Annotated in this window: 118 protein-coding genes and 3 riboswitches (2 of these 121 running past the window's edge); of the genes, 27 read left to right on the plus strand and 91 right to left on the minus strand. The window is 43.7% G+C overall.

The genetic code is table 11. The features are described 5' to 3' along the window. Positions 1–666 carry the 3' portion of a nucleotidyltransferase gene (locus VP97_RS09500; RefSeq protein ID WP_050181540.1) on the plus strand. The gene continues 522 nt to the left of window position 1, outside the view, so the window shows 666 of its 1188 coding nt (coding positions 523–1188); its start codon lies beyond the left edge, outside the window; it ends in the stop codon at positions 664–666. On the opposite strand, the gene VP97_RS09505 is transcribed toward VP97_RS09500, so the two are convergent. Then, entirely contained in the window at positions 658–1713 is a 1056-nt protein-coding gene (locus VP97_RS09505; RefSeq protein ID WP_050181541.1) for a SepM family pheromone-processing serine protease, read from the minus strand. The two genes, VP97_RS09500 and VP97_RS09505, sit on opposite strands and share 9 nt — an antisense overlap. Positions 1714–1852: 139 nt before the next feature. Between VP97_RS09505 and ylbJ the strand changes: the two genes are divergently transcribed. After that, on the plus strand, positions 1853–2980 hold the full coding sequence (gene ylbJ, locus VP97_RS09510; protein WP_050181542.1) for a sporulation integral membrane protein YlbJ: 1128 nt from the start codon (positions 1853–1855) through the stop codon (positions 2978–2980). A 22-nt stretch (positions 2981–3002) separates the two neighbouring features. On the opposite strand, the gene coaD is transcribed toward ylbJ, so the two are convergent. The 3 genes from coaD to VP97_RS09525 all read right to left on the minus strand — a co-directional run bounded on the left by coaD (position 3003) and on the right by VP97_RS09525 (position 5555). After that, complete coding sequence (gene coaD, locus VP97_RS09515) at positions 3003–3497, minus strand: pantetheine-phosphate adenylyltransferase (RefSeq protein WP_050181543.1); 495 nt, start codon at positions 3495–3497, stop codon at positions 3003–3005. Continuing rightward, a complete protein-coding gene (rsmD, locus tag VP97_RS09520; RefSeq protein ID WP_082220305.1) occupies positions 3497–4096 on the minus strand; it encodes a 16S rRNA (guanine(966)-N(2))-methyltransferase RsmD in 600 nt (199 codons plus the stop codon). Before rsmD ends, coaD begins: the two co-directional genes overlap by 1 nt. 70 nt (positions 4097–4166) lie before the next feature. Continuing rightward, complete coding sequence (locus VP97_RS09525) at positions 4167–5555, minus strand: stalk domain-containing protein (RefSeq protein WP_050181545.1); 1389 nt, start codon at positions 5553–5555, stop codon at positions 4167–4169. Between the two features lie 146 nt (positions 5556–5701). Here VP97_RS09525 and VP97_RS09530 point away from each other — a divergent pair, with 146 nt between their 5' ends. Beyond that, positions 5702–6076: a DUF7147 family protein gene (locus VP97_RS09530; RefSeq protein WP_050181546.1), complete on the plus strand. Its 375-nt coding sequence runs from the start codon at positions 5702–5704 to the stop codon at positions 6074–6076. A 29-nt stretch (positions 6077–6105) separates the two neighbouring features. On the opposite strand, the gene VP97_RS09535 is transcribed toward VP97_RS09530, so the two are convergent. From VP97_RS09535 to VP97_RS09545, 3 genes are read right to left on the minus strand one after another with little or no spacing between them, the layout of a single operon-like run. Continuing rightward, positions 6106–6381 carry a YlbG family protein gene (locus VP97_RS09535; RefSeq protein ID WP_050181693.1) on the minus strand — a complete coding sequence of 92 codons (276 nt, stop codon included), beginning with the start codon at positions 6379–6381 and terminating at the stop codon, positions 6106–6108. Between the two features lie 23 nt (positions 6382–6404). Next, positions 6405–6845: a YlbF/YmcA family competence regulator gene (locus VP97_RS09540; RefSeq protein ID WP_050181547.1), complete on the minus strand. Its 441-nt coding sequence runs from the start codon at positions 6843–6845 to the stop codon at positions 6405–6407. Positions 6846–6881: 36 nt separating this feature from the next. Then, positions 6882–7937: a CAP domain-containing protein gene (locus VP97_RS09545; protein ID WP_050181548.1), complete on the minus strand. Its 1056-nt coding sequence runs from the start codon at positions 7935–7937 to the stop codon at positions 6882–6884. A 164-nt stretch (positions 7938–8101) separates the two neighbouring features. Here VP97_RS09545 and VP97_RS09550 point away from each other — a divergent pair, with 164 nt between their 5' ends. Continuing rightward, complete coding sequence (locus VP97_RS09550) at positions 8102–8458, plus strand: YugN family protein (protein WP_050181549.1); 357 nt, start codon at positions 8102–8104, stop codon at positions 8456–8458. Positions 8459–8495: 37 nt separating this feature from the next. On the opposite strand, the gene VP97_RS09555 is transcribed toward VP97_RS09550, so the two are convergent. From VP97_RS09555 to cyoE, 7 genes are all read right to left on the minus strand, one after another. Beyond that, on the minus strand, positions 8496–8957 hold the full coding sequence (locus VP97_RS09555) for a DUF420 domain-containing protein (RefSeq protein WP_050181550.1): 462 nt from the start codon (positions 8955–8957) through the stop codon (positions 8496–8498). A 62-nt stretch (positions 8958–9019) separates the two neighbouring features. Continuing rightward, positions 9020–9925, minus strand: a complete 906-nt coding sequence (gene ctaG, locus VP97_RS09560) for a cytochrome c oxidase assembly factor CtaG (protein WP_050181551.1) — start codon at positions 9923–9925, stop codon at positions 9020–9022. A 129-nt stretch (positions 9926–10054) separates the two neighbouring features. Next, positions 10055–10387 carry a cytochrome c oxidase subunit IVB gene (ctaF, locus tag VP97_RS09565; protein WP_050181552.1) on the minus strand — a complete coding sequence of 111 codons (333 nt, stop codon included), beginning with the start codon at positions 10385–10387 and terminating at the stop codon, positions 10055–10057. A gap of 3 nt (positions 10388–10390) precedes the next feature. Further along, positions 10391–11020 carry a cytochrome (ubi)quinol oxidase subunit III gene (locus VP97_RS09570; RefSeq protein WP_050181553.1) on the minus strand — a complete coding sequence of 210 codons (630 nt, stop codon included), beginning with the start codon at positions 11018–11020 and terminating at the stop codon, positions 10391–10393. Then, on the minus strand, positions 11020–12897 hold the full coding sequence (locus tag VP97_RS09575; RefSeq protein ID WP_050181554.1) for a cytochrome c oxidase subunit I: 1878 nt from the start codon (positions 12895–12897) through the stop codon (positions 11020–11022). Before VP97_RS09575 ends, VP97_RS09570 begins: the two co-directional genes overlap by 1 nt. Before the next feature lie 34 nt (positions 12898–12931). Further along, positions 12932–14017: a cytochrome c oxidase subunit II gene (gene coxB / locus VP97_RS09580; RefSeq protein WP_050181555.1), complete on the minus strand. Its 1086-nt coding sequence runs from the start codon at positions 14015–14017 to the stop codon at positions 12932–12934. Positions 14018–14104: 87 nt separating this feature from the next. Further along, entirely contained in the window at positions 14105–14947 is an 843-nt protein-coding gene (cyoE, locus tag VP97_RS09585) for a heme o synthase (protein ID WP_425388455.1), read from the minus strand. 383 nt (positions 14948–15330) lie between these two features. On the opposite strand from cyoE, the gene VP97_RS09590 reads away from it, so the two are divergent. Continuing rightward, positions 15331–16233 carry a COX15/CtaA family protein gene (locus VP97_RS09590; RefSeq protein ID WP_156153456.1) on the plus strand — a complete coding sequence of 301 codons (903 nt, stop codon included), beginning with the start codon at positions 15331–15333 and terminating at the stop codon, positions 16231–16233. A gap of 39 nt (positions 16234–16272) precedes the next feature. Here VP97_RS09590 and pyc read toward each other — a convergent pair whose 3' ends face one another. The 3 genes from pyc to VP97_RS09605 all read right to left on the minus strand — a co-directional run bounded on the left by pyc (position 16273) and on the right by VP97_RS09605 (position 21300). Further along, entirely contained in the window at positions 16273–19710 is a 3438-nt protein-coding gene (pyc, locus tag VP97_RS09595) for a pyruvate carboxylase (protein ID WP_172656753.1), read from the minus strand. 65 nt (positions 19711–19775) lie between these two features. Further along, positions 19776–20933 carry an FtsW/RodA/SpoVE family cell cycle protein gene (locus VP97_RS09600; protein WP_050181558.1) on the minus strand — a complete coding sequence of 386 codons (1158 nt, stop codon included), beginning with the start codon at positions 20931–20933 and terminating at the stop codon, positions 19776–19778. An 85-nt stretch (positions 20934–21018) separates the two neighbouring features. After that, positions 21019–21300: an Fpa/YlaN family protein gene (locus tag VP97_RS09605; RefSeq protein ID WP_050181559.1), complete on the minus strand. Its 282-nt coding sequence runs from the start codon at positions 21298–21300 to the stop codon at positions 21019–21021. Between the two features lie 164 nt (positions 21301–21464). On the opposite strand from VP97_RS09605, the gene VP97_RS09610 reads away from it, so the two are divergent. Continuing rightward, positions 21465–21965, plus strand: coding sequence for a hypothetical protein (locus tag VP97_RS09610; RefSeq protein WP_050181560.1), 501 nt, complete (start codon positions 21465–21467; stop codon positions 21963–21965). Between the two features lie 31 nt (positions 21966–21996). Here the strand turns inward: VP97_RS09610 and VP97_RS09615 are convergent, their stop codons facing one another. Together VP97_RS09615 and VP97_RS09620 are read right to left on the minus strand one after the other, a co-directional pair. Continuing rightward, positions 21997–23100: an HD-GYP domain-containing protein gene (locus VP97_RS09615; RefSeq protein ID WP_050181561.1), complete on the minus strand. Its 1104-nt coding sequence runs from the start codon at positions 23098–23100 to the stop codon at positions 21997–21999. 36 nt (positions 23101–23136) lie between these two features. Then, positions 23137–23598, minus strand: coding sequence for a pyridoxamine 5'-phosphate oxidase family protein (locus tag VP97_RS09620; RefSeq protein ID WP_050181562.1), 462 nt, complete (start codon positions 23596–23598; stop codon positions 23137–23139). 106 nt (positions 23599–23704) lie between these two features. Between VP97_RS09620 and VP97_RS09625 the strand changes: the two genes are divergently transcribed. Next, complete coding sequence (locus tag VP97_RS09625) at positions 23705–23908, plus strand: YlaI family protein (RefSeq protein WP_050181563.1); 204 nt, start codon at positions 23705–23707, stop codon at positions 23906–23908. A 421-nt stretch (positions 23909–24329) separates the two neighbouring features. Here VP97_RS09625 and VP97_RS09635 read toward each other — a convergent pair whose 3' ends face one another. Together VP97_RS09635 and typA are read right to left on the minus strand one after the other, a co-directional pair. Beyond that, entirely contained in the window at positions 24330–24647 is a 318-nt protein-coding gene (locus VP97_RS09635) for a YlaH-like family protein (RefSeq protein ID WP_050181695.1), read from the minus strand. A gap of 18 nt (positions 24648–24665) precedes the next feature. After that, on the minus strand, positions 24666–26495 hold the full coding sequence (typA, locus tag VP97_RS09640) for a translational GTPase TypA (protein WP_050181565.1): 1830 nt from the start codon (positions 26493–26495) through the stop codon (positions 24666–24668). 156 nt (positions 26496–26651) lie between these two features. On the opposite strand from typA, the gene VP97_RS09645 reads away from it, so the two are divergent. Further along, on the plus strand, positions 26652–26837 hold the full coding sequence (locus VP97_RS09645) for a DUF5325 family protein (protein ID WP_050181566.1): 186 nt from the start codon (positions 26652–26654) through the stop codon (positions 26835–26837). Between the two features lie 94 nt (positions 26838–26931). Here VP97_RS09645 and VP97_RS09650 read toward each other — a convergent pair whose 3' ends face one another. Next, complete coding sequence (locus VP97_RS09650; RefSeq protein ID WP_156153457.1) at positions 26932–27723, minus strand: inositol monophosphatase family protein; 792 nt, start codon at positions 27721–27723, stop codon at positions 26932–26934. A gap of 134 nt (positions 27724–27857) precedes the next feature. On the opposite strand from VP97_RS09650, the gene VP97_RS09655 reads away from it, so the two are divergent. After that, positions 27858–28475 carry a YktB family protein gene (locus tag VP97_RS09655; RefSeq protein WP_050181568.1) on the plus strand — a complete coding sequence of 206 codons (618 nt, stop codon included), beginning with the start codon at positions 27858–27860 and terminating at the stop codon, positions 28473–28475. 39 nt (positions 28476–28514) lie between these two features. Here VP97_RS09655 and VP97_RS09660 read toward each other — a convergent pair whose 3' ends face one another. After that, complete coding sequence (locus tag VP97_RS09660; protein WP_050181569.1) at positions 28515–28784, minus strand: UPF0223 family protein; 270 nt, start codon at positions 28782–28784, stop codon at positions 28515–28517. Positions 28785–28923: 139 nt separating this feature from the next. Between VP97_RS09660 and VP97_RS09665 the strand changes: the two genes are divergently transcribed. Further along, on the plus strand, positions 28924–30393 hold the full coding sequence (locus VP97_RS09665; RefSeq protein ID WP_050181696.1) for an aminotransferase class I/II-fold pyridoxal phosphate-dependent enzyme: 1470 nt from the start codon (positions 28924–28926) through the stop codon (positions 30391–30393). A 40-nt stretch (positions 30394–30433) separates the two neighbouring features. On the opposite strand, the gene VP97_RS09670 is transcribed toward VP97_RS09665, so the two are convergent. The 6 genes from VP97_RS09670 to pdhA form a co-directional block, all read right to left on the minus strand. After that, positions 30434–30550, minus strand: coding sequence for a GapA-binding peptide SR1P (locus VP97_RS09670; protein ID WP_050181570.1), 117 nt, complete (start codon positions 30548–30550; stop codon positions 30434–30436). Between the two features lie 89 nt (positions 30551–30639). Then, complete coding sequence (locus VP97_RS09675; protein WP_050181571.1) at positions 30640–30756, minus strand: GapA-binding peptide SR1P; 117 nt, start codon at positions 30754–30756, stop codon at positions 30640–30642. A gap of 170 nt (positions 30757–30926) precedes the next feature. Then, the gene (lpdA, locus tag VP97_RS09680; RefSeq protein WP_050181572.1) at positions 30927–32336 is read right to left on the minus strand and encodes a dihydrolipoyl dehydrogenase; all 1410 of its coding nucleotides are present in this window, start codon (positions 32334–32336) and stop codon (positions 30927–30929) included. Positions 32337–32339: 3 nt separating this feature from the next. Next, positions 32340–33701, minus strand: a complete 1362-nt coding sequence (locus VP97_RS09685; RefSeq protein WP_050181573.1) for a dihydrolipoamide acetyltransferase family protein — start codon at positions 33699–33701, stop codon at positions 32340–32342. Positions 33702–33770: 69 nt separating this feature from the next. Then, a complete protein-coding gene (locus VP97_RS09690; RefSeq protein WP_050181574.1) occupies positions 33771–34748 on the minus strand; it encodes an alpha-ketoacid dehydrogenase subunit beta in 978 nt (325 codons plus the stop codon). 3 nt (positions 34749–34751) lie between these two features. Then, positions 34752–35861, minus strand: coding sequence for a pyruvate dehydrogenase (acetyl-transferring) E1 component subunit alpha (gene pdhA / locus VP97_RS09695; protein ID WP_050181575.1), 1110 nt, complete (start codon positions 35859–35861; stop codon positions 34752–34754). Positions 35862–36239: 378 nt separating this feature from the next. Here pdhA and def point away from each other — a divergent pair, with 378 nt between their 5' ends. From def to VP97_RS09715, 4 genes are all read left to right on the plus strand, one after another. Further along, positions 36240–36794 (plus strand): peptide deformylase, encoded by a 555-nt coding sequence (gene def, locus VP97_RS09700; protein WP_050181576.1) that lies wholly within the window; start codon positions 36240–36242, stop codon positions 36792–36794. A 346-nt stretch (positions 36795–37140) separates the two neighbouring features. Next, complete coding sequence (locus tag VP97_RS09705; RefSeq protein ID WP_050181577.1) at positions 37141–37350, plus strand: DNA-dependent RNA polymerase subunit epsilon; 210 nt, start codon at positions 37141–37143, stop codon at positions 37348–37350. A 3-nt stretch (positions 37351–37353) separates the two neighbouring features. Beyond that, the gene (gene rnjA, locus VP97_RS09710; RefSeq protein WP_050181578.1) at positions 37354–39021 is read left to right on the plus strand and encodes a ribonuclease J1; all 1668 of its coding nucleotides are present in this window, start codon (positions 37354–37356) and stop codon (positions 39019–39021) included. Positions 39022–39075: 54 nt separating this feature from the next. Beyond that, positions 39076–39582 (plus strand): C39 family peptidase, encoded by a 507-nt coding sequence (locus tag VP97_RS09715; RefSeq protein ID WP_050181579.1) that lies wholly within the window; start codon positions 39076–39078, stop codon positions 39580–39582. 16 nt (positions 39583–39598) lie between these two features. On the opposite strand, the gene VP97_RS09720 is transcribed toward VP97_RS09715, so the two are convergent. The 16 genes from VP97_RS09720 to VP97_RS09795 form a co-directional block, all read right to left on the minus strand. Continuing rightward, complete coding sequence (locus tag VP97_RS09720) at positions 39599–40258, minus strand: potassium channel family protein (RefSeq protein WP_050181580.1); 660 nt, start codon at positions 40256–40258, stop codon at positions 39599–39601. Positions 40259–40458: 200 nt separating this feature from the next. Beyond that, entirely contained in the window at positions 40459–40914 is a 456-nt protein-coding gene (locus tag VP97_RS09725; protein ID WP_050181581.1) for a TlpA family protein disulfide reductase, read from the minus strand. A gap of 78 nt (positions 40915–40992) precedes the next feature. Further along, on the minus strand, positions 40993–41535 hold the full coding sequence (locus VP97_RS09730; RefSeq protein WP_050181582.1) for a peroxiredoxin: 543 nt from the start codon (positions 41533–41535) through the stop codon (positions 40993–40995). Positions 41536–41762: 227 nt separating this feature from the next. Beyond that, the gene (locus tag VP97_RS09735) at positions 41763–42884 is read right to left on the minus strand and encodes an N-acetyldiaminopimelate deacetylase (protein ID WP_050181583.1); all 1122 of its coding nucleotides are present in this window, start codon (positions 42882–42884) and stop codon (positions 41763–41765) included. 67 nt (positions 42885–42951) lie between these two features. Next, positions 42952–43662, minus strand: coding sequence for a 2,3,4,5-tetrahydropyridine-2,6-dicarboxylate N-acetyltransferase (gene dapD / locus VP97_RS09740; RefSeq protein ID WP_050181584.1), 711 nt, complete (start codon positions 43660–43662; stop codon positions 42952–42954). Between the two features lie 64 nt (positions 43663–43726). Next, on the minus strand, positions 43727–44617 hold the full coding sequence (locus tag VP97_RS09745) for a transcriptional regulator CcpC (RefSeq protein WP_050181585.1): 891 nt from the start codon (positions 44615–44617) through the stop codon (positions 43727–43729). 4 nt (positions 44618–44621) lie between these two features. Further along, positions 44622–46025, minus strand: coding sequence for an MDR family MFS transporter (locus tag VP97_RS09750; protein ID WP_082220318.1), 1404 nt, complete (start codon positions 46023–46025; stop codon positions 44622–44624). 93 nt (positions 46026–46118) lie between these two features. Beyond that, a complete protein-coding gene (gene cbpB / locus VP97_RS09755; RefSeq protein ID WP_050181587.1) occupies positions 46119–46559 on the minus strand; it encodes a cyclic-di-AMP-binding protein CbpB in 441 nt (146 codons plus the stop codon). Positions 46560–46683: 124 nt separating this feature from the next. Then, the gene (locus tag VP97_RS09760; protein WP_046179710.1) at positions 46684–46944 is read right to left on the minus strand and encodes a YkuJ family protein; all 261 of its coding nucleotides are present in this window, start codon (positions 46942–46944) and stop codon (positions 46684–46686) included. Positions 46945–47336: 392 nt separating this feature from the next. Then, positions 47337–48542, minus strand: a complete 1206-nt coding sequence (locus VP97_RS09765; protein WP_050181588.1) for an EAL domain-containing protein — start codon at positions 48540–48542, stop codon at positions 47337–47339. 97 nt (positions 48543–48639) lie between these two features. After that, a complete protein-coding gene (gene treR / locus VP97_RS09770; protein ID WP_050181589.1) occupies positions 48640–49359 on the minus strand; it encodes a trehalose operon repressor in 720 nt (239 codons plus the stop codon). A gap of 49 nt (positions 49360–49408) precedes the next feature. Next, positions 49409–51070: an alpha,alpha-phosphotrehalase gene (gene treC / locus VP97_RS09775; protein WP_050181590.1), complete on the minus strand. Its 1662-nt coding sequence runs from the start codon at positions 51068–51070 to the stop codon at positions 49409–49411. Between the two features lie 40 nt (positions 51071–51110). Continuing rightward, positions 51111–52520 carry a PTS system trehalose-specific EIIBC component gene (gene treP, locus VP97_RS09780; protein WP_050181591.1) on the minus strand — a complete coding sequence of 470 codons (1410 nt, stop codon included), beginning with the start codon at positions 52518–52520 and terminating at the stop codon, positions 51111–51113. Between the two features lie 125 nt (positions 52521–52645). Next, the gene (gene fadH / locus VP97_RS09785; RefSeq protein ID WP_050181592.1) at positions 52646–53410 is read right to left on the minus strand and encodes a 2,4-dienoyl-CoA reductase; all 765 of its coding nucleotides are present in this window, start codon (positions 53408–53410) and stop codon (positions 52646–52648) included. 92 nt (positions 53411–53502) lie between these two features. Beyond that, complete coding sequence (locus VP97_RS09790; protein WP_050181593.1) at positions 53503–55602, minus strand: RNA degradosome polyphosphate kinase; 2100 nt, start codon at positions 55600–55602, stop codon at positions 53503–53505. Between the two features lie 14 nt (positions 55603–55616). Next, the gene (locus VP97_RS09795; protein ID WP_082220308.1) at positions 55617–57149 is read right to left on the minus strand and encodes a Ppx/GppA phosphatase family protein; all 1533 of its coding nucleotides are present in this window, start codon (positions 57147–57149) and stop codon (positions 55617–55619) included. A 106-nt stretch (positions 57150–57255) separates the two neighbouring features. Between VP97_RS09795 and VP97_RS09800 the strand changes: the two genes are divergently transcribed. Next, the gene (locus VP97_RS09800; RefSeq protein WP_050181595.1) at positions 57256–57738 is read left to right on the plus strand and encodes a YkyB family protein; all 483 of its coding nucleotides are present in this window, start codon (positions 57256–57258) and stop codon (positions 57736–57738) included. Between the two features lie 40 nt (positions 57739–57778). On the opposite strand, the gene VP97_RS09805 is transcribed toward VP97_RS09800, so the two are convergent. After that, the gene (locus VP97_RS09805) at positions 57779–58681 is read right to left on the minus strand and encodes a chemotaxis protein (protein WP_050181596.1); all 903 of its coding nucleotides are present in this window, start codon (positions 58679–58681) and stop codon (positions 57779–57781) included. Between the two features lie 143 nt (positions 58682–58824). Between VP97_RS09805 and VP97_RS09810 the strand changes: the two genes are divergently transcribed. Further along, positions 58825–59976: an aminotransferase A gene (locus VP97_RS09810; protein WP_050181597.1), complete on the plus strand. Its 1152-nt coding sequence runs from the start codon at positions 58825–58827 to the stop codon at positions 59974–59976. Between the two features lie 149 nt (positions 59977–60125). On the opposite strand, the gene ptsP is transcribed toward VP97_RS09810, so the two are convergent. Both ptsP and VP97_RS09820 read right to left on the minus strand, forming a co-directional pair. Then, positions 60126–61847 (minus strand): phosphoenolpyruvate--protein phosphotransferase, encoded by a 1722-nt coding sequence (gene ptsP, locus VP97_RS09815; RefSeq protein WP_050181598.1) that lies wholly within the window; start codon positions 61845–61847, stop codon positions 60126–60128. Continuing rightward, entirely contained in the window at positions 61847–62113 is a 267-nt protein-coding gene (locus tag VP97_RS09820; protein ID WP_050181599.1) for a phosphocarrier protein HPr, read from the minus strand. Before VP97_RS09820 ends, ptsP begins: the two co-directional genes overlap by 1 nt. Positions 62114–62255: 142 nt before the next feature. On the opposite strand from VP97_RS09820, the gene VP97_RS09825 reads away from it, so the two are divergent. Next, the gene (locus VP97_RS09825) at positions 62256–62636 is read left to right on the plus strand and encodes a PilZ domain-containing protein (RefSeq protein ID WP_050181600.1); all 381 of its coding nucleotides are present in this window, start codon (positions 62256–62258) and stop codon (positions 62634–62636) included. Here VP97_RS09825 and VP97_RS09830 read toward each other — a convergent pair. Both VP97_RS09830 and VP97_RS09835 read right to left on the minus strand, forming a co-directional pair. Next, the gene (locus tag VP97_RS09830) at positions 62633–63367 is read right to left on the minus strand and encodes an SDR family oxidoreductase (RefSeq protein WP_050181601.1); all 735 of its coding nucleotides are present in this window, start codon (positions 63365–63367) and stop codon (positions 62633–62635) included. The genes VP97_RS09825 and VP97_RS09830 overlap by 4 nt on opposite strands. 12 nt (positions 63368–63379) lie before the next feature. After that, a complete protein-coding gene (locus VP97_RS09835; protein WP_050181602.1) occupies positions 63380–63574 on the minus strand; it encodes a hypothetical protein in 195 nt (64 codons plus the stop codon). Positions 63575–63745: 171 nt separating this feature from the next. Here VP97_RS09835 and VP97_RS09840 point away from each other — a divergent pair, with 171 nt between their 5' ends. Continuing rightward, entirely contained in the window at positions 63746–63925 is a 180-nt protein-coding gene (locus VP97_RS09840) for a YkvS family protein (RefSeq protein ID WP_050181603.1), read from the plus strand. A 38-nt stretch (positions 63926–63963) separates the two neighbouring features. Here the strand turns inward: VP97_RS09840 and VP97_RS09845 are convergent, their stop codons facing one another. The 3 genes from VP97_RS09845 to VP97_RS09855 form a co-directional block, all read right to left on the minus strand. Beyond that, positions 63964–66093, minus strand: coding sequence for an ATP-dependent Clp protease ATP-binding subunit (locus tag VP97_RS09845; protein WP_050181604.1), 2130 nt, complete (start codon positions 66091–66093; stop codon positions 63964–63966). Between the two features lie 508 nt (positions 66094–66601). Beyond that, positions 66602–67210: a CPBP family intramembrane glutamic endopeptidase gene (locus tag VP97_RS09850; RefSeq protein WP_050181605.1), complete on the minus strand. Its 609-nt coding sequence runs from the start codon at positions 67208–67210 to the stop codon at positions 66602–66604. Between the two features lie 65 nt (positions 67211–67275). Then, positions 67276–67719, minus strand: a complete 444-nt coding sequence (locus VP97_RS09855) for a MarR family winged helix-turn-helix transcriptional regulator (RefSeq protein WP_050181697.1) — start codon at positions 67717–67719, stop codon at positions 67276–67278. 170 nt (positions 67720–67889) lie between these two features. Here VP97_RS09855 and VP97_RS09860 point away from each other — a divergent pair, with 170 nt between their 5' ends. After that, on the plus strand, positions 67890–68891 hold the full coding sequence (locus tag VP97_RS09860) for an acyltransferase family protein (protein WP_050181606.1): 1002 nt from the start codon (positions 67890–67892) through the stop codon (positions 68889–68891). After that, on the plus strand, positions 68888–70633 hold the full coding sequence (locus VP97_RS09865) for a B12-binding domain-containing radical SAM protein (RefSeq protein WP_050181607.1): 1746 nt from the start codon (positions 68888–68890) through the stop codon (positions 70631–70633). The genes VP97_RS09860 and VP97_RS09865 overlap by 4 nt, the downstream gene beginning before the upstream one ends. Positions 70634–71063: 430 nt before the next feature. On the opposite strand, the gene VP97_RS09870 is transcribed toward VP97_RS09865, so the two are convergent. From VP97_RS09870 to VP97_RS09885, 4 genes are all read right to left on the minus strand, one after another. Then, positions 71064–72290: an NAD(P)/FAD-dependent oxidoreductase gene (locus VP97_RS09870; RefSeq protein ID WP_050181608.1), complete on the minus strand. Its 1227-nt coding sequence runs from the start codon at positions 72288–72290 to the stop codon at positions 71064–71066. A 113-nt stretch (positions 72291–72403) separates the two neighbouring features. After that, on the minus strand, positions 72404–73201 hold the full coding sequence (locus tag VP97_RS09875; protein ID WP_050181609.1) for a TerC family protein: 798 nt from the start codon (positions 73199–73201) through the stop codon (positions 72404–72406). A gap of 245 nt (positions 73202–73446) precedes the next feature. Then, entirely contained in the window at positions 73447–76521 is a 3075-nt protein-coding gene (locus VP97_RS09880; protein WP_050181610.1) for an efflux RND transporter permease subunit, read from the minus strand. A gap of 128 nt (positions 76522–76649) precedes the next feature. Beyond that, entirely contained in the window at positions 76650–78221 is a 1572-nt protein-coding gene (locus tag VP97_RS09885) for a peptide chain release factor 3 (RefSeq protein ID WP_050181611.1), read from the minus strand. A gap of 171 nt (positions 78222–78392) precedes the next feature. Between VP97_RS09885 and VP97_RS09890 the strand changes: the two genes are divergently transcribed. From VP97_RS09890 to VP97_RS09900, 3 genes are all read left to right on the plus strand, one after another. Further along, positions 78393–79610 carry a NupC/NupG family nucleoside CNT transporter gene (locus VP97_RS09890; RefSeq protein WP_050181612.1) on the plus strand — a complete coding sequence of 406 codons (1218 nt, stop codon included), beginning with the start codon at positions 78393–78395 and terminating at the stop codon, positions 79608–79610. A gap of 71 nt (positions 79611–79681) precedes the next feature. After that, positions 79682–80110, plus strand: a complete 429-nt coding sequence (locus VP97_RS09895) for an OsmC family protein (protein ID WP_050181613.1) — start codon at positions 79682–79684, stop codon at positions 80108–80110. 151 nt (positions 80111–80261) lie between these two features. Continuing rightward, positions 80262–80513, plus strand: a complete 252-nt coding sequence (locus tag VP97_RS09900) for a GlsB/YeaQ/YmgE family stress response membrane protein (RefSeq protein ID WP_050181614.1) — start codon at positions 80262–80264, stop codon at positions 80511–80513. Between the two features lie 42 nt (positions 80514–80555). Here VP97_RS09900 and metC read toward each other — a convergent pair whose 3' ends face one another. Both metC and VP97_RS09910 read right to left on the minus strand, forming a co-directional pair. Next, entirely contained in the window at positions 80556–81701 is a 1146-nt protein-coding gene (gene metC / locus VP97_RS09905; protein ID WP_245629865.1) for a cystathionine beta-lyase, read from the minus strand. A gap of 8 nt (positions 81702–81709) precedes the next feature. Next, complete coding sequence (locus tag VP97_RS09910; RefSeq protein WP_050181616.1) at positions 81710–82810, minus strand: methionine biosynthesis PLP-dependent protein; 1101 nt, start codon at positions 82808–82810, stop codon at positions 81710–81712. Between the two features lie 65 nt (positions 82811–82875). Next, positions 82876–82981, minus strand: a riboswitch (SAM riboswitch). A gap of 205 nt (positions 82982–83186) precedes the next feature. Here VP97_RS09910 and VP97_RS09915 point away from each other — a divergent pair. Then, positions 83187–84446, plus strand: coding sequence for an NAD(P)-dependent malic enzyme (locus VP97_RS09915; RefSeq protein ID WP_050181617.1), 1260 nt, complete (start codon positions 83187–83189; stop codon positions 84444–84446). Between the two features lie 479 nt (positions 84447–84925). After that, a complete protein-coding gene (locus VP97_RS09920; RefSeq protein WP_050181618.1) occupies positions 84926–85201 on the plus strand; it encodes a hypothetical protein in 276 nt (91 codons plus the stop codon). Positions 85202–85230: 29 nt separating this feature from the next. On the opposite strand, the gene VP97_RS09925 is transcribed toward VP97_RS09920, so the two are convergent. The 8 genes from VP97_RS09925 to VP97_RS09955 form a co-directional block, all read right to left on the minus strand. Next, on the minus strand, positions 85231–85767 hold the full coding sequence (locus tag VP97_RS09925; protein WP_050181619.1) for a divergent PAP2 family protein: 537 nt from the start codon (positions 85765–85767) through the stop codon (positions 85231–85233). Positions 85768–85855: 88 nt separating this feature from the next. Beyond that, positions 85856–86578 carry a diacylglycerol/lipid kinase family protein gene (locus VP97_RS24705; RefSeq protein ID WP_172656754.1) on the minus strand — a complete coding sequence of 241 codons (723 nt, stop codon included), beginning with the start codon at positions 86576–86578 and terminating at the stop codon, positions 85856–85858. 5 nt (positions 86579–86583) lie between these two features. Continuing rightward, positions 86584–86754, minus strand: a complete 171-nt coding sequence (locus VP97_RS24710) for a diacylglycerol kinase family protein (RefSeq protein WP_172656756.1) — start codon at positions 86752–86754, stop codon at positions 86584–86586. Positions 86755–86826: 72 nt separating this feature from the next. After that, positions 86827–87456, minus strand: a complete 630-nt coding sequence (gene thiE / locus VP97_RS09935; protein ID WP_050181621.1) for a thiamine phosphate synthase — start codon at positions 87454–87456, stop codon at positions 86827–86829. Further along, on the minus strand, positions 87453–88259 hold the full coding sequence (gene thiD, locus VP97_RS09940) for a bifunctional hydroxymethylpyrimidine kinase/phosphomethylpyrimidine kinase (RefSeq protein ID WP_050181622.1): 807 nt from the start codon (positions 88257–88259) through the stop codon (positions 87453–87455). The genes thiE and thiD overlap by 4 nt, the downstream gene beginning before the upstream one ends. A gap of 1 nt (position 88260) precedes the next feature. Beyond that, positions 88261–89061, minus strand: a complete 801-nt coding sequence (gene thiM, locus VP97_RS09945; protein WP_050181623.1) for a hydroxyethylthiazole kinase — start codon at positions 89059–89061, stop codon at positions 88261–88263. Further along, on the minus strand, positions 89061–89558 hold the full coding sequence (gene thiW / locus VP97_RS09950) for an energy coupling factor transporter S component ThiW (protein WP_245629866.1): 498 nt from the start codon (positions 89556–89558) through the stop codon (positions 89061–89063). Before thiW ends, thiM begins: the two co-directional genes overlap by 1 nt. A 58-nt stretch (positions 89559–89616) precedes the next feature. Next, a riboswitch (TPP riboswitch) is annotated at positions 89617–89716 on the minus strand. 117 nt (positions 89717–89833) lie between these two features. Next, on the minus strand, positions 89834–90271 hold the full coding sequence (locus VP97_RS09955; protein ID WP_046175481.1) for a peptidylprolyl isomerase: 438 nt from the start codon (positions 90269–90271) through the stop codon (positions 89834–89836). Between the two features lie 152 nt (positions 90272–90423). Between VP97_RS09955 and VP97_RS09960 the strand changes: the two genes are divergently transcribed. Further along, a complete protein-coding gene (locus tag VP97_RS09960; protein WP_082220309.1) occupies positions 90424–92127 on the plus strand; it encodes an AAA family ATPase in 1704 nt (567 codons plus the stop codon). Between the two features lie 30 nt (positions 92128–92157). Here the strand turns inward: VP97_RS09960 and VP97_RS09965 are convergent, their stop codons facing one another. From VP97_RS09965 to VP97_RS09975, 3 genes are read right to left on the minus strand one after another with little or no spacing between them, the layout of a single operon-like run. Continuing rightward, positions 92158–92880 carry an amino acid ABC transporter ATP-binding protein gene (locus VP97_RS09965; protein WP_050181625.1) on the minus strand — a complete coding sequence of 241 codons (723 nt, stop codon included), beginning with the start codon at positions 92878–92880 and terminating at the stop codon, positions 92158–92160. Then, a complete protein-coding gene (locus VP97_RS09970) occupies positions 92867–93532 on the minus strand; it encodes an amino acid ABC transporter permease (RefSeq protein ID WP_050181626.1) in 666 nt (221 codons plus the stop codon). The genes VP97_RS09965 and VP97_RS09970 overlap by 14 nt, the downstream gene beginning before the upstream one ends. A 57-nt stretch (positions 93533–93589) precedes the next feature. After that, positions 93590–94408 (minus strand): basic amino acid ABC transporter substrate-binding protein, encoded by an 819-nt coding sequence (locus tag VP97_RS09975; RefSeq protein ID WP_245629867.1) that lies wholly within the window; start codon positions 94406–94408, stop codon positions 93590–93592. A gap of 311 nt (positions 94409–94719) precedes the next feature. Here VP97_RS09975 and VP97_RS09980 point away from each other — a divergent pair, with 311 nt between their 5' ends. After that, positions 94720–95199: a hypothetical protein gene (locus VP97_RS09980; protein WP_050181627.1), complete on the plus strand. Its 480-nt coding sequence runs from the start codon at positions 94720–94722 to the stop codon at positions 95197–95199. A gap of 73 nt (positions 95200–95272) precedes the next feature. Here VP97_RS09980 and VP97_RS09985 read toward each other — a convergent pair whose 3' ends face one another. The 21 genes from VP97_RS09985 to VP97_RS10085 form a co-directional block, all read right to left on the minus strand. Next, entirely contained in the window at positions 95273–95629 is a 357-nt protein-coding gene (locus tag VP97_RS09985) for a 2Fe-2S iron-sulfur cluster-binding protein (RefSeq protein WP_156153458.1), read from the minus strand. Beyond that, positions 95622–96476, minus strand: a complete 855-nt coding sequence (locus tag VP97_RS09990) for a family 1 encapsulin nanocompartment shell protein (protein ID WP_050181628.1) — start codon at positions 96474–96476, stop codon at positions 95622–95624. Before VP97_RS09990 ends, VP97_RS09985 begins: the two co-directional genes overlap by 8 nt. A 12-nt stretch (positions 96477–96488) precedes the next feature. Then, the gene (locus VP97_RS09995; RefSeq protein WP_050181629.1) at positions 96489–97085 is read right to left on the minus strand and encodes an IMEF encapsulin system ferritin-like cargo protein; all 597 of its coding nucleotides are present in this window, start codon (positions 97083–97085) and stop codon (positions 96489–96491) included. A gap of 104 nt (positions 97086–97189) precedes the next feature. Further along, positions 97190–98647: a nicotinate phosphoribosyltransferase gene (locus tag VP97_RS10000; RefSeq protein ID WP_050181701.1), complete on the minus strand. Its 1458-nt coding sequence runs from the start codon at positions 98645–98647 to the stop codon at positions 97190–97192. Positions 98648–99576: 929 nt separating this feature from the next. Beyond that, positions 99577–100881 (minus strand): hemolysin family protein, encoded by a 1305-nt coding sequence (locus tag VP97_RS10005; RefSeq protein ID WP_050181630.1) that lies wholly within the window; start codon positions 100879–100881, stop codon positions 99577–99579. Positions 100882–101005: 124 nt separating this feature from the next. Beyond that, entirely contained in the window at positions 101006–102250 is a 1245-nt protein-coding gene (locus tag VP97_RS10010; protein ID WP_050181631.1) for a polysaccharide deacetylase family protein, read from the minus strand. A gap of 128 nt (positions 102251–102378) precedes the next feature. Further along, positions 102379–103752, minus strand: a complete 1374-nt coding sequence (locus VP97_RS10015) for a cobyrinic acid a,c-diamide synthase CobB (protein WP_050181632.1) — start codon at positions 103750–103752, stop codon at positions 102379–102381. A 16-nt stretch (positions 103753–103768) separates the two neighbouring features. Further along, entirely contained in the window at positions 103769–104851 is a 1083-nt protein-coding gene (locus VP97_RS10020; RefSeq protein WP_050181633.1) for a cobalt-precorrin 5A hydrolase, read from the minus strand. Further along, the gene (gene cobM / locus VP97_RS10025; protein ID WP_050181634.1) at positions 104848–105621 is read right to left on the minus strand and encodes a precorrin-4 C(11)-methyltransferase; all 774 of its coding nucleotides are present in this window, start codon (positions 105619–105621) and stop codon (positions 104848–104850) included. Before cobM ends, VP97_RS10020 begins: the two co-directional genes overlap by 4 nt. After that, positions 105618–106322, minus strand: a complete 705-nt coding sequence (gene cobI / locus VP97_RS10030; protein ID WP_050181635.1) for a precorrin-2 C(20)-methyltransferase — start codon at positions 106320–106322, stop codon at positions 105618–105620. Before cobI ends, cobM begins: the two co-directional genes overlap by 4 nt. Then, complete coding sequence (locus tag VP97_RS10035) at positions 106322–107527, minus strand: bifunctional cobalt-precorrin-7 (C(5))-methyltransferase/cobalt-precorrin-6B (C(15))-methyltransferase (protein ID WP_050181636.1); 1206 nt, start codon at positions 107525–107527, stop codon at positions 106322–106324. Before VP97_RS10035 ends, cobI begins: the two co-directional genes overlap by 1 nt. Then, positions 107520–108608, minus strand: a complete 1089-nt coding sequence (locus tag VP97_RS10040; RefSeq protein WP_050181637.1) for a cobalt-precorrin-5B (C(1))-methyltransferase — start codon at positions 108606–108608, stop codon at positions 107520–107522. Before VP97_RS10040 ends, VP97_RS10035 begins: the two co-directional genes overlap by 8 nt. Beyond that, positions 108605–109249 carry a precorrin-8X methylmutase gene (locus VP97_RS10045; protein ID WP_050181638.1) on the minus strand — a complete coding sequence of 215 codons (645 nt, stop codon included), beginning with the start codon at positions 109247–109249 and terminating at the stop codon, positions 108605–108607. Before VP97_RS10045 ends, VP97_RS10040 begins: the two co-directional genes overlap by 4 nt. Next, positions 109239–110018 carry a precorrin-6A reductase gene (gene cobK / locus VP97_RS10050; protein WP_050181639.1) on the minus strand — a complete coding sequence of 260 codons (780 nt, stop codon included), beginning with the start codon at positions 110016–110018 and terminating at the stop codon, positions 109239–109241. The genes VP97_RS10045 and cobK overlap by 11 nt, the downstream gene beginning before the upstream one ends. Then, complete coding sequence (locus VP97_RS10055; protein WP_050181640.1) at positions 110015–110908, minus strand: sirohydrochlorin chelatase; 894 nt, start codon at positions 110906–110908, stop codon at positions 110015–110017. Before VP97_RS10055 ends, cobK begins: the two co-directional genes overlap by 4 nt. A gap of 12 nt (positions 110909–110920) precedes the next feature. After that, a complete protein-coding gene (gene cobJ / locus VP97_RS10060) occupies positions 110921–112486 on the minus strand; it encodes a precorrin-3B C(17)-methyltransferase (protein WP_050181641.1) in 1566 nt (521 codons plus the stop codon). After that, on the minus strand, positions 112483–112854 hold the full coding sequence (locus tag VP97_RS10065) for a (2Fe-2S) ferredoxin domain-containing protein (RefSeq protein WP_050181642.1): 372 nt from the start codon (positions 112852–112854) through the stop codon (positions 112483–112485). Before VP97_RS10065 ends, cobJ begins: the two co-directional genes overlap by 4 nt. Before the next feature lie 133 nt (positions 112855–112987). Beyond that, positions 112988–113177: riboswitch (cobalamin riboswitch) on the minus strand. An 85-nt stretch (positions 113178–113262) separates the two neighbouring features. Beyond that, positions 113263–113511 (minus strand): hypothetical protein, encoded by a 249-nt coding sequence (locus VP97_RS10070; protein ID WP_050181643.1) that lies wholly within the window; start codon positions 113509–113511, stop codon positions 113263–113265. An 11-nt stretch (positions 113512–113522) separates the two neighbouring features. Beyond that, a complete protein-coding gene (locus VP97_RS10075; protein ID WP_050181644.1) occupies positions 113523–114041 on the minus strand; it encodes a PepSY domain-containing protein in 519 nt (172 codons plus the stop codon). A gap of 93 nt (positions 114042–114134) precedes the next feature. Continuing rightward, positions 114135–114641: a PepSY domain-containing protein gene (locus VP97_RS10080; RefSeq protein ID WP_050181645.1), complete on the minus strand. Its 507-nt coding sequence runs from the start codon at positions 114639–114641 to the stop codon at positions 114135–114137. Next, positions 114638–115343, minus strand: partial view of a sensor histidine kinase gene (locus VP97_RS10085; protein ID WP_050181646.1) — the 3' portion only. It continues 680 nt past the right edge of the window; only the last 706 of its 1386 coding nucleotides appear in the window; the start codon falls outside the window, past its right edge; the stop codon is at positions 114638–114640. The genes VP97_RS10080 and VP97_RS10085 overlap by 4 nt, the downstream gene beginning before the upstream one ends.

Here is a 115343-nt window from a genome sequence, read left to right on the forward strand (position 1 = left end):
CTCGGCTTGGCCACGCCTATGCAGCCGCTGACGATTCAGCGAAAAGGGGCAGGATTCCATGATACTGAATCAACAGGACCAATTGCAAGTGCGACAGCGATTCGGCAGCGCCTCTTTACTACAGAAGAACCGGTTCATGACGTCATGCCTTCGCTGAGTGCTGAAGCCATGCAAAACCGTCCCCTGCATTCATGGGAATCTTACTGGCCGCTGCTTCGCTACCGCTTGTTGTCCATTGACTCCGAGCGCCTTGCTTCCATCTATGAAGTGGAGGAAGGCATCGGGCCGAGACTTATGGAAGCAGCACGGCAAAGCAGCTCCTTTTCAAGCTTTATGCAGCAGGTTAAAACAAAGCGTTACACATGGACCCGCCTTCAGCGAATGATGACACACATTTTAACCGATACCGATAAAGCAAGCATGCAGCAGGCCCAGCAGGCTTCATTTGTCCGCCTGCTCGGCATGAATGAAAATGGGCGCGCTTATATCCGGTCTGTGAAAAAAGAGCTTGAAGTACCGCTGCTTTCCCGTACCGCTGCTGCAGGAAGCCTGCTCGCGCTGGATATAAAAGCATCCCGCGTGTTCGCTTCCGCTTCCCATGTAAGTGAAAATTATGTGCGCTCCCTTTTAGAACAGGAATATTCCGTGCCGCCGATTTTACTTTGACGCTGAATAATTTTGCAAATAATCGACCGCATCGGAAAACGTTTGAACCGGAACAATAACCATATCTGTATCAATTTCCTCGGCGGCTTTTTGAGCTTCTTCATAATTGGTTTTGACATCTGTACGGCCAGCCGGCAGCTTATCATCCGGTGCAAAGAAAAACTGCGCCCCTGCCCGGTCGGCCGCTACCACTTTTTGAGCAATACCTCCGATCCGACCGACTGTGCCATCTGAGGCAATTGTGCCTGTTCCAGCTACCTTCAACCCGGCTGCTAAATCTTCCTCCATCAGTTGATCGTAAATTTCAAGCGAAAACATGAGGCCGGCAGAAGGACCGCCAATTTCATCAGCTTTAAGCGTTACTTTTGGATCGCTTTTGAGCGTCCGATCATCGGCCAGGCTGATGCCGAGGCCGGACTTGCCGCCCAGCTCTGCGAATGCTCTGAGCTGAATCGTTTTTTTATAATTTTTTTTATCGCGTGTAAATGTGACTGTAATGCGGCTGCCTGGCTTTTTTGCCTGCACGTAATCCGTCATTTGTTTAGACGACGTAACAGAACGGCCATCAATAGATGTGATGCGGTCGCCTGCTTCAAGCACTCCTTCCGCCGGCATATCAGGAAATACGCTTAACACATAAATGCCGTTGTATACCCAGCTATACGGTTTGTCTGCTTCTTTAAAAGCGACCGCAATCGCATTTTGCTGTGACGTATCCATTAAATGAAACTGCCTTACGCTGAATTCATCCTCTGATTCATGTTCATAGCGCACATCTTCTTTTGGAAGAATCTCTTCGTAATCACGAAGAGATGCCCATGCATAAGAATAAATGTTAGCGGGACCCATCTGGATCGTGGTCAGCATGAGTGTGCTTGTATCGTTTTTGTCTCCTCCGTTAACGTGGACAATCGGATTAAGTGCATGCGCTTCTCCTGGTCTTGTAATGTAAAACGGGAGCGGGATAAACGCAGCCGCAATGATAAGCAGCAAAATCACGTATAAGAGCCCTGTTTTCTTATTTTTCACATTTGCTCGTCCTTCCATACAGAAATCACCCAGCATTCTAACTGGTATGAGTTGTTTCTTTAGTCTATTCTTTCCGCCCAGACATATCCTTTTGTACAGGCTCTTTTATTGTACAAAATTTTAAAGACCTACGTATATCTTACTCGGGAGGCTTTTTATGTGGAAAACCTATATGGCCGCCTGTACAGTGACGATGCTGACTGTGGGCCTTCTTTTTTCGCCTCAGACCGGGTTGCAGGCGGCAGTTTACGGGATGGATATCTGGTGGAAAACTGTTTTCCCGTCTCTTCTTCCCTTTTTTATTTTAACAGAATTAATGGCCGGTCTTGGTGTAATCGCTTTTTTTGGGGCTATATTGGGCGGGGTGATGCGGTTTTTTTTTCGTATTCCAGGACCCGCCGGTGTTACCTGGATGCTGTCGCTTGCCTCTGGATTTCCTTCCGGCGCAAGAATGGCCGCACAGCTTCGAACAGAGAAGTCCATTAGCCGCCTTGAAGCGGAACGGCTCGTTTCCATGGCCCACTCATCTAACCCTCTATTTATTTTGAGCGCGGTAGCGAGTGGTTTTTTGAAACATCCCGAAACCGGCTTGCTGCTTGCATCAGCGCATTACATCGGTGCTTTTCTCGTCGGGTTGACGATGCGGTTTTATGGAAAAAAAGAAACAAAAGAGCCAGCAAGGGTTCAAACAGTCCGTCCTGTGCAAGCTTTGAAGGAAGCCCGCAAAAAAGATGGACGAGTATTTGGGACTATGATGGCTGATGCGGTTCTGTCTTCGGTCCAGACACTTATGCTCATTGGCGGCTTCATTCTCTTTTTTTCTGTATTAACCGCATTACTGCACAAGTACGGAGCGGCAGCTTTCTTGTTTTCGCTGTTCGGCTTCTCTGAAACAAGCCTGCCGATTTTTAAAGCCCTTTTTGCTGGTTTTTTTGAATTAACATCTGGTGCACAGCTTTCATCGTCCAATTCCATACCGCTTCATATAAGTCTCCTTATGGTCAGTGCTATTCTTGGCTTTAGCGGGTTAAGTGTTCATGCACAGGTAGCTGCGATCATAAGCAGCACAGATATTCGCTATGGTCCTTTTTTTGTCGCCCGGCTTCTCCACAGTGCTTATGCAACAGGTATTACCTTTTTGTTGCTGGTCCGTCCTGTTTCTTTTCCCTCAGCCACTTTTTCGCTTGCACCCGAACATGGTATGCTCGTCACTGTATGTGTGCTGGGAGCGGCATCTCTATTATTCGGAATCCGCTATTCAAAAAGCCGGGCCAAAAGAATTTAATCTTTTAGCCCGGCTTTTCTTTTTATGAAACGGAGTCAGCAAGACGCTTTTTTTTCAATGCTTCTTCAACTTCCTTCGGGACCAGCTCCGAAATATCCGCTTCATATTTAGCCACTTCTTTTACAATGCTTGAGCTGAGAAAGGAGTACTGGCTGTTGGTCATCATAAAAAATGTTTCAAGCTCATCATTTAATACGCGGTTCATTGAAGTGATCTGCATTTCATATTCAAAATCCGATACAGCACGAAGTCCGCGCAGGATTGCTTTTGCCTCGACTTGTTTGGCGTAATCAACCAACAGACCCTGATAATGGTCCACTTCCACATTCGGAATATGAGCTGTTACCTGGCGGATTAATTCTGCCCGCTCCTCTGCTGAAAACAGCGGCTTTTTAGAAGAATTACTTAAAATCACCACATATACTTTATCAAACACTTTTGCTCCGCGCTGAATAATATCAAGGTGCCCGTTTGTAATGGGATCAAAGCTTCCCGGGCATACTGCAATACTTGCCATTACCTTTCCTCCTCATCATCTGCCGCTTTGTAAATAGAAACGGAAATCATTCCATATGTTTCAGCACGTGTACAGTAAAATGGTCCGGCTCTGTCGGGAAGACGGACATCTGACCCGTGTTCACACATAATAAATCCGTGTGGAGCGAGCAGGTTGTGCTCAGCGATAAACAGCAGCGTGGATTCAAGCTTCTGCTTTTTATAAGGCGGATCCAGAAAAATTCCATCGAATCGTAATTCACGCTTTACAATGGCTTTTAACGCCCGCTCCGCTTCATTCCGATATACTTCCGATCGGTCTGTAAACCCGGCGCTCTTTATATTTTCTTTTATCGTTTGAATCGCTTTCATATCACGATCAACAAAAATCATTTGATCCATTCCCCGGCTGAGTGCTTCAATACCAAGCCCTCCTGAGCCTGCAAACAAATCAAGTCCTGTGCCGCCTTCAAAATAAGGCCCAATCATATTAAAAATAGATTCTTTTACTTTATCTGTTGTGGGGCGTGTGTCTTTTCCTGGCACAGCTTTTAAAGGCAGTCCCTTTTTTTCACCTGAAATGATTCTCATATTTTTAACCTGCCATTCGTTTTTCTTCATCCATGGTATCATAAACGTATAAATGAAATCTACAGGGTGAAAAAGAAACCGCGCTCCTATAAGCGGGTTTCTATAGATTATACGATTTTAGCTCAATGGCTTTTTTTGATTCTTTCACTTCAACAAGAAAAATCTTTTGAAACCAAATTTTATCTATATATGTTATATCTCCTATGCGTTCAAGTGCATTTTCATACAATGGATATGGATGGCCATTTAAACGAACTTCATTCTGGGACAAATCAAACTGGTATATATGCGCTCCTTTTTTCATCACCCATTGTTGGGGAGCTGCGTTTTGAACAGCAAAACCAAGAGAAGCGGCTGCATCTTCGAGTGGAATGTACAATAGGCCATTTTTTGTTTTTAAATGAAAATTTACTGGCTGATCTTCTACTGTAACAGGGCGGCCATCCCAAAAAACGAGCGGCCCAGATGGAGAATGGCTGTTTTTATTTTCTTTGAAAAAGTGAGTTTGCTCACCTTTTACAGCTGACAGCGTCTCATCAAGCTTATCGATATTTACTTCTTTGCCTTTTAGCTCCATCAAAGCTGCTTTCCATTCTTTTTCTTCTTTTGCAGTCAGCACAGCTGTGATTTGCTTGTTCATCTCTGCTGCTTTCATATACATTGGTTTTGCATTAAACAAAGATACCGCCAGAACGGAAGTCATCCATTGTTCATGTTTCGGAAAAATAAAATGTTTTTTCACGTAAGTGTAAATAGCATTGGTACGAATCGTGTTTAACTCACTCGGCTGTTTGACAAATGTTAGTCCTTCCAGCTGCTGAGGCTTTATACTTGAAGAAATGACGACCGTCTGTGGTGCAAGTTCTTCCGAGGAAAAGGGCAAGTCCATCGACCCATCCCGCAATTGAACCGTATCACGCGCATAAACGGTCACGCCAGAAAAACGGCTTTCCTTCAGGGGCTCTTTCTGCCAGAAAAGCGGCGGACGTTCTGCTTCCCCTTCAAATGAATAAAAATCAATTTCAGAAAGCTGCTTAACCGCTTTTTGGTCAATGGAGGATATCCACTGCCCCCCTCTTTTCGTATGGTCGGTTATGAACAGCGTTGTTTTCGCTGGCGTTATTTTATCAAATGATGCCTGCCAATTATTCAGCAAAAAGGACTGCGAAGAAAGAGCAGCTGGAATTTTGTAATAAATAGACGCCTGCTTGCCCTGTACGGTCATCGTTCCCGACTGACTTCCAGTTATGCATATATCTCCTTTTGAGCATAATACCTCTTTTGCATCTGCAGGCAGCTTCATCGCCAAACTTGTTTCTTCCGGTATGGAATAAAGGGTTTGTTTAACTGTAAATCCGCTTCTTTCAACATCTATCTCAATTGTTTGATCTGCTATTATTTTTGGAGAAGCGCTCGAGAGCTTTTCGTAGCCAATCCATTGAACAGTTAATAATATGCCGCAGACAGCTGTTAAAAGCAATAAAAACATAAGGACTTTCCTCATACAACTCTCACACTCCTTATGGCCTACACCCTCCTTCTATCATAACAAAAAAAGTTTACACTGACGATGAATTTTGCTAAAATCACGTGAACATTGCTTATCATAAGAAAGGATGAAAGGGAGGTATATAGATGATTCAACGATTTATCGAACTTGGAGAAGGATATTCAGATTTATACGAGCTGCTCGATATCGCCGATCGCGCAGCCAGCCGGATCGCACATTTTGTTGCTCTTCACTCTGCTGACGGCACATCGTGTGCGATTATTCTCCACCCTACGGAGACAGGTAGTTTTCAGCCTATTTATGTATGCCGAGAAGGCATTCCTAACCCTCATCAAAAAGAAAATGAACGATTTCGACTTTTTCAGCAGGCTGCTGACCTGGCCGGTAAACCGATCATCGAGCTTGAAGTAAAGTCCTCTGCTCTATTTGCAGAAAAAATTCTTTACTACCAGTACTTAATTGGCATTTTACGTCTTAATCATTATCTTCGCCCGCTTTAAATAAAAAAGCCTGTCCGAAGACAGGCTTTTTAAACACCAATTTTATAATCGTATTCCTTCGCTTTATCTGGACGGGAATTTTCATAGTCTACCTTTAAAAATGGCTTTTCGGAAAAATCGACTTTTTTCACAAAAGAAAAACCTGTCAGCTTTTCAGCCAGTTCCGGTGCTTCCGCGTAATTGCAATAAAGCACTGCATATTTCATTTTTTTTGAAACGTAATGAATATTCCCATATTTACGTAATGATTTAGCCGGCTTCAATGAATGAAGCCATACAATTAATGCCTGCCTTTCTGTCAGCATATCCATCCCCCGCTTTTCACTTTTTATGCCGAACAGCCGCAAGAACCGCCGCTTCCACAACTTCCACATCCACTGGAGAAAATAGAGCCGGCTCCCGGCACTTTCACTTGTTCTGATACCGATCTGGCAACCAGAAGGCTCACATCATCCAACAGCTGCTGTAGCTCTGTTTCCGCTCGTCTAAAAGCCGCGACGTGCTCATCCATATCCATCTCGCGCTTGGCTGTACGTGTTTCCATCATAATCCGTTTATAGTCCGGATGATAGCGCCCAAAACGCTGTACTTCTTCATATTGATCTTTCAGACGGCTGAAAGCAAAAATTTTATGTTTAACGGATTCCTCCGTATAAAGTTTCTGGTAACAATCACGATAATGAATGGCTTGCTCTGACTGAAGAATCATATCTGCGAGTGCGTCTGCTGCATCCGCAATGTTAATCAGTTCCATTGTTGTAGCAATCATATATGCACCTCCATCGGCTTATTCTATCACAGTTTACTACTTTCCGGTAAAGATTTGTGTAAAATGCGTTCGGTAGGCACCAGCACCAAATGAAGTAAAGGTATCATTTAAAAGAAGTTCCCGCTCATCCGGTGCATTCAGCCAGGCTTCCATTGCAGCAGGTGCATCCGGATAGTTGGCGTTAATGATTTCATCCACTTTCTCAAACGTAAGACCCGCTTTTGATAATCGCTGCTTTACATCTCCGAAACGAGGAGATTGATGCCCGAAATAATTGGCTTCAAACATATCCTGACTATGAGATTTAGCTGCACTGCTTAACGCAGGCGTCCAAAAAAGCGCCGGCAGGCCTTCTTTCTCCCGAATAAAGTTACTTATATCAGCCAGCTGCGCTTCACTGCCCCGCTCAATGTGAACCCAGGCAGACCTCCCTAGACTAGGAACTTCCGGCAGTATCCCCTCATAAACAAGCTCATATGGCTTCATTTTCAACAAAACATCGGCTGTCATAAACCGGACACCGGACAGAATACCTGTCTGCTGATCAATATAAAGCTGAGCGTAAAAGTCTCCGATTGGAACCAGCGGCCTGATATTCAATTCTTCTTCAGACAGCTCGAAGCGATAGTAACTGTTGTTTGCATGCGCCACAATTTCAGTTTCTGGATACCTGGAGCTAAAAATCTCGCTGGCAGAGCGGCCAAGTGAAAAAGGAGATGTATCCAATTCTCCCTTTGCAAAAATTGTTACCACATGGCTTTTCTCGACTCCCGCAAGCATGTAATGTTCAGGTGATTTATATACCCACCATGTATAACCATAAGCTGATGGCTCCCTTCGGGTAGGTTGGCCATATTTTTTTACAAGTGCTTCTTGCGGCTTACCTATAAGAGCCCCAACCCCTTCCTCAGGTGCCGGCTCCACGTTTGCCGGAAGGTCAGGGTCTACCTGTCCGCTATTGACCGGCGGCAGCGCAGGTGGTTCATTGCTTTTTTCGTCGATTGCTTTATCAGTATAAATGCCAACTAGCATCATGATTAAAAAAATAATCAAAATCTTAAAAACAGCTCGCAGACGATCATCCCCTATCAAGTCCTTCTCTTTCTTCCATCAGTATATCATTCCGTTTCGATGTTTGAAAAACTTTCCCCTGCAGGAAATAGAATTTTATCCTCTCCAAACACCTTGACTGCATTGCATGAAAGCGCATTTTCGACTATGATAAAAAGGATTACATAACGGAGAGGGGTACATGTATGAAATTTGAGAATACCGGTTTGGACGGCATGCAAGTTGACTTAAACCAGCTTACTCACATCATGGAGCAGCACGGAATGGTTCTTGCAGGACAGTGGGATTATGAACGTGTCACCTACGACCGTAAATTTGAATTAAAAGAAGGCGTCTATTATTTGCGTGTATTCGGTTTTGCTGTAAAAGGGGATGTGGGAGCCGAAGATGCAATGATCGAGCTGATGACACCGCTTCTTGGTAAACATTATTATCCGCACGGCGTGGAATATGGTTCCGATGAATACTTCCCGGAGTCTCTTGTTAAAACGTGTGAAAAGCTTTTGGGTGATATACAAGCGGAAACGCTGCATTATGCATGAAAAAAAGCTGTCCTCTCTTGGAGAGGACAGCTTTTTTTCAGCCACCTAAAATAGCTTTGAATACCGACGTTGTCGGACCGCCGTGAAAGAAAACATATAATAGCAAATACACGGCTACACCTGTAATGGCAGTGAAAAACCAAATAACACTGGTGACCGGTCCTATTTTACGATGAAGAGCCAGTTTATTTTTTAAACCACTGGCTATGGATACAATACCAAAAATAGCTCCTGTTGTTGCCAGGAAGATGTGGAAAATCAAAAAGATCGTATAATAGATTTTAAGGTGGTCAGGGCCGCCGAACGCTGTATTGCCCAAAAACAATGTACGGCTCACATAAATGATAAAAAAGGTAAGGGCAAAAACTCCTGCTAAGAGCATCGTCTTTTTATGCTTTTCTATTTTTCTCTGTTTGATTTGTGCCCAGCCGATCGCTACAAAAATGGCACTTAACACTATAAAAAAGGTACTGATCGTCGGCAAAATTGGTAATGACATTTTTTCTTCCTCACTTCCATTATGTAAGACAAAAGAAATGGCTCATCATTTCTTTTAATAGATTACATTGTTTTATGATGACGGGCAAGTGCCGCCTCTGTTAGTTGATCAGCCTCTTTTTCTTCTTTTCTTACCCATTCAAAAAAGACTTGGGCAAGAACGACACCGTACACAATTTCCTGAATAATTTTCATTACAATACCGCCGGTTTTTTGATCCTCGACTACTGCCATACTTGAAAACAATTCTGGCCCACTTAGTTGTAAGCCTGACAAAGTGGAGGAAGGCACACAAAGTTCCATTGCTTTCAGCCAGGCTGTGCCATCAGAATAAGTAGCATAAAGCGGCGCAGAAGCAAAAATAATTAATGCGCAGGCAGGTGTCAGTAAGATTCCGTTCGCAAAAATATAGCCGACTTTTTTTAATCCATCCAGTCCTCTTCCTTCCGGCTGCTCGTTTACAAGCGGCCACCACATACAAATGGCCAGAAAAAATAACACAACGGTATACAAGCTGTGAAGCATTTCGTTCATCTTAATAAAATCGAAGATAAGCGGAATGTGGTAAAACGAGAACATGCCGTTAAATAAAACAAGCGCAAGGAGCGGACGTGCTGAAAAGGAAAAAATGGTTTTTACTACTGGCAGCCCAATGACTGTACGCCAAAGCCACCATGGAACAGCTTTAATCAAAAGAGGGGGAACCACAAGGTAAAGCACAGCCATTTGCAGCATGTGATAGGTCATCATAATGTGTCCCATCAAATCAAGCGGCGAGCCTTTAACAGCATATAAAGTAACAATTGCAGCAATAAACAGTAGGCCCTGCCTTTTAGTAAGCGGCTCACTGTCCTGAAACTGCTGGCGCCGTCCAATCGTAATCCAAAAATAAAGAACCGTTATACCTGATAGAACAACGATAAAATACGGGCTCCAAAGAGCAGGAAAACCAAATATACTGATCGGCATTTTGTTCACCTCAATTGTATTTCACTGCTTCTCTTATTATATCGTTCGCCTTTACGCTTGACAACGACAGCAAATGACAAGTTCTTGACAAAAAAAGTGTCCCCAGCTGATGCTGGAAACACTTTTTTATTACAGCCAAATAATCGTCAAAAAAGCAAGGATAGTTATAAACGCTACAATAACACCTGAGTACATAAATAGCTGCGGAGCCTCATGACCTTTATGACTCATATGCATAAAATAGTAAAGTTGAAAAATCACCTGTACAACCGCCAGAAGCAAAACAAACGGAATAATAAACCATTTAGAAAATCCAGCTCCTACCGCCACAAAAGCAATGACCGTAAAAAAGATCATCATCGTAAAAGTAATAACCTGCATTCTCATTTCTTCTGCATTTTTCTTACGGCGATATTCATACGTAACTTTAGGATCTCCTGACTTTGGGTGTAAATTCGCCATTCGCTATCCCACCATCCCCATTAAGTATACGACCGTAAAGATAAACACCCACACAACATCAATGAAATGCCAGTAAAGGCTGGCTAAATAAAACTTAGGTGCATTGTACAAGTTAAGCCCCCGCTTCGCGTTTCGGATCATCAACGCGATAATCCATGAGAGGCCGAAAACCACGTGTCCACCGTGGAAGCCGACAAGCGTATAAAAAGCGGAGCCAAATGCGCTGCTTGTAAACTTGTGCTCAAATGCATGATAGTAATGATAAAATTCATAAATCTCACATGCAAGAAAACCTAATCCAAGCACAACAGTGATAAAAAGCCATTGCTGCATTTTCTTAAAGCTGTAATTTTTCATATGATACATCGCGAAAACCGATGTTAATGAACTTGTTAAAAGAAGCATCGTCATTAAAAAAACGAGCGGCAATTCAAATAGGTCGGCTGCTTTAGCATGCGTATCGCTTGGTACACTGTCTTTAAGTGCTAAATACGTCGCAAATAGTGAAGCAAATAAAACAGTCTCGCCTCCCAGGAAAAACCAGAAGCCAAGGAATTTATTTTTCCCTTCAAGCGTTGCTTGCTCCGGCGATTCGGGCCACGTTTGCGGAGTGAATTTTTGTTCAGCTGCCATTATCGTGTTCCCCCTTCTGCCTCATCAAGCAAGTCTTCTTTATGAATGTGGTAGCCATGGTCATCTTTAACGGAACGATACAGCATCGCACCGAATGTAATCAGCATGCCAATAATCAAAACTGGAATGGCCCAATCCTTCCCTTCATCTGCATGATACATCGCGCCAAATGCAGCGACAAACAAACCAAGAGAAATAACAAATGGCACAAACGAATTGTTTGGCATATGGATGTCACCCACCGGTTCAGCCGGTGTCATATCTGTTTTGCCTTCCATCTTTTCAATCCAAAAAGGATCGAGGCCCCGTACAAGCGGAAGCTGCTTAAAATTGTAAAAAGGCACAGGAGATGGAATGGCCCATTCAAGTGTACGTCCATCTTCCCAAGGGTCTCTGCCCACTTGAATATTTTTTTTCTGAGTGATCACAATGTTTACAAGCAAGACAATAATGCCGAGTGCCATAAAAGCAGCCCCAATAGAGCTTATCAAGTTTCCAGTAGCCAGCCCCTGCCCTTCAAGAAATGTCCATACACGGCGTGGCATTCCCATTAAACCAAGGAAATGCTGAATAAAAAATGTTAAATGGAAACCGACTAAAAACAGGACAAATGTAATTTTGCCCAGCTTTTCGCTCAGCATCGTTCCAAACATAAGCGGCCAATAAAAATGGGCGCCTCCAAGCAGTCCAAGAACGATTCCCCCTACAATTACGTAGTGAAAATGAGCCACAATAAAGTAGCTGTCATGGAACTGGTAATCCGCTGGCGCTGCTGCCTGCATAACGCCTGTAACACCGCCCATAACGAAGGAAGGAATAAACGCTACTGCGTAAAGCATAGGTACTGTAAATTTAATGCTTCCTCCCCAAATCGTTAAAATCCAGTTGAAAATCTTAATTCCAGTTGGAACCGCAATCGCCATTGTAGCAACCGCAAAGATAGCATTTGCAACCGGACCCAGGCCTGTTGTAAACATATGGTGCGCCCATACCATGAAACCGAGAAACCCAATAAGTACTGTAGCAAATACCATGGACGAGTATCCAAATAAGCGCTTTCTCGCGAATGTCGGAAATATTTCTGAAAAAATGCCAAATGCCGGCAACACGAGAATATACACTTCAGGGTGACCGAAAATCCAGAAAAAATGCTCCCAAATAATCGTGTTTCCACCCATCGCTACATCAAAAAATCCTGAACCAAACATACGGTCAAAAATCAACATGAACAGTCCGACAGTCAGCGGCGGGAAAGCAAACAAAATAAGAGCAGATGCCACAAACGTTGTCCAGGTGAACAGCGGCATTCTCATATATGTCATACCCGGTGCCCGCATATTGATAATCGTTACCAAAAAATTGATCCCGCCCATTAATGTTCCAAACCCGGAGATTTGAAGACCAAGAGCGTAAAAATCAATACCATGCCCTTCAGAAGCAAGCGAGAGAGAGGCATATGATGTCCACCCTGCATCAGGCGCTCCGCCGAGGAACCATGAAAGGTTTAAGAATACACCGCCGAAAAAAAACAGCCAAAATCCGAGTGCGTTCACAAACGGGAAAGCTACATCGCGTGCGCCAATTTGAAGCGGCATAACAGCATTCATAAAAGCAAATAATAACGGCATGGCAGCCAGAAAAATCATTGTGGTACCGTGCATGGTAATAATTTCATTGAACAAGCCGGCACTGACAAAATCGTTATTTGGCACAGCCAGCTGAATCCGGATCATCATCGCTTCGATCCCACCGACAATAAAGAAAAAGCCACCAGCTAGCAAATATAAAATTGCGATCTTTTTATGGTCAACAGTTGTGAGATATTCCCAAATCGTGCCGGTAAATCCCCGTTTTTGTGCGTGTGCAATGGTACTCAACGGCTTTACCTCCTTTACCCCGATTCTATAGTAATTATTCTACTTTAAGGCTCATCAGGTACGCAGCAAGCTGATCAAGCTCCTGATCAGACAATTCGCCGTATGTACCAGTCATTTTGTTGCCTGGTTTGTATTGCCCTGGATCGGCGAGCCAATTTTTCAATTCTTCTTCATTATGTTCTAGAACACCAGCTATCCTTTCACGATCGGCAAACCCCGCAAGATTCGGCGCTGTGCGAGCCGCTTCAGGACGTGCATCAGCCGTTGTCACAGCATGACAGCTTAAACACTTTTGATTAAAAATTTCCTGCCCCTCCGCTGCTGCTGGATCTTCCGGCGCTGCTTCTGCTGCTTTTGCATCAATAGCCTGCATCGCCGTTACCCACTGGTCAAATTCACTTTTTGGAAGCGCATGCACTTTAAAGTCCATTAAAGCATGAGAAGGACCACAAAGCTCTGCACACTTCCCATAAAACAAGTTATCGGCCTCGGCCGCTTTTTCATTATCAAACTCAAGCCAGATTTGATTTACGTTTTCTACATTTGTATCAATTTTCCCACCGGCTGCTGGAATCCAAAAAGAGTGTTTTACATCCGATGCTTTTACATTGAAATAAACTTTTTGATCCGTTGGAACCACCAGATCCTGACTTGTAATAATTTTTTGATTAGGATATTCAAACTCCCACCAATACAAGTTGGCCCGGACGTTCACAACCATCGCATCTGTTGTACCATCCTCGTTTTTTTTGTCCATCGCCTTTGTATCAGCCAAATCAAACGTAGCTAACACTGTTGGAATTGCCAAAATAATCAGTAAAATAATCGGAATAATGGTCCAAACAATTTCAAGCACATGGCTTCCTTCCACTTGCTTTGGAATGGTTGTGTCGCCTTTTTTACGTCGAAACTTAAGGACAGCAACGGCAAATAAAATAGATACAACGATGACCACGCCTACCATGATCCATGTGCTGAGCATCATGAGATCATAGGCGGTTTGTCCTGCTTCACCAGCAGGGGTCAGCGTTGAAAGAAATGGTTCGCCGCAGCCGGACAGAAGGAGCGCCATCAGGCCCATAAACGTAAAAAGACGCCAATTTGCCAGCTTCTTTTTCATAGCGTATTACAACCCCTCTTTCATTTAAAATGTTTACAAAAACAGTACGTATATATGGATTTCTTAAAAGAAAGAATTCCCCTCTGTTTAAATAACAGTGACGATGACCATCGCCACGAAAATGATGGTTAAATACTGCAATGAATAAATAAACATATATTTGGCCCATTTCAAATCATCTTTCGTTTTAAAACCTGTAGCTGCTAAAGCCACCCATCCTACATTTAGCAGGGTAGCTAAAATCATAAATGCTATGCCAAGTTCTGTCATAAAGAACGGTAGCGGCAAAAGAAGTATTGTCCAAACAAACATATGTCGTTTTGTCACGGCAAACCCTTTTACGGTTGGAAGCATCGGAATTCCTGCTCTTCCATACTCATCAGCACGCTTCATGGCCAATGCATAAAAGTGCGGCGGCTGCCAAATGAACATAATTAAAAATAGCATCCAAGCCAATACATCAAGCGTTGGGTCAACAGCGGCCCAGCCGATAAGAGGCGGTACAGCCCCTGAAATACTTCCGACAATCGTATTACTTACATGACGGCGCTTTGACCACATTGTATAAATCACCACGTAGCTGATGATTCCTATTACACCAATCACACCCGCAGTAAAGGTCGTCATAAATAAAAGCGCTGAGCCAGCAATGACAAGCGCAAGTCCTATCGTTAGCACTTTTGGATAACTGATTTTCCCAGTAACCGTTGGTCTGGTTTTTGTACGCTCCATGAGCGGATCAATATCCCGGTCAATATAATTATTTAAACTTGCTGAACCGGCAATAATGAGGGCAGAGCCGATTAGTGTTAAAGCAATGGTATCAAGGTTAGCTAAAAATCGAATGTCATTTAAAATAAAAGCCAGCCACATACCTGTAAAAACGGTTATTAAATTAGAATTAACAATGCCAATTTTAATCAACGCCATAAAATCTTTAAAAGCGGTTGTTTCCGGCACGTTTGTTTTTTCTATTGTTGTACTGCGCAACACTATTCCCCCCTTTCTCTTTAAACACACTATCTTAATATTACTATAAAGGATATAGCTGCGCTTTTCTACATTATTCCACAACATTTCAAACGAATAGACGCTCTCTTCCATATTAAATCATATTCATCATTTTTTATGTGAACGGGTGATGAACTATTTTTGTCTAATTTGTGTCTCGTCAAAACGTTCTGTTTCCAGTTGTTCTGTTTTATAAGATAATAGAAAAGACAGTAAGAAACATTAAAATGAAACGGCTTTCTTTTTTGTACGTAAAGCGTATGAGATATAGATATAGATATAGAGAGAAGAAGGTGAATATATTGAACAGCTGGCTTAAATGGCTTGGTGTGATAACCACACTGGTAATGCTTGCCGTTTTAATTGGCGGCGCGCTTGTTACAAAAACAGATTCTGGCCTTGGCTGCGGTAATGAATGGCCGCTTTGCCATGGCCGGATTATTCCGGAGAATATCAAAGCAGAAACCATCATCGAGCTTTCTCACCGGGCTGTTTCAGGGGCAGCCGGACTACTTGTTTTAGCACTTTCTATTTTTTCGTGGCGCTGTATTGGCCATAAGCGGGAAACTAAATTTCTTGCCGCTTTAGCTTTCTTTTTTTTACTGGCTCAGGCGTTAATTGGAGCGGCCGCTGTTCTTTGGGGACAAAATGACTTTGTTCTCGCTCTCCACTTTGGCATTTCTCTTATTTCATTTTCAGCTGTTTTATTATTGACTCTGCTTATTTTTGAAGTGGATCAGCGATTTGATGCTTCATCCCTTGTGATCGATACCCGAATGAAATGGCACACAATCGGCGTGACTCTCTACAGCTATATCGTTGTTTATACAGGGGCTCTTGTCCGTCACACTAAATCAAGTATGGTTTGCGGATCCTGGCCTTTGTGTGGAAACGATGAAATTCTGCCTTCAAATCTGTACCAATGGATTCAAATGGGACACCGGGCAGCCGCCGGCTTCATTTTTATCTGGATTGCCTTTATTGCTTATATGGCTCTTAAATATTATAAGGATCAACGTGTTTTGTATTACGGTTGGCTGATTGCATTCGTTCTTGTTTCACTGCAGGCAATCGCCGGTGCTTTTATCATTTGGACTCATTTAAACTTATACATTGCTCTGGCTCATGCTTTGTTTGTGTCCTGCTTGTTCGGACTGTTATGTTATTTTATCCTGCTAGTGTCAAGAAGCAGGATAAATGGTTAATAAAAAGCACTGCCTTTCTTGAAGGCAGTGCTTTTTATTTTATTTTTCGAGTTCTAAGAGAAGATCGCCTGTAGAAATCGCTTCGCCATTTTGTACGTAAACAGCTTTTACAGTTCCATCAAATGGTGCCTGCACAGTTGTCTCCATTTTCATCGCTTCGGTAATCATTAAATGATCTCCGCGCTTCACTTTATCCCCTTTTTCAAGGATGACCTTAATGACTGTTCCAGGCATGGTTGCAGCAATGTGACCTTCGTTTTTCGGGTCTGCTTTCACCTTTGCATTGACCGCTGATTTGATGCTTTCATCTTTAATGACAACATCACGCGGCTGGCCATTCAGCTCAAAAGTTAAAATGCGTGTCCCATCCGCCTGCGGATGGCCAATTGAAACGAGTTTCACAATGAGTGTTTTTCCTGTTTCAATTTCGATTTCTTTCTCTTCACCGAGACGCATGCCGTATAGGAATGTTGGTGTATCGAGAACCGAAATATCGCCATACTGCGCTTTTACTTTTGCGTAATCGGTAAACACTTTTGGATACAGCGCATACGCAATCACATCGTGATCGGTTGGCTCTTCGCCAATTTCCTCTTTTAATTCCTTACGAAGAGCATCGAAGTCAACATCCTCAAGAAGTTCACCAGGACGCACGGTGATCGGCTCTTTTCCTTTTAAGATCACTTTTTGCAGCTGCTCTGGGAAGCCGCCAACCGGCTGGCCAAGGTAGCCTTCAAAGAGCTCAATGACAGAGTCAGGGAAGTCGATTTTGTCGCCGCGAAGCAGTACTTCCTCTTCCGTTAAGTCATTTTGGACCATAAAGAGTGCCATATCCCCGACTACTTTAGAAGACGGCGTTACTTTTACGATATCGCCGAACATCAAATTCACACGGCGGTACATGTCTTTCACTTCATCCCAGCGGTCGCCAAGGCCGACGCCTTTCGCCTGCTGCTGAAGGTTTGAATACTGGCCGCCTGGCATTTCATGCTCGTAAATTTCCGTATGCGGCGCCAGCATCCCGCTTTCAAACGGCGCATAAAACTTGCGGACATCCTCCCAGTAGTAAGAGACTTTTTCAAGCGCATCGATGCCGACAGATGGAGCCCGGTCTGTTCCTTCGAGTGCGTAATGAAGCGTGTTGGCGCTTGGCTGGGATGTAAGCCCCGCCATCGTGCTGAAAGCCGTATCGACAATATCCACACCCGCTTCAATGGCTTTCGTGTACATTAATACACCGTTTCCGCTTGTGTCGTGCGTATGCAGATGAACCGGAATATCAACCGCTTCTTTCAATTCAGAAATCAGGCGGTAGGCTGCCTGCGGCTTAAGAAGGCCGGCCATATCTTTAATACCAAGAATATGAGCGCCCTGTGCTTCCAGCTCTTTCGCCATGTTTTTGTAGTATTCTACATTGTATTTTGCACGGGCTGGATCATCGATATCCCCTGTATAACAAATCGTCGCCTCAGCAATTTTACCGGACTGACGAACTGCGTCGATCGCAACTTCCATGCCTTTCACCCAGTTTAAACTGTCAAAAATACGGAATACGTCAATGCCGGATTCGGCAGACTGCTGAACAAACTCTTGAATAACATTGTCTGCATAGTTTTTGTAGCCAACTGCATTTGATGCACGCAGTAGCATTTGGAACAAGACATTTGGCACCTGCTTGCGGAGTGTTTCCAGACGCTTCCACGGATCTTCTTTTAAGAATCGGTAAGCGACATCAAATGTGGCACCTCCCCACATTTCCATTGAGAACAACTCTGGAAGAAGACGGGCTGTTGCCGGTGCAATATGAGTAAGATCAGTTGTACGCACCCGTGTTGCTAAAAGCGACTGGTGTGCATCACGCATTGTTGTATCCGTTAAAAGCACTTCTTTTTGTGCCTTCACCCATTTAACAAGACCATCCGCTCCCTGCTCATCTAAAATTTGCTTCGTTCCAGGTGCCGGTTTTTCGGACAACTTCACTTTCGGAATGCGAGGTGTATCAAAGACTGGCTTTTTCTTTTGCTCCACTCCCGGGAACCCATTAACCGTTACAGTGCCGATATAATTGAGCATTTTCGTGCCGCGGTCTTTTCGTTTCGGGAAAACAAACAACTCAGGAGATTTGTCAATAAAAGACGTATCATAGTTACCTGAAATAAAATCTTCATGACGCATAACGTTTTCTAAAAACGGGATATTCGTTTTAATTCCGCGGATCCGGAATTCCTGCAGGTTCCGCAGCATTTTGGAGGCCGCCTGCTCAAATGTCATCGCAAATGTTGATACTTTGACAAGCAGAGAATCATAATATGGTGTGATGACAGCGCCCTGGAAACTGTTGCCGGCATCTAAACGGACACCGTAGCCGCCGCCGGAACGGTATGCCATGATGCGGCCTGTATCCGGCATAAATCCGTTTTCTGGATCTTCTGTTGTGACTCGGGATTGAATCGCATATCCCATCGTCCGAATATCATTCTGCTGAGGGATACCGACTTTGTCACTGTGCAGCCCATGGCCTTCTGCCACAAGAATCTGCGTCTGCACGATATCGATTCCGGTAATCAGCTCCGTAATCGTATGCTCAACCTGGATGCGCGGATTGACTTCAATAAAATAAAACTCTTCACCTGCTGTTAAGAATTCCACAGTTCCGGCGTTTAAATAGTCCACGTTTTTCATCAGCTTCACAGCAGCGTCACAAATACGGTTTCTTAAATCCTCAGAAATCGAAACGGCCGGTGCTACTTCAACTACTTTTTGGTGACGGCGCTGAACCGAACAGTCACGCTCATACAAATGAACCACGTTACCTTCATGATCACCGATAATCTGTACTTCAATGTGCTTTGGATTTTGTACAAACTTCTCTACATAGACTTCGTCATTACCAAAGGCTGCCTTTGCTTCAGACTTGGCACGATCGTATGCTTCACGTACTTCTCCGAGGTTTTGAACAATCCGCATGCCGCGGCCGCCGCCGCCAAGAGCAGCTTTGATAATAATAGGGAATCCGTGTTTTTTACCAAATTCAATCACTTCATCCAGGCTACCAACCGGTCCGTCTGTACCCGGAATAACCGGGATATCTGCATTGATAGCTTGCGTGCGTGCTTTTACTTTATCGCCAAACATGTCTAAATGAGCAGATTTTGGTCCGATAAAGATAATGCCTTCTTCTTCGCAACGTTTTGCGAATTCGATATTTTCAGATAAAAAACCATAGCCTGGATGGATAGCATCTACTTCTGCCTGTTTGGCAATTTCAATAATACCTTCAATATCCAGGTAGGCATCAATCGGTTTTTTTCCTTCTCCAACAAGATAAGCTTCGTCTGCTTTATAGCGATGATATGAACCTGAATCTTCCTTCGAGTAAACAGCTACTGTCCGGATATGTAGTTCTGTGCAGGCACGAAATACGCGAATAGCGATTTCTCCCCTGTTCGCCACCAGCACTTTGCTGATTTTTTTCATCTTCATCTCTCCCCTGATCTGTTGATAAAATATATATATAAAAAGGTTCAACGATTTGAACCTTTTTATTTTTGAGATTTATAGTTTTTTTCATATTTTGACTGCATAGATACATTTGCCAAAATACCGAGTGATATTGAGAGCAACAATAAAGAAGATCCTCCGTAGCTGATAAACGGCAGCGGAACCCCTGTAATCGGGATAACCCCGGACATACCGCCAAGGTTAATAAATGCCTGTATGCCAATCATAGAAGAAATTCCGACTGCGAGCATAGAGCCAAATGAATCAGGACTTCTCATTGCCACGCGAAGGCCGTGCAAAACAATAAATAAAAGACCGCCTATTGCAAAAGTGACGCCTAAGATCCCCAGTTCCTCAGCGATAATCGCCATAATAAAATCAGTATGGGGCTCCGGCAAATAACCAAGTTTCTGCACACTCTGGCCAAGCCCCCGACCGGTCAGTCCGCCCGAGCCAATCGCAAGGTAGGAATTAACCAAATGGTACCCGTCTCCTTGTTCATATTTAAACGGGTCTAAATAACTTGTTAGACGGCCCATTCGTTCCTCCGACAATATTTCATCTCGTTGCCAGAGTAATAGAGGTGATAAAAGCAGGGTAAAGATTCCAATTAACACAATAAACTTACCAAGCTTTTTCATTTTTATACCGGATGTTAAAACAATTGTCAACCCTATTGCAAAAATGATCGCAGCCGTCCCGAAATCTGGCTGGAGAGCTACAAGAAAGCAAATAAAGAACAGTACAATCACCGGCGGTGCAATACTGTTGTTGAGCGAGTTAATATTTTTTTGTTTTTTTGAAAATATGGCAGACATGTACAGGATAATCACTAGTTTAGCAAACTCAGATGGCTGAATAGAGCGCGCTCCTATTTGAAACCAGCTTTGAGCATTATTGGATACTTTACCGAATCCAAAAAGTAAAAACAAAGTGAGAACCATGCCTGAAATCATTAAAAATTGAAACCGCCGCGCTTTTAAACGTTGATAAGGAACCATAGACATAAACCCAAAGGCGATAAAAGCGAAGATGATATGGAGCTTTTGTTTATCATAAAAATATCCGCTTTCAAGTCCCCACCGTTGAACGGCCATAACCGAACTCGCGCTAAAAATCATCATAAGCCCGAACAAACACAAAATAGAAAATACAGCTGCCAGCGGGTAGTCATATGATTTCAATTTTCTTTTCCACATACAAACCTTCCATTCATGCGCTTACCGATAAGCGATACTCGTTAAGTTAAAAAAACTCAAACAGCTGTTTGAGTTTTCTGTCTGTTTACCGGTCAACGGACGCTTCGTGCAGAGCTGAAAGTTCCTGTTCAAGTGAGTCAATCAGCTGTTTGCCGTCTGCTTCATCCACCAGTCCGAGACGTATAGCGAAGTCTATTTCACGGGATAAGCCGAACATTTGAGTGTCAAGCACTTCCTCGTATAAAGGACATTGCGGCATCGTTAAATTGTCCATTTGTACTTTGATGAGACGCAAAATTTTTTCCGCATCCGCCTGCAACAGAGAGTAGGCCTTTTCCCGATGGTCTATTTTCATTTCAGATGCCATTATTTCTCCCCCTGTTCCAAGAATGGAATCACTGTATATTAAAAGATTTTATCGTTAATACAGGGAATTTGCAAGGAATTTTAACAGTCAGACTGACAATACAAAATTTTCACGTTATACTTATTGGGATACATAGTTTATTTACACAAAGGAGACTTTTTCCAATGGAACAAATCATTCCCATTAAAGGAAACGTTTCGTTTCCACTTACCCTCGATCCAGGGGTATGGATTTTCGATGACCGCCGTATTGATCTTGATGAATTTTTTTCTTCAGCCGGCCAGCCGGAGCGGGATATGGAGCAGGAATACATAGAAAGCACGTCAAAATTCTGGGAAAAGGAAATTCGGGAAGGCGCTGTTTTCCCGCCCACAATCAAATCTGAAAAAAAATTTGAAAAGGAAAAAGTGCTCAATGGTACATTCGGTGTGCCGCTTTCCCCATTTTTAAACAACGCGGTGCCATTGGACAGCGCTTCCAATGTTGTCATCGAAACCAAAAGTGGATCTTTCTCCTTCCCGCTTACTGAAGCGGACTCCCTTATTATGCAGTTTTCCTTCCAAGGAAAGCCGCTGCGGGAGGATGGTCCTGTTTATGTATTATTTAAAGATGGATCAAACCGTCATCAGCCGATCAAAAACGTAACAGCTATTTCCATTCAATAAAAAATCGATCTGCCTGGGGCAGATCGATTTTTTATGTATTCGATAAAGTTGTATCTGTTTCTTTTATAAAAACTGTTGTTTCAGCCGCTAAATTAACCTTATATGGAACGTCTAAGTTATATCCATCTTCTTCCAAAATAAGCAAAATAGGCCGGTCGCTTACATGCTCGTTCTGCTCAGATACAATCCCTTTTCGGCCGTCTGTAAGCCAGACGGTTAAGCCAGTTGGATACATAACGATCGCCTTACGGAACTTTTCAATATAATCAGTCTCAAACTCAATTCCTGATCCTGCATATAAAATTTCCATTCCTTCATGAGGCAGCATAGCTTTGCGATAAATTCGATTTGATGTTACCGCGTCGTATACATCGGCAATACCAATCATTTTTCCAAAAACGTGAATTTCATTTCCTTTTAAACCGCGTGGATAACCGGATCCATCCAAACGTTCATGATGCTGAAGTGCGCAATGTGCGGCAGTCAGCGGCAGCCCGTGTTCTTTCCGAAGCAACTCAAATCCCAGTTCTGTGTGGGATTTCATCACCTCAAATTCATCCTTTGTCAATTTGTCCGGTTTCTTTAAAATAAGTGCTGGGATCAGCATTTTCCCAACATCATGAAGCATTGCACCTAAGCCAATTTCCTCTGTTTGTTTTGCTGTTAAATTTTTCAACTTCATACTAAGAGCTAATGTGTAAATGGTCACGTTTAATGAATGATTGAAAATATAATTATCATGTACATGAAGGTGAGTTAATAAATCAATGGCTTCTTTTCGCCTCCTGATTTGACTGATAATATCACGGACAACAGTAGTAAATTGCTTTTCCATTTTATGAAAGCCGAATTTTACTGAATCAGCTGATAAATCTTTTTTCAATTGATCAAACGTTTCAGACATAACCGAGAGAACTGCTCTTCTGGTTTCTTCCTTTAAAACTGGACGAATAAAAATATCGTCCGTACGCGCATCTTCAATGTATACGTATGAAATACCGAGCGAGCACAGCCTCTTTACTATAGGCGGTGTAAGCTCTGCACCCGCTTTTAGCAATATGTGTCCTTTGCTATTCCATACACTTTCAGCAAGAAAGACGTTTTCCCGGATAGATGATACCGCAACCAATCTCAATATGTTCAAACCCCTTATATAACCAAGATAACGTAGTTAAACCTTTTTCTGTTTTAAGGCCTCCATAATTTGCCGATCTAATTTTTCTGCTGCCTGCAAATCATAGGTTTTTTCAGAAACAGGCTCTGCTGTAATTCTCGACCCATAAAACATTACATCCCGCACTTCTGTTATAGAAACCTCTATAACAGATGCTTTTAGGGGCACTCCCTCTAAATGAGTGGATAAAATGCTTGCACTTCCGCTAATTGTATAAGCGGATTCAGAGGCAAAAACAGCCAGGGAAACAAGTGTATTTTTATGAATGTTATTGATAATTTTTGACCTGCTGTCCACCGCTATCCGCAGTGTTGTATCATCTGGCGCGTACACCCAGGAAACAGCATTCATAAAAGGTGCCCCTGTTTCCGCATCAACGGTCGAAAAAAAAGACAGACGTTCTGACTGAAGAGCTTCAAACAACTCTGGTATTAAATATGGTTCATTTCGATTCGCCATTGCCACCGCTCCTTCTGACTTTTCTCCTATTATACTGATAAACCCTTTACATTTCTATATGTCAGCCATGTTGCATGGTATACTACTTATAAATGGAGGTGCCCTAATGAGAGTAAAATGCGTCATTTGCGACAAGATAGAATCAATTGATGATCACTTGCCTTCTACCAAAAAACTGCGCAATCGTCCAATTCATACATATATGTGTGAAGAATGTCATGAGCGTATCTCGGAGAAAACAGAGCAGCGGATCAGTACAGGCCAATTTTTTGTTTATCGATCCGGAAAACAGAAAGAGTGGCTTCAATAAAGAATATTCTGCTGACTGGCACTGTGGGGGAATTGTGCTTACCTTCTTTTAAAAGCAGTCGAATTACTTACGGGAAAGAAAGTGTATACATTACTGCTGAATGTTGATTTTATTCCTCTTTTTAATTAGATCGTCTGGCGGAACGGATGAAATTTTTCTTTCATTTGCTTTTTCTTTTTCCATTGCAGCTGTTTTCTTCTGGCTGCTTTCAAGAATAAAGCGACCTTTTATAACCGCTTTTATCCTTGTGCTGCCAGCTGTTTTTCTTTATTATCCCTTGTCTGTGCTTTCTCGCAAGCCTGTTGCCACTCCTTACAACGTGCAGGCTTTCGGATGGTGAGCGGGACATATTTATTTTATATGCTCTAGTACTCGGTTTATTTGGACAAAAAGAAAAGCGGGAGGCGTAAGCCTCCCGCTTTTATAATCGTGCGGTTCTTTCTTGTTTCTGGTGCTTTCTCAGCCGGAGCTTGTATGTCCCTAATACAAGGGCCGCCACAAGCAGGCTTTCAACAACCGGCAGCTGATAAGACAAAATCAAAAGCAGCAAGGAGCCAATCGTAAGTGAAACATAAACAATGGCGTTTTGCCACATTTTAAGCTTTTTTGCAAACCCAAGGTTATATACGAGAATGGAAAGGGCAATTAAGATGCCCCAGTAAATGTAGACCGCTGTCTGAACACCAAACGATTCAATAAGGGCCCTGAGAAGCGGACCCACATGCTGTAGTCCTTCCACACTCATTCCTCCCCCTGTTTAGTCTTGCTTGTTTTTCTTTGCTGCACGTTCACGCTCGTTTTTATCAAGAATCTTCTTACGAAGGCGAATTGATTCCGGTGTTAATTCACAATACTCGTCATCATTCAAGTATTCAAGCGCTTCTTCAAGAGACATAATACGCGGTTTTTTCATCGTTGCCGTTTGGTCCTTATTGGCAGAGCGGACGTTGGTTGCCTGCTTTGTTTTAGCAATGTTTACGGTTAAATCATTGTCACGTGTATGCTCGCCGACGATCATACCCGCATAAATTTCCGTACCTGCTTCCACGAAAATCGTTCCGCGATCTTCTACACCCATAATACCATATGTGGATGCTTTTCCAGTTTCCTGAGATACAAGAACGCCCTGACGGCGGCCGCCGATGCGCCCTTTTTGCATTGGCTGGTAGCTGTCAAATGTATGGTTAATGATACCATAACCGCGTGTCATCGTTAAAAATTCTGTTGTATATCCGATCAAGCCACGTGCCGGTACCATGAAAATCAAGCGAACCTGGCCATTTCCATTGTTGATCATATCGAGCATTTCACCTTTACGCTCACCCATTGATTCAATGATAGAACCGGTATATTCTTCAGGCACATCAATTTGAACGCGCTCAACTGGTTCACATTGAACCCCATCGATTTCACGAACAATAACCTGTGGCTTCGATACTTGAAGTTCAAATCCTTCACGACGAAGATTTTCAATTAAAATAGATAGGTGAAGCTCACCGCGCCCAGATACAATCCACTCATCTGGAGAAGCCGTATTTTCAACGCGAAGGCTGACATCTGTTTCAAGCTGCGCATGAAGACGTTCTTCAATTTTTCTGGAAGTTACAAATTTCCCTTCGCGGCCAGCGAACGGGCTGTTATTTACAAGAAAATTCATTTGCAGAGTCGGTTCGTCAATACGAAGGACCGGCAGTGCTTCCTGATGTTCCATTGGTGTAACAGTTTCACCGACGTTAATATCTTCCATACCGGAAACCGCTACAAGGTCCCCTGCTTTAGCTGTTTCGATTTCTACCCGTTTCAGCCCAAGGAAACCGAACATTTTTGTTACACGGAACTGCTTTACTTTTCCATCAAGCTTCATAAGGGCAACAGACTGTCCCACAGACATTTCACCACGGAAAACGCGGCCAATTCCAATACGGCCAAGGTAGTCATTGTAATCAAGAAGCGCTACCTGGAATTGAAGCGGCTCGTCACTATTATCAACCGGCGCCGGGATATGTTCAATAATCGCTTCATATAATGCTTCCATGTTTTCATCCTGTTGTTCTGGATCTGTGCTTGCTGTTCCGTTGATACCCGAAGCATAAATAACTGGGAATTCAAGCTGCTCATCGTTCGCATCAAGCTCAATGAAAAGCTCTAATACTTCATCCACCACTTCTGCTGGACGTGCAAAATCACGGTCAATTTTGTTTACGACAACGATTGGACGCAGGTTTTGCTCAAGTGCTTTTTTCAACACAAATCGTGTTTGCGGCATGCAGCCTTCATATGCATCGACTACAAGTAACACACCATCAACCATTTTCATAATCCGCTCTACCTCGCCGCCGAAGTCAGCGTGTCCTGGCGTATCCAAAATGTTGATTTTTGTATCTTTATATTGAATCGCAGTATTTTTAGCGAGAATTGTAATACCGCGTTCGCGTTCAAGGTCGTTTGAATCCATCGCGCGCTCTTCTACATGCTCATTTGACCGAAAAATACCTGACTGCTTCAATAACTGATCGACCAGCGTTGTTTTTCCATGGTCAACGTGGGCAATAATCGCGATGTTCCGTAAATCGTTTCTTGTTTTCAACCTATTTCCTCCTGCCTTTTCTAGAAACTTCGTTTTGTTCGGTTTCCATTAACTGAACTATTATACCACATCATAACCACGATGCCTATTTGGAAAAAGCGGCATTGCAAAAAAAGATCTTGTTGTACTACAATAGACAAAAAGGAGGTCTTCACTTTGCCTACTATTCAATGGCCGTTTTTAGGATTTGCTGTTTTAGCTGCTGCATGCATGATTGGCATCGGTATTGCCATCGGTGAAGGAAGTATTTTAGGCGGTGCGCTCTCGATTGTTCTTCTCCTGGCTGTAATGGGGTTTGGATTTTCGTATAAAGCAAAAATGCGCCGGGCAGGCAAATTGTAACCAAGGCGCAGCAGTATCAGACAGCGCTCTACATACAACTGACTGTTTGTAATCAAAAAAGGAACAGCCGACATAGACGCTGTTCCTTTTTTGATTAGGTTAAGTATTTTTTTAAAATATCCTGATGTAGGCCTGGCGCTGCTGCAAAAACAGGATTCACGGACAGCATATCGATTTCTCCTCCATCGATGGTACTGACGATACCACCCGCTTCTTCTACAATCATTTTTCCGCCCGCAAAATCCCACGGAGCGTTTCGCATCGTAATATAGCCATCTAAGCGCCCTGAAGCCACATAAGCAAGCTCCAGTGCTGCTGAACCGTATGATCTTGTTCCCCGTACATCTTTTGCTAGCTGCACAAGCTTTTCCTGGTTAAAATGACGGTTGTTAATCAGCCAGGTGGCGCTAATTCCCAATATAGCCGTTTCAACAGGTGCTTTTTCTAATTTGGGAAGCGGCGTGTCATTCATCCAGGCTCCGTGCCCCTTCCTTGCATGGTAAAGTTCATCGTGAACAATATCATATATGTATCCGAGCTGGCCAATACCGTTTTCATAAATTCCAATTGAGACGGCAAAATTACGCTGCTGATGAACAAAATTCATCGTGCCGTCAATCGGATCAATGATCCATATTACTCCATCCAGCGATTGAACACGATCTCCCTGTCCTTCTTCACCTAAAATACGATGCTCAGGAAATTCAGAACGAATATTTTCTATAAAAAAGCGCTCTGTTTCCTGGTCTACATTTGTCACTAAATCATTCGGATTTGACTTTGCCTGAATGGTGAGCGAACTGGTAAAAGATGCTCGTATGTTTGTCCCGGCTTCTTGAATCCACCGTTTCACCGTTTGGTCTATTTTTGTCCAATTCGTCATGATACAGCCCCCGTCTCACTTCTATTCGATTTTTTACCACCTTACACGAAAAAAAAAAGCTTATCAAGTTTTTCCAACTTCTTATGATATAGTAACATAAGAACGTAAAATGATTTGCAAGAAAGGATTATATTCTCATGACATTCACTGGCTTTACAGAAGAAGATTTTCATACTTTTCAAATAAATGGGCTTGAGGAGCGAATGACAGCGATACAGGAACGCATCCAGCCAAAATTTAATGAGCTAGGCAGCACGCTCGCAGATGATCTATCAATACTGCTTGGCCAGGAAATGTTTCTGCACATTGCACGTCATGTACGCCGGAAAGTAAATCCACCGAACGATACGTGGCTTGCCATTGCCAATAACAAGCGTGGATATAAGCAGCACCCTCACTTTCAAGTTGGCTTATTTGACGATCATGTTTTTGTTTGGCTTGCATTTATTTACGAGCTGCCAGGCAAAAAGGAAATAGCTGAAACATTTTTAACTCACCAGCAGGTGCTTCAGGACCACATACCTGCTCACTACGTCGTCTCACTGGATCACTTGAAAAAGGATGCCGAGACATGGGGAGAGCTAAACATTGAGCAGGCTCTGAAGCGGTTCCGGGACGTAAAAAAAGCGGAGCTGTTAATTGGCCGTCACATTCAATCAGATGATCCTGTGCTGCAGGATGGCGAAGCGCTTTATGCATTGATCAAAGAAACATTTCAAACGCTGCTTCCTATTTATCAGCTGGCTTATAAATAAACAACCGCCCATTTCATCCAAGGAAATGGGCGGTTGTTTTTACATGCGTATTTTAGTTTGGTCAGGGGCCTGCTTCATTTTTTGAACAGCCCGGTAAGAAGAATAGCCGCTTACTTCTTCAAATTCATTGCAAATACGCTTTTCTTCTGCTTTTCCGGGCACGATTTCTTTAAATCGTCGATAACGCTCCATCAATGTTTCTTTTACAATTCCTTTTTCATAAGCCTGCTCAATGGCTTCGAAAAAGGATACCACATCGATCACTTCTTCCGTTGACCAATCCGTTGAAAACGGGTACGAATATTCCATTTTCCTCACCTCTCTTTAGTTATTCGCTTCCGTACCATCCAACTCCTTGTTTGGGAAGAAAAATTCCTTTGCAATAAGAGGGCAAAGTGCTATAATTCTTTTGCTTTAACGAATGATTAGAAAAGAGGTGGAAATGGCGTTGTCACAACACGAAACACCATTATTTGATGGGCTTCTTCGCCATGCCGAACGAAACCCAGTCCAATTTCATATTCCCGGCCATAAAAAAGGAAACGGAATGGACCCTGTCTTCAAAGAATTTATCGGAGAAAATGCGCTTTCCATTGATTTGATTAATATCGCTCCACTGGATGATCTGCACCAGCCCCATGGCATTATTAAGGAAGCACAGCAGCTGGCTGCTGAAGCATTTGGTGCTGACCATACATTTTTCTCCGTTCAAGGAACAAGCGGAGCAATTATGACCATGATTATGGCTGTTTGTGGACCTGGCGAAAAAATTATTGTTCCAAGAAACGTGCATAAATCCATTATGACTGCTATTGTATTTTCTGGTGCGGTTCCCATTTTTATTCATCCTGAAATCGACAAAGACCTTGGAATTTCACATGGTATTACAACAGAATCTGTTACCCGGGCGCTAACAGAGCATCCGGATGCAAAAGGTTTGCTTGTTATTAATCCGACATACTTCGGTATTGCGGGCGATTTAAAACAAATCGTAGATATCGCTCATTCCTTTGACGTTCCTGTTGTTGTCGATGAAGCACACGGTGTTCACATCCACTTTCATGAAGACCTTCCAATATCGGCTATGCAGGCAGGAGCCGATATGGCAGCAACGAGCGTGCACAAGCTGGGCGGTTCTATGACCCAGAGCTCTATTTTAAATGTGCGTGAAGGGCTTGTTTCGGTAAATCGTGTACAGTCCATTTTAAGCATGCTGACTACGACATCTACGTCTTATATACTGCTTGCTTCCCTCGATACAGCTCGAAGACACCTGGTGATGAATGGACATCAGATCATCGAGGAAGCTCTTAACCTCGCTCAGGCAACACGAAAAAAAATAAACCAAATTGACCACCTGTACTGTGTGGGTGAAGAAATTCTGGGTTCTAAAGCTACGTATGATTACGACCCGACAAAACTGATCATTTCAGTGAAAAACCTTGGCATCAGTGGTCACGATGCAGAAAAATGGCTTCGAGATCATTACAACATCGAAGTAGAACTCAGTGATTTGTATAACATCCTTTGTATCATTACACCGGGTGATTCCAAGGAAGACTGTGAACTGCTTGTAAAAGCGCTGGCTGAAATGGCAGCTTCTTTTAATGGGACAGTTCAGTCCAAGCATGCACACGTGATACTGCCAGATATCCCACTTTTAGCTCTTTCTCCTCGTGAAGCTTTTTACGCCGAGACAGAAACTGTCCCGCTGGATGAATCAGCTGGACGGATTATGGCAGAATTCATGATGGTTTACCCTCCAGGTATTCCAATTTTTATTCCAGGGGAAATCATCACAGAAGAAAATCTACGCTATGTAAAAGAAAATGTAGCTGCTGGTCTTCCTGTTCAAGGACCAGAGGATGAAGAATTAAAAACGCTTCGTGTTATTCGCGAACGCAAGCCCATTTATTAAAAAAGAGCTGCTCCATGACGGAGCGGCTCTTTATGTACGTTTAGTCATCGATTTCTGTTTCTTCATCACAGCCACAATGAGAGTATAAAACGGTCACCTTTTCTTCTTCAAAGTGCTCAATTGTTGATTTGCATGATTTGCAGATGATTGTTCCCATGTTTTATAACCCCCCGTTTTTTATTTTTGAAAGCGTTTTATATTTATTAAATTTATATCCCAATTAGAACAGCACTTTTTTCTATTCGTTCAGTCATCACTCTTTGCTTCATGATCACAGCCACAGTGAGAGTATAAAACTGTCACCTTTTCTTCTTCAAAGTGCTCAATTGTTGATTGACATGACTTGCAGATGATTGTTCCCATGTTTTATAACCTCCTGTTTTATTTTTGAAAGCGATTTATATTTCTTGATCTTATAATAATATAACACATTTAAAATTTCAAGCTTAAATTGTATAACATATTTAAAACGGGACAAAAAACCCCCGGTTTCCTAAAATAAGGAAACCGAGGGCTTCAATGTGATCATATTATTATTTTACGATGTGAATTGGCGTTCCAAGTGCTACTTCTGCTGCTTCCATTGTCATTTCAGCAAGCGTTGGGTGAGCATGGATCGTCATCGCTACATCTTCAAGTGTCATGCCAGCTTCAATAGCAAGACCAAGCTCTGCTACCATATCAGAAGCGCCTGAACCAGCGATTTGCGCGCCGATAATCAGTCCATCTTCTTTGCGTGCTACCACTTTTACGAAGCCGTCTGTGCTGTTAAGTGCAAGTGCACGGCCATTCGCTGCAAATGGGAACTTCGCAGATACGATTTCGATGTTTTCTTCTTTTGCTTGTGCTTCACTGTATCCAACTGTTGCAAGTTCCGGCTCTGTAAAGCAAACTGCTGGAATCGCAAGGTAATCCACTTCAGATTTTTCTCCTGCAATTGCCTCAGCCGCAATCTTACCTTCGTAAGATGCTTTGTGGGCTAAAGGAGGTCCCGAAATGATATCGCCAATTGCGTAAATGTTCGCTACGCTTGTACGGCACTGCTTATCCACTTCTACCAGGCCTCGCTCCGCTACTTTCACACCGATGCCTTCAAGACCCATTTCATCCGTGTTAGGACGACGGCCCACTGTAACAAGTACGTAATCCGCTTCGATTGTTTCTTCTTTTCCGCCTGCTTCGTATGTTACTTTTACACCGTTTTCTGTTTCAACAGCAGATTTCGCCATAGCTTTTGTTACAATTTCGATGCCTTTTTTCTTCATGTTGCGTTTAACAATCGCAGACATTTGTTTTTCAAAGCCGCCAAGAATTTCAGGAGCACCTTCAAGGATTGTCACTTCTGTTCCAAAATCCGCAAATGCTGTTGAAAGCTCAGAGCCAATGTAGCCGCCGCCGACAACAACCATCTTTTTTGGAATTTCTTTTAGTGCAAGAGCGCCTGTTGAATCAATAACACGAGTTGAAAATTTGAAATTCGGGATTTCAATCGGGCGTGAGCCTGTTGCGACAATCGCATTTTTGAACGTATATGTTTGAGCAGAATCTTCGCCCATAACGCGAAGCGTGTTTGCATCGTTGAAATATGCTTCTCCACGAACAACTTCTACTTTATTTCCTTTAAGAAGTCCTTCAACGCCGCCTGTTAACTTTTTCACAACTCCAGCTTTCCACTGTTGTACTTTGTCAAAGTTCACAGAAACACTCTCAGCTACGATACCGATATCGTCAGAATGTTTTGCCTGCTCAAAGCGATGAGCCGCGGTTAAAAGAGCTTTAGAAGGAATACAGCCTACGTTTAAGCAGACTCCGCCAATGTTTGCTTTTTCAACAATTGTTACTTTTTGTCCAAGCTGTGCTGCACGAATTGCAGCTACATAACCGCCAGGACCTGAACCAATTACTATAGTGTCTGTTTCAATCGGGAAATCTCCTACTACCATCTCTTACGCCTCCATTAGTAAAAGTTCTGGGTTGTTTAACAACCGTTTAATGTGATTCAACGCATTTTGCGCAGTCGCTCCATCAATCATACGATGATCAAAGCTCAATGATAATGCTAACACAGGTGCCGCTACAATTTCACCATTTTTTACAATTGCTTTTTCAGCAATGCGTCCAATACCCAAAATTGCTACTTCTGGATGGTTGATAACCGGTGTAAACCATTGTCCGCCGGCAGAACCGATATTAGTGATTGTGCAAGATGCGCCTTTCATTTCTGCAGGAGCCAATTTACCATCACGTGCTTTAACAGCAAGCTCATTGATTTCGTTAGAGATCGCAAACATTGACTTGCGGTCTGCGTTTTTCACAACTGGCACCATCAAGCCTTTTTCAGTATCAGCTGCAATTCCGATGTTGTAGTAATGCTTGTGAACAATTTCGCTTGTTGCATCATCGATTGATGTGTTAAGCGCAGGGAATTCGCGAAGTGCACTTGTCAAAGCTTTTACAACGTATGGAAGGAATGTTAATTTCACGCCTTTTTCCGCTGCAATATCTTTGAACTTTTTGCGGTGTGCCCAAAGCTCTGTTACTTCTATTTCATCCATAAGCGTAACATGTGGTGCTGTATGTTTTGAGTTAACCATTGCTTTGGCAATCGCTTTGCGGATACCACTCATTTTTTCGCGTGTTTCTGGGAACTCGCCTTCTGGAATAGCCGCTGCTGCTGGTTTTGACTCTTCTTTTGCTGCTGGAGCTTCCTGCTGTGCAGCTGTCTCTGCTTGTGCAGGAGCCTTCGCACCACCGTTCAAGAATGCATCAATATCTTCTTTTACAATGCGTCCATTTTTACCGCTGCCTGCTACTTGAGCAATGTTTACATCTTTTTCACGTGCATATTTGCGTACGGATGGCATTGCAACGATACGGCGGTTCGGATCTACTTCTTCCTGCGGCTGAGCCGGCGTAGTGCTTACAGGACCTGTAGATTCTTTTGGTGCTTCTTCAACAGGAGCTTTATCAATGTTTTGCCCGCCTTCTAAAGAAGACTGAACCTGTGCTTCTGTTTTCGCTTCACCTTCGTCGCCATGGTCGTCGCCTTTAAATTTCAAATCTTCGTATCCAGGAGCGTCAAATTTAATTAATGTGTCGCCAACAATTGCTGTTGTACCCTCTTCAACCAATACTTCCTCTACTGTACCCGCAACTGGTGATGGAATTTCAACAACCGCTTTATCGTTTTGTACTTCGCAAAGCACGTCATCTTCCGCAACTTTGTCACCTGGCTTTACAAACCACTTGACGATTTCACCTTCGTGAATACCTTCACCGATGTCCGGTAATTTAAATTCAAATGCCAATGCATTCAGCCTCCTAATAATTGAGTTTTGAAAAGGAGGCTCAGCCTCCTTTTCATAAATTAAGTATGATTAAAATTCAAGAACTTTTTTCGCTGTTTCGACAATATCTTTATGGTTTGGAAGCCATACGCCCTCTGCTTGTGAGAATGGGAATACAGTATCCGGTGCTGCTACACGCAGAACAGGAGCTTCCAGGCTTAAAATTGCACGATCATTGATTTCAGCTACAACGTTCGCTGCAATACCGCCTTGTTTTTGCGCTTCTTGAACAACGATTGCACGTCCTGTTTTCTCAACAGAAGCAATGATTGTTTCAATATCAAGCGGTTGAATTGTGCGAAGATCAATAACTTCAACAGAATGACCTTCTTTTTCAAGAGCTTCCGCTGCTTTAAGAGATTCATGAACCATTGCACCGTACGTAATGATTGAAAGGTCTGTACCTTCACGTTTTACGGCTGCTTTTCCAAGCGGAATTGTGTATTCTTCTTCCGGCACTTCTTCACGGAATGAACGGTACAATTTCATATGCTCCAAGAAAATTACTGGATCGTTATCACGAATAGCAGAAATCAAAAGTCCTTTTGCTTCATAAGGAGTAGAAGGAATAACTACTTTTAAACCAGGCTGTTGTGCTACAAGCCCTTCTAAGCTGTCTGCATGAAGTTCTGGTGTATGAACGCCGCCGCCAAATGGAGAACGGAACGTTACAGGAGCAGAATATGTTCCGCCTGAACGATAACGCATACGTGCAAGCTGACCATTGATGGAATCCATTACTTCGTAAACAAATCCGAAAAACTGAAGTTCCGGTACTGGACGGAATCCTTCTAAAGCAAGACCGACAGCTAAACCACCGATTCCAGATTCTGCAAGCGGCGTATCAAAAACACGCTCTTCTCCGAATTCTTTTTGAAGGCCTTCTGTTGCACGGAACACGCCGCCGTTAACGCCGACGTCTTCACCGAAAACAAGGACGTTTTCGTCATTTTTAAGCTCTACGCGCAAGGCATCCGTAATCGCTTGAATCATTGTCATTTGTGCCATGACTTACTTCGACTCCTTTTCAGTATAGATTTCAAATTGTTCTTTTAAGTTTGCTGGCATTTCTTCGTACATAACTTTCATAAGGTCTGTTACTTTTTGTTTTGGCGTTTCATCCGCTTTTTTGATCGCGTCTTTGATTTCTTCTTTCGCGCGTTCAATTACTTCTGTTTCTTTTTCTTCGTTCCATAGACCTTTTGCTTCTAAGTATTTGCGGAAGCGAACAAGCGGATCTTTTTTCTCCCACTCTGTATCAAGGTCAGATGTACGGTAGCGAGTCGGGTCATCTCCGGCCATTGTATGAGGACCGTAACGGTAGCACAATGTCTCGATCAATGTTGGACCTTCACCTTTGATTGCACGCTCACGTGCATCTTTAACAGCTGCATACACCGCAAGTGGATCCATACCATCAACAAGAACAGATGGAATACCGGCTGCAATCCCTTTTTGAGCGATTGTTTTCGCTGCTGTTTGCTTTTCACGCGGTGTTGAAATCGCGAACTGGTTGTTTTGAACGATAAAGATCGCTGGAGCATTGAATGCACCGGCAAAGTTGATTCCTTCATAGAAATCACCTTGTGATGAGCCGCCGTCTCCTGTATATGTAACAGCTACTGCTTTTTTGCCGCGTTTTTTAAGGCCTAGAGCCACACCGGCATTTTGCACGTATTGTGCACCGATAATGATTTGTGGAGACAAAACATTTACGCCTTCAGGTGCCTGGTTGCCCACAAAGTGTCCGCGTGAGAACAAGAATGCTTTCCATAATGGAAGACCATGCCACACAATTTGCGGAACGTCACGGTAACCTGGTAAAATCCAGTCTTCTTTTTCAAGCGCATAATGAGAAGCGATTTGTGACGCTTCTTGTCCAGCTGTTGGCGCGTAGAAGCCAAGACGGCCTTGACGGTTTAATGAAATAGAACGCTGATCAAGTACGCGAGTGTATACCATACGTGTCATTAGTTCTTGAAGTTCTTCATCTGAAAGCTTTGGTGCTGCACTTTCATTTACTATTTTTCCTTCTTCATTCAAAACTTGAACCATTTCAAATTGCGTTTCAATCGACTCAAGCGTTTTTTGCGGATCGAACTGAGTTTTCTTTGCACTCATGGTTGTCACCTTTCCTTTCTTTATTTGTCATGTGGCTGTTTTCATTTATAATGACCTGTACCAGTTATTTTTTATAAATCACTAATACAATTAAAAGCTTCGGTTAATAGTGTATAATAACCGTGTTCATCCGTCAATTCAAAAAGATTTTTTACAAAATTTCAGTAAATCACCTTGTTCAACCCTTCTGTATTAGTGAACATATCAATTCTGTACTATAAAAAGAAAGCGCTTTTTTACACTGTTATACATTACAATTTTTACCCCTTTCCCCTATTCCCGGTTTCCAAAGCTCGAAACAAAAGAATTGCTTCATTAACATTTTGCGCAGTTTTTGATAAGATAAATACACTAAAAGTGAAAAAGGACTGAAACTATATGATTAAAATGAATGACATCGTGCGAGAAGGCGACCCCGTTCTTCGGGAAAAAGCGAAAGAAGTGCCCCTTCCTGCTTCTGAAGAAGACAAAGCGGTTCTCGCTTCACTAATGGAGTACGTTAAAAACAGCCAGGATCCCGAAACGGCCGAAAAATACGGGCTACGTCCTGGTATTGGTCTGGCTGCACCGCAAATTGGTGTTTCAAAACGGATGATTGCTGTCCATGTAAATGATGAGAACGGAAATCAGCTTAGCCATGCGCTGTTTAACCCGAGAATTGTCAGCCATTCTGTTGAGAAAGCATATTTAACAAGCGGTGAAGGTTGCTTATCCGTTGACCGTAACGTCCAGGGTTATGTACATCGCTACGCAAGAGTGACAGTTAAAGCTGTTACTCTTGCGGGTGAGGAAGTAAAACTCCGTTTAAAAGGACTTCCCGCTATTTGTATGCAGCATGAAATTGACCATTTAAATGGTATTATGTTTTATGATTATATTAATGACAAAGCGCCGTTTCAAATAGAAGAAAACGCGCAGGCAATCGAGCGCTGAACAAAGCAAGAGAGAATATCCCGATCACTTTTCAATCGGACAGCCATATGATAAAATGGCAGTGAGGAGTGATCCACAATGTTGAAGAAGCTGAAAAAAAAGCTCGCTAAACAGTGGAAAGATCTGCTTAGAAGAAAATCAATCGCATAACTTAGAATGGTTAAGCCCTTCCGTTACGAAGGGCTGTCTTTATGTATGAAGCAAAAAGATGTTCTTTCGTGTCAAAACATCATTCTTTCTATATAATAAAAACCAAGATCATATAAAAAGATTCCATCTCAAAAACGAGAAGAACCGCTTTTATTGCGGTTTGTATATATTAAACCGGAAAAAAGGAGAGAAAGTTATGATTTATAAAGTATATTACCAGGAAGACCGTTCCGAGGTACCCGTTAGAGAAAAAACAAAAACCTTATACGCGGAAGCGCAAACAGAACGGGAAGTACGTCACGCATTGAAAAGCCGCCCATACAATATTGAGTTCGTTCAAAAGGTAACAGATAACCACCTTGAGTATGAGAAAAAGTCGCCTGACTTTAAAGTGGAGCAGCTGTAAAGCATGAAATTCGTAAAAAATGATCAAACAGCAGTTTTCGCCCTCGGCGGTTTGGGTGAAATCGGCAAAAATACGTACGCCGTCCAATTTCAGGACGAAATCATTTTAATTGATGCGGGAATTAAGTTCCCTGAGGATGAGCTTCTCGGCATCGATTATGTGATTCCCGATTATTCTTACCTGCAAAAAAATGCTGATAAAATTAAAGGTTTGTTCGTTACACACGGCCATGAAGATCATATCGGCGGCATTCCTTATCTGCTAAGAGTTGTAAACGTACCTGTGTACGGCGGAAAGCTTGCGCTTGGGCTCTTGCGCAATAAGTTAGACGAGCATGGGCTTCTGCGCCGTGCCCGCCTTCATGAAATTGGCGAGGATGATGTGATTAAATTCCGAAAAACATCTGTGTCCTTTTTTCGGACAACTCATAGTATTCCTGATTCTTACGGAGTTGTCGTAAAAACACCTCAGGGTAATATCGTGCATACAGGCGACTTTAAATTTGATTTTACCCCTGTAGGAGAACCAGCTGATTTAACGAAGATGGCTGAAATTGGCAAGGAAGGTGTTCTTTGCCTTCTGTCTGATAGTACAAATAGTGAAGTGCCTAATTTTACAATGTCTGAGCGTAAAGTGGGCGAAAGTATCCATAATGTATTCCGAAAAGTACAGGGCCGCATCATTTTCGCCACTTTCGCTTCTAACATCCATCGCCTTCAACAAGTAGTAGAGGCAGCGGTTGAAGATGGCCGGAAAGTCGGTGTGTTTGGCCGCAGTATGGAAAATGCGATCAACATCGGTCAGCAGCTCGGTTATATCCGCTGTCCAAAAGATACGTTTGTTGATACGCACCAATTAAATAAATTACCGGCTAATAAAGTAACCATTTTATGTACTGGAAGCCAGGGTGAACCGATGGCGGCGCTGTCGCGCATTGCCAACGGCTCACACCGCCAAATTCAAATTCAACCAAATGATACGGTCGTCTTTTCATCATCACCGATTCCCGGTAATAATGTAAGCGTCAATCGAATTATTGATGCCCTATCTCGTGCGGGTGCAGATGTCATACATGGACCATTAAATGAAATTCATACCTCTGGCCATGGCAGCCAGGAGGAACAAAAGCTGATGCTGCGCTTGATTAAGCCAAAATTCTTTATGCCGATCCATGGTGAGTATCGCATGCAGAAAATGCATTGCCAGCATGCAATTGACTGTGGTGTTCCAGCAGAGAATTGTTTTATTATGGATAATGGCGATGTATTAGCTCTGTCGAAAGATGAAGCGCATGTGGCAGGACGCATCCAATCCGGCTCTGTTTACATTGATGGAAGCGGCATTGGCGATATTGGCAATATCGTGCTTCGCGACCGTCGTATCCTGTCGGAAGAAGGTCTTGTAATTGTAGTAGTAAGTATTAATAAAGAAAAAAATAAAATTGAAGCAGGCCCGGACATTATTTCGCGCGGCTTTGTGTATATGCGTGAATCTGGCGATCTTATTTACGAAGCACAGTCAATGCTGAATCGGCACGTAAAACAGCTTCTCAACAACAGCTCCACCCAGTGGTCCGATATAAAAAACGAGATTACCGATACTCTTTCTCCCTTCCTTTACGAGCGGACAAAACGCCGCCCGATGATTTTGCCAATCATTATGGAAGTATAACAAAAAGAAAAGCACTCCTTTTAACAAGGAGTGCTTTTTTTCGGAGGCGTTTTGATGATTCAAGTAAAAAGTCAGTCTCAATATGCAGAGCATATTAAAAAGCAATATCGCTCCTCTGCTTGTGGACCTGTCACAGTTTCGGTGATTTTAGATTTTTGGGGGCGAGCACATACTGCCAACGAGCTGTACAAAAAACTCGGGACAACAAAAATTGGTTTGTTCCGCTGGATGATGGTTTGGAGACTAAGAAAACTTCTGGGTAACAGCTGGCACATTACTTCATCTAACCGAATCGACAAGGTGATTCAGGAGCTTGATCTCGGTCATCCTGTTGCCGCAAAATTTGATAAATACTTTACCCTTCGCTTCTTTGCAAAGCCCTTATATACCTACCACTGGGTGGTGCTGACAGGATATAAAATTCAGGATGGACATATATATTTGTTTTTTCACGATCATGGCTCTCCTGGACGGAAAAGTACACTCCGGCGTGCAGCATTCGAACAAGAAGCGGGCGTTCTTCGTTTCGTTCTTCTTTCACCCAAAAAACCTCCACTTTAACAAGCGGAGGTTTTTATCAATCATTCATTTTTTTTTGAAAGCGATCAATGTCTCTGTCTGCACCAATAATGATTAAAATATCACCTAAATGAATAGGCTCGTCTGCCTGCGGCGATACAATGATTTCTTTGCTGCGCTTAATAGCTACGATATTAATGCCATAACGCGCCCGAATATCAAGATCAATTAATGTATTGCCAGAAAGCGATTCATTCGCCATAATCTCGGCAATGGAATGCTCATCAGAGAGCTCCAAATAATCCAATACATTGTTTGAAACGATGTTATTGGCAATACGACGGCCCATGTCGCGCTCCGGATGAACAACCTGATCAGCACCGATTTTGATTAGTACTTTTTCATGGTAGTCATTTTGCGCTTTAGCGGTTACTTTTTTAACACCTACTTCTTTTAACATAAGAGTCGTCAGGATACTCGACTGAATGTCATCGCCAATCGCTACAATTACATGGTCGAAGTTTCGAATGCCCAGACTTTTTAAAACAGATTCATCTGTTGTATCTGCCACTACAGCATGAGAAGCAATGGAAGTAAATTCATTGACACGATCTTCATCTTTATCAATAGCCATTACTTCCATTCCTTGTTCGCTCAATTCCCGACAAATACTGCTGCCAAATCGTCCGAGTCCAATAACAACAAATTCCTTTTTCATGATCTTCCCCCGCTGTCAACATAATATAAAAAGTTCTGCTCTGACAGTTTACCATGAACGAGCTTCCTTTGCTTTTATTTCCCCATTCACTTGCTGTCAAGCTCCCGCCTGTATAAAGCTCTGAGGACAAAGCCTATCAAAACGCACTTTATTGTATTTCATAAAAACAAAGAAAAACCGGCTCCTGCCGGTTTTTCACTTCACTTTGCATTCGTTGTTTCATCCAGCACACGATTTACCCGTTTTTCAAGCATTTTCATCCCGCTTCCGCCCGCTTGAAAGTGGCGGAGCTGACCTTCTTTATCAAAAACGTAATACGCAGGAACATATTGATTATCAAATGCTTCTGTCAGCGTATGTTCACCATCAACAAAGATAGGCTGTGTAATTTCATGCTCTGCTGCTACGGATTTAATTTGCTCTATATTCAAGTCATCCTCTGAACGAGGCATGTGTACAGCTATTACGTTTAATTTGCTTTTATAATCATCCCGAAATTTATTTACGCTCGGCATTGCTTCCTTGCACAAGTGACAGCTCACCGACCAAAAATGGATCAGTGTCGGCCTCTCGCCAATTAAATCACTTTTTGTTACTTCCCCATTCAGCCACTGAGTGGCACCATTAAGCTCTGGCATTTGTTCTCTCAATTTCATCTGTTCATACGCTCCTTTTCAATGGTATGGACACATCAGGGCCTAACGATGTGTTAGACCCTGATTGATAAAAATGTATTAAAGAGTTTTTTGACCTGGCTTCCAGTTTGCAGGGCAAAGTCCGCCAGTTTGAAGAGCTTGAAGTACACGAAGTGTCTCATCTACATCACGACCGATATTGTTATGGTTAACGACTTGATATTGAAGCTCACCTTCCGGGTTAATAATAAACAAACCTCGCAGCGCCACGCCCTGTTCTTCAATGAGAACGCCATAGTCACGTGATACAACGTGATTTGTATCGGCCGCAAGAGGGTACTTGAGGTCGCCCAGGCCGTTATCCTTACGGTCTGTTTTAATCCAGGCAAGATGAGTATGGATAGTGTCAGTGGATACACCAATTACTTCCGCATCCAAATCTTCGAATTCATCGTAGCGGTCAGAAACTGCCGTAATTTCTGTCGGGCATACGAAAGTAAAGTCCATTGGGTAGAAAAAAAGAACGGTCCATTTATCATTTTTCATATTATCCTCAAGACTTACTTTACCAAATTCTTTGTTTGCAAGTACTGCTTCCATTTCAAAGCGCGGTGCTTGTTTCCCTACCATACGATCTGCCATGAATAAAAACCTCCAAATGAATTTTTTAAATGAGAAAACGACACAAAATTCTCAAAAGCTTTATTTATCAAAAATAATGCAAGCCTTGTAAATAAATGTGTCAAATTCTTATTATAATAATTTTAATAAAGAAGTTATTATTTAAAATGGTCGATATTTGATCAATTACTGCTTCAGTTTACCACGTTTTGCCACCAGTACAAAATGATATGTCCTGTAAAAGGTGATCAGCGGGTGCCCAGATGCTCAAAGTAGCGGCGGATAAAGGAAATGGCTGTTTCGATTGCTGTTTCATCCGGATTTAATTTTGCATGATGAAGCCCATACTCTGAGCCCACACCGAGCCAGAACATAAGTCCAGGAATTTCTTTCAGCATAAAGCCAAAATCCTCTCCCGTCATGGCTTCTCTTGCCTGCACAAATTGGATATCGGCCTGCTGCATAGCGAATTGAACAAAACGGCCTGTCACTTCCGGATCATTAAATACCTGATAGTAGCCGCTGCCACAGTCGATTTCTGTTTCACAATCAAAAGCCGCTTCAATCCCTTTTAAAAGCGATTGGACCCGTGCTTTTGCTTTTACCATGGCTTCTGGTGAAAGCGTGCGGATAGTGCCTTCCAGTCTTGCATGGTCGGCGATCACGTTTTGCACAGTGCCGGCTGTCATTTTCCCTACGGTGACAACAGCACTATCAAGCGGGTCAACGTTTCGGGAAACGATAGACTGAAGCTGTGTAACAAAATAAGAGGCCGCTACAACCATATCCTTTGTTTCATGCGGATATGCCGCATGGCCGCCTTTACCGCGAATATCGATAAACAGCTCTGATGTATTCGCAAATAAAAGGCCCGGCTTTGTGGAAATCGTGCCCGCCGGATGCTCCGGTGCAATATGAAGCGCATAAATTTCATCCGGAAGCCATGCACGGAACTCTTTCGATGCCATCATCGGCTCGGCTCCTCCTGGTCCTTCTTCTGCGGGCTGAAAAATAAAAACTAAATCGTCATCAATTGGATGAGAAGCAAAATGAGTCACCACGCCAAGTGCAATGCTCATATGCAGATCATGGCCGCATGCGTGCATACGCCCTTCATGTGTTGAAGTAAATGAGAGGCCGGTCTGCTCGGTAATAGGCAGGCCATCAATATCTGTTCGCCACCCGATTGTTTTAGATGGGTTAGTCCCTTTGATTTTCACGAGAATACCTGTCCGCCACGTTTGAATTTCCATCCGCTCCTGTGGAAGTGAATGTAAATACTCGAGCAGGTAAGCCTGCGTTTTGAATTCTTGAAATCCAAGCTCTGGAATTTGATGCAAATCACGTCGAATAGCCGTAAATTGGCTCATTTCTTTTCCCCCTTTGTAGAAAAAGAACGCGCGAGCAGCTGCCCACGCGTTCTTATAATTACCGCTTTTACAGTTTGCGGAGTTCCTGCATGATTTCTGTTTTTGATTTTGTTTTATCATCGATTTGTTTGATAACACGTGCTGGTGCACCTACGGCAACAGAATAAGGCGGAATATCTTCTGTAACAATTGCACCCGCAGCTACAACGGAACCTTCACCGATGCGGCACCCTTCAAGAACTACTGCATTTGCACCGATTAAAACATTATCTTCTAAAATAACCGGCGAAGCAGAAGGCGGTTCAATAACACCAGCTAAAACAGCACCCGCACCAACATGGCAGTTTTTACCTGTTGTTGCTCGCCCGCCAAGGACAGCATTCATATCGATCATTGTACCTTCACCAACGACTGCACCAATATTGATCGAAGCACCCATCATAATCACGGCATTGTCACCGATTTCAACTTGATCGCGGATTACAACGCCAGGCTCAATACGCGCTTTAATGTTTTTCATATCTAAAAGTGGAATAGCAGAGTTGCGGCGGTCATTTTCTACTACGTAATCAGTGATTTTATCCTTGTTTTGCTCAAGTGCTTCAGACACTTCCGCCCATTCTCCAAACACCACGACAGAATTTCCTTGACCAAATACCTTCGCCGATTCACCGAAGTTAATTCCTTCAACTTCTCCGTTTACATATACTTTTACCGGTGTTGATTTTGTACTGTTTCCAATAAAAGCGATAATTTCGTGTGCATCCATCATTTTCATAAGTATGTATTCCTCCTGGTCAATCTGTTTTTTCTGCTATAACTTTATCAAAGCAGCGCTACTTTCACAAGCGATTTTCTTCCGATTGTGCCATAAAAAGCTCAATCGTTTCGACAAATGCCTGTACCTGCCGAAGTTCAAAAGCGGCATCATAGCCAAGCAACCACGTGTCACGGCGGATTGGCTCGCCTTCCCGGTCATGAAGTGGCGTCTGGAACATGTCGTGTTCATGATTAGCCAATGTAATAGCCGGTAAAATGGCATATCCAAGTCCATTGAATGCCATTTGCCGACAGGTTTCGATTTGATCTACTACAATTGAGCGCTTTGGTGCCATATGAAAACGGCTGTGCCACCATTCCTGTATTTCCTGATAATAGCTTGAATCACTTTTAAATTGAATAAACGGCTTGTCGGTCGAAAGCACATCCTCCACATTCTGAATATCTTTATCGACTAAATAAAGCGGATCTTCAAACAAGTGAATTTTTCGCCCTTTCCATTCCGGCGTCCCGCGTATAATCCCAACATGTACATCCCCTTCGTAAAGTGCTTTGACAATTTCGCTGCTCCAGCCGGTAATCAGCTGAATTTTGGCATGAGGGTAACGTTCTACATACAGCTTCAGCACTTTTGGCAGCCAGTTCTGCCCAACAATAGTCGCGCAGGCAATTTTTAGCGTCCCATGCACTTGCGGTTCAAGCAGCTGCAGCTCCTCCAGAAGACGCTCCCTTTTCTCCAGCGTTTCTTTCGCATATTCGACAATCCGCTCGCCGGCCGGTGTTAAAGACAGACCTTTCGTTGACCGGTTAAAAATTTTAACTGCCCACTCTTTTTCAACAGTCTGCAGACGCTGAGAAAGAGCAGGCTGTGAAACAAAAAGCCGCTCCGCTGCTTTTCGCATATTCATCTCTTCGGCAAGAACTGTCAGCAGCCGAAATTCAGAAACAGACATTTCGTCACTCTCCTTTTTTTAAAAATAGGAGCAAAATAAATGAAAGTACAGCAAACAAAAAAACCACAAAATATACAGCATGAAGAGAAGTGGTGAGCCCTTGTCCCAAAACCGCACGGGCAGAAGCCGTTATATCCCCTTCGCCGCCCAGAAGTTCATTCACGGAATTAACCGTTAGATTATCTGCACCATTTCTATCTGCTAAATAAGTAGATAACTGACTGTTTAATACACCACCCAGCAGGGCGGCGCCAATTGCATTTCCGATGTTTCTCATAAACATATTCGAGGCAGTGGCAGCGCCTCTTTCATGCCAGTCAACTGCATTTTGAATAGAAATAATAAAAGCAGTCGATGTCAGCCCCATCCCTACTCCCGTTACAAAAGAGGACGCAGCTGCCCACCATGGACCTAAATCCGGCTTCATAAACATAAACATTAAACCGCCAGCTAAAAGCGCTATACCGCCAATTAATGTGGTAGCCCGGTAGCCAATTGAATGAAGAAGACGACCGGACAGAGACGAGGCGATCGGCCAGCCGATTGACATGGCCGTTAATGTAAATCCAGCTGTTGTTGCACTTTTCCCCATGACACCTTGTACATATGTCGGTAAAAAGGAAGAAATGCCAATCAGCATAATGCCGGTCGTTAACGATACAAGGTTCGCAATTAAAATTGGACGCACTTTCCATAAATGAAAAGGCACAATAGGCGACGGCGTACGGCGTTCATGCAGAGCAAAAAAACAAAAAGAGATGGCTCCAAGTGTAAGCAGCAAACCTGTATGAGCTGTTTTTCCTGCTTCTACCAGCCAGTACATGAATGTAGAAATTCCCACCAAAAACAGGACTGTTCCTATATAATCAATATTCGGCTTTTTCTTTTCTACCTTTTCATGTAAATAAAGACCAAGCATGACCATCGAAATGATGCCAAGAGGCACATTAACCCAGAATACCCATCGCCAGGATACATATTCTACAAGCAACCCGCCAAGCGCTGGTCCGGAAACAGCGGATATTCCCCATACACTCGATAAATAACCTTGTATATGGGCGCGTTCCTCCTTAGAGTAAATATCGCCAACAATTGTCGTTGCGATCGGCATAACCGCGCCGGCCCCTATTCCTTGAATGAAACGAAACAAAATCATTTGCTGCATCGAGCCGGCCAGCCCGCACAAAATAGAACCGATTAAAAAAATCGCAATACCGGCAAATAATACAGGACGCCGGCCGAAAATGTCAGAAAGCTTACCATAAATCAAAACCGTGGCTGCATTCATTAATAAATAAGCGGAAAACACCCAGCTGTACAGCGAAAATCCACCTAATTCCGCTACAATATCAGGCATTGCAGTCGATACAATTGTTGCTTCTATGGCCCCCATAAACATGGCCAGCATAACAGCTGCTAAAACAAGAGGCCGCTTTGTTTGTTTTTGTTTCAAGCCTTCCACCTCAAATTCAATAAAAAAAATCCGCCGCCTGGCGGATCTTTAATTTAATCCATCAACATAATAATTTAATTGTTTTAAAATGACCCGTCTTGTTAATATACCCTCAAAATGCCCTTCCTCATCAGTTACACATAAAAAAGGATGATTAATAAGCTGCCCAAGCGCTTTACGGAAATGATCATGAACGGTTAAAGCTGGTTTATCCACGGCCATAACATCTTCCACCTTCAATTCTTCGAGCCGTTCAAATTCAATGCGTTCAAGACCGAGAAGCGCTTCCGTAATCATCGGAATGCTAATCAGCCCTTCAAGACGATATTTTGTATCCAAAACGGGAATGGCTGTATAACCGCTTTTTGTCAGAACGAGCAATGCGTGTTCAAGACTGTTTCCTCGTTGGACAAATGCAACTTTTTCTCCCGGAATAATATAATCCATGATATTTGTCTGCAGTACGTCTTTGTTTCTGAAGGAAATCATCAGTGTTCTCCTTTTTTGTTTTGTAAGCGCTTTACTTACCTTCCATTATAGCAAAACATTCTGGGCTTCTACCAGAGAAACGAGCCGTTCTTCTTCAAAAAGATCCGGCCCTGGCCGCCAGCTGTTATCCTTGCGCTTCCTGCTTTGCTTCTTGAAGAAGTTCAAAAATTTCAATTGCTGTCATATCAATATCGTCAAAAGGATATTTGCTTCCTTTTCCATCTTTATCATATACTTCTAATTCGAATGTATCTTTGTTTGGAAAATATTTTACCTGGCAGAGTGTTTTTCCATTTAATTCAAACAAACGCTGTTGCACTTCTCCCTGCTCTCCGCCCTCCTGCAGTGACTTTAAGCGTTGTACGATTCCAACTAATTGTGACATATATTGTCGACCCCTTTCTTTCATTATCCATTTAGTAAGCACAAGAAATATACCATACATCCCTGCTTTAATCCAATATTTTTGCCCTGTTTTTTGAGAGTCAAATAATAAAAAAGACGCTAAAATCAGCGCCCTTATACCCACACCATCTCAATCATTCCAAGAAATGCGACACATACGGTTACAGGGAGCCGGATGAGCTTAATTCGCTGTGCGGATACTGGCGGGCCTGCTGCCCTGTTTTTGCATCAGAAAGGCCTGCTGTTTCTCATTCCTTCAGCAGCTCAAAGCGGTCCACCAGGAGCCTCCTTACGACAGAATCCCGATGCTCCCAGGCGTCTTCATTACTCCAGGATATTTCGATTTTACCCCGATTTGTTCCAGTTCATACGTTAATACAGCAGTCCATCCTGATCGTACAAATACTCATAAGGAATATCAAAAAACAAATACTCATGTTCATTCACCGGGCAGGAAAATGTCCGAATGGTTTCTCCTGTCTCAATATCATTGTATAAATCAGAGATTAAACCGCCGCCATTTTTATTCATTCGAACGATATTCTCAAGAAAATAAGGGCGCCAACTCCAATTCTTATTTAAGTATTCCGGCTGAAAAATCCATCGCCCATCTTTTTTAAAATAGTTAGGTGTTAATTCAAATCCGTTTTCGTCACAAATATACAAACGAAAACACATTTCATCAAATTCCTGGGCAATATCTTCAAGCAGCTTTTCTTTTGAAACCGATTTTGATTTAGCAATTATGGCACTTAGTCCGCTTTCCAATTGATCGGCCAGTGCGTATACGCTGCTTAAAGCCTGCTTTTCATACGTAATAAACCGGCTGCACTTTTCCCGCAGCATTTCTTTCTGCCCATCCGGCTGAGCAAACTCAGGCGATGGTTCTGATAGATAAAAGCCCTGGTAATAACGTCCGCCATTTTTCCATGCGTATTGAAGCTGATACTCTGCTTCGACCGTTTCAAACAAAAGCGATGCACCAAGTTTGCGGGCAAACATGGAAAGAGAGTAAACAATGTTTTTATAGGATTGATCACTGGCGTCTTTACGAAGCGCACGCAGGCTTATTTTTAAAATGTCCGGTGACGATCCGGCAAAGTGGCGGATATCTCCATCAACTTCTCCAATGTGGTCGACTGCCAGCCGAATCCCCAGTGTCTTATAATAGCGCAGAACATTATCAAGCGATTTGCTGTAATCTGCTTCTGAGATTTCCAGTACGATCTGCTCGTATTTCAATCCTCTTTCAGCATATTCATCCAGGATAGCCAGAAAAGATTCACCGTAATCTTCAAGCAGACCGGCAGCCCGGCGGTTTACAAACAGCATTTCCGTTCTTTCTGCTTTCAAAAAGGCATCCAGTGCTTTTCTAAGAATCACGTCCTCTACTTCACGACGGTAGTCATCCGGTGTATCCTCATCATGAAAAAATTGCCCGAGACTGTGGATAGCCTCTCCTTCTATGTAACGCCCTAGCACTTCATATCCAATAATTTTATGTTCGTCAGCACTGAAGATCGGCTGGTAATATGGTACGACACAATCCAGATTACTCATAATTTCCAATACATCCATGAATAAACCCCCTATTCCGTCCAATCGTCTATTATTATACATGACTTTTACTCATTATGCTGTAATTAGAAAAAACCTGGCACATGATGGCGCCAGGTTAAATCGTATGCCGGCGGGCAAAATCGACGAAGCGAAATTTGTCCGGCCGGTGTCTGGACTCTGTGTACTGGAAGAGGTTCGCATTATCTAAATAAACGTAATTGCGTACGACTACAATATAGGAAAAACCATTCATATGAAGAAGCGAGAGATCTTCTTTTGTACATGGTTCGACCGTTATTTCTTTTCGGGCAAAACTGATAGTTAAATCAAGCTCTTTCTCAAGATATGCGTAAATGGACTGTTCACATATTTCCCTTGTTAGAGTAGGGACATTCTTTTTGAGTAAGAAATCTTTGTCTAAAATAATACGTTCTTCGTTAAACACACGTGTGCGGGTTACTTTCCAAATATCCTCTTTTGCACTGCATTGAAGCTGGTGCTGTAAATAAGGCTCCGGTCGAATTAACGTAAGCTCTTCTACGTTTGTATAAATAGTTCCGCTCAGCCCTTCCGCCAGCTCCTTGAAACTGACAAGCCCGGAAAAAGGAAAGCTCGCCCGGCTCGTGTCAAGAACGACAGAGCCTTTGCCGCGCAGCTTTTGAATGTACCCGTTTTGAGAAAGAAGGGTCAGCGCTTTTCGAATCGTTTCTCTCGATGTTTCATAGCTGGCGGCCAATTCATGCTCTGAGGGAATCAATTCCCCGGGCTGAAACACACCCTGCTTCATTTTTTCAGCCAGTTCTTCATAAATGCGTTTGTATTTGTTTGTTTTCATATTCGTTCACCTGTATGCTGTCATTCCTTCCACTATAGCATAAAATGGATTAGTTAAACAGGCGGTATACGGTGCTTTCATAGGGTGTTAATGTCCAGTCTGAAAGATTAAAAGGCACCTGCTCTTCATTTGAGAGGACAAGTGAAGAATTTTTACCTTTTAATTCTTCCGGTACAATAAACGGTACAGGCCGCCCATAAAAATTATTTACAACCAGCCACGCTTCATCTTTGTACTCCCTTAGATAAACAAACAGCTCAGGGTGATCAGCCATTAGCAGCCGGTAGCTTCCTTCTCGGAGAAGCTCTTCCTTTTTCCGCAGTTTAATCAGTGCCTGATAATGATAAAAAAGAGAATCGTTGTCTTGCTTTGCTTTTTCTACATTGATGTCTTTAAAGTTACTGGCAGTTTCAATCCATGGCGTGCCGCTTGTAAACCCGGCATTTTTTTCTCCATTCCATTGAACAGGTGTCCGGCTGTTATCGCGTGATTTTTGTTTTAAAATTGTCATAACATCTTCTTCTGCCATTCCCTGCTCACGCATTTCCGTGTACATATTTAACGATTCTACATCGCGGTACTGCTCAATCCGTGCAAAATGGGGATTTGTCATTCCAATTTCTTCGCCTTGATAAATATAAGGTGTCCCCTTCATAAGGTGGATTACGTTTGCCAGCATTTTCCCTGACTTCACCCGGTATTCTCCATCATTTCCGTACCGGCTTACAATTCGCGGCTGGTCATGGTTACACCAAAACAGAGCATTCCAGCCTTCGCCTTTATCCATTTCCTGCTGCCAGTCTGACATGATCCCTTTTAGCCATAAAAAGTCAAACGGAGCCGCTGTCCATTTTTCTCCCCCTGGATAATCTGCTTTTAAATGATGAAAGTTAAATGTCATTGCCAGTTCATGTGAATCCGGATGAGAATAACGGATACAGTGCTCGATTGTTGTAGAAGACATTTCGCCTACTGTTAATAGATCATACCGTGAAAATACCTGGTCGTTCATTTCACGCAAAAACTCGTGAACCCGGGGACCATCGGTGTAAAAGCGACGGCCATCTCCCTCAAAATCATCAGGAAATGATTGATCTTTAGAAATAAGGTTAATAACATCCAGACGAAAGCCGTCAATACCTTTTCGAAGCCAAAAATGCATCATGTCATACAGATCACGGCGGACTTGCTCGTTTTCCCAGTTTAAATCTGCCTGGGTCCGGTCAAATAAATGCAAATAGTACTGGCCGCGCTTTTCATCATATGCCCATGCTGATCCGCCGAATTTTGATTTCCAGTTGTTTGGCGGTCCCCCGTCTACCCCGTCTCTCCAAATATAGTAGTCCCGGTACCGGCCATTCGATTCTCTCGATTGCTGAAACCATTTATGCTCAGTAGACGTGTGATTCACAACGAGATCCATGACAATTTTTATCTGCCGGCTATGAGCCTTCTCGAGCAGCTCTTCAACGTCATCCATCGTTCCATAGTCAGGATTAACTGTATAATAATCGCTAATGTCATAGCCGTTATCCTTTTGCGGTGACGCGTAAATTGGTGTCAGCCACAACACGTCTACACCAAGCTCCTTTAAATAATCCAGCTTTTCAATAATTCCCTGGATATCACCTGTTCCACTGCCGGTTGTATCATTAAAGCTTTTTGGGTAAATCTGGTAAACAACACTCTTTTTCCACCATTGTTCTTTCATCATGTGAACCTCCTAATAGAAAAAAGGGCAAAGGTGCCCTTTATTTTTGTTTCGCAAATCGTGAAAAGATAAACGTCAAAATGATTGGCAGTACAATCACAATCATCATACCGATTAAAAAGGATGTCATTCCTTTACTGATAACAAGAAAGCCAGGAATGCCTCCAACGCCAATTGTACTAGCAAGTACACCATTTACCGATATGAACATACCAGCAATCGCTGAACTGATCATCGCTGCAATAAAAGCGTAGCGAAAACGGAGATTTACCCCAAATATAGCCGGCTCCGTTACACCGAGAAATGCAGACAGTGCGGATGTATAAGAAAGTCCTTTTAAACGGTCTTCTTTTGCTAAAAAACCGATAGTCAAAGCGGCTGCACCCTGTGCAATGTTAGAAAGCGCCAGCATTGGCCATAGAAACGTGCCGCCAAGCTGGGAGCCAACCAGCTGTAAATCTACCGCTAAGAAAGTATGGTGCATCCCTGTAATCACCAGGACACTGTACAAGCCTCCGTATATTAAACCGCCTAAAAGCGGTACTGTATCAAAAATATAAATCACAGCATCTGTAATAGCGTTTCCAACAATAAACATAACCGGTCCAATTAAAATGAAAGCGGCAAAACCGGTAATAAGGAGAGCGAGCGGCGCTACAACGAGCAGCTGAATACCTTCTGGAACTCTTTTTGTTAAGAAAACTTCAATTTTGGCCAGTAAGTAGGAAGCAAACAAAACAGGAAGTACCTGCCCCTGGTAACCGATTTTCTCAACTGTCATACCCATAATATTCCATGTAGGAATTTCTCCTGCTTTTTCTGCTTCCCCGTACGCCCATGCGTTTAATAAATCAGGATGGACGAGGATTAAACCCAGCACAATCCCTAAAAGAGGGCTACCGCCAAAACGCTTCACCGCTGACCAGCCGATCAAAGCTGGCAAAAAGGTAAACGCTGTATTCGCAATTAAATTAATAATACTAGCAATGTCCGCCCACTGAGGATATCGTTCAATTAATGATTCCTCAAAAAAGATACCGGGACCCGTTAAAATATTATTCAGTCCGAGTAGCAAGCCGGCTGTTACAATGGCCGGTAAAATGGGTATAAAAATATCAGCTAATGTTTTAATTGCCCGCTGCAGCGGATTTAAATTCGATTCTGATGCTTTTTTCACATCATCTTTGGAAGACTCTCCAATACCGGTTTGATCAACCAGATCTTGATACACCTTGTTAACGGTACCCTGGCCGATCACAACCTGATACTGTCCGTTAGCGGCAAAAGATCCTTTGACTACATCAATTTGTTCTAGTTTTTCTGTATCGACTTTGCTTTCATCTTTTAATGCAAAACGCAGCCGTGTTACACAATGTGTAGCTGCACTAATATTATCACGTCCGCCGACTGCCTCTACAATCTGCTCCGCCTGCTTTGAATATGCACCCATCGTTACCAACCTCCTAATCTTGTATATACATCTAAATAAAACTTTATCACTTGTATATACATGTTGTCAACGAATAAGGAAGCGATTTCAAAAAAAAAAAAAAAAAAACAGCGGTTATCGCTGCTTTAAAAAGGAAATCGGTTCAGCCATTGGCCGCCGTCTATTGTAATACACTCTCCATTTATATAGGAAGCTTCTTTAGAAGCTAAAAAAACAGCAAGAGAGGCAATCTCCTCGGGCGTGCCAAGCCGTCCCAGCGGCACACTGTCGACTGTCCGTTTAGCTGCTTCCGGTGACTCCCACAGTTTTTCTGCCCCTCCTGTCCGCTCAATTGGGCCAGGAGCAATCGCGTTCACTCGTATTCCATATTGATGGCCCCACTCCACGGCGAGAGTACGGGTAAGAGAGAGTACACCTGCTTTAGCAGCGGCTGAATGCACAACACCCGCTCCTGCATTCCATGCATAAGTGGCTGCTATGTTAATGATTAAGCCGCTTCTTTTTTGTTTGATCCAGTAGTTTCCTATAGCCTGTGAACAGTAAAATGTTCCATTTAATACGATATCAATAACGGACTTCCATCCATTCGGTGTCAGCTGTTCCGCTGGACAAATGAAATTTCCAGCTGCATTGTTAATGAATACATCGATTGAACCAAATGCAAAATGTGCCTTTTCGATCAATTTAACAGCTTCTTCAGGCTGGCGTACATCCATAGCAAAAGTTAAGAACCGGCTGTTTTCTCCGCTGATCTCCTGTTGAGCCGCTCTTAACTTTGCTTCATCACGTCCGCAAATCATGACATTGGCCCCTTTATCGAAAAAACACTGAGCCATATATTTTCCCATCCCACTCGATCCACCTGTGATAATCACTGTTTGTCTTGTCATACGTACCTCCCCTTTAAATATTGAATGACTATTCATTCATTTCTTTATTATGAAAAAAGAAATCCGCAATATATACGGATCTCCTCTCACAATTATTCTTCGTCTTCCTGTATTTGATAAACAGTCTGTAAACATTGAAGCTGACTGTCAATATAAACATCTTCTTTTTCGTGAGCTACGTAATGGTAATTTCCTTCATTATCCTGATAACGTGCTTTTGCATTATCTGATAACTGCAGAGAAAGAAAATCAGTCAGCCTGTTTTTTAAGGAGGCGTCTAAAATAGGAAATAAAATTTCAACCCGCTTAATCATATTACGTGTCATCATATCAGCTGATGAAAGGTAAATATGACGCTCACCATTATGATGGAAATAATAAATGCGGCTGTGCTCTAGAAAACGGCCGACGATACTGATTACCCGAATGTTTTCACTTACCCCTGGAATTCCCGGACGCATGCAGCAAATACCACGGATAATACAGTCAATTTGAACACCTGCGTTAGATGCTTCATATAATTTCATAATCAGTCGTTTGTCAGTCAAGGAATTCATCTTTGCAATAATTCGTCCATTTCCATACTTTTTATGGATATCAATTTCCTGATCAATTAATTTAATAAAAGCATCTTGAATATCAAATGGAGCCACAACTAAATGATTGTATTTTGGTTTGTCCATATAGCCGCTTAAATAATTAAAAAAATTAGTTGCATCTACACCAAACTCTTTTTTAGAGGTAATTAACCCATGGTCGGTATAAAGCTTTGCTGTGGCATCGTTGTAATTACCCGTTCCAAGATGAACAAACCGTTCAATCTGACCTGCCCGCTTCCGGACTACAAGCGTGATTTTACTGTGTGTTTTTAAATTGTGCATCCCATATATAACATGACATCCTGCTTTTTCCAGTTCCTTTGCCCACTGAACGTTATTTTCTTCATCAAACCGCGCTTTTAACTCGACGAGAACGGTCACTTGTTTTCCTTTTTCCGCTGCACGCTTAAGTGACTCAATAATAGGTGAGTCGCCGCTTACCCGATAAAGAGTCATTTTAATGGCTAAAACAAGTGGATCGTCCGCTGCCTGTGAAATAAAATCAACGACAGGCTCAAAGGACTCGTATGGATGGTAAAAAAGCACATCCTGCTGCAGCGCCTTTTCAAAAATATCTTCCCGCGAAGACAAATCAAGCGGCAGCTGAGGAATAAAAGTTTCATAGGTGAGCCCTTCACGTAGAGTACTTAGCTTTTTCGTAAAAGGAAATAAAAAAGTCAAATCGATCGGTCCATCAATTTCGTACACATCTTTAAAATGAATTTCAAGCTCTTCCAGCAAATAATCCAGTACATCCTGATCTAAATCCTGCGATTTAATTTCAAGCCGGACCGCCGCTCCCCATTTTCGTTTTTTCAATTCTTTTTCAATTTCAAGAAGTAAATCACGGGCGCCTTCTTCATGAATTTCCATATCTGCATTTCGTGTGATCCGAAATGTATTCACATTTTTCACTACATATCCCTGGAAGATACGGTCAATAAAATATTCCAATACATCCTCTAGTAAAACGAATGTGCCGCCTTCCTCCGATGGCACTTCAATTGTACGGTCGAGCACTCCTGGTACCTGGACAATCGCTACACGATCCCTTTCCGCCTCTGGCTCGTCATTTTCAAGCATTACAACAAGATTAAGAGATTTGTTCAACAGCATAGGAAAAGGACGATAAGCATCAATCGCCATTGGTGTCAGGACGGGAAACACTTCGTTGTCAAAATAATCAAGCAAAAATTGCTGCTGCTCGTGGTCCAAATCCGCCGGCTTTTTTAAGGAGAAACCTTCTTCTTCAAGCGCTGGAAGAATTTCTTCCCGTAATACTCTGTTTTGGGTATCTACCAGCTCATGTGCTTTAATGCTGATTCGATTCAGCTGCTGCTTCGGTGTCAGTCCCGCTTTGTTTTCCGGCTTATTAAAGCCTGCTTTCACTTGATCCTTTAAGCCAGCTACCCTTACCATAAAAAATTCATCTAAGTTAGAGCTGAAGATGGCCAAAAATTTCATACGTTCGAGCAGAGGATTATTTAAATCCGATGATTCCTCCAACACACGTTTGTTAAAGTTAAGCCAGCTTAATTCTCGATTATTGTAATATCTCGGATTCGCTAAATCAATTGCTGTCTGCATGCTCATCGGACTCCCTCGTTTCAGTTTTCTTTTATTTGTTTAAATTCTATCTTAATCGCCGTCTGCAAGGCCTTTTCTAAATGGCGCTTTTGTTTATCGCTTTGGTAGCGCTCAGCAAGCTCGCTGCCCTCGCAATAAACCGTAATGACAATGTGATCATGTTTTCTTTTAATGCTTAAATCGCTGACAATGCTTCGCTTTGAACTGTTTAAACTAAAACAAAGCTTAAGCAGTGCACCATACTCACGCATCTTTTGAATTTCATCTTTTGAAAACCAGCCGTCAAATTGTTCCAGATACTGCTTGAGTGTCGAGTTATTTGTAAATGAAGCGATCAAGGAAATGTATGCTTTTTCCCAATGGGTAAAACCATCAAACATGGAATTGAGCAGCAGATAAAAAGTATGACGGCTTTTTGAGCTTGATGAAATGTACTCACCAAGGTAAAACAGGGCTGCTGCTTGTTCAATCAAAAAGCGCTCTCTGTCGGTTACCTTCAGAACCTGTTCCTGCTCAAAGCCGCGAAGCATATTTTTCGTGAGCTTCATCATCTGATAATGATGATTTTCATCATGGCCATAAACAGTCAGCAGCCGCTTTACGCCGTTTTGTTTTACATCCTCTGCAGTGTCCCACGTACCGTTTTTTGCCCGCTCCAGCATGATTCCATCCCGGAGTCCTCTTGAGCTGACAAACATCCCCTTTGCTTTTGTATGTATAGTCAGCTGATAAAACACTTCAATAGCCGGTAAAATCAAATCAGCACGCTCGTTTGAAAGACCATCGACTTTTTCAAATTCACTGTACGAAAGAGGAGAAAGCTCCGTGCGCAGCTGTTCCAGTGCTTCTGTCGATAATTCATACCCGTGAACACCAAGTGGTGGATAACTTTCTTTTAACTGCTGGACATTGGCTAAATTCCGCGCGCTGCCCCCAATGGCTGTAATCATGCCGCCTGGTGCTTCATCAAGCCAATCAAACTTTTCAAGCTCCTGTCGAATAAATTCAGCCATTTTCTTTTGCTCTTTCGGCTTTATCCGGTCATCTGAGATAAACTGTTCTTTAAGTGAAACAACTCCAAAAGGAAAGCTGAAAAAATGTACCAATTTTCTGTTTTTAAAAAGCGTAATTTCCGTACTGCCCCCGCCAATATCGATCGTCAATCCATGATCAGCCGGCATCGTTTTCAGTACAGCAGACAGTCCATAAGAAGCTTCTTCTTCTCCTGATAACAGACGAATGTGAAAACCTGTTTCCTCTTTCACCTTTTGAATAATCGCTTCCCGGTTCGATGCTTGCCTTACCGCTGCAGTCGCAGTACATTCCACCTCGGTTACTCCGTAGTAATTGAGCACTTCTTTAAAGTTGCGCAATGCTTCAAGCAGCAGCCGTACCCCTTCATCACTCATCTCACTTTTTTCATTTAAAAAGCGCCGCAATCTAAGAGGAGCTTTTACATTTCGAAATTCCTCTATGGCTGATCCTTGTTCTTTATATAAAACCAGACGGACTGTATTTGATCCGATGTCGATAATACCTGTTTTGTTTTGCATCACAGTAATTCCCGCTTTCTTTTTTATTCATTTTTCCCTTTAATATACCATGCAAACCATGAGGAATGCTTCCAAATCACGGTTAAACAGTATATAATGAGAGAAAATGAGCACGAAAGGAGTCACTACATTGAGCAAAAAATCTGAACCCTTCACCGAACCTTCATCTGAAGAGACCCTCGCCAAAGCCATTTTCACGGTTAACCGCCATGCAAAAACGGCTACAAACCCGAAATATCTATATGCGCTGAAAAAATGCGCCCTCCTGAAGATGATCAAGGAAGGCAAAGCAGAAAAAAAAGGCCTTCATTTTTCCCGAAATCCTAAAAACAGCCGACAGCAGTCTGATGTGCTTGTTTCATGCGGCGAGTATACGTTTCATATGCCGCCATGCAAAGAAGACTTTACTTTACTGCCACATCTGGGACGATTAAGCGAACAAATACGCAATCCCCGCTGTTCAATGGGGCTGTCTAGAGCGAAAAATATTTTAGAAGCGTATACCGGCATGAAAGAAAAACAGTCAAAGCCGCCCGGACAGAAAAAGTACACAAAGCCTATATTTAAACCGCTCGGCCAATCATACTAAGAAGGAAAAGGACGCCGCTGACAAGCAAGCGTCCTTTCTTTTATAGGGCAAGTTCATCAATACACTGAACAAGGCGGGCAATTTCTGGTTTGCTCACCTGTGCATCAGCGCCTACACCTGTGCCCTTGTGACGAAGCTCATCGGTAATTAAAGACGAGAAAATAACCACTGGAAGTTTTTTCAAAACCGGATGATCTTTTATCCGTCTTGTTAAATGATGACCGTCCATTTGCGGCATCTCAATATCTGTAACCAGCAGCTGCACTTTCTGAAATGTATTTTCCTGCTCAACTGTAGATTCTAAATAGTCGAAAGCAAGCTGTCCGTTTTCGAAGAAATCAATCCGGTCATAACCAGCTTCCACCAATGTATCATGAAGCAGCTTGCGGAGCAGCGGTGAATCTTCTGCTACGATAATTTGTTTTTCAGAGCGTTCACGCTTGCCCAAGCTTCGAATTTGATCAACGTGAATACCCGAGTGAGGGTTAATATCGACAACAATTTTTTCAAAATCAATCAGTAAAATCATTGTTTCATTAATTTTAATGACGCCAATAATTTGATTGTCGCCTCCCTGGTACATTTCAGACGGCTTTTCAATATCGTTCCAGGAAATACGATGAATACGTGTTACATTTTGAACGTGAAAAACAACTTTTTGCTGGTTAAATTCCGTTACAATGTATTTATCGTTATGATCATTTTGAGACGGCTGCAAACCAAGCACTTTTGCCATGTCAATAACCGGCAGTACCTCACCGCGTAATTGAATGATCCCTTCAATATGGGAATGCGCATGCGGGATAAAGGTAATAGGCATTGGCTGGATAATTTCTTTTACTTTCATGACATTAATACCGTATTTATTGCCCTGAACCTCAAACTCTACAATTTCAAGTTCATTGGTACCAGATTCAAGTAAAATTCCATAATCATTTGTCATAAGTCATAAGTCCCCTTACTTTTTTATTTTACTATATCACGAATAAAAAGATTGTCGATGTTTGAAAAGTTTATAATTCTTTAATATTCATTTAAAAAATTTACATTATAATAACATTAGATAAGAAAAAAGGTGGTTTACAAATGGAACATAGATTAAACACACGCGTAAAAGATATTGAAATTTCTGGAATTAGGAAATTTTTCAACCTGGTCGGCACACAAGAGGGCATGATCTCTCTTACGATTGGTCAGCCGGATTTTCATACGCCTGAACATGTAAAAGAAGCTGGGATTCGGGCTATTCAGGAAAATGCAACCGTGTATACACCCAACAGCGGGCTGGCGGAGCTGAAAGAAGCTGCCGCACACTTTTATCAGAAAAAGTATGGCGTTTCTTACCAAGCAGACACAGAAGTAATTGTAACGGTAGGCGCCAGTCAGGCGATTGATATTGCACTGCGGGCTGCCCTTGAACCGGGTGATGAGGTCATTCTGCCAGGCCCCGTTTATCCGGGCTATGAACCCATTATTCATTTGTGCGGCGCCAAAACCGTAATGGTTAACGTAACAGATAATCACTTCCGTATGACAGCAGATCGTATTCAACCATACATAACGTCAAAAACAAAAGTCATTGTGCTACCGTATCCGTCGAATCCTACCGGCGTAAGCTTAACTGAGCAGGAACTTAAAGATATTGCAGCGCTTGCGAAAAAACATGAGGTTTTTATTTTGGCGGACGAAATTTACAGTGAAATCGTGTACGAGCAGCCTCACGTTTCCATTGCCTCTTTTTTGCCGGAACAAACCATTGTCGTAAATGGCTTGTCCAAATCACACGCAATGACTGGCTGGCGAATTGGACTCCTGTTCGCTCCTGAAATCATCGCTCAGCATATTCTCAAGGTGCATCAGTACAACGTTTCTTGCGCTTCTTCTGTTTCACAAAAAGCAGCGGTCGCCGCCCTGACGGATGGAATAGATGATGCACTCCCTATGCGCAGTGCATATCAAAAGCGCCGGGATCTAACTTTCGAGAAACTGCAGGAGCTCGGCTTGGAAACAGTTAAGCCTGATGGAGCCTTTTACTTTTTTGTTAAATTGCCTGCTTCTTATATCGGCTCTTCTTTTGACTTTTGTTTAACTCTAGCTCAAAAATATAAAGTAGCGGTTGTACCCGGCAGTGCTTTCTCTGATGCGGGAGAAGGCTGGTTCCGATTATCTTATGCGTGCAGTATTGAGGAAATTGAAGAAGGACTGCGGCGGATCGGGCAATTTTTAAACACACTTTAATAGAGAAAGCAGAAGCTGTGATGCAGCTTCTGCTTTTTTTCACAAAAAAGGCCCGGGCAGCGTTCGCCCGGGCAAAAAGTGAGAGAAATGGAGAATGAAAAACTGGTTACGCTAGTATTATTCCCGCTTTTTCTCTTTTTACACCTTTTTTATGAATTTTTTTTAATCGCATTTACAAGCTCTACAACTTCTTCAGCTGTTGACATTTGGACCGCTTTTGCTGCCAGCTCTTCCATGTCTGCTTTTGATAAATGCTTCATTTGTGCACGCGCTTTTAGAATAGATGTGGCACTCATTGAGAACTCATCAAGGCCCAGACCTAAAAGTAATGGAATAGCTGTTTCGTCTCCGGCCATTTCGCCACACATGCCAGCCCATTTACCTTCTTTATGCGCCGCTTCAATCACCATTTTCACAAGGCGCAGGATAGACGGATTGTATGGCTGGTACAGATATGATACGCGTTCATTCATACGGTCTGCCGCCATTGTATATTGAATCAAGTCGTTTGTGCCGATTGAGAAAAAGTCTACTTCTTTTGCGAACAAATCAGCAATAACAGCTGTTGATGGAATTTCTACCATGATGCCAAGCTCGATGTTTTCTGCAACACTTACGCCTTCTGCTTCAAGCTTTGCACGCTCTTCTAACAGAACCGCTTTCGCCTGACGGAATTCATTGACTGTTGCAATCATCGGGAACATAATTTTTAAGTTGCCATGAACGCTTGCACGAAGCAGGGCACGAAGCTGCGTGCGGAAAATGTCCTGCTCTTCCAGGCAAAGACGGATCGCACGGAAGCCAAGGAATGGGTTCATTTCATGCGGCAGATTTAAATATGGAAGCTCTTTATCGCCGCCAATATCCAATGTGCGTACAACAACAGGCTTGCCTTCCATACCTTCTAAAACCGCTTTATAGGATTCAAACTGCTCTTCTTCTGTAGGCAGGTTGTCGCGGCCCATGTATAAAAATTCTGTCCGGTAAAGGCCAACACCTTCTCCGCCGTTTGCTTTTACCCCTTCAAGATCTGCAGGTGTACCGATGTTTGCGGCAAGCTCAACATGGCGGCCATCAGCTGTAACAGTTTCTTCATTTACAAGCTTTGCCCATTCCGCTTTTTGCTGTGCATATGCTTCTGCGCGTTTTTTGTATTCTGCTGCCACTTCTTCTGTCGGGTTAATATGCACTTCCCCTTGAAGACCATCAATGATAATTAAATCACCGTTTTGAATATCCGCTGTTGCATTTTTCGTTCCAACAACCGCTGGGATTTCCAATGAACGCGCCATGATTGCAGAGTGGGATGTGCGTCCGCCGATATCCGTCGTAAATCCTTTTACAAATTCACGGTTTAGCTGAGCTGTCATAGAAGGCGTTAAATCCTCCGCTACGACCACTACTTCTTCTGCAATCAAAGCAGGCGCTGGAAGCTCTACACCAAGAAGCGCTGCTAACACACGTTTTGTTACGTCTTTAATGTCTGCCGCACGCTCTTTCATGTATTCATTATCCATCGCTTCAAACATGCCGATGAACATATTGGCTGTTTCTTGAAGTGCATATTCTGCATTTACAGATTCAGATTTAATTTTATCTTCAATTGGTCCAGTAAGTTCCGGATCGTTTAACACAAGCAGGTGAGCTTCGAAAATAGCGGCTTTGTCGTCCCCTAAATCTTTGCGTGCTTTTTCTTTGATCACTTCAAGCTCTGCTTCTGATTTTTTCAGTGCTGCGCGAAAACGCTCCGCTTCTGCTGCAGCATCTGCCACATCTTTTTTCTCAACTGTCAAGTCTGGTTCCATTAAGCGGTAAGCTTTTGCAAATGAAATTCCGTCTGATGCGCCAATTCCTTTTAGTATCGCTGCCATTAGTTTGCCAGCCCTTCGTTTTGGAGTAGTGTTTCAAGTGCTTGGAGTGCTGCTTCTTCATCATTGCCTTCTGCTGAAATCGCAATTTGGGCACCTTTGCCGATGCCAAGTGACATTACACCCATAATGGATTTTAAATTTACTTTTTTGTTGTTAAATTCAAGATTTATATCACTTGAGTATTTGCTCGCTGTTTGAACAAGCAGCGTTGCAGGACGTGCATGAATGCCTGTGTCTGCTGTTACTGTGAAAGTTTTTTTCGACATGGGTTGTCTCTCCTTCATACGTTTTCTTCATAGAGAATAGCATTAAATTTCATTTCTCTCAACGATCGAGTTTTTTCAAGTTGCTGCTGCTGTCTTTATCTTTTAAAATAGACAAATATAGACAAGACAAGGAGTTTTTTGCATGTATTATAAAAGACAAGAAGCGTTTCGCTATGCTTTTTCCGAATCGATTCCAGCGGTTTGCGAAGTATTCGAGTTCATCGGTCCAGACGAAAGAAAAAAAGTACAATCGTTTGATGCTTTTATCCTTGATCTCAGTCCCACCGGATTAAAAGCGGCTTCAAAAGAAGCTATTGATCCAGCAGCCGGCCAGCTTCTTATTTTCACCTTTCAGCTTGCAGGTACGCATATTTCTTTTCCAGGAAAAATCATTCGGCAGCGGTACGCTGGCACTGTTTATCACTACGGTGTTCAAAACGATGGAAACGAAGCATTGAAAAACCAGATTATTGACTCGCTTAAAAAGTACACGAAAGAGCAATTGAAAAAGTCGAAGCGTTAATGAGCATAAATCATTTTGCGCGTCATTCCACCGTCAATAACCAAATTTTCTCCGGTTACGAAAGTATTTTCCGGGTCGGTAAGATATAAACAGGCCTTTGCTACATCCTCCGGCCTGCCGACCCGGCCTGCTGGATGCTGGGTGTGATCTTCCGGCCGCAGATTCGTGTAGTCACCTGTTTCAATCCAGCCAGGGCTGATGCTGTTTACCCGTATTCCCTTCTCACCCAGTGTTATGGAAAGCGCATGAGTCAACGAATAAATGGCTCCTTTTGATGCTGCATACAGTTCTGTATGGGGCTCCGACATGTTTTGCCGAGTTGAGCACATATTTACAATAGCACTGCCGCTTTTCATATAGCGGGCAGCTTCGCGGGAACAAAATAGGACGCTCGCTGCGTTGGTGGTCATCATTTTGTCCCAGTCTGTTTTATTTATGTCCCAGATAGAGCCAAAAGAAGAAACTCCTGCATTGTTAATTAGGATGTCGATGCTGCCGTATTCCTGATTAATCTGCGCAAACAAATCTGCCATTTCTTCTGTGTTTCCTACATCCGCACAATAAAACGCCGCATTATACCCGGATTGCGTCCATTCCTGAACAATTGTCCGGCCTTCCTCTTTTATATCTACAATAATAGTGTTGGCACCTTTTGCAGCGAAAGCATAGGCTGTTGCTCTGCCAATCCCATTTGCCCCACCTGTTACGATGACGGTTTTGTTCTTGAACATGCTTCCACTCCTTTAGCTTCGAGGTGTTTTCATATATTCATATTCAGTATGGCCACCATGTTTGGCAGTGCCTCGAAAATGTTTAAAGTCAGCCTGTTGAATAAGCACCTGCCGAAACGAAAGAAAATCATTTCGTTCAACAAATACACGTGCTGTTGTTCCATTGCGAAGGCTTTCAAGATATTCCGCAGCTTCTTCTACAGTCATGCCTCCACCTCCTATTAAAATAGTCAAAAAATTAACACAACATCATGTAAAATCCTTTACTATTTTCAAAAAATAAGGCAAAATTTATTTTAATACCTTTCGCTAATGTTTTCATTATAAAAGAAAACAAGAGAAAATGGTATCGTCAATTGTCGAAAAGGAGCGAAACAGATGACTAAAGCAGAAGTCGGCAACATTATTGAATTTAGAGACGGCCTGCGCGGGATCGTCGAAAAAGTAAATGAAAACTCCGTCATTGTTGATTTGACAATAATGGAAGATTTCGATGAGCGCGAATTAGAAGAAAAAACAGTCGTTAACCATAAAAATTATATCATCGTCTATGCATGAAAAAAAGAGCGGATTCTAGAATCCGCTCTTTTGTTTGTTTACACTGCTTGAATGCTAATGTGGTCGTTTTCGACTATTGCTTTCAAGTGTGCTGCATCTGGATGATCGAGCATAAAGTCAGCAATTTCATCTTCAATATGCTCTTGAATAGCCCGGCGAAGCGGCCGTGCCCCGAATTGAGGGTTAAAGCCGATTGCAGCCAGCTTTTCTTTTACTGCTGCGTCCACATGGATTTTCATTTGCTGTTCCGCAAGCATTTCGTTTAAATCATTTACCATTAAATCAACAATCTGAATCAATTCTTCTTTGCCAAGCCCTTCAAATTCGATAATCGCGTCGAATCGATTCAAAAATTCCGGCTTGAAGAAATCAGACAATGATTCAAGAATTGAACCATTGGATGTTTGAGCCTGCTTGTCAAAGCCGACTGTTATATTTTTTCTGCCGACACCAGCGTTGCTTGTCATAATAATCACGCACTCTTTGAAGCTGACTGTCCGTCCCTGGCTGTCTGTTAATCTTCCATCTTCCATAATCTGCAGGAACATATGCTGAACATCAGGATGCGCTTTTTCAATTTCGTCGAGTAAAATAATGCTGTACGGATTGCGGCGCACTTTCTCTGTTAATTGTCCAGCTTCTTCAAAGCCCACATATCCCGGAGGAGAACCAATCAGTTTAGATACGCTATGTTTTTCCATAAACTCACTCATGTCCAGACGGATAAGTGCTTCTTTAGAGCCGAATAACTCTTCCGCCAGCGTTTTTGTTAATTCTGTTTTACCAACTCCTGTTGGCCCGACAAACAGGAAGGAACCAATTGGGCGGTTTTTCGCTTTTAAGCCCGCGCGGCTGCGCCGAATCGCTTTCGCTACTTTTTGAACGGCTCTTTTTTGGCCGATCACTTTGCCGGCAAGGTTTTCTTCAAGATGTTTCATTTGAAGCTGCTCATCCTGATGAAGTTTACCAACTGGAATGCCTGTTTTGCTTGCAATTAATGATTGAATGGCTTCTGCTGTGACAACTGGTGCCTCGGCCACTGTACCGCCTTGAGCCAGTTTTTGTTCCAGCGCAGCTTCTTCATCACGCCATTTTGCTGCTTCTTCATAAGCTTCCTTCTGCAGTGCTTCTTCTTTACGCTTTGCTGCCTGTGAAAGCTGTTCTTGAATAGAAGCCGTATCAGCCGGGTCAATCGTCAAGTTTAACTTAGAGCCCGCTTCATCTAAAAGGTCGATTGCTTTATCAGGCAGAAAACGGTCTTGGATATAACGGTGCGACAGGGCAGCGCACGCCTGAATCGCTTCATCCGTGTAAGTGACCTGGTGGAAGTCTTCATAATGCTTTTGCAATCCTTTTAAGATATGAACTGTTTCTTCCACATTTGGTTCAGCGACTTGTACCGGCTGAAAACGGCGTTCAAGCGCTGCATCTTTTTCAATTTGACGATATTCTTTTAATGTTGTTGCGCCAATCAGCTGCATTTCACCACGAGCTAAAGCAGGCTTTAAGATATTGCCGGCATCCATAGATCCTTCTGCCGATCCTGCGCCAACCAGCTGATGAATTTCATCAATAAAAAGAAGAATATTTTTTCGCGTCTTTACTTCTTCTATTACTTGTTTTATTCGTTCTTCAAATTGCCCGCGCACACCTGTACCGGCAACGAGAGAAGCAACGTCCAGTACATACACTTCTTTGCCCGCAAGCTTTGCCGGCACTCGTCCTTCTGCAATGTAAAGAGCAAGCCCTTCTGCAATCGCCGTTTTACCAACACCAGGCTCTCCAATTAGAACAGGGTTGTTTTTATTTCTTCTATTTAAAATCTCAATCACCCGTGCCACTTCTTTGTCGCGGCCGATCACCGGGTCAATGAGTCCGGCTTTTGCAAGTGATGAGACGTTACGCCCGTATTGATCAAGAATACCTCCGCCTCCGCGTCCTGCCTGAGCCGGCATTCCTTGCTGTTTCATCGCCTGCTGCGGCTGCATTCCTTTCATAAATTCATCAAATGGAAAACCGAATGATCCAAAATTCATGTTCATTCCTCCCATAGTTTGTTTTTCTTTTTGAAAGCATGCATCACACAAATGATACTGTGCCGATTGACCATTGACACGGACACTCATTTGCACATTCGCACGCTGCTGCTGGCATTTCTGACATTTCATCCACGTCATCCCCTTCGTTTTGAATTTGACTATATTTGACTATCCTTTTATTATAATTTGACCTTTTCTGACCTTCAACTTTTTTGCTCGCCATAAATTGCTAAACAAAATAAAGCTCAATTTACATAGAAGAAACATATCCCTTTTCTGCTTTTGCTCTTCATTGCACATTTGTTTAAAAGGTTAAAAAACTTCTTGTTTTTATTTTGACCATCTTTGACCATAAGCCTATTATAAACTGACCTTTTTTGACTTTCAACTTTTCTGCTCAACCTTATGCACATAAAGAGAACCAGTTTAAGTGAGCGTACCAGGAACAAAAGGGAGCTTGTCTTCTAAAAAGAAAGCTGCTTCCTTAGTGAATGGGCCTGCAAGTTTATCAAAAAGGATTCACGATTGGTATTTACATTTAACTTTGACCATTTTTGACCATGAATCCATTATACTTTGACCTTTTTTGACTTTCAAGTGTTTTTTCAAAAAAAAAATAAAGTGCCAAAAAGGCACTTTATGCAAGCGGTAAAAAAACAACAAAAAGCAAATCAAAGATTAAATGAGAGATAATCAGCATTGGAATGCTTTTGCGCCATATATATAAGCTTCCCCAGAAAAGTCCGCCGCAAAAAGCTGCTGCCATCCAGAGCCATTCACCAGAAAAAACAAAAACAGAAGCGTAAAACATTGCTGCAATCACCATTGCAATCCACTTGTTTACATATCGAGTCAGGCGCTTTTGAATAAAGCCTCGAAAAAACAGTTCTTCTCCAGGAATCATAATCAGCACAAGAACAATATAATGCCAGATAAATATCGGACTAAAAAGCGCATAAATAGAAGTAACATGCTCCTCTGCCGATAAAGGCAGCAGCTTTAACAGTGCATAGCCGGCTGCAAACAATACATATAAAACAACACCTGAAACGATGCCGTAAAGCATAAAGCGATTCGTATTCTGTTGATCGTCAATCGGTTCGCTTATAATAGAAATACTAATAAAAAACAAAGTTGCAGCTGTGTAAATGTACCAAAAAATATCTTTATCCAAAAAAGTTACATATAAAAGAACATATGCCGCTGCCACTCCAAGAATAAAGCGCCAGTCTTTCCATAATGCCATTTCATAGGGCTCCTTTCATTAATCCGAGTTATTTTACCATATAAAACTCGAATTCGGCAAAAGAGTTACGATAAGTTTTTAATAGACAGCCCCAGCTTTCTTAAAATAGCGGTTGCCTGCTCGATTTCTTCTTCCGACAGAACACGAACGAGCTCATGAATGTTTTGTTCATGCTCCGGAAAAATGCGCTCAATCAATTCCGTTCCCCTTTCCGTAATCGCGGCATGTGTGATGCGCCGGTCATGCGGGCAGGCCACACGCTTGAGCAGCTGCTTTTTTTCAAGCTTATCCACAACATATGTAATACTGCCGCTTGCAAGCAAAATTTTCCCGCCAATCTGCTGAAGCGGCTGAGGACCTTTGTGATACAAAAGTTCCAGCACAGCAAATTCCGTCGGATTGAGCCCTGACGTTTGAATAAATCCATTCACCTGCTCGTTTACCACTTTGTATGCGCGCGATAATACAATAAATAATTTTAATGATTTTTCACTTTCGTTCATGATCATTCCCCTGCCTGTCTTCATTCATTTCTTCCTTTATACGTTACACATTTTTGTCCCCGTTTGGAAGCAGGAACCTGCTCTTTTCCATAATTTCCACAGTGGTTTTTGTCGATTTCTGTTCTCTGTCGTGTATAATAGCGTCATGTGTTTATTCTATTAAACAGGTGATCTTATTGAAAAAACGTGATAATTATTTTGACAACGTTCGGTTTTTTCTTATTTTTTTAGTGGTATTTGGCCATCTTCTTCGTCCATATATTCACAACAGTCCGTTTGTTTATGCTCTTTATCTGGCGATCTATTCTTTTCACATGCCGGCTTTTATTTTCATTTCCGGCTTTTTCGCTAAAAGCATTCGACGCCCGGGATATATTAAAAAGGCCGCTGAAAAGCTGCTTATTCCCTTTCTTATTTTCCAGTGTGTTTATTCGGTTTTTTATTTTTGGATCGATCATGAAGAAGCGCTGTCTGTAAGGCTGCTTATTCCTGAATGGTCGCTTTGGTTTTTAATGAGCTTATTTTTCTGGCACCTCTTGCTTTTAGGAGCCGTTAAATGGATAAAAAACCCGATTGCTGCGCTTGTGCTGTCTCTGGCTGCAGGAATTGGAATTGGCCTGGCCAATGAATCGCTGACTGTTCTTAGCATCGGCCGTACTTTTGTATTTTTTCCGTTTTTTTTAGCTGGCTATTATGCAAAAAAAGAATGGTTCAAGCCGCTTTTTAAGATTCCATCCCGGATTGTACTGTCTCTTTTTGCTTTCGGCCTCTTTTTGTATTGCTATACTCATACATCGATGCAAATTGAATGGCTGTTCGGCTCTCAATCATATAATGCTCTTGATGCAGAAGCACTTCAGGGTTTGCTTTTACGCTTGTTTGTTTATGCTATTAACATTATCATGATTGCTTTTTTTCTATCTATTGTGCCGCATAAAGTCTTTTTCTTTACGGCATGGGGACGCAATACGTTGTATGTTTACTTGCTGCATGGCTTTTTTGTTCAATCGTCACGGCGTGTAGATACACTGGAGCTGCCGCCGTCTGTATTTATTTTGTTTTTGACGGCTGCCGCTCTGACATTTGTCCTGGCGTCTCCATGGACAGCATCCCTGTTCAGCCCTTTTTTAGAGCTGAAACGACCCCGCTTTTTAATTAAAAAGGAGAGTAAACTGTGAATATTACCGTTTGCACATTAAATGCAAAATACATCCATACTAATTTAGCGATCCGCTACTTAAAGTCCTATTGTGAAGATGCTTATAACGTCCGGATTGCCGAGTACACCATTAAGGACCCGGCTATGAATATTGTATCTGATTTGTACAGTCATAAACCAGATGTGATCGGCTTCAGCTGCTACATTTGGAATATTGAAGAAACGATCCGCGTAGCGGGCATGATAAAAAAGGTGCTGCCGAATTGTACGATCGTTTTTGGCGGGCCAGAAGTTACGTATGATGTCCCTTACTGGCTGGACCGGCTCACAGACGTTGATTTTATTGCGATTGGTGAAGGAGAAAAAACGTTCCGCATGCTGCTGGATCAATTGGCAGGAGACCATGATTTCTCTCAAGTACCGGGTATTGCCTACAAAGCAAATGGGAAGCAGCACATTCAGCCGCAGACCAATAAAATTGACCTGCGGGAATTGCCTTCCCCGTTTCGCTTTGAAGAAGATCGGGATTCGCTGTCTAAGCGGATCACCTACATCGAAACGAGCCGCGGCTGCCCGTTCCGCTGTCAATTTTGCTTATCGTCTATTGAAACCGGGGTCCGTTATTTTGACCGTGAAAAAATAAAAGACGATATTCGCTTTTTAATGAAAAATGGTGCTAAGACAATTAAATTTGTTGACCGCACATTTAACATTAGCCGCAGTTATGCAATGGAAATGTTTCAGTTTCTTATTGACGAGCATGTGCCTGGAACCGTCTTCCAATTTGAAATTACCGGTGACATTATGCGTCCGGAAGTGATTCAATTTTTAAATGAGAACGCACCGGCTGGCTTGTTCCGTTTTGAAATTGGCGTACAGTCGACCAATGACGGCGTAAATGAGCTCGTTCAGCGAAAACAAAATTGGGAAAAGCTTGTACGAACTGTTACGATGGTAAAAGAAGGCGGCAAAATCGAGCAGCATCTAGATTTGATCGCCGGACTGCCAGAAGAAAATTACGATTCGTTTCGAAATACATTTAACGATGTATTTGCCCTCCGGCCGGAAGAACTGCAGCTTGGCTTTTTAAAACTGCTGCGCGGTACGGGTCTTCGTCTAAGCGCTTCTCAGTACGGCTACGAATATATGGATCAGGCACCGTATGAAATGCTGTCAAACCGGGTACTGCCATTTGACGAAGTCATTCGCATTAAGCAGACGGAAGACGTGCTGGAAAAGTACTGGAACGATCACCGCACTGATGAGACCATTGATTATATAACCCGATACCTGGCTCAAACACCATTTGACTTTTTTCAGGACTTTGGCGCGTTTTGGGAAGCAAACGGCTGGAACCGTATTGGCCACCAGCTGGAAGATTTATTTCAGCGCCTGGACTCTTTTGTACGGACTGCTTATCCGGCTGAAGCGGTTCATGTAGAAAGCTTAATGAAATATGATTATCTTTCTAATCAGCGGTTTAAACCCCGCAAGCCGTGGTGGCGCACAGATGAGTCCGTTGAACGAAAAGTGATTTACCAGCAGCTTGCTGCCGATCCGCTTCTTGCCGGTGAATCGTTCGCATCGCTTGGACTTCGCGAGAAAGAATTACACAAGCATACCATTCTAGAACCGGTCACAATGCAAAAGCAGGGCAATATGTGGGTGAAGGAAGACGGCTGGCTGCTTGTTTACTTCCAGCCAAACGGCGGCGGCTCCTCGTCATTCTTTTTCCCCTCACGCTTAACAGCAGCTGTTTAACCCACAAAGCAGCAGGCTAAGAAAGCCCGCTGCTTCTAGACTGTAGACAAATGATTGATACCCGTGCACATAAAACAGGATGAATCAGCGGCGTCCAGACAGCTCCGCTTTCCATGGGGCAGCCGCCAAGTGGCTTGTAACAAGATTGTATAGGGCTATCAGGTTGTATTTTTTCTTTTTAAAAAAGAGAAAAATGTCTATCCAATCCTTGGATGATTGATCTTTAACACCACTTAGTGAAGCCTGCCGGACGTAGACTCCTGCGGGAAGTACAGTGAGTCGGGAGATCCCGCAGGCGTAAGCCGAGGAAGCTCCCGCACTGCCTTAGGATGCACGAAGTCCGGCAGGCTTCACTTATCGGCTCTTTTTTTGAAAGAGGAAGACTTTCTCTACACACTGAAAGCAGCAGGCTAAGAAAGCCTGCTGCTTTTTATTTTGGTTCATAGACGCGGCCCTTTGAATAAAAAGAAAAAGCTGGATCCTTTTTCTCGGTTAAAAAGCGCGCAATCAATTCCGATAAAAACAAGCTGTACACAACACCATTGCCGCCGTATCCAAGTAAAAATAAGCTATTTGGCATATGGCTGTATTGGCCGATCATCGGCAGCCCATCATGAGTATGGGCAAAAGAGCCGCTCCAACTATAAGCAGCCCGTATGTTTCCTTTCAGTGAAGGAAACCAGCTTTCGGCCTCCTGGATAAGCTTTTCGCTCTTAGCAGGCATTTTTCGGTCACGCTGATCTGCATAGGATGTACGCTCATCAAGTCCGCCAATGATGATACGGCTGTCTGCAGTTGTCCGGGCATAAAAGTATGGATAAGCTGTTTCCCATATCATCATTTTTTCTTTCCAGAACGATAAATCATCCAGTGGGTTTGTTACAATAGCATAACTGCTTTCAACAACAGCATTTTGATCTTTTACGGTTTCCTGGGCTTCATAGCCCTGAGCAAAAACCGCTTTTTTGGCTTTTATTAAATGTCCCCCTTCCGCCCGCAAAGTAACCCCGCTTTGATCCGCTTTTTTCACAAACACTTCCGTTTGTTCAAAAACGCGTACCCCTTCGTCAGCAGCCGCTTGAACGAGCCCATGAGTCAGCTTGAATGGATTTACCTCTGCATCCCCTTTTGTAATAATTGCGGCTGGTCGTTTGAAGGGAACCCACTGTCCCATTTCTTCTTCTTTTATATACTTCACATCGAATCCTGCTTTCTTCAAAGCAGCATACTCTTTTTGCACGACCTCTTTGTCTTCTTTACTGCTGGCAAAAAATAAACTGCTGCGCATGTTCAGTTCAGGATCAACAGGCAGAAATGGAGCAATTTCATATTGAAGCCTGCGGATTGCATGAAAACAGCGCCAGTAATGGTCAACCGCCGCTCTCTCGCCAAATGACTGAATCCCTTCATGCAAAAGCTGGTCATTTGCGAATTGGAGGAGTCCCGTATTGGCACTCGAGCTTCCCCCTGCAACGTTCCGTTTTTCAACAAGTACAATCTTTAAGCCCGAGTTTCTTAATTCATAAGCAGTACAGGCGCCTGATATGCCGGCACCAACAATGACCACATCACATTCTATCTCGTTTTCCAGGGTCGGATACGTTGGCGCACCCTTGAATGTATCCGGCCAGTATACATTTCCTGATTTTAAATCCATGGCTATTATCCCCTTTTCTTATCAGTTTTTATCTATACGCCTAAAAACGTTTTTTCAAACAAAAAAACACTTCGAACTGGATCATTCGAAGTGTTTTTGGATTGCTTATTAAATTAAGCGCTTGAATCTTGATTCGTTTCTTCATTCATTTCTTGAGGCCCTTTCGCCCGGGCAACCAAATAACCGCCTGCTGCAATCACAATGAGAACACCCCAGAAAACGAGTTTCCACGGTTTTGATTCAGGAAAATGTTCATCTAAAACAGCAAGAGACGGATGGGACAGGGTGAAAACTGCCAATTTTACACCAACCCAGCCTACAATAAGAAAAGCAGCTGTTTCGAGTGTCGGATACTTTTGAAGGAGACGGACAAACCATGTAGCCGCAAAGCGCATAATAATAACACCGACAAAACCGCCAAGGAACATAACCAAAAACTGTCCAGAATCAATGCCGCCAATCTGGCCCCATCCTGTTTCAGGAAGTGTAACAGCTAATGCAACTGCTGCCAGCATAGAGTCGATAGCAAATGCAATGTCTGCTATTTCTACTTTTAAAACAGTCATCCAGAAAGAAGAGCCGCGCAAATCCTTTTCAAGTCCATGCCCTTCGATCTTTTTGTCTTCTTTCCACTTTTTGTACAAATGAGTGAAACAGATAAAGAACAAGTAAAGAGCGCCGAGCGCCTGTACCTGCCATACTTGCACAAGAAACGAAATAAGGAATAACGCTGCGATTCGGAAAACAAAAGCACCGAGTAATCCGTAGAACAGCGCTTTTTTCTGCTCCTCCTTCGGCAGATGTTTAACCATAACGGCCATGACGACTGCATTATCCGCTGCCAAGATCCCTTCCAAAATAATGAGAACACCGAGCACCCATGCGTACTCTAATAACAAAGCTGCATCCATTCTCCCATCTCCTTCCAAAAATGTATTAAAGTGGACATGAAGAACACAAAAAAAAGCGAGACCTTTGCCTGTAGTAAATTACAGACAAAGGTCTCGCTAAGCATGTGTGGTCTTCCTTCATGCCAGCAGCGCCGATGGATATAGATCAAATCCATGAAGTGACGACACTGCTTTAGGTTTGCACCTAACGCTACTCCCCTTCGACTATTCGTCAAAGAAATTTATTTTTCACACTCTTAGTATACTTAATTGTTTTTTGTTTGTAAACTCTTTTCTTTTCGTGTTTGCCGATCAAAAAAGCTAAACACAACCGGAATAACAAAAAGTGTTAAAAATGTGCTGGAAATCAAACCGCCGATTACCACAATGCCCATTGGCTGGTTGATTTCTGTCCCATCACCAATTCCGGATGCAAGCGGAATGAGCCCAAGAATAGTTGTCAGAGCTGTCATTAATATCGGACGGACCCGGTCTTTAACAGACTGAACAATGGCTTCTGTTCCAGAATATCCTTCTTCTTTTCGCTGTAAAATGTAATCAACAATCACGATGGCGTTGTTTACGACAATACCGACCAGGATCAAAATACCAATTACAGCAGGAATACTAAGCGGCAATTTTGCCATAATAAGCGACAGCGCTACCCCTATAATCATTAATGGTACTGTAAACATAATCACAAATGGATATTTAAACGATTCATACTGGGCGGCCATGACGATGTAAATAAGCACAACCGCCAGCGCCATCGCCATAATCATATCATCCTTTGAATTATCCAAAAGCTCCTGGTCTCCGCTGTATGAAACAGCAGTTTGATCCGATAAGTGTAAGCTGGCAATTTTCTCGTCTACAGCTGCGGAAATGTCCCCTAAATTTTGAGATGCTGCATACGTAACTGTGAACTGAACGGCATTCTGCCCATCAATATGCCGAATATTAACAGGCCCATCTGTTACTTCAATATCCGCTAATGCTTCAAGAGCTGAAAAGTTGCCGGCTGGTGTTTTAACAAGCATTTTCTTTAATTTTTCCAGATTTGCTGTTACTTCTTTATCATACCGGACGTAAACCGCTTTTACTTCTGAAGATTCTTCATCGATAATTTGTGTGGCAAATACGCCGCGTGTTGCGTCATTGACGAGCTGTGCTACTTGAGCAGGTGCAAACCCAGCGGCCTGGGCTTTTTCACGGTTGACTGTTATTTGTATTTCGCGAGTCGTTTCATCCAGATCCGTTTGTACATCTGTCACACCATCAATTGCTTCTACTTCCGACTGAAGCTTTTCGACTACACGATCAAGACGGGTTTTCTCACTGTCCTGTACACTGAAGGACAATGTTTGCGGAGCGGTTCCGGATGCAGATTGAAGATTAAACCTTACCTCCGCTGTTTTATTTACTCCTTTTGCAGCTCCCTCTGCGGCTGGCTTCACATCATCTACAAAGTCAAAAATAGACCGGTTTCGATCTTCTTTCATTTTCACGTACAGTTCGGCTTCATTTGCGCTGTCTCCTCCGCGAAATGACCCTTCCTGCGTCGAACCAATTAAACTTACATATACCTGTGTATCCTCTTCACCTGCCAGCACATTTTCAACGGCTTCAACCACGCGGTTTGTTTCCTCGAGGGAGGTTCCATTTTCCGTCTCTACCCGAACTGTTACAAACCCTTCATCGGTTGGGGGCAAAAATTGAGTGCCCATTTTCGTTAAACCGAACACTCCTCCAGCAAGCAATATCAGTGCTGTGCCAAGGATAATTAGACGGTGTGCAAGTGACCATCTTACAGCTCTTTCAAATAACATCAGCCTGCGTGACTGCTGGCGTTTCATTTCTAAATCGGCCGGTACCGTTTTTAAAAAACGGCTGGCCAGCATCGGTATCACAGTTAAAGCAACAAAAAGTGAAGCCAGCAAGCTGAAGGAAATGGTTAAAGCGAATTCTTTGAAAATCTGACCGAGAATCCCAGAGATAAACACAACAGGCAGAAAAACAGCAACAGTCGTTAAAGTAGAAGCTGTAATGGCCGCACCGACTTCTTTAGCGCCGTCATAAGCAGCGGTTTTTGAATCCTTTCCCATTGACAGGTGCCGGTAAATGTTTTCAATGACCACGATGGCATTATCAACAAGCATTCCGATCCCGAGAGCAAGGGCACCCAGGGTCATAATATTTAAATTGAACCCGGCAAAAAACATAAGCACAAACGTAATAATAACGGAATATGGTATGGCAACTCCAATAATAAGCGGGCTTCTTATGTTTCTTAAAAAGAAAAAAAGAACTGCCATAGCCAGCACACCGCCAACAATGAGAGAATTGGCAATGTTTCCGATTGCCAGCCGGATATAATCTCCCTGGTCTGTTAAAATATCAGCTTGAACGGATTTGTATTCATCTTTTCCCAGAAGCTCATCCAGCTTTTCCTGGAATCTTTTTGATACTTCTGCTGTATTTGCGTTTGATTCTTGAAGAACGCTTAATAAAACAGCCGGCTGCTCGTTCGCTCGTGTAATCGAATTTTCATTTAAGGGCTTTGTTTGAACAGCTGCTACATCGGCTATGCTTATTTCTTCTCCAGTAAGCGGATTAATAGAAATTGTTAATTTTTCAACATCTTCCGGAGATATTAATTGGCTGATCACTCGTGTAGTCAGCGTTTTTCCTTCTGTTTCCACTGTACTGCCCGGGAGTGATATGTTATTGGCACCGATAACCTGAACAACGTCAGATTGTCCGAGCCCATATTCTTTTAATTTTTCTTCATCAAGCTCTACAATGACTTCATCAGCTGTTGTTCCTGTGACCGATACATTGGCCACTCCTTCTACAGATGACAAATTCGTTTGCAGTGCTTCTGCCAAACGTTCAAGATTTTCTTCCTCTCCTGCCTGAAGGGACAGCTGAATAATAGGAAACTGTGATGGGTCGAATTTTAACAGCTGAGGCTCCCCTGCTCCCTCTGGCATAGGTGTCTGCCCAATCCGCTGCAGTATATCATTTTGAACATCATCGATATTTATACTCCAGGAAAATTCAAGCAAAATAAAGTTAGATCCTTCCTGCGAGGTCGATGAGATATTTTCTATGCCTGGGAGAGTGGCTAAGGCTGTTTCAAGCGGCTTGGTTACTTTTTCCGACACTTCCTTCGGGCCAGCCCCTTCATAATTCGTTACCACCACCGCGATTGGCGGATTTAAATCCGGAATTAATTTTAATGGAATCCGCGTTAAGGAAACGATTCCAAGAATAATGACTAAAAACATAATAACCGTCGTAAACACGGGCCGGTCAATTGAAAATCGGCTTAACTTCAACCTGCTTCCTCCTTCTTTCTTGACTGATTCTCCTTTAACTATACCGAATGATCGGCCCGCTGACCAAATTGAACACTTTTACGGCCAAAAAGAAAGAAGCCTTGTGACAAGGCTTCTTTAAAAAGACATTATCCAATTAAGTTATAAAGACGGATATTTTCGTGCTTATCCTGGAACCAGCGGAGCGCAAAATCATTTTCAAACAAGAAAACAAGCTTGCCGTGACGGTCGCGCACAAGCGTGCTGCGAGAAGATGACATAGCATCGGTAATATCTTCTTCATTTTCAATCCAGCGGGCAATTTTCTGCCCAATCGGCTCCATACGCACTTCTGAGTTGTATTCGCCGCTCATTCGGTGTTCAAACACTTCGAACTGAAGCTGACCAACTGCGCCAAGAATATATTCCTCTGTGCGGACTGTTTTATACATTTGGATGGCGCCTTCCTGTACAAGCTGTTCAATTCCTTTATGAAAGCTTTTTTGCTTCATTACGTTTTTCGCCGCCACTTTTACAAACAGCTCCGGCGTAAACTGAGGAAGCTTTTCAAATTGGAAAACGGGCTTGCCGCCTGTGAGAGTATCGCCAATTTGGTACGTTCCTGTATCATACAAGCCGATGATGTCACCGCTGACTGCTTCATTGACCGTACTCCGGTCGTCAGCTAAAAACTGCGTTGATTGGGATACTTTTGTCGTTTTTCCTGTACGGGCAAGCGTTACCGCCATGCCGCGTTCAAACTTACCGGAACAAATGCGCAGGAAAGCAATTCGATCACGGTGAGCGGGGTTCATGTTAGCTTGAATTTTAAAAATGAAACCAGAAAATTGTTCGTTAAGCGGATCAATTTCGCCTGTATCCGCAGTGCGCGGCTGCGGCGCCGGAGCGAACTGCAGATACGTTTCTAAGAACGTCTGCACCCCAAAGTTTGTCAGTGCACTGCCAAAAAAGACAGGTGATAATTCACCCGAATTGATTTTTTCACGCGAAAAATCGTTTCCGGCTTCATTCAAAAGCATAATATCGTCCATCGCCTCTGTATAAAGGGAGGATTGTTTAATAGGGTGGTCAATAGCAATATGCCCATCTTCGTCAAGCGGCAAAAACCGGTCCCCTTCTTCCGTACGGAACTGTTCAACCCGCTTGTTATAACGGTCGTAAATACCAAAAAACTCTTTCCCCATGCCAATCGGCCAATTCATTGGATAAGATTGAATGCCAAGCACTTCTTCAAGCTCTTCTAAAAGCTCCAGCGGCAGTTTACCCTGGCGGTCCAGTTTATTAATGAATGTAAAAATAGGAATACCGCGCATACGGCAAACCTTAAAAAGTTTCAGTGTCTGGGCTTCGATCCCTTTGGCCGCATCGACGATCATCACAGCGCTGTCAACCGCCATCAATGTCCGGTACGTATCTTCCGAGAAATCCTGGTGCCCCGGTGTATCCAAAATGTTTACATTATAGCCTTCATAGGCAAACTGCATAACAGAGGAGGTAACGGAAATTCCCCGCTGCTTTTCAATCTCCATCCAGTCGGACGTCGCAAATTTACCTGTTTTCTTTCCTTTTACTGTTCCCGCGTCACGAATAGCTCCGCCAAACAGGAGCAATTTCTCCGTCATTGTGGTTTTCCCGGCATCCGGGTGAGAAATAATTGCAAATGTTCGTCTTGATAATACATCTTCTTTGAATGTTGCCATTTTCTTCTTCCTTTCTTTCCTTACACGTTTATATTCTGTTAAATCAGATAAGTTATATAAGTAAGTATTATTTTAAAGTTGCGTCTTTTTTCAAACAGTTGAATAGCCAACGCTGTTAATTATAAACTAGTCAGATGTGGATGTGTAAAGAAAATTAAAGGAGTGTTTAAAATGTCGTTCCTATGGGGACTCTTTGGTATTTTTATCGTATTGGGAATCGGATTTCTTTTTTCAACTAACCGAAAGCGTATCAACTGGCGGACTGTGCTGGGTGGGCTTGCTTTCCAGCTCGCTTTTGCATTTACTGTATTAAAATGGGATTTCGGCCAAAGAATGATGCTGAAGCTAACAGAAGTCGTTAATGCGATTACCGGCTATGCAAACGAAGGGATTAACTTTTTGTTTGGCGGCTTGTATACCGAACAATCTGGCATTACCTATGTTTTCGCTTTAAATGTTCTGCCTGTCGTTATCTTTTTCTCAGCGTTGATTTCTGTTTTATATTATTTAAATATTATGCAGTTTTTTATTAAAATCATCGGTGGTTTTTTATCGGCTATTCTTGGAACACGAAAAGCAGAATCTATTTCCGCTGCTGCCAACATCTTTGTTGGACAAACAGAAGCACCACTGGTTGTAAAGCCGTATATTAATAAAATGACGGAATCAGAATTGTTTGCGGTCATGACAGGCGGGCTTGCATCTGTGGCAGGCTCTGTTTTGATCGGCTACTCTCTTTTGGGCGTGCCGCTTGAGTACCTGCTTGCCGCTAGCTTTATGGCTGCGCCTGCTGGACTTGTTATGGCAAAGCTGTTTGTCCCAGAAACATCAGAGGAGCCTGAACCAAAAGAGTTTAAAATGGAGTCAGATGAAGATGCAGCCAATGTCATTGATGCAGCAGCTAAAGGAGCAAGCGTCGGACTTCAACTGGCTTTGAATATTGGCGCTATGCTTTTAGCATTTATCGCCATAATTGCCATGATCAATGGATTGCTCGGGTTGATTGGCGGCTGGTTCGGCTTAAATGATCTGTCGCTTGAAATAATTCTCGGCTATCTTTTTGCGCCAATCGCCTTTGCGATCGGTGTTCCCTGGAACGAAGCCGTCACAGCTGGCAGCTTTATTGGTCAGAAACTCGTTTTAAATGAATTTGTTGCGTATTCCAGCTTCGCTCCACAAATCGACAGCTTAACGCCAAAAACAGCGGCTATTGTCAGCTTTGCTCTTTGTGGATTTGCCAATATTTCTTCATTGGCGATTTTAATTGGTGGGCTTGGCAATTTAGCGCCATCACGCCGTCAAGACATTGCCCGTCTCGGACTAAAATCAGTTATAGCCGGTGCGCTTGCTTCCTTGCTCAGCGCTGCAATTGCTGGCATGCTTATTTAATGGTTTGGCCGCTTCTTTTGTCGGGGAATGAAGTAAAGAATCAAATCTGACCCAAAAAGGAGCGAGCATTTATGGAACCGCTATACAGCATAACGGTTAATGCAAAGGGCGGGCGGGAAGGAAGCGTCTGGACAGAAGAAGGACCATTAAGCCTTGAACTAACCACACCATCCATTTTAGGCGGCCAAGGACAAATGAGGACCAACTACCTTGAGTTATTTGGCGCTTCCGTTGCCGCCTGCTATCAAAATGCGGTACAGCAGGCTGCCGGCATTGATGATCATGCAGATGAAACGTTTGCTGATGTTGCTGCGCAGGTTGATGTATTGAAAGACCCTGAGAGGGGCGGCCACCGTCTCAGCATTATGCTTCATGTAAAATTTTACGGAGGCCGGTTTAATGAACTGCTTGATCAGCGTGTGATTGATGAAGCGAGCGGATTATGCCCGCTTATTAAAGCCCTCGAGGGTGAATGTGATTTTGCCATTCGGAAATACTAAAGAAAGAGCTGCAGCTCTTTCTTTTTCTTTTATCTTGTTTGTGAAAATATTGTCAATTAATTTTTATTCACTTTTTGGTTTGATCCTTTTGTTATCGGGAATACATAAACCATGAAAGCATTACAAATAACTTTACCAGGAGGAAAACATCATGGGCTTTATTATCTTCTTAATTGTCGGTGGAATCATCGGCTGGTTAGCAGGACTTATTCTAGGTAAGGATATTCCAGGCGGAATTATCGGCAACATTATCGCAGGTATTATTGGTGCATGGATTGGCGGCGCAATCTTTGGTGATTGGGGACCAACCATCGGCGGAATGGCCATTATTCCAGCTTTAATCGGCGCTATCATCCTTGTAGCCATTGTAAGCTTTATCCTTAAAAAAATGCGTCACGCTTAATAAAAAACGTCATCCTTTTCAAAAGGATGACGTTTTTTTGCATTATTCTTGAAAAGCTTGTTCAAAATCCCGAATTAAATCATCTGGAGATTCAAGACCAACCGACAGCCGCAGCAATCCGTCCCGAATGCCACGCTTGTCCCGTTCTGAATCCGGCATTGCTGCATGAGACATTTTAGGCGGATACGATAAAATAGACTCGACCGCCCCAAGACTAACAGCAAATACTGGAATTTGTGCACGTGCTGTAAAGCGGCGAACAGCATCAGCGTCTTCTAACTCGAATGATAACACAGCGCCTCCGCCTGCTGCCTGACGAAAGTGAACAGCATGGCCTGGATGCTCGGTAAGGCCTGGGTAGTAAACATGCTTTACTTTTGGGTGAGAAGCGAGGTAATGAGCAATTTCAGCTGCCCCTTTTTGCGATTGCTCCATCCGGACTGATAATGTTTTTAATCCTCTCAGCACAAGCCAGCAGTCCTGAACCCCAAGCACCGCCCCAAACGAGTTTTGCAGTGCATAAAATTGAGCCGCTAAATCCTCATCCTTTGCGACCGCAAGGCCGGCTAATACATCACTATGCCCGGACAAAAATTTGGTTGCACTATGAAGAACAAGATCAACACCGAGCTCAATCGGCCGCTGCAGATAAGGGGTTAAAAAGGTATTGTCTAGGAATGTCAGACATCCATTTGCTTTAGCCAGCTTCACAACTCCCTCAATATCTGTTACCTTCAGCAGTGGATTAGACGGTGTTTCCATATAAATCACTTTTGTGTTTGGCTGAATGGCTTCAGCAACAGCATCCAGATCCGTCATATCGACAAATGTATGTTCAATGCCAAAACGCGTGAGCACAGATGTAACCATTCGAAACGTGCCGCCATATACGTCATCTGTCACCACTACATGATCGCCTTTTGATAGGAGCATAAATGCAGTAGAAATCGCCGCCATACCGGAAGCAAAAGCAAAGCCACGCACACCGCCTTCTAATTCAGCAATTGCTGCTTCAAGCGTTTCACGGGTCGGATTGCCGGACCGACTGTAATCATACTGGCCGAATGAATCAAAGTCAGATTGATGAAACGTAGATGCATGCTGAATCGGCACACTGACTGCACCGGTATTCGGATCGAATTTATGATTGTTATGAAGTAATTTGGTTTGAAATGTATAATCGCTCAATTCGTTGTTCATCCCTTCATTTTTTGAAATGCCTGCTTGAGATCTGCAATTAAATCCTCCGCATGCTCGATCCCGATTGAAAAACGTAAAAGCCGGTTACAGACGCCGTTGGCAACGCGGATTTCTTCCGGTATATCCATATGGGTTTGTGTGGCTGGATACGTCATAAGGCTCTCTACGCCGCCCAGGCTTTCCGCAAAGGAAATAATCTCCAAGTTTTGCAGGAATGCATTTACCCACTCTTCTGACTTCAGGCGGAATGACAGCATACCGCCCTGTCCCGGATATAAAACGTCTGTAATATCATCATGCCCTTCCAAAAATGCCGCAATTTTTTGACCGTTTTCTGTATGCTGCTTCATACGCAGGCTGAGCGTTTTCATGCCGCGGACAAGCAGCCAGGAATCAAATGGCGCGAGCACGGCGCCGATTGCATTTTGAAAATCAAAAACACGAGCCGCCAATTCTTCACCTTTTACAGCAATTAAGCCGGCCAGCAGGTCATTGTGCCCGCCAAGATATTTCGTGGCACTGTGAAGAACAATATCGGCACCCTGCTCAATAGGGCGCTGCAGCACTGGCGTATAAAACGTATTATCCACAATCAGCAGCAGGCCGTTTTCTTTTGCAAAATCAGAAACGTCTTTGATGCTAATTTCGTTCATAAGCGGGTTGGTCGGCGTCTCCAAAAAGATCGCTTTTGTTTTCTCGGTTACCATTTTTTTTGTTTCACTTAACGTTTCAAAGCTGTCATATGTAAAGTCGAGACCAAACTTTTTCCAGGCTTTTTCAAATAATCGGTACGTGCCACCGTACAAGTCAGCCGATACTAAGAAATGATCACCCGGCTCAAACAAAGACATTAACGTATGGATAGCGGCCATGCCGGATGAAAAAGCAAATCCTGCATCTGCTCCTTCAAGATCAGCGATCGCTTTTTCAACGACCTCGCGCGTTGGATTTCCTGTCCGCACATAGTCATAGCCTGTTGACATGCCAATTCCCTCGTGGCGATAAGCTGTTGAAAAATAAACAGGCGGATTCACTGTTCCAGTTGGATTGTTTGTACGGTTGCCGATTTGAGCAAGCTTTGTTTCAATATTTGTCATTTCTATCGCTCCTTTTAATATAAAAAAAACAAGCCTCCATGGAAGAAGGCTTGTTTTTACACTTCTTCTCATCTCCCGGACGGTGTCAGTCCGCTGGATTTAGCACCTTTGCCGATACGGCCGGTTGCTGAAGCATCGTCGGGCCAGTCCCTCCGCTTCTCTTGATAAGGTTTGTTTAATTGATCTTATTTTTTAATGTACAGGAAAAAAGAAAAGAACACAACCCTTTTATTCATCGGGACATTTTTTGCCCGATTCTATTTACAACCTTTCTGAAAAGCGATACAATACAAAAATAAATTTTCAGAAAATTAAAACCGATTTCTGGTTTGTATGGCTATGAAAATCAAAAACTGAACAGAAAAGAGGAATCACATTGAAAGATTTACGTCAGAATGCACTTGACCTTCACCGTCACTATCAAGGAAAGCTAGAAACAGCAGCGAAAATGGGCGTTACAGACTTAAACGATTTAAGCCTTGTTTATTCGCCAGGCGTGGCTGAACCCTGCCTTGAGATTCACGAAAACCCGGAAAATCTGTATGAGTATACGATGAAAGCTAACACCGTGGCAGTGGTATCAGACGGTTCAGCTGTTCTCGGATTGGGAGATATCGGCGCACATGCTTCTCTTCCCGTAATGGAGGGGAAAGCGATTTTATTTAAAAACTTTGGCGGCGTGGATGCTTTTCCGATTTGCATTAATAGCAGCGATCCAGAAGACATTATCCGGACTGTAAAACTTACTGCCTCATCCTTTGGCGGCATTAATTTAGAAGATATCAAAGCGCCCAACTGCTTTTTGATTGAGGAGCGTCTCAGAAAGGAAATGGATATTCCTGTTTTTCATGATGATCAGCACGGTACAGCGATCGTTACAGCTGCCGGTTTAATTAATGCGTTGAAGATTGTGGACAAGTCCTTTTCTGATATTAAAATTGTCATTAATGGTGCCGGTTCGGCTGGTATAGCCATCGCTAAACTGCTTCAGGCATTTAACGTAAATAATATAATTATGTGTGATACGAAAGGAGCAATTTACGAGGGACGAACCGCTGGGATGAACCCAATCAAAGAAGAAATTGCTTCGTTTACCAACCCGGATAAAGTGAGCGGACCGCTTGAGGAAGCGGTAAAGAACAGCGATGTGTTTATCGGTGTTTCTGCTGCCGGAGCACTGACACCGACTATGATCGAGACGATGAAGAAGGATGCGATTGTGTTTGCAATGGCCAACCCAACGCCAGAAATTTTACCGGCAGATGCCAAAGCAGCCGGTGTACGGGTGATCGGCACAGGCCGCTCCGACTTTCCAAATCAAGTCAACAATGTTTTAGCTTTTCCAGGTATTTTCCGGGGTGCACTTGATACGCGGGCCTCAGATATCAATGAGGAAATGAAAATGGCTGCTGCTTTTGCCATTGCCTCTCTTGTAAGCGATCAAGAACGCTCTGAGGAATATATTATCCCATCTGCATTTGATCCGCGTGTAGCGCCAGAAGTGGCTGCTGCTGTTGCGCAGGCAGCGATGGATACTGGCGTTGCGCGAAAACATGTTTCTGTTGAAGCAATCCGCCATAAAACGTACCAGCTTTCTTCTCTTCAAGTAAAGCCGGCAGCGAACTCACTTTCTTAAATCGTTATATGAAAAACCCTTTTTATTTAGGTTTTTTCAGTGTATAAACAAAATCTTTCGCTTTAAAAAAAGAGCCGATACGCGGTGTTGAAAATTCATAAGCAAAGACTGAATAAATATTTTCTCGTTTTCAAACAGAAAAGTACGACCTTATGAGCTCTATACAATCTTGTCGTAAGCTACTTGGCGGCGGGAGGGCAAAGGTTCCTATAGGCTTAGCGCCTGGTCCATGGAAGGCAGAGCTGCCTGGACTCCCGCCGATCCATCCCATTTATGTGTACGGTCATTTATGACATTTGTGTACAATCTGAAAAAAACCCTTCTATTTAGGGTTTTTTTTTCATATAAGGCCGTTTATGGCATATAAATTAAGGTAATGTAAATAAATATCATTTAATTATTAATTTATTGTAAAGTTTATGTTAAGATATAAGTATAGATATTGACAAATGGAAATGGAGGAAGGAGTGGAATGAGCTATGACAGTAGCTGAATTTTACGGAGGAGTTGAATATTCTGTTACGCAATTTGCGATACAGCTTACAAAAGAAATAAAGGAAAAAATCGTTAAGCGCGATTTATTTTATAAAGAGCAAATTACCCACTATATCGAATGCCACGCATCACGCTTTATTCAGTCATTAACCCTCTCACCAGCCGTTTCAGCTGTGATGAAAAAGGAAATTATCCATCATGTGCTCTTCAAGCTGAAACCGGTTATGAACCGTCATGTTGTTTTCCAAGTGATCAAATAAAAAAGCACCCTCGACGGGTGCTTTTTTCGTTACCATTGATGTTTTCGTCGATTGATTTCGCGCCGATTGTAAATTTGCTTTTTTTGTTCTGATTTTCGCAGTCCGTCTTCGATTTTTGCAGAAACAATGCCAAGGAGAACACCGAGCAGGGCGCCTGCCCCTACTTCGATCGGCTGGTGGCCGAGCAACTCCTTTAATTCTTTTTCGCGCTGTACATATTGAAAACTCGGAAATTCACCGGAAAATTTAGCGAGATTGTTCTCCAGATCATTGACCAGCTGGGCAATTTCTCCCGTATGACGGCGGATGCCTTGAGCATCATACATCACAATGACGCCAAAAACAGTCGCTAACGCTGTTTCCGTATGGCGCCATCCCTTATTTGCAGCCACATAAGAAGCCAGTGCCGACACGCCGGCGGAGTGAGAGCTTGGCATGCCACCTGTTGTAAAAGCTTGTTTTACGTCCCAATTGCCGCTCACTTTTTTATGAGTCAAAATTTTCAATCCTTGTGCAATGCCAATGGCTGACAGTGCTGAAATGATACCACGGTTCATTTTTTCCATTCCTACGCCTCCACTTCACTTGTGCACATATCTTCTCCTTTTTTCATACCCAAAACCTGGCTCTTATATGCAAACAAGCTTCATTTTGTTACGTAGTGATAATGAGATGCATGGCTTTTTCTTGAATAGAAATGGCAGCGGGCGTCATGCCAATTACTTCACCATCAATCATTACCGGTACCGGCCGGCTCGTTTGAACCATGATGCTTTTTCCTTTTTTATAGGTAACACCTGTGTGCAGCAGCGGGTCCCCTTTTATAAGAAGCGGAAACAGCCGAAAAAGCAGCCGGCTTCTCGACACAGTATGCACAAGTGTAATATCAGCTACACCATCAATAGGATGTGCATACGGACAAATAACAAGCCCTCCCCCGTATAAAGACGTATTGCCGCTTGCAATCATCCAGGTTCGGTCTGATATGTATTGATCCTGATCAATCGTAACGACACTTCGGAATGGCTTATAGCGAATAGTAGATGAAAGAGCGCTTAGCTTATAAGAAAAGCTGCCTGCTCCCAGTTTATGAAGCATTTTTTTATAAAAAGCCCTGTCCTCCTGTCCGGCGATATAAGCATCTAGGCCAATACCAGAAACCGTCAGCCCAACGCTGTTATTAACTTTCAGCACGTCGATCAGCTCCGGATTTTTTGACAACAGTCCTTCTACAAAAGTATGCGGATTTTTTGTCAGCCCAAACATACGGGCAAGATCATTTCCCGACCCGGCCGGAAGCAAAGCGGCCGCTGTATCCGTGTACACAAGATCCTGTATAACCGCATGAAAGGTTCCGTCGCCGCCGATCACTGCCACAGCTTTTATCTTTTTTCTTTGACCCGCTTCCAAATAAACTCGCGGGCTGCTACATCCGAACCTCCCACAAGCGCTTCATAAGGAACCAGTTTCTTTTTTAAAATCCTCTCAACTTTCTTCCATAAAAAAACCGCCTGTCCGTTTCCGGAAGACGGGTTGATAATAAATAGGTACATTGCTTCACCCGGCCTCATTTTAAATGCGTTTTTCTTATCATAGCACGAAAAAAGGCCTGCTTATTTGCTTTTTTATAAGAAGTTGTTTTTTAAAACTGCTGCAGCGGAAGCGGGATTTTCAGCCAGGCTGATAGCCGTAATTACAGAAATTCCGTCGGCGCCTGCCTCAATGACCTCTTCCGCGTTTCCAAGCGTAATACCACCGATACCGACAACCGGAAAGTGTGGATAACGCTTCTTCATACGACGGATTAAATCCGTACCAGCGACAGGACGTGTATCCGTTTTGGTCGCTGTAGCATAGATAGGGCCGGTACCAGCATAATCGGCTCCATCCTTTATTGCTTGTTCAAATTCTTCCATTGTATGGACCGATACACCGACAATGCCACCTTTTAGCTTTTCACGCACAACCGATGCCGCTTCATCTTCCTGGCCAATATGAACGCCGTCTGCACCAATGTCAATGGCAAGCTCAATATCGTCATTGACAATAAACGGGATGCCTGCTTCCCGGCAGATCGACTGCAGGCGCTGCGCGGTTTGTTTTTTTGCAGTCCCAGTAAGTGCGTTTTTTCCTTTTTCTCGGAACTGAAACATCGTAATGCCGCCGGCAATGGCTTCCTGCAAGATGGTTTGGATCGGCCTTGGGCAATTCGGCGTACCGGCAATAAAATAAACAGCCAGCTGTTCATTTTTCATAGTCGGCCTCCCCGCTGGCGATACGCCCAGTGATTCGTCGGTCCATGGCCTTCTCCAATATGAAGACCGTCTTCAATCGCAGCCTGAATAAAGTGCTTGGCTGTTTGTGCTGCCGTATGAACAGATGCACCTTTTGCAATTTCTGCTGTCATGGCCGCTGAAAACGTACAGCCCGTCCCATGGGTGTCTTTTGTATTAATTCGCCTGCCGGTAAACGTATAATACGTTTCTCCGTCATATAGAAGATCAGATGTTCGGTCTCCTTCTTCATGACCGCCTTTAATCAAAACGTTTTTTGCCCCATAGGAAGCAACTCGCTTTGCCGCTTCTTTTTTATCGGCTTCTGAACGGATTGTCATCCCGGTCAGCACTTCTGCTTCAGGAATATTAGGCGTCACAACAAGCGCAAGCGGAAGCAACACCTTTTTTAACGCTTCCGACGCCTCCTTCTGCAGCAATGAAGCACCGCCTTTGGCAATCATCACCGGGTCAATGACGAGATTTTGGCACTCGTATTTCCGGAGTGTCCAGGCAGCGGCTTCAATAATGCTCGCCGAAAACAGCATCCCTGTTTTAACAGCATTTACTCCGATGTCTGACAGTACCGCTTCAATTTGTTTTTCCACAGCTTCAGCTTCCAGCGGATACACACCGTGTACACCGAGCGTGTTTTGCGCTGTAACAGCCGTTAAAGCGGACGTACCGTACACTCCCAATTCTTGAAACGTTTTTAAATCCGCTTGAATGCCAGCGCCGCCCCCGCTGTCAGATCCTGCAATGGTTAATGCTTTGGCTACCGTCATATTAAAGCACCTCTACTTTTCCGTTTTCAATGATATCGTGGCTGCTTGTTTGATAGAGTTGATCCATAAACCCGGCAGCGAATGCCCCAGGCCCGTCAGCACCGGTGACAGCGGCAGCACGCTCCGCAGCCACGCCATAAAAAGACAGTGCCGCTGCTGCTGCTTTTGCGTAGTTTTTTTCAACCGCGCAGAAAGAAGCAATCACAGCCCCGAGAAGACAGCCTGTCCCTGTAACACGCGTTAAAATAGGATGGCCGTTTTGAATGGCATATGCTTTTTCTCCAAACACATTGTCTTCCTTGCCGGTAATCACACAAGTAAGATCAAGCAGTTCGGCTGCTTCTCTCGCCAGTCTGCGCACATCTTCATTTCCGCCGCCGTCTACTCCCTTTACCTCAACAGACCGTCCGCACAGTACAGCAACTTCTCCTGCGTTTCCGCGCAGCACATCCACTTTTACTTCTGACAAAATACGCTTGGCGCTTTCGGTCCGAAACGGCGTGGCTCCTGCACCAACGGGATCGAACAAAACAGGAATCCCTTTTTCATTCGCTGCTTTCCCTGCTAAAATCATGGCTTCTACTTTAGAAGCTGAAAGTGTACCGATATTAAGGACAACGGCAGATGCAATACGTGCCATATCTGCTGCTTCTTCCACTGCATCAGCCATAACGGGAGAAGCACCAAGTGCAAGCAGGCCGTTTGCCGTAAAATTGGTAACGACCATATTCGTTAAATTGTGAATGAGCGGCTTTTCGGCTCTTACTTTTTGGAGCAGCTGAGCTGCATCGTGATTATTCATTAGAATTGATCCTTTCCTTGAAACACTCGTGTTTTTTTTAAACGGACGGCCAGGAGAAGGCCAAGCACGGCTCCTGTCACGCTGCTAATCAAAAATGCTGGCAAAAAAGCAAGTGCTGCTGCTTTCATTCCAAGAAACAAATTGGCGATCGGAACAGAGACAAGAGAAGCGATCACACCAGTCCCTACAACCTCCCCTGTTGCAGCAAGAGAAGGCTTTTTCCATTTTTGATAGGCATATCCTGCCAGCAGAGCACCGATCATACTGCCCGGAAAAGCAAGAATCGTTCCATATCCAAGTAAATTGCGAACAGCTGCAATCAAAAAAGCGATCACTACTGCAGGCCCCGGCCCAAGCAGGATAGCTGCCAGTACATTGATAGCATGCTGAACGGGGAATGCTTTCGCTGCTCCTGCCGGAAACCAGACGAAGATGGCACCGAGCACGCCGATTGCAGCCAGCAAGGCCATAACGGCCATTTTTTGAGGGGTAAACAACTTTTCATTTCCTCCTTCACACAAAAAAAACAGCCCAGCAATACGCTGAACCGTTTTTCGTCAGTGATTGCTACTTCCCTCCGCCGGCATGATCCGGATCAGGTTATTGGGGTTAAGGATTTTCCTTTCTCAGCCCGAAGGCACCCCCAGTAGGCTTGTATGTATGATTGGTTTTATTTTTACACAATTTGCTGAAACTCGTCAACTGCACAACGAAAATTGTCGCTTTAATTGCAAAAAAAAAAAAGCCGGCAAATGCCGGCTTTCGCACTTTTTTATGCGTCAAATACTTCCACTTTCTCCATAACATCGCCGTTTTTCATTGATTTTACCGCTTCAATGCCTGATGTTACCTGGCCAAAAACAGTATGAACACCATTCAAATGTGGCTGTGGCTCATGAACGATAAAGAATTGGCTGCCGCCTGTGTCTTTCCCTGCATGCGCCATAGAAAGAGAGCCTTCCTGGTGTGTATGCGGATTGCCTTCTGTTTCACATTTGATTGTGTAACCTGGACCACCCATTCCTGTTCCAGTCGGATCGCCGCCCTGGCTTACAAATCCCGGAATAACACGGTGGAATACCACACCATTGTAAAACCCTTCGTTCGCTAGTTTTTCGAAGTTTTCAACTGTACCCGGTGCTGCTTCTGGAAACAAGTCGAATTCGATTTTCTCGCCATCTTTCATTTGAATGTAACCTTTTTTCGCCAAAGTAATCGCTCCTTTAATTTTAATCTTTCTTATCATACCACGCACCATTCGATTTTAAAACAAGAGTGCTTTCGAGCAGAAATGTTTTCCGCTTTCATCCATTCTCGTTTTCTCTTATAATAAAGAGAGACTAAAAAGGGAGTGTGATGTCCATGTTAACACGTCCCGGAATGTGGTGGAAAGCAGCCATTGTTTTTTCGCTGCTCGTGGCAGCCGGTGTTATTGTTTACATGCAAAATACCAATAAAGCAACCGTCGTCCCGTTTTCATCTGTTGAATCTCTTATTCAAAAAGAAAACGGCCGATTGGTAGAGCTTGAGGAGCATCCTGACGGCACGCTGCACATTTCCACACAAAACGGCGAGTTTACATCTTATGTTTCTCCGGAGAGCAACGCAGTTGATCGATTAAACGAAACATATAATATCCGTTATGAGTATGCAAAAGCTAATGCATATGAAAGCTGGATTATTATGCTGGTTCTTTTAACAGCTGCGGGAATCGGATTTTATTTTTATCGCAAGAAAGGCGGCGGCATGGGTGTGGCTCACTCAATGAAAAACAGCCTTTCACAAGCCCGCCCTCTTCCAGATATTACGCTTGATGATGTTGGCGGTCTTGCAGACGAAATGAAGGAAGACATTCTGCAGACACTGTCGATTTTAAAGGAAAAAGATTTATCTACCCGCCTTGGTATCGAACCGCCGCGCGGCATTCTTTTATACGGGCCGCCTGGAACCGGGAAAACGCTTCTTGCCCAGGCCATTGCCCGTGAAATTGGCGCTTCCTTTTTTTCATCAAGCGGTTCCGCGTTTACTGAGCTGTTTGTCGGGGTCGGCGCCTCACGCGTACGCAGCTTGTTTACAGAAGCACGCAAACAAAAGCCAGCCGTTATTTTTATTGATGAAGTCGACGCACTAGCCGGACGCCGGAAAGCACATGGCGGTGAAGAAGGTGAAAAAACGCTGACAGAGCTGCTTGTTCAGCTTGATGGCGGCCATGATAATGATGGTCTCTTGTTTATCGCTGCCACAAACCGTCGCGACATGCTCGATGAAGCATTTCTTCGCCCCGGCCGTATCGATTTTTCATTTCACGTTACCCTGCCAGATGCCAAAGGACGCAAGGAAATTATCGATATTCACGCCAAAGGAAAAAAATTAACAGACAATGCAGCAGCTATGCTTCAAGATCTGGCGGAGTCGACGGTTGGCTTTTCCGGCGCAGAATTGTCTGCACTGTTTGAAACGGCAAGCCGCAGTGCCATTCGAAGCGGGCGTGATACAATTGGAAAAGAAGATTTTAATTATGCACTTGACCGTACCATTCTTGGTACAACAACCCGTCCGCTTGCAGATCCTGCTACAAAGCGGCGTGTAGCCATTCATGAAGCTGGTCACGCGCTTGTCGCTGCCCTGACAAAGCCAGGCTCTGTCCGTAAAGCAACAATCATTCCGCGTGGACAAGCACTCGGCTACGTAGCACCTGTACCGAAAGAGCTTCACTTATCAACGGCGAGCGAATTAATTGACCAGGTAGCTATGATTCTTTCAGGAGGAGTAGCGGAACGTCTTTATCTCGGCGAGCATTCGATCGGGGTAAGCGGTGATGTACAGCAGGCAAAGCAGATTCTAGAACGCATGGTTGATACCGGTATTTTTCAGGACCGCTTTTCTCTTACCTTCCGCCAGGCGGATAAGGAAACAAAAATGAATGAACTGTTTGAAATAGCGCTTCAACGTTCTCAAACGTTAATCGAAGAACATCGTGATGCATTTGAACGGCTTGTAGAAGATTTGATGACAAAAGAAACACTTGAAGGTTCAGAAGTTGAAATGCTTATCTATCAGACATAAAAAACAGGCCTCCACCAGGAGGCCTGTTTTTTATAATACCTTGCTTAAAAATGATTTGGTACGTTCGTGCTGCGGTGCATCAAACAAAGCTTTCGGTTCATTTTGTTCCACAACATAGCCGTTATCCATAAAAATAACCCGGTCGCCCACTTCACGGGCAAAGCCCATTTCGTGCGTAACCACAATCATAGTCATGCCGTCTTTCGCGAGCTGCTTCATGACTTCAAGCACTTCTCCGACCATTTCGGGGTCAAGCGCCGATGTCGGCTCATCAAACAGCATCACTTTTGGCTCCATTGCAAGCGCACGCGCGATGGCTACACGCTGTTTTTGTCCACCGGAAAGGGAATCTGGATAAGCAGAGGCTTTTTCCGCAAGGCCTACCTTGGCCAGCAGGATGCGTGCTTTTTCCTCTGCTTCCGATTTTTTCACTCCTCGAACATTGATCGGCGCAAGTGTTACATTTTCCAAAATGGTTTTGTGCGGAAACAAGTTAAAGTGCTGGAACACCATTCCCACATCTGTGCGGACTTTGTTAATATTTGTTTTCTTATCAGTTAAATCTTTTCCATCAACAATTACGTGCCCGCCATCAATTGTTTCCAGCATGTTTAAGCAGCGAATAAATGTTGATTTTCCAGATCCAGATGGACCAATAACCACTACCACTTCCTGAGGTGATACATCAAGGGAAATGTCTTTGAGCACTTCATTATCGCCAAAAGATTTTTTTAAGTTTTTAACGCTGATCATCAGTGCTTAATCTCCTTTCAACATAATTCATCAAATAGGTAAGCGACAGTGTCAGCACCAAATAAATTAATGCGACAGTAAGATACGGCTCCCACACCCGGATGTATTGACCTGCCGCAGCACGACCCCAATACATAAGCTCAGGCGCAGCTAATACGGAACCAAGTGAAGATTCTTTCAGCAGCACAATAAATTCATTGCCAAGCGGCGGAATGACCCGCTTAAATGCCTGTGGCAAAATGACAAGCTTCATTGCTTGGACACGTGTCATTCCAAGAGAGCGCGCGGCTTCCATTTGTCCTTTATCAATGGATTGAATACCGGCACGAAAAATTTCTGCAATGTAAGCAGCCGCGTTTAGTGACAATCCGATTACAAGAGACACAACTGGATTTGACGGTGTCATAAATAGGGGTACAACCCCAAAGTGAATGATTAGTAATTGAACGAGAAGCGGTGTTCCTCTGAAAATATTAATATAAATGTTAAACGGGAGGCGAACCCATCTATTCGTTGACATTTTTCCAAGCGCAATAAAAAGACCGAGTATAAGTCCGGCCAGCACCCCGGCAAGAGAAACGCCAAGTGTGACTTTTAAGCCCTGCAGGAAAAACGGCATATAGTCTGTTACAATATCAAAGCGAAAATCCATCTTTTCTTCTCCTTTCATAAAAAATGGCTGTCCGTTAAAGAATGGACAGCCGTGTTTTTATTGCGCTGCTTTTTTTAAAGTTTCCATATTCGGTGCTTCATCAAACCATTTTTCATAAATTTCAGCATATTCACCGTTTTCATAAAGCGTATTTAAAGCTTTGTCAAAGTCTTCTTTATACTCGCTTCCTTTTGGAAAAGCAATTCCGTAATATTCCGTTGCAAACTGATCATCTGTAACTGTTTGAACACCAGCATTTGGGTTTGATTTTGCATATTCAAGGGCTACCGCAATATCTGTTACAACAGCTTCCACATCTCCGCTTTGAAGAGCCTGGAACATCAGAGCAGCTGTTTCGTATTTTGAAATAGCATTATTGTTTTGCCCGACAACGTTTTCAGCAGCAAACTGGCCGGTCGTCCCATTTTGAACCCCGATTTTTTTTCCTTTTAAATCTTCGGCTCCTTTAATAGTCGTACCTTCTTTGTAAACGATCATCGTTACAGATTCAAAATATGGAACAGAGAAATCATATGTTTCTTTTCGTTCATCTGTAATCGTGATACCGGACATTCCAATGTCAAGCTGGTTGCTCTGCAAGCCCGCAAGCATCGAATCCCAGCCTGTATTTTGAATATTAACCTCATAGCCCGCTTCTTCTGCCGCCGCGTTCAGAAGATCCACATCAAAACCGGATACTTCTCCTTTATCCATAAATTCAAACGGAGCAAACGTTGCTTCCGTTCCAACATTCAGCACTTTTTTTTCTTCAGATGTGCCACCGCTTTGTTCTTCTTCTCCGCCGCCGCATGCAGCTAAAAGTAAAGCAGTACTTGCCATAACAGCGGCTGCCGCTTTTTTAAATGAATAGGTCACGTAAAAAACCCCTTTGATTTTTTTATATAGTACGATAATACTCTTTTCAATTTCAAAACTCAACATTTTTTTATGTAATAATTAATTTTTATACACTGATATTCACTAAAAACGGTCGTTTTTTGTATTTTTTTACACAAAGCTGAATATATTTTGAATAAAGAAAGAATTTTCCGAATAGTATATCGATGGGTAAAGCTTTATCTATTTTGCGCATATAAAAGGCGATTTACTCACCCAACTTCTGGTTGACAATGATTCTCATTCCCTTTAAGATAAAAGAAGAACGATGATGGAAAGAGGGAGAATACATGAATGGAATGCTTCATGGACTCAAAGATATCCATATGGTAATCGCAAACAGCCGAAAGCTGGGCGGTGCCGCGGAAGCAGAGTCGATTACACTTTCATCCGGCGAAACCTACATGAATCCGGTTTTTACAAATGTTGATTTGTCCCAGGGAAAATACATTTCGTTCAGTTTTATAGCAGACAGCGGCGAAAACGTTACAGCACACGTTGATCAAATTGGCGTGATGCGCGGTCTCCGTCATAAATTGATCTGTCAGCTGGAAAACACGCAGGTTCGGGAGCTAATGACAGAAGACACACTTCGTTACCTGCGAAAATTATGTGAAGTAAATGAAGGGTTTGTCACAAATTCCTTTAAAAAAGAAGCGTTAAAGCTTGTACGTGATGTTAGCTTAAACGAGCTGGAAAAGCGCCGCGTTGATTTACCATTTGCTATTGAATCCAATGTGGTTTCATTAAATACGAAAAAATTTGCTTAATGTACAACCAGCCTTGTGAAAAGGCTTTTTTTTATGCGAAAAACAGGGGGCCGAATAAGCCCTCCCTGTTTTTTTACTTCTCTCTTATTACCGCCTGGCAGGCTAGCCTGCGGGGCGCAGCACCCAGTTTCTTTCGTTCTGCTTCATTTTTGGACGAGAGAAAGGTTTCACCTGACATTACCTCTACAGCACAGCGGCCGCATGTTCCTTTACGACATTTGTAATCAATGGTGCATCCTTGCCGAAGTGCTGCGTCAAGCAGTGTGACACCGGATGTTACGGGTACAGAGCAGGATCGCTCTTTTTGTTTCCACTCGATCATTGGTGCAGGCAGCTTTTTTTCCTCTGCCGAACGGTTCGGCTGCTTCGGCTGCAAACGTGTTGCTTCCCTGCCAGGAATAAGCGAACCGACTGTCCACTCTTTATTCATCGTCTCTCGGATCGACGAATGTGCAAACAGCTGATGGCCGCTTGATTCGCAGTACCGCCGTTTCAAATACACGGAATGGATGATTCATTCCTTCTTCGCCGAGATATGCTGTTTCGAAATCTTCTGATACCGCTAAATCAAGATTGTTACGTCCCGTATTTACCAAAACACCTGTTTTTCCTTTTAATACAGGCGATTGAAACACGCCGTCCGTTACAAGCTCACGCACATGCTCAATTTCAAGCACATTTGTATCCCGATGCACCCGATGCAGCAGCGCATATAATTCAGGCGACAGTACAAGTGCGTATGGACCATTGTGATTCATTTCCATTAGTTTTCCTCTTGCTTCAACAACATCCTGAAAAGCTGTTCCGGACTCATACCAGTTACTGATCAAATGCGTCTGGCGTCCTTTTACATTCATTAAGCCAGGTATCTCAAACTGAGCGGCTCCATGAAATATCATTTCGTCTTCAAGCAGTGCTACATCGCGCGCCGCATTAGCTGCTGCTGAGAAATCTATCGGTATATCGAGTGCTTTTGCCTGCTCAATATCACGCCAGTACAAAACAAAATCCTTATAAAGCATCGGAATTGTATAATTTACACGCTTGGCTGATTCAATTTCCGTATCAAATGACCCTTGAAGATCCATATGGGCCGCGCTTTTTCCAGAAAAAATGTCCGTGTGGATGCTCTGCACACCACGTCCAAGCGGACCGTATAATTCAATGAACCGCCGGCCTGTTAATTGCCCTCTGGCCGATTCAATAATAATTCGTTCCAACTGATTAAAGTCAGCCTCTGATAGTGGTGCGTCTGGATACAGGTGTAATTTGCTCATCAATTCTTCCTCCTACTTGGAAATAAGGGATCCTACTGTAAATGACCGCTTTGGTCCAGCCGGCTTTGCCGGAAGTGATACCGCTGCTTGCACGTGGACCTGGCTGTGATTATGTGCATACTGGTTTAAATGATCGCCATGCTCGTCGTGATGCGCATGAGGGTCTGTGTACCCTGTGTCAAAGCGTTCATTAATACCAGCAAGCTTTTCTTTTACAAATTGATAGCTTGTATGATTCGATCCGCGCATTTCGGATAGCTTTGCCTGGCGCTCGGCATCTTTAAATTGAAACAGTGCCAGGTCAAGATGTTCGACAAAATTATGCAGCCCGAACTTTTCCAGATTCAATTCCTGAAGCAGGCGGTTAAACGTATTATTGGATGGTGCGAAATCGCCCCCTTTTCCAGCCTGGAAGGTCTCAATCAGCGGAATTAATTCAGCAAGCCTGGAAAGCCGCTGCTCCTCTTCTTCATAAATATGGTGATAATAAAGCCGCTCATGATCGTCTTTCGCATTGTTAATGACCGGATCAAGCATAGCCATAAAACTTTCAATATCTTTTTTCGTTCCAGTGAAAATATTGTAAAATTCACTCAATTCTTCTTTCACCAAATGCACCTCCTCATATACCTTCCTCCATTATAAGCTCTGCTTTTGACGGGAGCAAAGAATACATGAAAAAAAGCACCTATTTTGGCGCTTTTTCAGATTTATTACAGCTGCTCCTGCGGCTGTGCTTTTACAGCTTCAATATTTTTCATTTTATTATCCCAGCAGGCCTGACTTAAATCTACCGGATACTCCTCCGGGTTGAGTGCCCGCTTGTATTCACTCCAAAGCAGCTCCAGGTTATCGGCCGTACGGCACCGTATTGTGTGAATATCAGGTAATTCATACACGCGGACGCCGTTGATAAAAATAAGTTCATGCAATTCACGAGCCTCGAAATCTGTCACAAACTTGCTGACAAAGGTATGGACTGGATGAAACATCTTCAGCCGCTCGGCATGCTGCGGATCTTCATGCTCCATCGCGATGTAATCACCTTCTGCTTTGCCATTAAGCTTATTCACAATGCGGTATACGCGCTTTAATCCTGGCGTTGTCACTTTTTCCGGATTGGCCGACAACTTGATTGTATCACTCATGCAACCGGTATCGTCTTCAATCGATACCAATTTGTACACCGCGCCAAGAGCCGCCTGGTCATAAGCGGTAATGACCTTGGTACCTATTCCCCATACATCAATTTTGGCACCTTCCGCTTTTAAATTCATAATGGTATATTCATCCAAGTCATTAGACGCGACAATATGTGCTTGAGGAAATCCTGCTTCATCAAGCATTTTACGCGCTTCCTTTGATAAATACGCCATGTCGCCGCTGTCGAGGCGGACGCCAACGAAGCGGATTTGATCACCCAAATCTTTTGCGGCACGAATGGCTGCCGGCATACCAGATCTGAGTGTATCATAGGTATCTACTAAAAATACACAGTCACGGTGCCGCTGTGCATATTTACAAAAAGCGGTGTATTCATCTTTATATGTTTGAATAAGGGCATGAGCGTGCGTACCAGAAACAGGAATACCAAACAGCTTACCGGCACGGACATTGCTAGTTGCATTGAAACCGCCGATGTAAGCAGCTCTCGTTCCCCATACTGCCGCATCCATTTCATGCGCACGGCGCGAACCAAATTCCATCGCCGTTTCATCTCCCAGCACTTGTTTGATGCGGGAAGCTTTCGTCGCAATCAATGTTTGATAGTTCACAATATTAAGCAAAGCAGTCTCGACAATTTGTGCTTCTGCCAGCGGTGCTTCAATACGCAGAATGGGTTCGTTGGCAAAAACAAGCTCACCTTCCTGCATACTTTTTAATGTACCAGTAAACTTCATATCTTTTAAGTAAGCTAAAAAATCCTCGCTGTAGCCGATATCTCGTAAATAGTCGATATCGCTCTTTGAAAAATGAAAATTCTCCAAGTAATCGATAATTTTTTCTAATCCGGCAAAAACACCGTATCCGTTGCCGAATGGAAGCTTGCGAAAATATAATTCAAATACGGCTTTTTTTGTATGGATGCCATCATGCCAGTACGTTTCGGCCATATTAATCTGATAAAGGTCGGTATGCAAGGCAAGGCTGTCGTCTTCATATCGTGACATTGTTTTTACTCCCTTTGCTTTTCCATCGTATTTCATTCCTATTATCCTACACCTTTTTTGCTTTTCCGGCAATACAGTCCGTGAAATTGAAAAAGGAACCGTGCAGACAATCCAAATAAAAAATCCTTTTTCAAAGGCTTTTCAGAGTATAGATAAAGTACTTTTCTCTTTTCTGCCTATCATAAACGAGAGGGTTCGTTTGCTACTTTCGCGCAAGAATAGAAAGAACGGCGGCACGCAGCTTCACCTATCGTCCCTCATGAGAAAACAATGCCCCGGACAAGCTGTTTTTTCAAGAAAGCTGATTTTATCGACAGTCTCAAAAGCTTTTTTTATAGATTACCCCCATGTTGTTTACAGCTCAATTGTCACATTGGGATTACGACGGCTCAGCTCTTTAACCAGTTCTTCTTTCTCGATAATGTGTCGAAACGAAATATTAAACATCGGGTAGCCCATTTTCTGACTCATACGAGATAAAAGGTGCATTTTGGACGAAATTGTCCCTGCATACTTTTCTTCATCTGTAAGTACAAGTCCGATGTATGTATGTCCGTTTATATGATAAAAAAGTAATCCATGATATCTTTCCAGTGTATCTCGACTTTTTCATGAGGCAGCACACGGATAGCAAGGTACTCCATTCGTTGTTGTCACATACAGGTCGTCCCCAGAGAATTTTTGAGCATTACTAGCGGTCACCCAGATCATGAGCAGCGTAAGCAGAAAAAGAGGCCCGACATAAAATACTTTCATCTATATACGCAAGCTAGGTTAAACCCGCAAAGAATAGAAGAATCACCCCACAGAGTACAAGCAAGAAAAAATAATTCTTTTTTGATTCGTAAAAATTCATGTAATCACTCCATCCTTTACATTCTATACGTTTCAACAGCCGGGGTTGTTTCATTTACATAGAAAAAAGCGGCTTACGATGGCCGCTTTTTCGCTTCAATATATAAAATATGATGATCTTCCATTTCAATAATGGTAAATATCCAATCATCTTCTTCGAGCATGTCATGAAGGGCTGTATCGATTTTTTTCGTTAAAAACCAGCCACCAAGCGTATCAACATCTTCATCATTTAACTCGGTTCCAAGCAACGCATTTATTTCACTTACTAATACTTTTGCGCTGAATAGATAGTGTTCATCATTTATTTTTCGTACTTCGGCGATTTCATCTGTGTCGTATTCGTCACGAATTTCTCCGACAATTTCTTCTAAAATGTCTTCTACTGTTACAAGGCCTGATGTACCGCCATATTCATCAATTAAAATCGCCATGTGAGTTCGCTCTTTCTGCATTTTAACAAGCAGATCATGAATAAGCATATTTTCAAATACGCGAATAACAGGCTTTACAAATTGACGAAGCGGCTGTACGTCCGGAAGCGGTTTTCCCTTCACAGCCACGCTTAAAATTTCCTTGAAATTGACCATGCCGATTACATTGTCTTTGTCTCCGTCAATAACGGGATAGCGGGTGTATTTTTCTTCTTTAATAGTAGATAAAACTTCTTCAAGCTTATCATCAATGGACAAGCTAATCATTTCTGTACGCGGTACCATGATTTCCTTTGCATGCCGTTCATCAAATTCAAAAATATTATTAACATATTTTAATTCACTTTGATTGATTTCACCGCTTTTGTAACTTTCAGAAAGCAGCATTCGCCACTCTTCCTCCGTATGAACCTCACCATGCTCAGAAGCCATTTTCAGCCCAAACAAGCCTGTAATAAAGCGGGCAGAACCGTTGAGCAGCCATATAAACGGATACATAATCCGGTAAAACCAAATAAGCGGGACAGCCAGTGCCAGGGTTACTTCTTCTGCTTTTTGTATCGCTACTGTTTTAGGTGCCAGTTCGCCCACGACAACATGAAGAAATGTCACAATTGCAAATGCAATGGCGAACGACAAAATAGCGGAAAGTGAAGAAGCAAGCTCAAAACGTTCAAAAAGCGGATGAAGCAATTTTTCGACTGTCGGTTCACCAATCCAGCCAAGTCCGAGTGCCGTAATTGTAATGCCCAGCTGGCAGGCAGATAAATATTCATCTAAATGGGTCGTTACACGCTGTGCCGCCAAAGCACCCGGCTTTCCTTCCGCTATAAGCTGATCTACGCGTGATGCTCTCATTTTTACAATAGCAAATTCCGCAGCCACGAAAAAAGCAGTCAGAGCAATTAATAAAGCAATGCCCAGTAAATTCCTAATCTCCTCCAATGACAGGCTCCGATAACTCGGAGCACCCACCTCCTGTTTCAAAAATAACCGTTGTTTTTCTTATCATATCATGTTCGTCTTTCTAAACAAAAAATCCGGCTCAGCTTTTGCTGAGCCGGATTTTTTATAATTCGCTGACTGTAACCAGTTCATAGCCTTCCTTTTGAAGGTAGGTCACGATTTCATCCAGCGACTGGGCCGTTGTTTGATGAATATCGTGCATTAACACAATCGACCCATCTCTTGCTTCTTTTTTCACAATTCCACAAATCGATTTCGGATTATGTGATTTCCAGTCCATTGTATCAACGGTCCAAAGCATCGGTTTTGCACCAATGATTTCATTCACAGTGGCATTGGTTGCCCCATAAGGCGGCCGAACGGTCAAAGGTGATACACCGGCCGCGGCTTCCACTGCCAAAGCTGTCTGATCAATTTCCTTTTTTACCTCCCGGGGATCAAGCTTGGCCAGATTCCGGTGGCTAAAAGAATGATTGCCGATTTCATGGCCTTCCTGCACTACCTGGTCAACCAGTTCAGGATATTGTTCTACACGGCTGCCGAGCATAAAAAAGGTGGCTTTTGCATCATGTTTTTTTAATGTTGCCAAAATAGCCGCCGTACTTTTTGGGTTTGGCCCATCATCAAATGTAAGCGCAATTTTTTTAAGCCCTTTTCCAGCAGGTATTTCTTCAGCAGCTAAACCAGCTGCCAGTTGGTCCCGCCATTCTTTCTTTAAAAACGGGGCTGCCCGACGGAACGGCATACTTGCTTCATGTTTGTTATCTTTCGTGAAAAAAATCACCTGGCTGTTTTTCACATACAAGCCCGCTTCGCTTATAGGTACGGGTATGTGAAGAGCCGTTGAAGCTTTTTGCGGATCGATAAATAAGTCTGAGGCTTTTGCCAGCCTTCCTTTTTTCATATCAACGATAAACGACTCATAATAGATATCGTTTTTTTCGGCATTAATATATGTTTCATCACGAAAAAGAACCGAATAAACACCATTGCCGCTTAAAATGAGCTCAAAAGTCAGCCGCAGCGAAGCAGGCTGTCGCTTTAATTTTTTGGCATCGACCTGTTCTAACTTTTGTAAAAAATCTGTTTCTTTTTTTTTCGTATATTGTTCTATTTTTTTATTTAAAGATGCCTGTTTAAAAATCGGATACTGAAGAGCGATCTGGTATCTTTTTTCGCTGGCTTCTTTTGTTTTAATAGATATATTTTCATAAGCCGATTTTGACGTACTTGTTGCCCATACCGTTTTATGGTGTTGTGTAGCTGTTACAACCAAGTTGACCAGTACCATAGCAAGCATCAAAAATACACTTGACAGCAAAGCGATGACGGTCGTTTTTTTGTTCATATGTATCCCCTAATCAAACATAATATTTGGATTTACCTTCCATTTATTATTGTAAACAAAGAGATACTATAATACAATACTTTTGTAAAAAAACGCCCTATTTTTGTCATAATTTGATGAATAATGGTTTAACTTGTTACTTTTTCTTCTTGATAAGCACGGGCAGCAGCTGTAAATGCCTTTGCAATACCCGGATTTGATGGAAAATATAAATGAGCGTAGCCTGCTACTGCATTGTGTACAACACACCCATCCGGCTTTTTTCCAAATCGGCTGCCAGATTGAAAAGCTGGTGGTCTTTCCTCCCGCTGTTCGAAAACTGAGTAGTGAAATTCATGTCCACGCAGCTTTATCCCTTCTTCAATCCAGGTGCCTGAAAGAGACGTTAATTCCCGATAGCCAAGAGCCGCACGGGTTGATTTCATGATTGTTTTTCCATCAATAATGCCGCACATCGGATAGGAATGACCGTCAACGGTTACCAGTTCTTCTGTTAAATACATAAATCCGCCACACTCAGCCAGCGTCGGCATACCGGATTGGACAGCTTGACGGACGGACTGGCGTGTCGCATGCTGTGCAGCAAGACCAGGGGCAAATTCCTCTGGAAATCCACCTCCGATATAAAGGGCATCTGCTTCTGCTGGCACCGTCTCGCCGAGAAGAGGAGAGAAAAAATGCAAATCGGCCCCATGTGCGCGAAGCATTTCCAGATTTTCTTCATAGTAAAAATGAAAAGCCGCATCTTTTGCAACAGCAATTGTAACGCTGCTGCCTTGCTTTCTTTTAAATAAATGACCTTCAGGCTGCATCAGATCTGGCGCTTCTGAAAGATGCAGCAATTGATCAAGATCTACTGTTCTTTCGGCTGCTTCTGCAAGCGTATCAAAGAGTTCGTTCAAGTCACCTCTTTCAACGGCTGGGACGAGGCCAAGATGGCGCTCAGGCACATTAACACCAGGCATTTTCAGCAAATGGCCGATAACCGGTATACCACATTCCTGACTCACTGCCTTTTCAATCAAGCGAAAATGCCCTTCACTGCCGGTTTTATTTGCAATAACCGCTTTGATCTGGCCAGGCGCCATCATTTGAAATCCTTTTACAATGGCTGCCGCGCTTCGTGCCGTTCCGGATGCATCGATCACCAGCAGCACGGGTGCGTCTGTAAGACGGCTGATCTCGGCTGTGCTACCGTCATCCTTCAACGGATCTTTACCATCGAACATACCCATAACGCCTTCAATCACCGAGATATCCGTATCCTGTGACGCCTGTAAAAAAACTTCACGAATAATATCTGCATTACCCATCCAGCTGTCTAAATTGCGTGAAAGCCGGCCGCATATAGCCGTATGGTACGTTGGGTCAATATAATCCGGTCCGCATTTAAACGGCTGCACAGCGAGGCCGCGCCGCTTAAAAGCGCCAAGCAGCGCCAGCGTGACCGTTGTTTTACCAGAGCCGCTCCCCGTGCCGGCAATGACGAGTCGTTTTCCCATTCTTTCCTTCTCCCCTTTACTTCGTCCCAAATTCTATCAGGGCAACTGAGATGGTTACATTACCACTTTTTTTCTTTGGCAGAATGATTTCTCCCTCTTTTGACGCTAAATAAGCAGCCGGTTCACTGACTCCATACGCACCGGTATATTTAAATACCGTTTCGGAGGGTTTTTTCATCGGCGCTTCGTTTAACTGCTCAGGCGGGAAGGTGAAAAACGGCCAATCATTTTTTTCGGCAACCGCCAAAATACCCGCTTCATCTTTTTTCAGGTCAATGGATGCAATGGACTGAACGCTTTCTTTGGAAAGAGCAAGATCGCGAAGGGCTTCATCGATGACCTGCTCAATTTCCTCCGCTTCTGTTCCACGGTTGCAGCCGATGCCAAGGACGATTGATTTTGGACGGTACACAACAGGATAGCGAAGCCCATCGAGTTCTTCTGCATCAAGCAGCCTGTGAGTGACGACAAGGGCAGCATTATGCGGCGTTGCGAGTGCTTCTTTTACCGAAGCTGCCGTCTTGATATGAGTCGGTACCGGCCGGTCATGCTTCCACCAGTTCGGCTCTCCTGATTCCTGTACGACAAGTACCGGCTCTTCGTTCACGACAGCAGCTGCCGCCTGCGTTAAAAAGCGGTCATAGTCAAACTTCCAGCCGAATTCACGGCCAAACATATCAACCGGAATCGTCTTTTGCACATCGGAGGCAGTTGTAATCACCGGCCGGGCACCTGTCAGTCCAGCCACCCGGTGTGTAAGCTCGTTGGCGCCGCCAATATGACCTGAAAGAACACTGATGGCGTGCTCAGCCCGGTCATCCAGGACGACCACTGCCGGATCGGTTTTTTTGTCACCTAAAATTGGGGCAATCATCCGGACCACCGCACCGAGTGAAATAATCAGCACAATGCCGTCGTATTCTTTAAATAATTTTGGCAGCTGAAGGCGGACAGAGCCGTCAAACAGCTCAATGCCCCTCTCTTCTTCATCACCGCGGCAAAATTTCCGCATGTAATACAAATCCGCCTGCATCTCCTCGGCAAGCTTACGTGCTGTTTCGGTTCCGTGTTTCGTAATGGAGACAATGGCAACCTTCATGACTTGATTCCTTTTCGGAAACCATGGGTAAAGGTTTTGTCGTACAGCTTTGAACGATGTCCAGAGTTTCCAATGTCCGGATCGAGCGCTTTTCCGGCTAAAATCATCGCCTGCTTGCGAATGCCGTTTTCACGCATCGCCGCATCGAGTCCGGCGATCGTTGAACGGACAATTTTTTCGTCCGGCCATGTGGCACGATATACAACAGCTACCGGCGTGTTCTCCGGCCAGCCTGCTTCAACCAGCTCACGCGTTACCTTTTTGGTCAGTGTTGCGCTTAAGAAAAAAGCAATTGTACATTCGTGTCGGGCTAAGTCCTTCAGCTGCTCTTTCTCTGGCACCGGCGTTCTTCCCTCGGCCCGCGTTAAAATAACAGTTTGTGTGACATCAGGAATGGTCAATTCTGCACCAGCTGCCGCAGCTGCTGCAAAAACAGAGCTGACTCCAGGTACGATTTCTGTTTCAATGCCCGCTTCTTTTAGGAGGGCGATTTGCTCGATGATGGCTCCATAAATAGCCGGATCGCCTGTGTGAAGGCGGACGACTTTCTTTCCTTCCTTTACGTAATTGACCATGGTTTCTACCATCTCTTCTAAATGCATGCCGGCCGTTTTCAATACAATAGCACCTTCCTTGCAGCCCGCCATTAATTCCTCGTTAACGAGTGAGTCGGCATACAAAACTACATCTGCTTCCTCTACAAGCTTCATCCCGCGAACCGTAATTAAATCAGGTGCCCCGGGTCCCGCTCCCACAATGAATAGCTTCATTTTTTCTTCACCACCATCAGCGTTAAATAATTCGGTTCTGCCCGCTCAAATTCATCCAGCGTCCAGACAACTTCATCACTTGATGTAACTTTTGTAACTGCATGGGCGTGATCCTCAAGTCCAAGCTCACGAATCACACTTGAAACAAGGGCTGCCACCTTCGCAACTTTCAGAAAAATGACGCAGTCGTGCTGCTCAATCGCCCGTGTTAATGCTTCTCTATCATTTGTTGCAGGAATAATTGCGACATGCTCATCTCCGTCGGCAAGCGGAATATTCAGCCTTGCCGCGGTGCCATTTATTGATGATATGCCGGGCACCACCTCTGTTTTCACGTTCGGCATTCTTTTTTGCAATACATTTTTCATGTGAATAAATGTGCTGTATAGCATCGGGTCGCCCTCTGTCACAAATGCCACATTCTCGTCGGCTTCCAGTTTTTCCGCTACCGCTTCTGCTGCTTTGTTCCATTCACGCTCTAAAATGACCGGATCCTTCGTCATCGGAAAAACGAGACCAAGCATATCTTTTTCCTGCGGATCAATATAAGCATCAATGATCTGGCGCGCGTAGCTTTTTTCACCAGACCGCTTTTTCGGAAATGCAATCACCCTGCTTTCCGACAAAATGCGAAACGCTTTTACCGTTAACAGTTCCGGATCGCCCGGTCCTGCACCAATTCCATATAAAATACCTGTCATCACTGTTCCTCTTTTCTTTTAGCACATATAATGTAAACCGGGTTTTGCGCTTCAAAGCGCGTCATATTTAAAATAGGCTTAGACAAGGATACCTGGGCCAGAGCTATATCTACCTCAAAGCCGGCTTCTCGGAATAACTGATGGGCTTTTGACATGTTTTCAATCGTAACGGCATTCAATACGATCGTCCCGCCCGGCTTCAGCCGCTTTGCACATGTGCCAATAAGCTTGTCCATATTACCGGCCGTGCCGCCCATAAATACGCAATCCGGATCAGGAAAAGCCTCCAGTCCATCTGGCGCTTTTCCATGAACGAGCGTGACGTCCGTGCGAAATTTTTGAAAGTTTGCTTCAGCATTGGCAAGATCCGCTTCATTTTTCTCGATAGCAAAAACGGCTCCGTTTCGGGCTATTTTAGCTGCTTCAATCGCAATGGAGCCCGTACACGTTCCGATATCCCAAACCGTACTATCCGGACGAATATTCATTCGGCCAATGGTGAGAATGCGGATATCACGCTTTGTAATCAAGCCTTTGTCCGGCTTGCGCTGGCTGAATTCCTCATCGGGAATACCGGTAGTCCATACTTTCGATGGCCGATTTTTCTTTAAAATCACGACATTCAACGGAGCAAACGATGCTTCACTCATTTCTTCAAGCGTTAAATGACGGCAGCGCTCATCCGGCGCCCCTATATTTTCAACCACGAATGCATTATACTCGGTCATGTTAAACCGAAGGAGGTAGCGGGCAATCACATCTGGTGAATGCGTTTCGTCTGTCAGCAGCGCCACTTTTTCTTCACCGTCGATTTTCTGGGCGAGCCCGGTGATCGGGCGTCCATGCACGCTGATCGTTTTTGCATTCTGCCACGATTCATTCAACCGGGCAAATGCGAGCTGTACACTTGACGGCTGCGGTTCAATCACGGCTTCTGTACTCCCTGACAGATACGCTCCAATTCCGTAAAAAAGCGGATCACCCGAAGCCAACACCACGACTGGACCTTCTTCGTCCTGAACCCGTTTTTTTACTTCTTTTACATTCCCGCCAATCACGAGCTTCTCCCCTTTGAAATCAGGAAAAAACGACAGCTGCCGTTCTCCGCCGACAAGCAGCCGGCTTTCCTTAACACGTTTTAGCTGGCGCGGGTGCAGCCCTTCCGCTCCGTCTGCACCGATACCAATAATATGTACGTTACTCACTGTATTCCGCCTTTCCTAAAAGCTGTCCTTTCATCGCAAACAGCAGCGTTTCAACTTCCATGCCGCCTCGCACTTCCCGAACGGCGTTTCTTGAGCAGTTGCGGCAGAAAAGCGCAAAAAATGCCGGATAGTCCGCCATTAATTCTGCTGCATGCGTCGCTGTGTTAGCTGCCCGCACTTCTTCAATTTCATTCTCTCTGGCTCCTGCTTCTTCTGCCATCTGCGCCAAAAAACTCATATCGACCGGTGCGCTTTTGGAGTGCACCATCATGACGCCCTGAGCAACTTTTGAAAATTTGCCTGGCATCCCGGCGAGTGTAACTTTTTGAATACCGAGCCGTTTACAATGCTTGAGTGTAAAGCCGACAAAATCGCCCATTTCAATGAATGCTTCTTCCGGCAGGTGCGGCAGGTGATTTATCGCATATTTTTCACTGCGCCCGCCTGTCGTAGCGGCGACATGCGTACAGCCGGCTGCAACGGCCACCTCAATGGCTTTTACAATACTGGCTCGAAAAGCGGCGGTTGAAAACGGACGGACAATGCCGCTCGTCCCTAAAATAGACAGGCCGCCTAAAATGCCCAGTCTTGCATTTAAGGTTTTCTCAGCCAGCTTCTCGCCGCCTGGTATAGAAATGATTACGCGGACACCTTTTCCAGCTCCTGCTTCTAAAAGCAATTCTTGAACCGCTTCGGTAATCATACGGCGCGGCACCGGGTTGATCGCGGCTTCTCCCGGTGCTACGTCGAGTCCCGGCTTTGTGGCCCGGCCAACGCCTTCCCCGCCATCAAGCTCAATACCTGGTTCGCTTGTCCAGCTTACTTCTGCACAAATAACAGCCCCATGTGTAATATCAGGGTCATCTCCCGCATCTTTTTTGATGCCGGCTTTCACAGAGCCCTCGCCCACTTGGATAAATTCCGGTGTAAAGTGGGCCCATTGCTTCGCCGGCAAATAAATAGAAATCGATTCGGGCGGCTGGCCTGTAAGAAGCGTCTGCAGCGCAATTTTTGCCGCGGCAGTCGCACAGGAACCCGTTGTGTATCCTGTGCGGAGCGGCTTATCAGGGACCGGCTTCATTTTACGGCAAGCAGCGACAGCGCGTTCAGCGCTGCCACGGTGACCGTACTGCCGCCTTTACGGCCCATATTCGTAATAAACGGAATATCCAGTTTTGCCAGTTCCTCTTTGGATTCTGCTGCCGACACAAAGCCGACCGGCATGCCGATAATTAAATCAGGCTTGGCAAGGCCTTCTTTGGCAAGGCGGATAATTTCCAAAAGAGCCGTCGGGGCATTGCCGATCGCATAAATGCCGCCTTTTCCAATGGCTGCCGCTTTACGCATGGAGATAATCGCCCGTGTCAGCCCAAGTTCTTTTGCTTCTTTCATCACATCATCATCGGAAATATGTACATGCACAGAACCGCCAAACTGCTCAATACGCGGCTTTGATACACCTGATTGAATCATTTGCACATCACAAATTACACGCGTACCTTGCTGAATCGCGCGAATGCCGGACTGGATGGCCTTTGGATGAAACAGCACACTTTTCCCAAGCTCAAAGTCGGCGGAAGCATGAATCACCCGCTGTACAACAGCAAACTCTTCCGGTGATAAATCATGGGGGCCAAACTCGTCTTCAATAATCGAGAAACTAAGCGATTCAATTTCCATCGGTTTCACTGTTTCTGGCACAAAGGTTGTTTTAAAGTCCATGTTTCGTTTCCTCCAGGCGATTTAATATATGGATCACTTGATCAAATTGCTCGCATTGATTTGGGTACTGCACCGGCGGACGGGAAATGACGATCGTTTCGATACCAAGGGACACGGCCGCTTCAATCTTTTCCGCTACCGCACCGATCGCGCCGCTTTCTTTCATGACGGTCGTCGTCACGCTGTAATGGCGATACAGTGCAAGATCAAACTCTTTCGTAAAAGGCCCCTGCATAGCCACAATATTTTTTTGAGGCAGTCCCAGCGCAGCGCATTTTTCCATATTGTCTGTGCGCGGCAGCATCCGTGCAATCAGCCGGATATCCGTGCGGGGAAGCAGCTTTTCCGTAAAAGCCTGCAGCGTCTTGCTGCCGGTCGTTAGGAGCACGACGCCGCCCCGCTCTAGTGCCGCTTCCGCTGCTTCTTCATACGTATCCACGCGTGTGACAAGCGAATGTTCAACGATCTGCGTGCCGGCCCGCTCAAAGCGGATATACGGAATACCGGCCTGTCGAGCTGCTTCAATGGCGTTTCGAGACGCCTCTTCAGCAAAAGGATGGCTGGCATCAACCACTGCCGTATAATCCTTATCGAGCACAGACGTCATTTCGTCTGCAGAAAGCCGGCCTACACGAGTGGAAATACCCGCTGCTTCAAGTTCAATTGATGCATTTTGGGTAACAACGGATGCTGTAACCGGGCGCCCCGCCTCCTGCAGTTTCACAGCGAGCTCCCGGGCGTCACTCGTCCCCGCTAAAAAGAAAATCATCGAATCGCCTCTTTTTCATGCTCATGGTCATGACCGTGATGATGGTGGCTGTGGTCATGATCATGGTCGTGGTCATGATGATGATGGTGAACCCCCGCTTCAAACCGATACTGGCATGTATCACAATTCATGAGCGATTTGCCGCCAAGCGCTTCATCAATCCGGTCTGCCACAATGACTTTAAGCTTCGGATGAAACCCAAAATAATCCGCAAGCGCGAAAGACAATTCTGGATATTGCTCGCGAAACAGCGTCAAATCCTGCTCGATCCGTTTGATCAGCACACCCGTAAACAAAAAGTACGGCAGAATAATGATCTTTTTCGCGCCAAGCTTTTTAACTCTTTCTACCGCCTGGGGAAGTGATGGCTTCGTCACGCCGTAAAACGCCGGTTCAACGGTTTCAAAGGATGTTTTTTCCCACAAAATACGGGCAATTTTGCATAAGTCACTGTTGGCATCTGCATCGCTTCCGCCGCGCCCAAGCAGAATCACCGCATCCTGTTCGCCTGCTTCATCCGGATCAACGCCAGCATCCTGCAGGCGTTCTTTTAAAATCACAGACGTTTCATAATGGATGCCAATTGGCTTTCCGTAGGTAAATGTCACACCTGGATACTTTTCTTTCGCTGCGTCAATCGCTGCTGGAATATGAATTTTCGAGTGCCCCGCCGGCAGCAGCATAAGTGGTATGAGGGCAATTTCTCTTGCTCCCCGGTCTATACACCGCTCAATGCCTTCCGCAATATCGGGACGCGCAAACTCCAGGAAGCATGTTTCATATAAAACGAGCGGATTTAAATCCGGCAGAAATCCTTCCACAAATTGATGAATTTGTTCATTACCTTCCGGGTCACGGCTTCCGTGCCCAACAAAAAGTACGGCTTTCATTTTTTCTCCCCCTTATTCTCCGCACGGCATCGGCTCAACGTCCGGTACCGGCATATCTCGATGGGCAAATCCTTCTATTTCCCCAACCCGTTTAAAATATTTGAAAAAGCGTTCATTTGGATGACCGGATTCGCGGTATTCTTCTACAATCCTTGTAAGCATCGGAACAACCCGTTCCGGCGGAATGCCTTCTGCCACATACACACCTGGATGCGCAGTCCGGCTGACGACTTTAGCGCCTAAAAACAGATCAAATGCTCCCCTGCGGTATACGATGCCAATATCCTCGTTCACCGCACCGTAGCACGCCATGCCGCAGCCATTCACGCCGATGCGAAGTTCTTTCGGCACGTCGAGGCCGCCAAGCTCCCGTCCAAGCTGTTCGGTATATGGAATAGCGTCGCCTTTATCACCGTTGCAGAAGTCACATGCTTTTATCGTGACAACATCGCCGGTTGGTGCAAGGCTTAGTCCCGCTTCTTTCAACTTTTCAACAATCGGCTGCGGGTTACTCGTTTCGGTTTTTAACAGCACATAGTGATGTGGTGTGTATTCGATTGTACCCTTTTCGCCCGCCGCTTCAGATATAGCGATCAGCTGCTGTGGCGTAAAATGCTTGTTCACAACACCCGGACTGACTGCTGCTTCAAAAATTGTTTTCACAGCCGGCGGGGCTGTTTTCTGCCGTTTCAAAGCCGCCAGCGCCTGCAGGCCAAGCTCTTTGAGATCGGGCTTTTTTTCGCTTTGACCGCCATGCAATGCCCACGGTTCGTTTTCAGGGCGAAACCGCTCATGCGGCCGCAGCGGCTGCTTCTCTTCTGTTAATGTATATTTGCGTGTGTATCCACGCGGTGTAATCATCAGTCCATCATAGAAAAAAGTCGTTGAATTACCGATCACGACTGTTGTCAGCATCCCAATTTCGTGGTCCAGCATTTTTGCAAGTGTGGTCATGACCACCTCTTCCCGGTCACGGTATGCGCTTTTTACAAGTCCAACCGGCGTGTCAGGTTTTCGGTAGTCCAGCAAAATCCGCTGTGCCTCTTCAATTTGCTTGGTGCGCCGCCCGCTTTTCGGGTTATACAGCGCAATCACAAAATCAGCAGCGCCCGCAGCATCTATCCGTTTCGCTATAAGCTCCCATGGCGTTAAATGATCACTTAAGCTGATCGTACAGGCATCATGCATAATAGGGGCTCCAAGCAAAGACGCGCAGGAATTGATCGCCGATATCCCTGGAATGATTTCTACACGAATACCGGTATCCCGCTTCCATCCCTGTTCCGCCAATACTTCATATACAAGACCTGCCATACCGTATACACCGGCATCACCGCTTGAAATGACGGAAACGGTTTTTCCGCGCTCCGCCTGCTTAACTGCTGCCTGCGCCCTGCTTACTTCCTCGCTCATTCCAGTTGAAATAACGTCTTTTCCTTCAATCAAAGGAGCAACAAGCTCCATGTAGGTTTTGTATCCAATGACGTAATCACTTTCCCTCAGCGCTTGTTTCGCTCGATCGGTAATATGATCTTCGTGGCCGGGCCCGAAGCCGACAACATACAATGTACCCGTCATTTTTTCTCTCCTTTTTCCGTTCCCTTAAAGCGGCCGTTCAACAGCTGCATGCCTTCTTCTGACCGCTCATAAGCAATCCATTCTTTTATTGGCTGGTTGTTTTCAAGATGCGCGGCGACCATCTCTTTGGCACGATGCTCGTCCATTTCAAAATACCAGTCTGCTTCCGGGTAAACGACAACCACACACCCGTCTTTGCATCGTCCATTGCATCTTGTTCTTGTTGTATGTACATATGCATCCAGATCCCGCTCGGTAATTTCATTCCGAATCGCCTGTGTCACTTCTTCTCCGCCTTTTCGCATACAGGTAGACCCGTTGCAAATCAGTACATGCTTGCGCATATTTGTTAAGTTCCATGTTGCCACTTTATCCGCTCCTTTTTAAAGCATGCAAAAAGCCCCCGCTTCTGTGGCAGAAGCAGGGGCAGAAAACCGCATAAAAGAAAAGACTTGTCCAAAAAAGCCATGCGTATTCATCCCGTTCTTCCCACCGAAGAATGATGTTTCAGCATTAAAAGCAGGTCTCCTGGCTTGCGGTCACTTTACTTCTGCCTCCCTTCCCGGAAAGAATCCAGTGGGTTTCAAACAGGTTCATCACGCATACAGTAGCGGGGGCTGCACCGGACTTTCACCGGTTTCCCTATTATCCCGGACGTAGAACTCCGGGCACTCTTAATGATTGCTTTATTTAGTTTTGTTGTCTTTAACATTAGCAGGGAAGAGCTTCTTTTAGCAAGGGAAAAATAAAAAAGACCTGGATTTATCATCCAGATCTCAGACTGTAGACAAATGATTGATAACCGTCACATGAATGGATAAGCGGTGTCCGGGCCGTTCCGCTTTCCATGGGGCAGGCGCTGACCCGGACGCCGCCAAGTGGCTTGCTACAAGAATGTATAGGGCTATAAGGTCGTAGTTTTTCTTTTTAAAAGAAGAGAAAATCTCTATCTGGTCCCTGGCTGATTGATCTTCAACACCACTTATCGGCTCTTTTTTTGAAAAAGAAAGACTTTGTTTACACACTGAGACCTGGATTAATCATCCAGATCTTCTTCCTCAATCACCACTTCACCTGTTGAACCATCTACATGTACTTCTGTTTCCTTTTGTCCATCTTTTATTTCAATTTCATAGTGCCCGTCATCAAGCTCTACCTTTTCGATTGTTCCTTTTACCTGTTTCTGCGCCGCTGCCCTTGCTTCTTCCTCCGTTACCGTTACACTGGCATTGTGCCCATCATCATAATCATCGTCACGATCGTCATCTGTATCCTCTTGTTTTTTCAATACCTTGCCGGACTCTCCATCAACCTTCACGTCATAGCCCTGTGTATCAACTTCATATACAGGACCGGTCAGCTTTTTCTCCAGCTCAATTCCCTCGACAACGGACTGTGTTTCTTTTTCCGCAATTGCTTTTGCTTCTTCCATCGTCACCTTTGCATCAAGCCCGGGTACTTCTGCTTGAATTCGATCATTTTGTACACCCCAGAGAACACCGCCGCCCAGAAGACCTACTGTTAGAAAGCTGCCTGCAATCGTTGTTTTTTTCATGTTTATTTCCTCCCTTTTTTTCTTTCATGCTTTTATCTTAACCAGGCAAGATGAGAAAAAAGGGAGGAAAAAATGAGAGTTTGATGAGAAGAGCTAATCATCCCACGAAATCGATAAAACCTCTCCAGAAATAGCATTGATACGCACTGTTGCCTCTTCGCCGTTCTGGGCATTAATATCAACAAGGTAGGACCCTGCTTCTTCCTCATCGCCCTGTTCGATATCATCAACCGTACCAGGTACTTTCGTCAGCGCAATCTTTTCCGCTTCCTCTGGTGTCAGCTGTCCATTGTTTTCTTCCGTTTCACTTGTCTGTTCTTCAGGCTTTTTTGCGGCTTCCGCTTTCAACCGGGTTACAGCCATTAATTCGCCTGTCTCACTGTCAACAGTCATACTGTATTCACCCTGCTCGGGCACTGCAATGGTGTAGTGGAATTCCTTGCCGGACTGCGTTGATTCCTTTACTGTTCCGCCATACTGCTCGGCAAGCTTTTCTCCCGCTTCTGCTATCTTTACAGCCGGCTTTTGAAAGGATTGATATAAAAAAACTGCCGCCGCAATCGCAGCAGCTACTGTGACAGCCATGATGATTTTTTTCATGCTTCTTCCTCCCGTTTTTCTTTTAATATAGCAGGAGAAGATGAGAATTCACTAAGAGTAAGAATAACGATTGTTCCTTTTCCTTCTTCACTTTCAATCCGTACGACAGCTCCAAGAGCATCCGCCAGTTCCCGTGCAAGTGCCAGACCAAGGCCGAACCCCCCTGTTTTTCGTGACCGCGCCCTATCCACCCGGTAAAAACGGTCAAATATTTTCGAAAGGTCGGTGGCTGGTATACCGATTCCTTGATCAGCTACCCGAATCTCTGATTTTCTTACTTCAATAAGAATTTCCTTCTCTGAGTACTTGCGTGCGTTATCTAAAAAAATAAACAGTAGCTGGCGCAGCTTAGAGCGATCAGTGTAAAGAGTGACAGATTCTATAATTTGAACACACACGTACCGTTTATAGGCCTGTCGAAAGGAGTCGGCCGTTTCCTGAACGAGCGCAGCCACATCAATCGCCTCTGCTTTTATATCCCATTGTTCGCCACTCCGTACAAGGGCGAGCAGCTGCTGGGTCAATTCTTTCATTCGAATGGCTTCTTCATAGATCGCTTCAACTGATTCATCAAATAGCTCCGGTCGCTCCCTGCCGCGGCGCTTTAACAAATGAGCGTACGATTCTACCACAGTAAGTGGTGTTTTTAATTCATGGGACGCATTTTGGACGAACGCTTCCTGCTTCCGATAATTTTCCTCA

The sequence above is a fragment of the Domibacillus robiginosus genome (assembly GCF_000966195.1).
GTDB classification, from domain to species: domain Bacteria; phylum Bacillota; class Bacilli; order Bacillales; family Domibacillaceae; genus Domibacillus; species Domibacillus robiginosus.

Coding starts and splice junctions, on each gene's coding strand:
- VP97_RS09505 (WP_050181541.1), bottom strand. CDS start 1,713: ATGGAAGGACGAGCAAATGTGAAAAATAAGAAAACAGGGCTCTTATAC.
- ylbJ (WP_050181542.1), top strand. CDS start 1,853: ATGTGGAAAACCTATATGGCCGCCTGTACAGTGACGATGCTGACTGTG.
- coaD (WP_050181543.1), bottom strand. CDS start 3,497: ATGGCAAGTATTGCAGTATGCCCGGGAAGCTTTGATCCCATTACAAAC.
- rsmD (WP_082220305.1), bottom strand. CDS start 4,096: ATGAAGAAAAACGAATGGCAGGTTAAAAATATGAGAATCATTTCAGGT.
- VP97_RS09525 (WP_050181545.1), bottom strand. CDS start 5,555: ATGTTTTTATTGCTTTTAACAGCTGTCTGCGGCATATTATTAACTGTT.
- VP97_RS09530 (WP_050181546.1), top strand. CDS start 5,702: ATGATTCAACGATTTATCGAACTTGGAGAAGGATATTCAGATTTATAC.
- VP97_RS09535 (WP_050181693.1), bottom strand. CDS start 6,381: ATGCTGACAGAAAGGCAGGCATTAATTGTATGGCTTCATTCATTGAAG.
- VP97_RS09540 (WP_050181547.1), bottom strand. CDS start 6,845: ATGATTGCTACAACAATGGAACTGATTAACATTGCGGATGCAGCAGAC.
- VP97_RS09550 (WP_050181549.1), top strand. CDS start 8,102: ATGAAATTTGAGAATACCGGTTTGGACGGCATGCAAGTTGACTTAAAC.
- VP97_RS09555 (WP_050181550.1), bottom strand. CDS start 8,957: ATGTCATTACCAATTTTGCCGACGATCAGTACCTTTTTTATAGTGTTA.
- ctaG (WP_050181551.1), bottom strand. CDS start 9,925: ATGCCGATCAGTATATTTGGTTTTCCTGCTCTTTGGAGCCCGTATTTT.
- ctaF (WP_050181552.1), bottom strand. CDS start 10,387: ATGGCGAATTTACACCCAAAGTCAGGAGATCCTAAAGTTACGTATGAA.
- VP97_RS09570 (WP_050181553.1), bottom strand. CDS start 11,020: ATGGCAGCTGAACAAAAATTCACTCCGCAAACGTGGCCCGAATCGCCG.
- coxB (WP_050181555.1), bottom strand. CDS start 14,017: ATGAAAAAGAAGCTGGCAAATTGGCGTCTTTTTACGTTTATGGGCCTG.
- cyoE (WP_425388455.1), bottom strand. CDS start 14,947: ATGGCGTTGATTAAAATTGGCATTGTTAATTCTAATTTAATAACCGTT.
- pyc (WP_172656753.1), bottom strand. CDS start 19,710: ATGAAAAAAATCAGCAAAGTGCTGGTGGCGAACAGGGGAGAAATCGCT.
- VP97_RS09600 (WP_050181558.1), bottom strand. CDS start 20,933: ATGTGGAAAAGAAAATTGAAATCATATGACTACCCGCTGGCAGCTGTA.
- VP97_RS09605 (WP_050181559.1), bottom strand. CDS start 21,300: ATGGCATCTGAAATGAAAATAGACCATCGGGAAAAGGCCTACTCTCTG.
- VP97_RS09610 (WP_050181560.1), top strand. CDS start 21,465: ATGGAACAAATCATTCCCATTAAAGGAAACGTTTCGTTTCCACTTACC.
- VP97_RS09620 (WP_050181562.1), bottom strand. CDS start 23,598: ATGGCGAATCGAAATGAACCATATTTAATACCAGAGTTGTTTGAAGCT.
- VP97_RS09625 (WP_050181563.1), top strand. CDS start 23,705: ATGAGAGTAAAATGCGTCATTTGCGACAAGATAGAATCAATTGATGAT.
- VP97_RS09655 (WP_050181568.1), top strand. CDS start 27,858: ATGACATTCACTGGCTTTACAGAAGAAGATTTTCATACTTTTCAAATA.
- VP97_RS09660 (WP_050181569.1), bottom strand. CDS start 28,784: ATGGAATATTCGTACCCGTTTTCAACGGATTGGTCAACGGAAGAAGTG.
- VP97_RS09670 (WP_050181570.1), bottom strand. CDS start 30,550: ATGGGAACAATCATCTGCAAATCATGCAAATCAACAATTGAGCACTTT.
- VP97_RS09675 (WP_050181571.1), bottom strand. CDS start 30,756: ATGGGAACAATCATCTGCAAGTCATGTCAATCAACAATTGAGCACTTT.
- lpdA (WP_050181572.1), bottom strand. CDS start 32,336: ATGGTAGTAGGAGATTTCCCGATTGAAACAGACACTATAGTAATTGGT.
- VP97_RS09690 (WP_050181574.1), bottom strand. CDS start 34,748: ATGGCACAAATGACAATGATTCAAGCGATTACGGATGCCTTGCGCGTA.
- pdhA (WP_050181575.1), bottom strand. CDS start 35,861: ATGAGTGCAAAGAAAACTCAGTTCGATCCGCAAAAAACGCTTGAGTCG.
- def (WP_050181576.1), top strand. CDS start 36,240: ATGATTAAAATGAATGACATCGTGCGAGAAGGCGACCCCGTTCTTCGG.
- VP97_RS09705 (WP_050181577.1), top strand. CDS start 37,141: ATGATTTATAAAGTATATTACCAGGAAGACCGTTCCGAGGTACCCGTT.
- rnjA (WP_050181578.1), top strand. CDS start 37,354: ATGAAATTCGTAAAAAATGATCAAACAGCAGTTTTCGCCCTCGGCGGT.
- VP97_RS09715 (WP_050181579.1), top strand. CDS start 39,076: ATGATTCAAGTAAAAAGTCAGTCTCAATATGCAGAGCATATTAAAAAG.
- VP97_RS09720 (WP_050181580.1), bottom strand. CDS start 40,258: ATGAAAAAGGAATTTGTTGTTATTGGACTCGGACGATTTGGCAGCAGT.
- VP97_RS09725 (WP_050181581.1), bottom strand. CDS start 40,914: ATGAAATTGAGAGAACAAATGCCAGAGCTTAATGGTGCCACTCAGTGG.
- VP97_RS09730 (WP_050181582.1), bottom strand. CDS start 41,535: ATGGCAGATCGTATGGTAGGGAAACAAGCACCGCGCTTTGAAATGGAA.
- VP97_RS09735 (WP_050181583.1), bottom strand. CDS start 42,884: ATGAGCCAATTTACGGCTATTCGACGTGATTTGCATCAAATTCCAGAG.
- dapD (WP_050181584.1), bottom strand. CDS start 43,662: ATGAAAATGATGGATGCACACGAAATTATCGCTTTTATTGGAAACAGT.
- VP97_RS09745 (WP_050181585.1), bottom strand. CDS start 44,617: ATGTCTGTTTCTGAATTTCGGCTGCTGACAGTTCTTGCCGAAGAGATG.
- VP97_RS09750 (WP_082220318.1), bottom strand. CDS start 46,025: ATGCTGGCCATGTTTATGGGGGCCATAGAAGCAACAATTGTATCGACT.
- cbpB (WP_050181587.1), bottom strand. CDS start 46,559: ATGATTTCCTTCAGAAACAAAGACGTACTGCAGACAAATATCATGGAT.
- VP97_RS09760 (WP_046179710.1), bottom strand. CDS start 46,944: ATGTCACAATTAGTTGGAATCGTACAACGCTTAAAGTCACTGCAGGAG.
- VP97_RS09765 (WP_050181588.1), bottom strand. CDS start 48,542: ATGGATGTATTGGAAATTATGAGTAATCTGGATTGTGTCGTACCATAT.
- treR (WP_050181589.1), bottom strand. CDS start 49,359: ATGAAAACAAACAAATACAAACGCATTTATGAAGAACTGGCTGAAAAA.
- treC (WP_050181590.1), bottom strand. CDS start 51,070: ATGAAAGAACAATGGTGGAAAAAGAGTGTTGTTTACCAGATTTACCCA.
- treP (WP_050181591.1), bottom strand. CDS start 52,520: ATGGGTGCATATTCAAAGCAGGCGGAGCAGATTGTAGAGGCAGTCGGC.
- fadH (WP_050181592.1), bottom strand. CDS start 53,410: ATGACAAGACAAACAGTGATTATCACAGGTGGATCGAGTGGGATGGGA.
- VP97_RS09790 (WP_050181593.1), bottom strand. CDS start 55,602: ATGAGCATGCAGACAGCAATTGATTTAGCGAATCCGAGATATTACAAT.
- VP97_RS09795 (WP_082220308.1), bottom strand. CDS start 57,149: ATGCAAAACAAAACAGGTATTATCGACATCGGATCAAATACAGTCCGT.
- VP97_RS09800 (WP_050181595.1), top strand. CDS start 57,256: ATGAGCACGAAAGGAGTCACTACATTGAGCAAAAAATCTGAACCCTTC.
- VP97_RS09805 (WP_050181596.1), bottom strand. CDS start 58,681: ATGACAAATGATTATGGAATTTTACTTGAATCTGGTACCAATGAACTT.
- VP97_RS09810 (WP_050181597.1), top strand. CDS start 58,825: ATGGAACATAGATTAAACACACGCGTAAAAGATATTGAAATTTCTGGA.
- ptsP (WP_050181598.1), bottom strand. CDS start 61,847: ATGGCAGCGATACTAAAAGGAATTGGCGCATCAGACGGAATTTCATTT.
- VP97_RS09820 (WP_050181599.1), bottom strand. CDS start 62,113: ATGTCGAAAAAAACTTTCACAGTAACAGCAGACACAGGCATTCATGCA.
- VP97_RS09825 (WP_050181600.1), top strand. CDS start 62,256: ATGTATTATAAAAGACAAGAAGCGTTTCGCTATGCTTTTTCCGAATCG.
- VP97_RS09830 (WP_050181601.1), bottom strand. CDS start 63,367: ATGTTCAAGAACAAAACCGTCATCGTAACAGGTGGGGCAAATGGGATT.
- VP97_RS09835 (WP_050181602.1), bottom strand. CDS start 63,574: ATGACTGTAGAAGAAGCTGCGGAATATCTTGAAAGCCTTCGCAATGGA.
- VP97_RS09840 (WP_050181603.1), top strand. CDS start 63,746: ATGACTAAAGCAGAAGTCGGCAACATTATTGAATTTAGAGACGGCCTG.
- VP97_RS09845 (WP_050181604.1), bottom strand. CDS start 66,093: ATGAAATGTCAGAAATGCCAGCAGCAGCGTGCGAATGTGCAAATGAGT.
- VP97_RS09850 (WP_050181605.1), bottom strand. CDS start 67,210: ATGGCATTATGGAAAGACTGGCGCTTTATTCTTGGAGTGGCAGCGGCA.
- VP97_RS09855 (WP_050181697.1), bottom strand. CDS start 67,719: ATGATCATGAACGAAAGTGAAAAATCATTAAAATTATTTATTGTATTA.
- VP97_RS09870 (WP_050181608.1), bottom strand. CDS start 72,290: ATGGATTTAAAATCAGGAAATGTATACTGGCCGGATACATTCAAGGGT.
- VP97_RS09875 (WP_050181609.1), bottom strand. CDS start 73,201: ATGGATGCAGCTTTGTTATTAGAGTACGCATGGGTGCTCGGTGTTCTC.
- VP97_RS09885 (WP_050181611.1), bottom strand. CDS start 78,221: ATGGCAACATTCAAAGAAGATGTATTATCAAGACGAACATTTGCAATT.
- VP97_RS09890 (WP_050181612.1), top strand. CDS start 78,393: ATGTCGTTCCTATGGGGACTCTTTGGTATTTTTATCGTATTGGGAATC.
- VP97_RS09895 (WP_050181613.1), top strand. CDS start 79,682: ATGGAACCGCTATACAGCATAACGGTTAATGCAAAGGGCGGGCGGGAA.
- VP97_RS09900 (WP_050181614.1), top strand. CDS start 80,262: ATGGGCTTTATTATCTTCTTAATTGTCGGTGGAATCATCGGCTGGTTA.
- VP97_RS09910 (WP_050181616.1), bottom strand. CDS start 82,810: ATGACAAATATTGAAACAAAGCTTGCTCAAATCGGCAACCGTACAAAC.
- VP97_RS09920 (WP_050181618.1), top strand. CDS start 84,926: ATGACAGTAGCTGAATTTTACGGAGGAGTTGAATATTCTGTTACGCAA.
- VP97_RS09925 (WP_050181619.1), bottom strand. CDS start 85,767: ATGGAAAAAATGAACCGTGGTATCATTTCAGCACTGTCAGCCATTGGC.
- VP97_RS24710 (WP_172656756.1), bottom strand. CDS start 86,754: ATGTACCTATTTATTATCAACCCGTCTTCCGGAAACGGACAGGCGGTT.
- thiE (WP_050181621.1), bottom strand. CDS start 87,456: ATGAAAAATGAACAGCTGGCTGTTTATTTTATTGCCGGTACGCCGAAT.
- thiD (WP_050181622.1), bottom strand. CDS start 88,259: ATGACGGTAGCCAAAGCATTAACCATTGCAGGATCTGACAGCGGGGGC.
- thiM (WP_050181623.1), bottom strand. CDS start 89,061: ATGAATAATCACGATGCAGCTCAGCTGCTCCAAAAAGTAAGAGCCGAA.
- VP97_RS09960 (WP_082220309.1), top strand. CDS start 90,424: ATGTTAACACGTCCCGGAATGTGGTGGAAAGCAGCCATTGTTTTTTCG.
- VP97_RS09965 (WP_050181625.1), bottom strand. CDS start 92,880: ATGATCAGCGTTAAAAACTTAAAAAAATCTTTTGGCGATAATGAAGTG.
- VP97_RS09970 (WP_050181626.1), bottom strand. CDS start 93,532: ATGGATTTTCGCTTTGATATTGTAACAGACTATATGCCGTTTTTCCTG.
- VP97_RS09980 (WP_050181627.1), top strand. CDS start 94,720: ATGAATGGAATGCTTCATGGACTCAAAGATATCCATATGGTAATCGCA.
- VP97_RS09985 (WP_156153458.1), bottom strand. CDS start 95,629: ATGAATAAAGAGTGGACAGTCGGTTCGCTTATTCCTGGCAGGGAAGCA.
- VP97_RS09990 (WP_050181628.1), bottom strand. CDS start 96,476: ATGAGCAAATTACACCTGTATCCAGACGCACCACTATCAGAGGCTGAC.
- VP97_RS10000 (WP_050181701.1), bottom strand. CDS start 98,647: ATGTCACGATATGAAGACGACAGCCTTGCCTTGCATACCGACCTTTAT.
- VP97_RS10010 (WP_050181631.1), bottom strand. CDS start 102,250: ATGAACAAAAAAACGACCGTCATCGCTTTGCTGTCAAGTGTATTTTTG.
- VP97_RS10015 (WP_050181632.1), bottom strand. CDS start 103,752: ATGGGAAAACGACTCGTCATTGCCGGCACGGGGAGCGGCTCTGGTAAA.
- VP97_RS10020 (WP_050181633.1), bottom strand. CDS start 104,851: ATGAAGGTTGCCATTGTCTCCATTACGAAACACGGAACCGAAACAGCA.
- cobM (WP_050181634.1), bottom strand. CDS start 105,621: ATGAAGCTATTCATTGTGGGAGCGGGACCCGGGGCACCTGATTTAATT.
- cobI (WP_050181635.1), bottom strand. CDS start 106,322: ATGACAGGTATTTTATATGGAATTGGTGCAGGACCGGGCGATCCGGAA.
- VP97_RS10040 (WP_050181637.1), bottom strand. CDS start 108,608: ATGAAGCCGGTCCCTGATAAGCCGCTCCGCACAGGATACACAACGGGT.
- VP97_RS10045 (WP_050181638.1), bottom strand. CDS start 109,249: ATGGACTTTAAAACAACCTTTGTGCCAGAAACAGTGAAACCGATGGAA.
- cobK (WP_050181639.1), bottom strand. CDS start 110,018: ATGATTTTCTTTTTAGCGGGGACGAGTGACGCCCGGGAGCTCGCTGTG.
- VP97_RS10055 (WP_050181640.1), bottom strand. CDS start 110,908: ATGAAAGCCGTACTTTTTGTTGGGCACGGAAGCCGTGACCCGGAAGGT.
- cobJ (WP_050181641.1), bottom strand. CDS start 112,486: ATGACGGGTACATTGTATGTTGTCGGCTTCGGGCCCGGCCACGAAGAT.
- VP97_RS10075 (WP_050181644.1), bottom strand. CDS start 114,041: ATGAAAAAAACAACGATTGCAGGCAGCTTTCTAACAGTAGGTCTTCTG.
- VP97_RS10080 (WP_050181645.1), bottom strand. CDS start 114,641: ATGAAAAAAATCATCATGGCTGTCACAGTAGCTGCTGCGATTGCGGCG.